General features: G+C 59.0%; 108 protein-coding genes (1 of these 108 running past the window's edge). 77 read left to right on the forward strand and 31 right to left on the reverse strand.

Annotation, left to right across the window (positions count from 1 at the left end; translation table 11 throughout):
- Window positions 1-679 precede the first annotated feature (679 nt).
- Window positions 680-1,993, forward strand: coding sequence for an MFS transporter (locus tag NCS58_RS30095; RefSeq protein ID WP_143756440.1), 1,314 nt, complete (start codon window positions 680-682; stop codon window positions 1,991-1,993).
- A 762-nt stretch (window positions 1,994-2,755) separates the two neighbouring features.
- Here NCS58_RS30095 and NCS58_RS30100 read toward each other — a convergent pair.
- On the reverse strand, window positions 2,756-3,937 hold the full coding sequence (locus NCS58_RS30100; protein ID WP_250478123.1) for an iron-containing alcohol dehydrogenase: 1,182 nt from the start codon (window positions 3,935-3,937) through the stop codon (window positions 2,756-2,758).
- Window positions 3,938-4,707: 770 nt separating this feature from the next.
- On the opposite strand from NCS58_RS30100, the gene NCS58_RS30105 reads away from it, so the two are divergent.
- A complete protein-coding gene (locus NCS58_RS30105) occupies window positions 4,708-5,487 on the forward strand; it encodes a FadR/GntR family transcriptional regulator (protein WP_061121551.1) in 780 nt (259 codons plus the stop codon).
- A gap of 90 nt (window positions 5,488-5,577) precedes the next feature.
- On the opposite strand, the gene NCS58_RS30110 is transcribed toward NCS58_RS30105, so the two are convergent.
- The 3 genes from NCS58_RS30110 to NCS58_RS30120 are packed head-to-tail and all read right to left on the reverse strand — an operon-like array spanning window position 5,578 to window position 8,188.
- On the reverse strand, window positions 5,578-5,976 hold the full coding sequence (locus NCS58_RS30110; RefSeq protein WP_250478124.1) for a cupin domain-containing protein: 399 nt from the start codon (window positions 5,974-5,976) through the stop codon (window positions 5,578-5,580).
- Between the two features lie 45 nt (window positions 5,977-6,021).
- Window positions 6,022-7,155, reverse strand: a complete 1,134-nt coding sequence (locus NCS58_RS30115) for a mandelate racemase/muconate lactonizing enzyme family protein (protein ID WP_250478125.1) — start codon at window positions 7,153-7,155, stop codon at window positions 6,022-6,024.
- Window positions 7,156-7,186: 31 nt separating this feature from the next.
- The gene (locus NCS58_RS30120) at window positions 7,187-8,188 is read right to left on the reverse strand and encodes a hydroxyacid dehydrogenase (protein ID WP_086961594.1); all 1,002 of its coding nucleotides are present in this window, start codon (window positions 8,186-8,188) and stop codon (window positions 7,187-7,189) included.
- 210 nt (window positions 8,189-8,398) lie between these two features.
- Between NCS58_RS30120 and ltnD the strand changes: the two genes are divergently transcribed.
- Complete coding sequence (gene ltnD / locus NCS58_RS30125) at window positions 8,399-9,298, forward strand: L-threonate dehydrogenase (protein ID WP_061121547.1); 900 nt, start codon at window positions 8,399-8,401, stop codon at window positions 9,296-9,298.
- Between the two features lie 534 nt (window positions 9,299-9,832).
- The gene (locus NCS58_RS30130) at window positions 9,833-10,741 is read left to right on the forward strand and encodes a LysR family transcriptional regulator (protein ID WP_250478126.1); all 909 of its coding nucleotides are present in this window, start codon (window positions 9,833-9,835) and stop codon (window positions 10,739-10,741) included.
- A gap of 292 nt (window positions 10,742-11,033) precedes the next feature.
- Here NCS58_RS30130 and NCS58_RS30135 read toward each other — a convergent pair whose 3' ends face one another.
- The 3 genes from NCS58_RS30135 to NCS58_RS30145 all read right to left on the reverse strand — a co-directional run bounded on the left by NCS58_RS30135 (window position 11,034) and on the right by NCS58_RS30145 (window position 14,333).
- Window positions 11,034-12,050 carry an aldo/keto reductase gene (locus NCS58_RS30135; protein WP_250478127.1) on the reverse strand — a complete coding sequence of 339 codons (1,017 nt, stop codon included), beginning with the start codon at window positions 12,048-12,050 and terminating at the stop codon, window positions 11,034-11,036.
- A gap of 40 nt (window positions 12,051-12,090) precedes the next feature.
- A complete protein-coding gene (locus tag NCS58_RS30140) occupies window positions 12,091-12,957 on the reverse strand; it encodes an NmrA family NAD(P)-binding protein (protein ID WP_250478128.1) in 867 nt (288 codons plus the stop codon).
- A 62-nt stretch (window positions 12,958-13,019) separates the two neighbouring features.
- Complete coding sequence (locus NCS58_RS30145; protein WP_061121543.1) at window positions 13,020-14,333, reverse strand: serine hydrolase; 1,314 nt, start codon at window positions 14,331-14,333, stop codon at window positions 13,020-13,022.
- Between the two features lie 366 nt (window positions 14,334-14,699).
- Here NCS58_RS30145 and NCS58_RS30150 point away from each other — a divergent pair, with 366 nt between their 5' ends.
- The 12 genes from NCS58_RS30150 (at window position 14,700) to NCS58_RS34550 (ending at window position 26,908) form a co-directional block, all read left to right on the forward strand.
- The gene (locus NCS58_RS30150) at window positions 14,700-15,560 is read left to right on the forward strand and encodes an amidohydrolase family protein (protein WP_061121542.1); all 861 of its coding nucleotides are present in this window, start codon (window positions 14,700-14,702) and stop codon (window positions 15,558-15,560) included.
- Complete coding sequence (locus tag NCS58_RS30155; RefSeq protein WP_250478129.1) at window positions 15,557-16,336, forward strand: SDR family oxidoreductase; 780 nt, start codon at window positions 15,557-15,559, stop codon at window positions 16,334-16,336. Before NCS58_RS30150 ends, NCS58_RS30155 begins: the two co-directional genes overlap by 4 nt.
- A gap of 32 nt (window positions 16,337-16,368) precedes the next feature.
- Window positions 16,369-17,997 (forward strand): class I adenylate-forming enzyme family protein, encoded by a 1,629-nt coding sequence (locus tag NCS58_RS30160; protein ID WP_250478130.1) that lies wholly within the window; start codon window positions 16,369-16,371, stop codon window positions 17,995-17,997.
- 930 nt (window positions 17,998-18,927) lie between these two features.
- Complete coding sequence (locus tag NCS58_RS30165; RefSeq protein WP_250478131.1) at window positions 18,928-19,683, forward strand: SDR family NAD(P)-dependent oxidoreductase; 756 nt, start codon at window positions 18,928-18,930, stop codon at window positions 19,681-19,683.
- Between the two features lie 41 nt (window positions 19,684-19,724).
- Window positions 19,725-20,912 carry an ABC transporter substrate-binding protein gene (locus tag NCS58_RS30170; protein WP_250478132.1) on the forward strand — a complete coding sequence of 396 codons (1,188 nt, stop codon included), beginning with the start codon at window positions 19,725-19,727 and terminating at the stop codon, window positions 20,910-20,912.
- Between the two features lie 82 nt (window positions 20,913-20,994).
- Window positions 20,995-21,879, forward strand: a complete 885-nt coding sequence (locus tag NCS58_RS30175; protein ID WP_250478133.1) for a branched-chain amino acid ABC transporter permease — start codon at window positions 20,995-20,997, stop codon at window positions 21,877-21,879.
- Window positions 21,866-22,837 (forward strand): branched-chain amino acid ABC transporter permease, encoded by a 972-nt coding sequence (locus NCS58_RS30180; protein WP_250478134.1) that lies wholly within the window; start codon window positions 21,866-21,868, stop codon window positions 22,835-22,837. Before NCS58_RS30175 ends, NCS58_RS30180 begins: the two co-directional genes overlap by 14 nt.
- Complete coding sequence (locus NCS58_RS30185) at window positions 22,834-23,595, forward strand: ABC transporter ATP-binding protein (protein ID WP_250478135.1); 762 nt, start codon at window positions 22,834-22,836, stop codon at window positions 23,593-23,595. The genes NCS58_RS30180 and NCS58_RS30185 overlap by 4 nt, the downstream gene beginning before the upstream one ends.
- Window positions 23,592-24,311: an ABC transporter ATP-binding protein gene (locus NCS58_RS30190; protein ID WP_250478136.1), complete on the forward strand. Its 720-nt coding sequence runs from the start codon at window positions 23,592-23,594 to the stop codon at window positions 24,309-24,311. Before NCS58_RS30185 ends, NCS58_RS30190 begins: the two co-directional genes overlap by 4 nt.
- 29 nt (window positions 24,312-24,340) lie before the next feature.
- Window positions 24,341-26,293, forward strand: a complete 1,953-nt coding sequence (locus tag NCS58_RS30195) for an AMP-binding protein (RefSeq protein ID WP_250478137.1) — start codon at window positions 24,341-24,343, stop codon at window positions 26,291-26,293.
- Window positions 26,294-26,309: 16 nt separating this feature from the next.
- The gene (locus NCS58_RS30200; protein ID WP_250478138.1) at window positions 26,310-26,525 is read left to right on the forward strand and encodes an NAD(P)-binding domain-containing protein; all 216 of its coding nucleotides are present in this window, start codon (window positions 26,310-26,312) and stop codon (window positions 26,523-26,525) included.
- A gap of 41 nt (window positions 26,526-26,566) precedes the next feature.
- Entirely contained in the window at window positions 26,567-26,908 is a 342-nt protein-coding gene (locus NCS58_RS34550) for an NAD(P)-binding domain-containing protein (protein WP_409219322.1), read from the forward strand.
- Window positions 26,909-27,228: 320 nt separating this feature from the next.
- Here NCS58_RS34550 and NCS58_RS30205 read toward each other — a convergent pair whose 3' ends face one another.
- A complete protein-coding gene (locus NCS58_RS30205; protein ID WP_250478139.1) occupies window positions 27,229-27,894 on the reverse strand; it encodes a TetR/AcrR family transcriptional regulator in 666 nt (221 codons plus the stop codon).
- A 311-nt stretch (window positions 27,895-28,205) separates the two neighbouring features.
- Here NCS58_RS30205 and NCS58_RS30210 point away from each other — a divergent pair, with 311 nt between their 5' ends.
- The 5 genes from NCS58_RS30210 to NCS58_RS30230 all read left to right on the forward strand — a co-directional run bounded on the left by NCS58_RS30210 (window position 28,206) and on the right by NCS58_RS30230 (window position 34,629).
- Entirely contained in the window at window positions 28,206-29,210 is a 1,005-nt protein-coding gene (locus tag NCS58_RS30210) for a substrate-binding domain-containing protein (RefSeq protein WP_250478140.1), read from the forward strand.
- Between the two features lie 344 nt (window positions 29,211-29,554).
- Window positions 29,555-31,186 (forward strand): FAD-binding oxidoreductase, encoded by a 1,632-nt coding sequence (locus NCS58_RS30215; protein ID WP_250478141.1) that lies wholly within the window; start codon window positions 29,555-29,557, stop codon window positions 31,184-31,186.
- 38 nt (window positions 31,187-31,224) lie between these two features.
- On the forward strand, window positions 31,225-32,478 hold the full coding sequence (locus NCS58_RS30220) for a CaiB/BaiF CoA-transferase family protein (protein ID WP_250478142.1): 1,254 nt from the start codon (window positions 31,225-31,227) through the stop codon (window positions 32,476-32,478).
- Between the two features lie 205 nt (window positions 32,479-32,683).
- Window positions 32,684-34,096 (forward strand): sodium:solute symporter family protein, encoded by a 1,413-nt coding sequence (locus NCS58_RS30225; RefSeq protein WP_250478143.1) that lies wholly within the window; start codon window positions 32,684-32,686, stop codon window positions 34,094-34,096.
- A gap of 11 nt (window positions 34,097-34,107) precedes the next feature.
- Window positions 34,108-34,629, forward strand: a complete 522-nt coding sequence (locus NCS58_RS30230) for a gamma carbonic anhydrase family protein (protein WP_061121993.1) — start codon at window positions 34,108-34,110, stop codon at window positions 34,627-34,629.
- 772 nt (window positions 34,630-35,401) lie between these two features.
- Here the strand turns inward: NCS58_RS30230 and NCS58_RS30235 are convergent.
- Window positions 35,402-37,600, reverse strand: coding sequence for a hybrid sensor histidine kinase/response regulator (locus tag NCS58_RS30235; RefSeq protein ID WP_250478144.1), 2,199 nt, complete (start codon window positions 37,598-37,600; stop codon window positions 35,402-35,404).
- A gap of 283 nt (window positions 37,601-37,883) precedes the next feature.
- Here NCS58_RS30235 and NCS58_RS30240 point away from each other — a divergent pair, with 283 nt between their 5' ends.
- Window positions 37,884-38,609 carry a LysR family transcriptional regulator gene (locus tag NCS58_RS30240; RefSeq protein WP_250478145.1) on the forward strand — a complete coding sequence of 242 codons (726 nt, stop codon included), beginning with the start codon at window positions 37,884-37,886 and terminating at the stop codon, window positions 38,607-38,609.
- 109 nt (window positions 38,610-38,718) lie between these two features.
- On the opposite strand, the gene NCS58_RS30245 is transcribed toward NCS58_RS30240, so the two are convergent.
- Window positions 38,719-39,561 (reverse strand): IclR family transcriptional regulator C-terminal domain-containing protein, encoded by an 843-nt coding sequence (locus NCS58_RS30245; RefSeq protein ID WP_250538954.1) that lies wholly within the window; start codon window positions 39,559-39,561, stop codon window positions 38,719-38,721.
- Window positions 39,562-39,679: 118 nt separating this feature from the next.
- Here NCS58_RS30245 and NCS58_RS30250 point away from each other — a divergent pair, with 118 nt between their 5' ends.
- The 7 genes from NCS58_RS30250 (at window position 39,680) to NCS58_RS30280 (ending at window position 45,660) form a co-directional block, all read left to right on the forward strand.
- On the forward strand, window positions 39,680-40,939 hold the full coding sequence (locus NCS58_RS30250) for an aromatic ring-hydroxylating dioxygenase subunit alpha (protein WP_250538955.1): 1,260 nt from the start codon (window positions 39,680-39,682) through the stop codon (window positions 40,937-40,939).
- A 14-nt stretch (window positions 40,940-40,953) separates the two neighbouring features.
- Window positions 40,954-41,424 carry an aromatic-ring-hydroxylating dioxygenase subunit beta gene (locus tag NCS58_RS30255; RefSeq protein WP_409219326.1) on the forward strand — a complete coding sequence of 157 codons (471 nt, stop codon included), beginning with the start codon at window positions 40,954-40,956 and terminating at the stop codon, window positions 41,422-41,424.
- Window positions 41,425-41,582: 158 nt separating this feature from the next.
- On the forward strand, window positions 41,583-42,554 hold the full coding sequence (locus NCS58_RS34400) for an FAD-binding oxidoreductase (RefSeq protein ID WP_250478149.1): 972 nt from the start codon (window positions 41,583-41,585) through the stop codon (window positions 42,552-42,554).
- A 305-nt stretch (window positions 42,555-42,859) separates the two neighbouring features.
- The gene (locus tag NCS58_RS30265; RefSeq protein ID WP_250538956.1) at window positions 42,860-43,498 is read left to right on the forward strand and encodes an alcohol dehydrogenase catalytic domain-containing protein; all 639 of its coding nucleotides are present in this window, start codon (window positions 42,860-42,862) and stop codon (window positions 43,496-43,498) included.
- A gap of 38 nt (window positions 43,499-43,536) precedes the next feature.
- Window positions 43,537-43,851: a zinc-binding dehydrogenase gene (locus NCS58_RS30270; protein WP_250538957.1), complete on the forward strand. Its 315-nt coding sequence runs from the start codon at window positions 43,537-43,539 to the stop codon at window positions 43,849-43,851.
- 169 nt (window positions 43,852-44,020) lie between these two features.
- On the forward strand, window positions 44,021-44,857 hold the full coding sequence (locus tag NCS58_RS30275; RefSeq protein WP_250538958.1) for an IclR family transcriptional regulator: 837 nt from the start codon (window positions 44,021-44,023) through the stop codon (window positions 44,855-44,857).
- Window positions 44,854-45,660: an IclR family transcriptional regulator gene (locus tag NCS58_RS30280; protein ID WP_250478150.1), complete on the forward strand. Its 807-nt coding sequence runs from the start codon at window positions 44,854-44,856 to the stop codon at window positions 45,658-45,660. Before NCS58_RS30275 ends, NCS58_RS30280 begins: the two co-directional genes overlap by 4 nt.
- Window positions 45,661-45,789: 129 nt before the next feature.
- Here NCS58_RS30280 and NCS58_RS30285 read toward each other — a convergent pair whose 3' ends face one another.
- Window positions 45,790-47,133, reverse strand: a complete 1,344-nt coding sequence (locus NCS58_RS30285; RefSeq protein ID WP_250478151.1) for an MFS transporter — start codon at window positions 47,131-47,133, stop codon at window positions 45,790-45,792.
- Window positions 47,134-47,469: 336 nt separating this feature from the next.
- Between NCS58_RS30285 and NCS58_RS30290 the strand changes: the two genes are divergently transcribed.
- The 9 genes from NCS58_RS30290 (at window position 47,470) to NCS58_RS30330 (ending at window position 57,973) form a co-directional block, all read left to right on the forward strand.
- The gene (locus NCS58_RS30290) at window positions 47,470-48,282 is read left to right on the forward strand and encodes an alpha/beta fold hydrolase (RefSeq protein WP_250478152.1); all 813 of its coding nucleotides are present in this window, start codon (window positions 47,470-47,472) and stop codon (window positions 48,280-48,282) included.
- 19 nt (window positions 48,283-48,301) lie between these two features.
- Complete coding sequence (locus NCS58_RS30295) at window positions 48,302-49,504, forward strand: LLM class flavin-dependent oxidoreductase (RefSeq protein ID WP_061119741.1); 1,203 nt, start codon at window positions 48,302-48,304, stop codon at window positions 49,502-49,504.
- A gap of 115 nt (window positions 49,505-49,619) precedes the next feature.
- Window positions 49,620-50,447: an alpha/beta fold hydrolase gene (locus NCS58_RS30300; RefSeq protein WP_159680277.1), complete on the forward strand. Its 828-nt coding sequence runs from the start codon at window positions 49,620-49,622 to the stop codon at window positions 50,445-50,447.
- Between the two features lie 80 nt (window positions 50,448-50,527).
- The gene (locus NCS58_RS30305; protein WP_061119844.1) at window positions 50,528-51,661 is read left to right on the forward strand and encodes a porin; all 1,134 of its coding nucleotides are present in this window, start codon (window positions 50,528-50,530) and stop codon (window positions 51,659-51,661) included.
- A 164-nt stretch (window positions 51,662-51,825) separates the two neighbouring features.
- On the forward strand, window positions 51,826-52,419 hold the full coding sequence (locus NCS58_RS30310) for an NADPH-dependent FMN reductase (protein ID WP_250478154.1): 594 nt from the start codon (window positions 51,826-51,828) through the stop codon (window positions 52,417-52,419).
- Between the two features lie 981 nt (window positions 52,420-53,400).
- Window positions 53,401-54,018 carry a glutathione S-transferase family protein gene (locus NCS58_RS30315; RefSeq protein ID WP_053572482.1) on the forward strand — a complete coding sequence of 206 codons (618 nt, stop codon included), beginning with the start codon at window positions 53,401-53,403 and terminating at the stop codon, window positions 54,016-54,018.
- A gap of 66 nt (window positions 54,019-54,084) precedes the next feature.
- Window positions 54,085-56,154 carry a pyridoxamine 5'-phosphate oxidase family protein gene (locus NCS58_RS30320; protein WP_250478155.1) on the forward strand — a complete coding sequence of 690 codons (2,070 nt, stop codon included), beginning with the start codon at window positions 54,085-54,087 and terminating at the stop codon, window positions 56,152-56,154.
- A gap of 60 nt (window positions 56,155-56,214) precedes the next feature.
- Window positions 56,215-56,694 carry a nuclear transport factor 2 family protein gene (locus tag NCS58_RS30325; protein WP_061119745.1) on the forward strand — a complete coding sequence of 160 codons (480 nt, stop codon included), beginning with the start codon at window positions 56,215-56,217 and terminating at the stop codon, window positions 56,692-56,694.
- 40 nt (window positions 56,695-56,734) lie between these two features.
- Complete coding sequence (locus NCS58_RS30330) at window positions 56,735-57,973, forward strand: MFS transporter (protein ID WP_250478156.1); 1,239 nt, start codon at window positions 56,735-56,737, stop codon at window positions 57,971-57,973.
- A 671-nt stretch (window positions 57,974-58,644) separates the two neighbouring features.
- On the opposite strand, the gene NCS58_RS30335 is transcribed toward NCS58_RS30330, so the two are convergent.
- The 5 genes from NCS58_RS30335 to NCS58_RS30355 form a co-directional block, all read right to left on the reverse strand.
- A complete protein-coding gene (locus NCS58_RS30335; protein ID WP_061119747.1) occupies window positions 58,645-59,610 on the reverse strand; it encodes a fumarylacetoacetate hydrolase family protein in 966 nt (321 codons plus the stop codon).
- A 9-nt stretch (window positions 59,611-59,619) separates the two neighbouring features.
- Window positions 59,620-59,985 carry a YciI family protein gene (locus tag NCS58_RS30340; RefSeq protein ID WP_250478157.1) on the reverse strand — a complete coding sequence of 122 codons (366 nt, stop codon included), beginning with the start codon at window positions 59,983-59,985 and terminating at the stop codon, window positions 59,620-59,622.
- A gap of 51 nt (window positions 59,986-60,036) precedes the next feature.
- Window positions 60,037-60,882 carry a VOC family protein gene (locus NCS58_RS30345; RefSeq protein ID WP_250478158.1) on the reverse strand — a complete coding sequence of 282 codons (846 nt, stop codon included), beginning with the start codon at window positions 60,880-60,882 and terminating at the stop codon, window positions 60,037-60,039.
- Between the two features lie 97 nt (window positions 60,883-60,979).
- Window positions 60,980-61,294 carry an NIPSNAP family protein gene (locus NCS58_RS30350; protein WP_061119750.1) on the reverse strand — a complete coding sequence of 105 codons (315 nt, stop codon included), beginning with the start codon at window positions 61,292-61,294 and terminating at the stop codon, window positions 60,980-60,982.
- A 9-nt stretch (window positions 61,295-61,303) separates the two neighbouring features.
- The gene (locus NCS58_RS30355) at window positions 61,304-62,179 is read right to left on the reverse strand and encodes an NAD(P)-dependent oxidoreductase (RefSeq protein WP_061119751.1); all 876 of its coding nucleotides are present in this window, start codon (window positions 62,177-62,179) and stop codon (window positions 61,304-61,306) included.
- 246 nt (window positions 62,180-62,425) lie between these two features.
- Here NCS58_RS30355 and NCS58_RS30360 point away from each other — a divergent pair, with 246 nt between their 5' ends.
- The gene (locus NCS58_RS30360; RefSeq protein WP_061119752.1) at window positions 62,426-63,430 is read left to right on the forward strand and encodes a LysR family transcriptional regulator; all 1,005 of its coding nucleotides are present in this window, start codon (window positions 62,426-62,428) and stop codon (window positions 63,428-63,430) included.
- A gap of 87 nt (window positions 63,431-63,517) precedes the next feature.
- Here the strand turns inward: NCS58_RS30360 and NCS58_RS30365 are convergent, their stop codons facing one another.
- The 4 genes from NCS58_RS30365 to NCS58_RS30380 all read right to left on the reverse strand — a co-directional run bounded on the left by NCS58_RS30365 (window position 63,518) and on the right by NCS58_RS30380 (window position 67,871).
- On the reverse strand, window positions 63,518-64,981 hold the full coding sequence (locus NCS58_RS30365) for an NAD-dependent succinate-semialdehyde dehydrogenase (protein ID WP_250478213.1): 1,464 nt from the start codon (window positions 64,979-64,981) through the stop codon (window positions 63,518-63,520).
- A gap of 11 nt (window positions 64,982-64,992) precedes the next feature.
- Window positions 64,993-65,928 (reverse strand): PDR/VanB family oxidoreductase, encoded by a 936-nt coding sequence (locus NCS58_RS30370; RefSeq protein WP_250478159.1) that lies wholly within the window; start codon window positions 65,926-65,928, stop codon window positions 64,993-64,995.
- Window positions 65,929-66,012: 84 nt separating this feature from the next.
- Window positions 66,013-67,032: an aromatic ring-hydroxylating dioxygenase subunit alpha gene (locus NCS58_RS30375; RefSeq protein ID WP_250538959.1), complete on the reverse strand. Its 1,020-nt coding sequence runs from the start codon at window positions 67,030-67,032 to the stop codon at window positions 66,013-66,015.
- A 47-nt stretch (window positions 67,033-67,079) separates the two neighbouring features.
- Window positions 67,080-67,871 carry a coniferyl-alcohol dehydrogenase gene (locus NCS58_RS30380; RefSeq protein ID WP_061119755.1) on the reverse strand — a complete coding sequence of 264 codons (792 nt, stop codon included), beginning with the start codon at window positions 67,869-67,871 and terminating at the stop codon, window positions 67,080-67,082.
- A gap of 399 nt (window positions 67,872-68,270) precedes the next feature.
- On the opposite strand from NCS58_RS30380, the gene NCS58_RS30385 reads away from it, so the two are divergent.
- The 3 genes from NCS58_RS30385 to NCS58_RS30395 all read left to right on the forward strand — a co-directional run bounded on the left by NCS58_RS30385 (window position 68,271) and on the right by NCS58_RS30395 (window position 69,941).
- Window positions 68,271-68,738 (forward strand): SRPBCC family protein, encoded by a 468-nt coding sequence (locus NCS58_RS30385; RefSeq protein WP_053572497.1) that lies wholly within the window; start codon window positions 68,271-68,273, stop codon window positions 68,736-68,738.
- 66 nt (window positions 68,739-68,804) lie between these two features.
- On the forward strand, window positions 68,805-69,152 hold the full coding sequence (locus NCS58_RS30390) for a nuclear transport factor 2 family protein (RefSeq protein WP_250538960.1): 348 nt from the start codon (window positions 68,805-68,807) through the stop codon (window positions 69,150-69,152).
- 33 nt (window positions 69,153-69,185) lie between these two features.
- The gene (locus NCS58_RS30395) at window positions 69,186-69,941 is read left to right on the forward strand and encodes an SDR family NAD(P)-dependent oxidoreductase (RefSeq protein WP_250478161.1); all 756 of its coding nucleotides are present in this window, start codon (window positions 69,186-69,188) and stop codon (window positions 69,939-69,941) included.
- A gap of 110 nt (window positions 69,942-70,051) precedes the next feature.
- Here the strand turns inward: NCS58_RS30395 and NCS58_RS30400 are convergent, their stop codons facing one another.
- Window positions 70,052-71,278 (reverse strand): ISL3 family transposase, encoded by a 1,227-nt coding sequence (locus NCS58_RS30400; RefSeq protein WP_250538961.1) that lies wholly within the window; start codon window positions 71,276-71,278, stop codon window positions 70,052-70,054.
- 379 nt (window positions 71,279-71,657) lie between these two features.
- Between NCS58_RS30400 and NCS58_RS30405 the strand changes: the two genes are divergently transcribed.
- Together NCS58_RS30405 and NCS58_RS30410 are read left to right on the forward strand one after the other, a co-directional pair.
- Window positions 71,658-72,734, forward strand: a complete 1,077-nt coding sequence (locus tag NCS58_RS30405; protein WP_250478162.1) for a porin — start codon at window positions 71,658-71,660, stop codon at window positions 72,732-72,734.
- 18 nt (window positions 72,735-72,752) lie between these two features.
- Window positions 72,753-73,115 (forward strand): BON domain-containing protein, encoded by a 363-nt coding sequence (locus NCS58_RS30410; protein WP_061119759.1) that lies wholly within the window; start codon window positions 72,753-72,755, stop codon window positions 73,113-73,115.
- Between the two features lie 45 nt (window positions 73,116-73,160).
- Here NCS58_RS30410 and NCS58_RS30415 read toward each other — a convergent pair whose 3' ends face one another.
- Entirely contained in the window at window positions 73,161-74,420 is a 1,260-nt protein-coding gene (locus NCS58_RS30415; protein ID WP_061119845.1) for a flavin-dependent oxidoreductase, read from the reverse strand.
- Between the two features lie 189 nt (window positions 74,421-74,609).
- Here NCS58_RS30415 and NCS58_RS30420 point away from each other — a divergent pair, with 189 nt between their 5' ends.
- The 5 genes from NCS58_RS30420 (at window position 74,610) to maiA (ending at window position 79,246) form a co-directional block, all read left to right on the forward strand.
- Window positions 74,610-75,113 carry a MarR family winged helix-turn-helix transcriptional regulator gene (locus tag NCS58_RS30420; RefSeq protein WP_250478163.1) on the forward strand — a complete coding sequence of 168 codons (504 nt, stop codon included), beginning with the start codon at window positions 74,610-74,612 and terminating at the stop codon, window positions 75,111-75,113.
- Window positions 75,114-75,252: 139 nt separating this feature from the next.
- Complete coding sequence (locus NCS58_RS30425) at window positions 75,253-76,659, forward strand: MFS transporter (protein ID WP_250478164.1); 1,407 nt, start codon at window positions 75,253-75,255, stop codon at window positions 76,657-76,659.
- 107 nt (window positions 76,660-76,766) lie between these two features.
- Complete coding sequence (gene gtdA / locus NCS58_RS30430; RefSeq protein WP_053572505.1) at window positions 76,767-77,813, forward strand: gentisate 1,2-dioxygenase; 1,047 nt, start codon at window positions 76,767-76,769, stop codon at window positions 77,811-77,813.
- Window positions 77,814-77,870: 57 nt separating this feature from the next.
- Window positions 77,871-78,569 carry a fumarylacetoacetate hydrolase family protein gene (locus tag NCS58_RS30435; RefSeq protein WP_250478166.1) on the forward strand — a complete coding sequence of 233 codons (699 nt, stop codon included), beginning with the start codon at window positions 77,871-77,873 and terminating at the stop codon, window positions 78,567-78,569.
- A 35-nt stretch (window positions 78,570-78,604) separates the two neighbouring features.
- Window positions 78,605-79,246, forward strand: coding sequence for a maleylacetoacetate isomerase (maiA, locus tag NCS58_RS30440; RefSeq protein WP_250478167.1), 642 nt, complete (start codon window positions 78,605-78,607; stop codon window positions 79,244-79,246).
- 127 nt (window positions 79,247-79,373) lie between these two features.
- Here the strand turns inward: maiA and NCS58_RS30445 are convergent, their stop codons facing one another.
- Window positions 79,374-80,417, reverse strand: a complete 1,044-nt coding sequence (locus NCS58_RS30445) for a porin (RefSeq protein ID WP_250478168.1) — start codon at window positions 80,415-80,417, stop codon at window positions 79,374-79,376.
- A gap of 343 nt (window positions 80,418-80,760) precedes the next feature.
- On the opposite strand from NCS58_RS30445, the gene NCS58_RS30450 reads away from it, so the two are divergent.
- The 8 genes from NCS58_RS30450 to NCS58_RS30485 all read left to right on the forward strand — a co-directional run bounded on the left by NCS58_RS30450 (window position 80,761) and on the right by NCS58_RS30485 (window position 87,787).
- Entirely contained in the window at window positions 80,761-81,000 is a 240-nt protein-coding gene (locus NCS58_RS30450; protein ID WP_061119765.1) for a tautomerase family protein, read from the forward strand.
- Window positions 81,001-81,036: 36 nt separating this feature from the next.
- Window positions 81,037-81,498, forward strand: coding sequence for an SRPBCC family protein (locus tag NCS58_RS30455; protein WP_250478169.1), 462 nt, complete (start codon window positions 81,037-81,039; stop codon window positions 81,496-81,498).
- 15 nt (window positions 81,499-81,513) lie between these two features.
- Entirely contained in the window at window positions 81,514-82,452 is a 939-nt protein-coding gene (locus NCS58_RS30460; RefSeq protein ID WP_250538962.1) for a fumarylacetoacetate hydrolase family protein, read from the forward strand.
- A 16-nt stretch (window positions 82,453-82,468) separates the two neighbouring features.
- Entirely contained in the window at window positions 82,469-83,512 is a 1,044-nt protein-coding gene (locus tag NCS58_RS30465; protein WP_250478171.1) for a zinc-binding dehydrogenase, read from the forward strand.
- Window positions 83,513-83,532: 20 nt separating this feature from the next.
- Complete coding sequence (locus tag NCS58_RS30470; RefSeq protein WP_082378269.1) at window positions 83,533-84,252, forward strand: GntR family transcriptional regulator; 720 nt, start codon at window positions 83,533-83,535, stop codon at window positions 84,250-84,252.
- A 300-nt stretch (window positions 84,253-84,552) separates the two neighbouring features.
- Window positions 84,553-86,001, forward strand: a complete 1,449-nt coding sequence (locus NCS58_RS30475) for an MFS transporter (protein ID WP_250478172.1) — start codon at window positions 84,553-84,555, stop codon at window positions 85,999-86,001.
- Entirely contained in the window at window positions 86,001-86,813 is an 813-nt protein-coding gene (locus tag NCS58_RS30480) for an SDR family NAD(P)-dependent oxidoreductase (RefSeq protein WP_061119769.1), read from the forward strand. The genes NCS58_RS30475 and NCS58_RS30480 overlap by 1 nt, the downstream gene beginning before the upstream one ends.
- A gap of 74 nt (window positions 86,814-86,887) precedes the next feature.
- Window positions 86,888-87,787, forward strand: a complete 900-nt coding sequence (locus NCS58_RS30485) for a VOC family protein (RefSeq protein ID WP_250538963.1) — start codon at window positions 86,888-86,890, stop codon at window positions 87,785-87,787.
- A gap of 401 nt (window positions 87,788-88,188) precedes the next feature.
- On the opposite strand, the gene NCS58_RS30490 is transcribed toward NCS58_RS30485, so the two are convergent.
- Together NCS58_RS30490 and NCS58_RS30495 are read right to left on the reverse strand one after the other, a co-directional pair.
- Window positions 88,189-89,046: a VOC family protein gene (locus NCS58_RS30490; protein ID WP_250478174.1), complete on the reverse strand. Its 858-nt coding sequence runs from the start codon at window positions 89,044-89,046 to the stop codon at window positions 88,189-88,191.
- A 48-nt stretch (window positions 89,047-89,094) separates the two neighbouring features.
- The gene (locus tag NCS58_RS30495) at window positions 89,095-89,949 is read right to left on the reverse strand and encodes a fumarylacetoacetate hydrolase family protein (protein WP_053572516.1); all 855 of its coding nucleotides are present in this window, start codon (window positions 89,947-89,949) and stop codon (window positions 89,095-89,097) included.
- A 243-nt stretch (window positions 89,950-90,192) separates the two neighbouring features.
- On the opposite strand from NCS58_RS30495, the gene NCS58_RS30500 reads away from it, so the two are divergent.
- On the forward strand, window positions 90,193-90,957 hold the full coding sequence (locus NCS58_RS30500; protein WP_250478175.1) for an SDR family NAD(P)-dependent oxidoreductase: 765 nt from the start codon (window positions 90,193-90,195) through the stop codon (window positions 90,955-90,957).
- A 310-nt stretch (window positions 90,958-91,267) separates the two neighbouring features.
- Here the strand turns inward: NCS58_RS30500 and NCS58_RS34555 are convergent, their stop codons facing one another.
- The 3 genes from NCS58_RS34555 to NCS58_RS30515 all read right to left on the reverse strand — a co-directional run bounded on the left by NCS58_RS34555 (window position 91,268) and on the right by NCS58_RS30515 (window position 93,009).
- Window positions 91,268-91,690: a hypothetical protein gene (locus NCS58_RS34555; protein WP_409241448.1), complete on the reverse strand. Its 423-nt coding sequence runs from the start codon at window positions 91,688-91,690 to the stop codon at window positions 91,268-91,270.
- A gap of 155 nt (window positions 91,691-91,845) precedes the next feature.
- On the reverse strand, window positions 91,846-92,316 hold the full coding sequence (gene cynS / locus NCS58_RS30510; RefSeq protein ID WP_250478176.1) for a cyanase: 471 nt from the start codon (window positions 92,314-92,316) through the stop codon (window positions 91,846-91,848).
- Between the two features lie 33 nt (window positions 92,317-92,349).
- Window positions 92,350-93,009, reverse strand: coding sequence for a carbonic anhydrase (locus NCS58_RS30515; RefSeq protein WP_250478177.1), 660 nt, complete (start codon window positions 93,007-93,009; stop codon window positions 92,350-92,352).
- Window positions 93,010-93,133: 124 nt separating this feature from the next.
- Here NCS58_RS30515 and cynR point away from each other — a divergent pair, with 124 nt between their 5' ends.
- From cynR to NCS58_RS30555, 8 genes are all read left to right on the forward strand, one after another.
- Window positions 93,134-94,066 carry a transcriptional regulator CynR gene (cynR, locus tag NCS58_RS30520; RefSeq protein ID WP_250478178.1) on the forward strand — a complete coding sequence of 311 codons (933 nt, stop codon included), beginning with the start codon at window positions 93,134-93,136 and terminating at the stop codon, window positions 94,064-94,066.
- Between the two features lie 144 nt (window positions 94,067-94,210).
- Window positions 94,211-95,605 carry a PLP-dependent aminotransferase family protein gene (locus tag NCS58_RS30525; protein ID WP_250478179.1) on the forward strand — a complete coding sequence of 465 codons (1,395 nt, stop codon included), beginning with the start codon at window positions 94,211-94,213 and terminating at the stop codon, window positions 95,603-95,605.
- 641 nt (window positions 95,606-96,246) lie between these two features.
- The gene (locus NCS58_RS30530) at window positions 96,247-97,392 is read left to right on the forward strand and encodes a branched-chain amino acid ABC transporter substrate-binding protein (protein ID WP_250478180.1); all 1,146 of its coding nucleotides are present in this window, start codon (window positions 96,247-96,249) and stop codon (window positions 97,390-97,392) included.
- Between the two features lie 61 nt (window positions 97,393-97,453).
- Window positions 97,454-98,758 carry an amidase family protein gene (locus NCS58_RS30535; protein ID WP_250478181.1) on the forward strand — a complete coding sequence of 435 codons (1,305 nt, stop codon included), beginning with the start codon at window positions 97,454-97,456 and terminating at the stop codon, window positions 98,756-98,758.
- Window positions 98,759-98,786: 28 nt separating this feature from the next.
- On the forward strand, window positions 98,787-99,179 hold the full coding sequence (locus NCS58_RS30540) for an ectoine synthase (RefSeq protein ID WP_250538964.1): 393 nt from the start codon (window positions 98,787-98,789) through the stop codon (window positions 99,177-99,179).
- Window positions 99,180-99,225: 46 nt separating this feature from the next.
- Window positions 99,226-100,326 (forward strand): DUF2817 domain-containing protein, encoded by a 1,101-nt coding sequence (locus NCS58_RS30545; protein WP_250478182.1) that lies wholly within the window; start codon window positions 99,226-99,228, stop codon window positions 100,324-100,326.
- A 28-nt stretch (window positions 100,327-100,354) separates the two neighbouring features.
- Entirely contained in the window at window positions 100,355-101,212 is an 858-nt protein-coding gene (locus NCS58_RS30550; protein ID WP_086961325.1) for a VOC family protein, read from the forward strand.
- Window positions 101,213-101,300: 88 nt separating this feature from the next.
- Entirely contained in the window at window positions 101,301-102,059 is a 759-nt protein-coding gene (locus tag NCS58_RS30555; RefSeq protein WP_061119781.1) for an NAD(P)H-dependent oxidoreductase, read from the forward strand.
- A 323-nt stretch (window positions 102,060-102,382) separates the two neighbouring features.
- Here the strand turns inward: NCS58_RS30555 and NCS58_RS30560 are convergent, their stop codons facing one another.
- The 3 genes from NCS58_RS30560 to NCS58_RS30570 all read right to left on the reverse strand — a co-directional run bounded on the left by NCS58_RS30560 (window position 102,383) and on the right by NCS58_RS30570 (window position 105,875).
- Window positions 102,383-102,874, reverse strand: coding sequence for a DUF3331 domain-containing protein (locus tag NCS58_RS30560; RefSeq protein WP_311394684.1), 492 nt, complete (start codon window positions 102,872-102,874; stop codon window positions 102,383-102,385).
- Window positions 102,875-103,070: 196 nt separating this feature from the next.
- Window positions 103,071-104,039 (reverse strand): AraC family transcriptional regulator, encoded by a 969-nt coding sequence (locus NCS58_RS30565; protein ID WP_250478184.1) that lies wholly within the window; start codon window positions 104,037-104,039, stop codon window positions 103,071-103,073.
- 414 nt (window positions 104,040-104,453) lie between these two features.
- Window positions 104,454-105,875: an aldehyde dehydrogenase family protein gene (locus tag NCS58_RS30570; protein WP_250478185.1), complete on the reverse strand. Its 1,422-nt coding sequence runs from the start codon at window positions 105,873-105,875 to the stop codon at window positions 104,454-104,456.
- Between the two features lie 100 nt (window positions 105,876-105,975).
- Here NCS58_RS30570 and NCS58_RS30575 point away from each other — a divergent pair, with 100 nt between their 5' ends.
- The 11 genes from NCS58_RS30575 to NCS58_RS30625 all read left to right on the forward strand — a co-directional run.
- Window positions 105,976-106,923, forward strand: coding sequence for a LysR family transcriptional regulator (locus NCS58_RS30575; RefSeq protein ID WP_061119784.1), 948 nt, complete (start codon window positions 105,976-105,978; stop codon window positions 106,921-106,923).
- Window positions 106,924-107,491: 568 nt separating this feature from the next.
- Complete coding sequence (locus tag NCS58_RS30580; RefSeq protein WP_061119786.1) at window positions 107,492-108,328, forward strand: alpha/beta fold hydrolase; 837 nt, start codon at window positions 107,492-107,494, stop codon at window positions 108,326-108,328.
- A 44-nt stretch (window positions 108,329-108,372) separates the two neighbouring features.
- A complete protein-coding gene (locus NCS58_RS30585) occupies window positions 108,373-109,263 on the forward strand; it encodes a VOC family protein (RefSeq protein ID WP_250478186.1) in 891 nt (296 codons plus the stop codon).
- Entirely contained in the window at window positions 109,260-109,955 is a 696-nt protein-coding gene (locus tag NCS58_RS30590; protein ID WP_061119787.1) for a class II aldolase/adducin family protein, read from the forward strand. Before NCS58_RS30585 ends, NCS58_RS30590 begins: the two co-directional genes overlap by 4 nt.
- 25 nt (window positions 109,956-109,980) lie before the next feature.
- Window positions 109,981-110,766, forward strand: coding sequence for a fumarylacetoacetate hydrolase family protein (locus NCS58_RS30595; protein ID WP_250478187.1), 786 nt, complete (start codon window positions 109,981-109,983; stop codon window positions 110,764-110,766).
- Window positions 110,767-110,814: 48 nt separating this feature from the next.
- Complete coding sequence (locus tag NCS58_RS30600; protein WP_061119789.1) at window positions 110,815-111,807, forward strand: acetaldehyde dehydrogenase (acetylating); 993 nt, start codon at window positions 110,815-110,817, stop codon at window positions 111,805-111,807.
- On the forward strand, window positions 111,804-112,835 hold the full coding sequence (dmpG, locus tag NCS58_RS30605; protein WP_250478188.1) for a 4-hydroxy-2-oxovalerate aldolase: 1,032 nt from the start codon (window positions 111,804-111,806) through the stop codon (window positions 112,833-112,835). The genes NCS58_RS30600 and dmpG overlap by 4 nt, the downstream gene beginning before the upstream one ends.
- A 29-nt stretch (window positions 112,836-112,864) precedes the next feature.
- Window positions 112,865-114,226 (forward strand): aromatic ring-hydroxylating dioxygenase subunit alpha, encoded by a 1,362-nt coding sequence (locus tag NCS58_RS30610; RefSeq protein ID WP_250478189.1) that lies wholly within the window; start codon window positions 112,865-112,867, stop codon window positions 114,224-114,226.
- Complete coding sequence (locus NCS58_RS30615) at window positions 114,219-114,734, forward strand: aromatic-ring-hydroxylating dioxygenase subunit beta (RefSeq protein WP_061119792.1); 516 nt, start codon at window positions 114,219-114,221, stop codon at window positions 114,732-114,734. Before NCS58_RS30610 ends, NCS58_RS30615 begins: the two co-directional genes overlap by 8 nt.
- Window positions 114,735-114,741: 7 nt before the next feature.
- On the forward strand, window positions 114,742-115,098 hold the full coding sequence (locus tag NCS58_RS30620; RefSeq protein ID WP_250478190.1) for a Rieske 2Fe-2S domain-containing protein: 357 nt from the start codon (window positions 114,742-114,744) through the stop codon (window positions 115,096-115,098).
- Between the two features lie 70 nt (window positions 115,099-115,168).
- Window positions 115,169-115,343: the 5' end (the start) of a PdxA family protein gene (locus tag NCS58_RS30625; protein WP_061119793.1), read on the forward strand. 779 nt of this gene lie beyond the right edge of the window; 175 of the gene's 954 nt are visible here — the first part of the coding sequence; the start codon lies at window positions 115,169-115,171; its stop codon lies beyond the right edge, outside the window.

A 115,343-nucleotide genomic window follows, 5' to 3' on the forward strand; every position in this document is an offset into this window, starting at 1 on the left:
AAAAACAGCTCGGCGGTGCAAACGGGGAAGTCGACGCACCCGCGCCCTGCCCGCTCGACCCTGCATCTTCAACACCGTGTGAGAGCAAAAACCTTGGATAGATACGACATCTGTATTTAGCCCGCACCCCGACATCTGTATTTGGCCGTGACACGTTAGGCAACCTAATAGAATTGTGGTCATCATTTTTAGCTTCGCGTGCGCGGGTCGGACGAAAGCACCGCGGGATGCGAGAAGTCGCATGCTGCAGCCAGATCAGAGCCAGCCCGTCTGTTACGTACTGTATGCGGAGCCGCGTACGCGATGTGACTTGTTCACATTTCCTGTCCTTGAGCAAGCCGCCGGAGAGGCAACCCCATAGTTGAGTATCGTCAACCGCTTGGCTTCAGGATCCCGCCTTTCGAGAACCCGAAGCGCGCGTTGTTTCCCACGAGGGGACGACCATGCCGTTATGCTGGTTGTACCAGACAAGTCTGACTGGAAGGGGGTTGGGCTCTTGCACCGTATCTTGTCCTTGCGCAAAAAATCGGACGGCGCGCGAATCAGGCGTATGTCGGGCATTTGCTGGTTGACCTTCGCCAAAACTTGTCTCTACAATCTGGTACAAGCAGATTGGCGGTTGACGGCATGATGGGATGTACGGACGTTATGTGGGCTGACTAAATAAATAGGAGACTTCGTGGAATCAAAATTCAGATGGAAGGTGATGGGCCTGATGTTCCTCATTGCAGCGGTGAGCTACCTAGATCGAGCCAACCTAGCAGTGGCTGCACCGGTCATACGAGCCCAGATGGAATTCACGCCCAGCCAGATGGGTTTCATTCTGAGCGCGTTCACGTTCGCATACGCGGCCGCCCAGGTTCCCGCAGCGTTTTTGGCAAACCTCCTCGGGCCACGAAGATGTTTCTTTTACTTCATGTGGCTCTGGTGCATTCTGCTTGTAGCGACAACCAGTGCGACGACTTTTGCATCCTGGATCGGCTTTCGTATTCCGTTCGGGGCTGCTGAAGCAGTGAGCTGGCCAGCCCTGGCGCTGTTGATGAGTAAATGGTTCCCAAGGATCGAGTATTCGCAAGTCTCGTCCATTCAAAACTTGGGCCTTGTAATCGGATCGGCTGTCGCACCGCCTCTGGTATCAGCTATCATTGTGAAGGCGCATTGGCAGGCTGCCTTCGTCGCGACCGGTGCGATGGCTGCGGCTTTGGGAACGTTCATCTGGTTCTATCTGCGCGACGATCCGAAGGCCGATTCCCGCGTCTCTAGTAGCGAGCGCGAGTGGATCTCTCATGACAAAGTCGTTGAAACTGAATCCGCGACGCCGGCCGGATTTTTGAAGTTGCTTGCGACGAGACCTTCGGTATGGGCCTGCGCCCTTGCTTGTTTTGGACTGAATCTCGTCAACTTCCTATTCCTCTCTTGGTACCCGACTTATCTCACCGACACGTACCGGATGTCGATGTCGAAGATGGGGCTGCTTGCGGCGCAGCCTTACGTTTTCGCAATAGTTTCAGTCGCTGGTGCGGGTTGGGTCGTTCGACGGCTAGTCGAAGCCGGGCAAACGACGGAAGCTGCTACCCGTCGAGTAATTTTCAGCGGCCTCTTCTTCGGGACAGTCTGCTTATTCGTTGCTGTTAGCGTAAATAATCTCTATCTTTCGGTAACGGCGATGTCGCTCGGGTACGCGTTTGTCATGTCGATATTGGGCCCGATGTGGGCGATGGCCCCCGAGATTGGTGGCCGACGTGGGGCAAGCATCGTTTGCTCGATCATGAATTGCGTGGGACTGTTTGGGGGAATCGTTTCGCCGATAACCATGGGCTTTTCGTTCCAATGGTTCCAATCATACACGCCCGCCATTGCATGCTCAGCTGGGGTGACCATGTTGTGCGCACTGGCATTCTTGCGGTTATTTAGGTCTGAATCCGACCGCGGCAAAGTCGACGATTTCTTGACAGCAACGGCAGTTCACCGTGATGTCCTGCACGTCACCTGAGGACCTCCCGGACAAGACCAATCGCACGCAGAATTGCACTTCGTGCGAATGGAGTTTTGATGGCGTACGCCGCAACGTTGCGTGTCTTCTTGGACTGCCCGTCGAGCCATGGGCGATTCCCTAACGGTCATCGGCGAGAGTCATGCGGGTGCGAGCACGCTTCCGGGGGGACGGGTGGAAATGAAAACTGACGCGAACTCCTTCGAGAGGGGCGGTTGGCGCGACCGGCGCCCGACGATCGTGCGGTGCTCACGGGCATTCTCTTCATTTTACAGGCGGGCCCTGCATTGGGACTTACTGCCTCGGGGATACGCAGTCGGCGAAAAGAGAAGCCACGAAATGGCTTCGCTCTTCTGCGTTTTGCCAGTCACCCGAACGACGCCAGCAATTCATGCCACTGACGGAGCGATTGACGCCTCGCTTTCATCCACGAGACTTTCCTCAATATCGTCTGTTGCGTCCGTGACACTTGTAAGCGTCATTCTGCGTTTTGAGCACTGTCGAGCGCCATGGACCAACAATTTCCGGGAGATGAGGGATCCTGGCATAGGCAGCCTTGCAAAGCCGTCATGTGCGCTGGACTTATATCTGCGCCGGTCGGACAATCCTAGAGGAACAAAGCCGACCAACTAACTTGGTCGACCGCGGCACCTTGGCCTGACAATCAACGTGTCTGGTAGCCCAGTCCAAGCGGCGTGTAAGCATGGCGTTTTTGCAAGCGAGATTGGAAATCGGAAGCATCACACACGAGTCGAAATTGAGCTAGCCATAGCTAGCTTGATATAAAGCGACGATGTCGCCACGGGCAGGGATGCGAGGGTTGTTGTATGGGCTACTCGATGCGAGAGCCTGGTCCGCCATCAATGGTAAGAGACGCTGCCACTCTGTTGGCGAGATTCCGTAATTGCGTGGCGATGGAACTGAGAGTTCGCGATTCAAGCGTTGAAGCATCTCGACCAAGGTGCGCGACGCTGTCTCATCGTCCATTTCGCTCCTCGCGAACCCAGCGATCCTTGAGGCTTCTGCGTATTTGTCTAGCGCACTCGGTAACGAGTACTCCGTAACTACGGGCAACATCATTGCGTTCGACATGCCGTGTGAAACGTGGAAATGCGCGCCAATCGGCCTCGCCATGGCATGCACTAATGCCACGGGAGCAATCGAACAAGCTATGCCGGCATGCGTCGCGCCAAGCATCATTGCTTCGCGGGCCAGGCGATCTCCCGGTTCGGCATAAGCTCTGCGCAGATGATGTCCGATAAGCGACAATCCCGACCGAGCAAAGAGATCTGAATGTGCGTTGGCTCGACGGGAGACGAAGGCCTCGAGCGCGTGCACGAAGGCATCCAGTCCGGTGTCAGCGGTCACTCGCGGAGGCACGGTCATGGTTAGTTCGAAGTCCACGATTGCTGCTACTGGCAGCGCGGCCAGGCCGGAAATGAGCATCTTCTCATTATTCACGGTGTCCGTTACGACTGTGAAGCGCGTGACTTCGCTTCCTGTCCCAGCCGTCGTCGGAACTGCGATAAGGGGGACAGCCGTGGCATCAGCGTTCACCGGTAGCTTGAATTCGCGGATATGTATCCCAGGATCAAGTCGGTGTGCGGCTGCCAGGATGTTCATCGCCTTCGCGGTGTCCATTGGCGACCCGCCTCCGAACGCAATCAAACAATCAAAATTTCCTTCAATAAGGACTTTCGCCCCCCGGGCGACGACAGTATCAGTCGGATCCGGAACCGTGTCTGAGAATATGGAATACTCGATGCCGCTTGCGTCGAGCCCGACGGTGAGTCGGTCGATCAGCCGAGACGTTTTCATGAAAGGGTCGGTCACGATCAGCGGACGCGTAACCCCGAGCCGTCTGCATATTGCCGCAGTTCCCGACACTGAGCCACCGCCGATTTCCATGTAACGCGGTGCATAGATATAGGCCTGATTATTCATTACGCGATGCTCTTCTTGGCAGACCATTCAGTCTATTTCATATGTCTCGCTTAGTAAACTGGTACGACCAGATTCAGAGGAAAGGGAGCCCAACTTGGCCACTTTCGGGTTTGCTATTTGTCGCACGTCTTGGCGACTACGTCGAAAATCGGTGACGTCTCGGCGGGTACTTTCCCGTTCGCACAGGTCGTGTGACGGGCGACCGGACCGGATACATACATAGCTTGCGCTTTCTTGCTGGGCACATTTACTTGCGTAGTTCGATTGATCGTGCCAGTCATCTGCACGTCTTGCGCCGGAGTCACGTCGGGGCCGAGCGATAGGGACCGTGATAGGGGACTATTGGCGGAGAAGATGCTGGCAGGACCTGCGGCGAGCCTCATCGCACCGCTCCTCGGATGGCACGGCATGTACACGACAGATGCCGCATTTGTGGGTGCTCGGACTTCTCCTCGCTCGTCGGACGCTGGCTGCTTGATCCATTCAGCAAGGCGGATTATGAAAATTCGGACATCGCAGCGGAGGCGCGCGTCAAATAGTTGGCCTTCGCGCCTCCTTACGTGATAGCGGTTGGCTATAATTTCTTGAATCGCGGCCGCCCTCCGAGGGCTACAAGCACTGCGCTTTTCCACGAAGTTCCCGCGGGTGTTGAAGCGTACGCCTGGTTTGACCAGATTTGATGTCCACGCTATCCTTGTAGCTGTGCGCTTTGGCACGGCGGCCGCCTTTGCTGGCTCAAAAACTTTCGTATTCCAAGAAGCGGTGATCCCATGCTTGACAACGTTCGACAACTCGTGCAACTCATACATGAGCGCGGCTTTGAACCGGGAGACAAGCTGCCCTCTGAGCGAGAGATGTCCGAAATGTTTGGCATGAGTCGCGGGGCACTGCGCGAAGCGTTAATTCGGTTAGATACGCTGCGAATCATCGACGCTCGCCCAAAGTCGGGTATCTACCTGCGGGCCGGATCGGAAGAGCGGAGTATCGAAGCGATGGTCCTATTCGCGGAGGCCGACGCACCCCTCGCGCCTGACGAGGTCATACAAGCCGTCGAATTGCGACGTTTGCTCGAGACTCAGGCCGTGCGTCTTGCGTGTGAGCGGCGCACGGACGAAGATCTCGAGCGCTTGTCCGCAATCGTTAAACGTTGCGCTGCCGCACGAGGGGACGGCGAGAAGCTCGCGAGTCTGGACGCAGAGTTTCATCTGGCGATAGTCGCGGCGACTCAAAACGACGTGTTCGTGCGATTTGTGAACGTTTTTTACCTTATGTCGCGCAAGCGCCGCGAGGTCTACTTTTCTTCGGATGAGCACTGCCGTCAATCAGTGAACGACCACCGCAAGTTGCTAGCCGCGATAGTCGAACGTGATGTCGAGAAGGCGGAGAGCATCTTGCGGCAGCATATTAAAGGGGTTGACGTGTATTTTCGTGCGTTGTTTGGATCGACCGCTGACATCAAGACCAAGGTTGATCCACGGGCGCCCGCGGAAACAAAAAGATCGGCGAGCGGGCGGAAGCGCAAACCAGTCACATCAAACGACGCTGTCTGAGATACCGAGCAGAGATCAAGACGCGGATACTCATGTACAAGTGCGTGCGTCGCCTTGCTCGGACTCGCTAACTGCAAGCGCTAGGTCGATTTAGGGCTTGTCCGCCGCGTGAGTTGCGAAATCGGCAGGAGACACGACCTCGAGTTGCTCGAAGTCGTCGCTGTTTCCGAGAACTTGGTGACGAACGCCCGGGGGGAAGAGGCAGGAGGAGCCCGCCGTAAGACGAGTTACGCCGATGTCTTCAAACTCGAAGTCGATCCATCCGCGCAGTACAAACACCATCTGGAACGCCGCATCGTGCGTATGCCACTCGGGCTCCGCCCGCTTGCCCGGCACTGCGCGAATAATGTGTGCGACGTAGCCTCCGTTCGACGCTTCTTTGAATCCGAGGTCGCGATACTCGAAGTAGGGGCGCAAGCCGAGTTCAAAGTCGCTCTGGTCAGCTGCGGCGTGTGAAACAGAGGTGCGTCGGATTGTATTGGTCGACATTGCTTTCCTTGGGGATGGTTGATTAACGAAAGACGATTCTCGGCATCAGACGAAGCCGGGACCGCTCGAACCAGCATGGCGTTGAATGAAATCCTCGTTGACTTCGATACCGATGCCAGCCTTCTCGCTCGGTCGGATCGTGCCACTTGCGTCAACGTCGAACGAGAAATCGATCAGATCGTCGCGCAGCGGGTTGTAAAGTGAGCAATCTGCTTCGAAGTACCCGGCGTTTTCAACAGCGCTGAGAACGTGCAGGGTCGCGGCCATGTTGATTCCCATACTGGAATGACAATGAATAGGAAGCTTTTGTGCAGAGGCCATCGCCGCAACCTTCAGTAACTCGGTGATACCACCCATCTTTGAGATGTCAGGCTGCAGTACAGTAACGGATTCGGCCTCGATGAGTTGCGCGAATTCGAAGCGGGTGAAATGGTTTTCACCGGCAGCCAGTGCAAAGCTGCACAGCAACTTCGCTTCACGATAGCTGCGGTAATCGTGTGCGGGAAACGGTTCCTCGAGCCAACCTATGCGCGCCGCATCCAGGTACGGCGCAACAGTGCGAAAGTCGCGCAGAGTGTATGCAGTGTTGACATCGGTCAGGATATCGATGTCTGGGTATGCCTCGCGCACGGCGCTGACTCGTGCGATGTCGTCTGTGGTGGAGTCGCCTAGCCTGAGTTTGACCGCCTGGAAGCCGCGTTGAACGATCGACGCGACTTCGTCGATTAATGCGCCGGGCGACTGGAACCCGAGGCAGATACCGCCAGCGTAGGCCGGTACGCTACGCGACGCTCCGCCGAGCAGCCGGTAGAGCGGCCAGCCTGTCGACTTGCCACGGATGTCCCACAGCGCCATGTCGATCCCGCTCATAGCCGCCGCACAAGCCGCACCCATTCCGTGTGACGCAAGCTGATAGCGATAGATTTGCGACCAGACGCCATTCACATCTGTTGCCTCGAAACCGGTAACAAGTTGCTTAAGTGTCGTGTTGACGAGCGTAGCGACCGCGAGGTGAGCACGCCCGTGGTGCGACTCGCCCCAGCCGACGATGCCCTCATCTGTAATAACCTTGACGATTACGGTATCCCGCTTGACCATCCTCCCGATTCCCAGACTGACCTGATATGCAGGAGGAACTGGAACGGTAACCGGATAGGCCACGATATCCAAGATTTTCATTTTCTTCTAAGTACGGACGATGCGTTGTGGGTTAAAGACGTCTCTGCGTCTCAGGGCTTTTGATAGAGTCGAGATAGCGCGACCACACTTCGGGATTGACTAAATTTTCCGGCATGCGTGAATGCAGGATGTCAACGACGGCCCGAGCTGCGCCAGTGCTCATTCGTTCCAAACCTTCAGTTGTGAAAGCGGCGACGTGCGGCGTCAATAAGACGTTGTCGAGCGACCAATAGGGGTGTGCGGTGGGCAATGGCTCCGGTTCGAATACATCAAGTGCTGCGCCAGCGATCTGACGGCTACTCAAGGCTTGAACCAACGCTTCATCGTCAATCAGCCCGCCGCGCGCTGCATTGACGAGTAGTGCGCTCCGCTTTGCCAGAGCTAGTAAGCGTGCATTAACCATGTGTTTTGTTGATGCGACTAGCGGCGCGTGAAGCGTGATGACGTCTGCGCCAGCGAACACTTCCTCGATCGACGTTTGCTCGATGAACAGCGGCAACCCTTCGCGCTTGCTGCTGTCACAACCAATGACGCGCATCCCAAAGCCATGATGCAGCGCTTCCGCGACTCTGATGCCAATTCGGCCAAGGCCAACTACGCCGACGGTCCGCCCGCGCATCTCGAAGCCCTGAAACGCCTGCCTCACGAGCCAGCCGTTTTTCCGCCAAGATGTGGGGAGCCGGTCAAAGCCGCGAGCCATCGCTAAGATCGCACCAACGACATGCTCGGCGACCGCTTGCGTGTTTGAGTCTGGGAGGTTTGCGACCGGAATTCCTGCGCGGGTTGCCCGTTCAACCGGTATGAAATCCAGACCGACTCCGTGGCGCACACAGGCTCTCAGACGCCGAGCGCGATCGAAGATGTCCTCCGGAAGACGCACGCGGACGATGAGCGCGTCAACGTCGGATACGAGCGAGCGCAGCGTATCCTCCCGATCATTTGGCGCGGTAAGTAGTTCGCAAGTTGGCGCGAGGATGGATAAGGCGGATGGATCGATTGGGTTCGTTGCTAGAACGCGAAACGGTTTCGTCATGGAATATCCTGCGTGCGTCTTAACTGGTACAACCAGATATTACGAGCCGTCGTCGCGTTCCGTCAACAAAAAAGTAGATCGGCCTTGAGCAGCACGACTGCGTGCAGAACAGGATCGGATGCGGCACGACGATCTAATACTCGCGAGACTTGCTTTTCGGCGCACGTCGTCGTAGTGTCAAATCTGGTACAACCAGAAACCGGAGTAGATATGCCGAAGACAGTGGGCGTTGTGGGAATAGGTGCGATGGGGCAAGGCGTAGCAAACTCGCTTATACGGGCGGGGTTCGCAGTAACAGGCTATGACGTGAGTGCGGACGTGCGCGCCAAATTTTCGGCAGCTGGAGGCATTGCGTGCGACCGCTTGGCTGATCTCGGTCAGCGGTCGGATGTGGTGATTATCTTGGTGGTAAACGCTGCTCAGACGGAGCAGGTCCTTTTTGGCACCGATGGATTGGCTTCAACGCTCAAGGCAGGCAGTGTCGTGATTGCTAGCTCGACGGTAGCACCAGCATTCGCCGAGGCAATGGCGAAGCGACTCGAAGAGCAGGGGATCGCGATGATCGACGCTCCTGTATCGGGAGGGGTGGTCGGCGCAGCGGCGGGAAAACTGACGATCATGGGCTCAGGACCGCAGTCGGCGTATGATGCCTGTAAGGATGTATTTGATGCCTACGCAGCCAAAGTGTACCGGTTTGGTGAGCAAGTCGGATTGGGCTCCAAAGTGAAGCTGATCAATAATCTGCTTTGTGGCGTACATATCGCAGCTGCAACCGAGGCAATGGCATTGGCGAAGCGCCAAGGAATCGAGCCTCAGCTCCTGTACGACGTTATCACGAACAGTGCAGGAAACTCGTGGGCGTTCCAAGATCGCATGCCCCACGTGATTGCAAATGACTTTGCTCCCGTGACTGCGCTGAACATCTTCGTTAAAGATCTAGGCCTGGTTCTCGACATGGCCGACAGCTCGCAATTCGTCGCGCCGTTGACAAAATGCGCGCATCGCATGTTCTTGTCGGCTGCCGAAGCGGGTCACGGTCTCGCGGACGATACCTCCGTAATCAAGATTTTCGATGACGTCGGCCGAGTACGCTCAGTACTGGCCCCTTGATACTTGGATTGATTGGGCGAGCAGTTGTCTGAGGCCTGTTGACATTCGCTTGGTACGCCGATACGACGCCGGTCGGCGTAAAGCCAAACGGACTCGCTTCGTTGAAAGCGAGCCAATCAGAGTCTCAGAGACGAAGTCAAGTAGTCGAGCCGGCCGCCCGAACACCGACGAGAAGATCTCTCATTGGGGCTATTAACGCATTCTCGAAGTCAGCATAATTCTCATCCTTGCAGGCTGCCGCGACTAGACGGTCAGAATCTAACGATCACGCTAGCGCCCGAGCTACGTCTGCGACCGGCCAAGTACTTGTAGGCAGGCAATGTAAGCACGGAACGCCAGGGACGCCTTGGCTTCATACTTTGCAAGGCCGTGACCCGCGCTACCGCCGCCGGCGTAATGAGCAACTTAAACGGAAGACGGGGGAGACATTCGAGGTAGCGCGTAGTCACCCATGGACTGCGATGCTTGCTATGTAGAAGTGCCGAGAGGTAAAGTCGTTGGCTGACGGAAAACTTAACGCGCATAGGACCCGGCATGAAGCCAAAACTCGAGAGCTTTTCGAGCGCGATTAACATATTCGCTGCAATCGTAGACGCAGGCACGTTTAAAGGGGCGGCGGAGATTGTGGGAATGTCTCCGCCGGGGGTAAGCAGAGCGATTGCAAGGCTTGAAGATCGGCTCAAGCTGAGGCTATTTCACCGCACCACCCGTGCAGTCTCTCTCACGGAGGAGGGGCACCGCATGTACGAACGCATGTTGCCTCATCTTATTGCACTCGAAGAAGCGGCGGCGGAAGTTTCGGGTGTGTCGATGTCGGTCCGCGGCCGGCTTAAAGTGAACCTCGATCCCGTATGCTATCGAACTGTGCTCGGTTCGCGGCTTGACAGTTTCATGGACCTGCATCCCGAGCTGAAAATTGAATTCATCGCGCGGGACAGCTTGGGTGATCTGGTGTCAGAAGGCTTCGACGTCGCGCTCAGATTCGGCAAGCCAAAGGACTCTACGCTTGTAGCGCGTAAAGTACTCGATACGGCTATCATGACACTCGCAGCGCCATCGTATCTCGTGCAGCGAGGGCGTCCCAGCAGACCTGAGGATCTCGAGAACTCCGACCATCGATGTTTGGAGTTCCGCGATCCGGCAGGCGGAAAGCCCTTCCCTTGGGAGTTCCATCAGGGCCGGAAGCGCGTCGTGATAACGACACGCGGTCGGCTGACGGTCAACGATCCGAGCGCATTACTTGACGCCTGTCTGGCAGGATCGGGCATCGCCCAAATGCTATCTATAGGCGCCGAGCATTTGATTGCAACAGGGCTTTTAGTGAACCTATTTCCTGATTGGGCAGACGAGCGTTATCCGCTATACGTTTTTTATCCGTCGCGTGAGCACATTCCAGCAAAGACCAAGGTCTTTCTCGACTTTATTGATGGGCTGAAGGAATAATTGCAACCATTCGCGCGCGTCCGGCCTGTATGCCTGATAGCGCTCCCGATGTACGTTTCCATTATGATTCAGCCAGACGGCGAGGCTGGGGACGCCGTGAGGCCATGCGCCTCACGGCTCAGGTCCCGGTTACCCAAATTGCAATTACGACCCTTATACAAGCACCGCTTCCCTGAGGATGGAAAACGCTATGCCCCGGGTTAGAGGCAGGTGAGAAATGCTGTTATCGAATTCGATGACGGCGCGGATGTTGAATGTCAGCGGCTAACAACCGCGGCGTCGACGCAGCGCGCTAAATCAATCGATCCTTATCGTGGTAACGTTGCATCCAGTGGGGATATGGTATTCGAGTTTCTGAAACCGAGTCCAAACGCGCGAGGTGTTCGACACTGAGTTGAATGTTACGCGCGTCAAGATTCTGCGCTAGCTGCTCCGGCGTGCGGGCACCGACTATGACGGATGCGACGGCTCGCTTCGCGAGAAGCCAAGCTATCGCGACCTGCGCCTGCGATGCCTCGAGGGAGTCAGCTACCTCGATAAGCACCTCTAGAATCCTATGACCTATACCCTGGTCGACCGGCGGAAACTCTAGTTTACTGCGCCGCCCCGCGGATGACTCGGCGCTTGCATATTTTCCGCTCAAGTAGCCACCCGCGAGCGGACTCCACACTAGCAGTCCCATTGACCGCGACTCGGCCACGGTAACGATGTCGTGTTCGACGTCTCGGCTCGTTAGTGCATAGTGGACTTGGTTGCTCACGATCGGTGTGCGATCGGTGCGCTCTGTATAGGCTGAGGCACGCTCCATATCAGCCGCGCTGAAGTTACAAGCGCCGATGTGACGGACCTTTCCCTGCGTCACCAGATCATCAAGCGAACGTAGCGTTTCGTCGAGCGGTACCAGCGCATCCCGATCGTGTAGCTGGAGTAGGTCGATATGGTCTCGTCCGAGACGCCGTAGACTCGTCTCCACCGATCGGATTATGTGGGAGCGACCAAGGCCGACCTGATTATGGCTGGGACCGGTACGAAGCCGTACCTTCGTGGCCACCAGCATTTTCGTCTCGTCGAAGCTAAGCGCCTTGATTACTTGCCCGACGATCTCTTCGGAGAGACCTTGCGAATAAACGTCCGCTGTGTCGATAAGATTGACGCCTTGCTCGGCGGCGACAGCCGTGAGGTGGATGGCTTGATCGCGGTCCAGTCCGGCTATGTTGCCCCAGATGCCGGATCCCGCACCAAAGGTCATTGCACCAAGGCTCAGGCGGGAAATACGCAGCCCAGTTGTACCAAGAGTAATGTAGTCCAAGAAGCTCTCCTTGTTTCGACGAGTGGCGCGTCTCGAGCGCTCAGCTCGCGTCTGCGACTAGCTTTTTAATAACGGTATCGAGATCGACCTGACCGCGGATGACATTCTCAGGCGATCCTTCAAAGCAGATCCAGCCTTCATTGAAGCCGTCGAGCATGCGGATACGGGGCATCGGATTCCTCATGCCTTGGGACTGGAACATAGATTCCCACTGCGACCTTTCAACGACTTCGGCCTGCACGGGATGCCCGAAGGCTCGCGAGAAAGCAGCCGCAATATCGTTGGGACTGACACGGTGTGGACCCTCGATCTCAACGACGCGGACGCCGGTCCACGTCTCCTGCAGCAATTTTGCCGCAAGGGAGCCAACGTCTTCCGTTGCCACCATTGGCACAACGCGATCTAGCGGTTGCAGGAAGCTGGCGATTCTCGCCGCGTCACGAGCCGCTGCGACGTCCCACGCCGAATTTTCTAGGAACCAGCCCGGCCGCAAGAAGGTTACTGGGATGGACAGATGGGTCAACGTTTGTTCCATGAGCGTTCGCTGCGTGAGCAAATTGCTCTCAGTTGCATGTGCGCCAATGGTCGACAGACATACAACCTTTTTCGGTTTCGCAAGACGCAAAGCGCTCGCGACTGCGTCAATTACGGCCTTGGCCTCTGGAAATCCAGGAGCCGGGTCGAACTCGGAGGGTGGCAAAATAAAGACTCCCGTTGCGCCATGGAAAGCAGTCGCTAGCGCTGACTCGTCTTCCATGTCGGCGATAGCGATTTGACAACCTCGCTCTCGCCACGATGCGGCGCGGTCCGCATCTCGAACGACTGCCCGTACTTGCTGGCCGCAGGCGAGGAGCGCCCGCGCCAATGCGCCACCGACTTTGCCCGTGATACCCGTGACTGCATACATGATGCCGGTCCTTTATAGAGTTGAAGTGATCGGTAAGGAGTTCCGCACTAACTAACTTTCAGTTAGGCTCGGCGCAAGCCGGAATAAAGGCCTTGCTCGAACTGACCATACAGGTTGACCACGCGTTCATCATAAAAAGGCAGGACCTGCGAGAACATGGACCCCGCTACGCGTTTGACAGGGTCGATCCAGAAGTAGGTATTTAGCAGGCCCGCCCAACTGCCACTTCCGGCGCTACGACCATGTGGGCCTGCCTCCGTGTTGATGTCAAAGGACAATCCCCATTTGTGTGCCTGATCAGGGAACTGATCGAAGCTATTTGACCATGCGGGTTGCGCTGTCTTCATCTCGCCAACTGCGAGATCACCAATATGATTGCGGAACATCGAGGCAACTGTCTCGGAGCGCAGGAGGCGCTCACCGCGGTATGTTCCATTTCCAAGAAGCATGCGCAGAAAAGTCATGTAGTTGTTCGGCGTACTAAACAAGCCTCCTCCGCCCATGAAGAACTCTGGGCGCTGGTTCATCTCGAACGGTTCGGGCTTGAGACTTCCATCACCTTGACGACGGTGTAACGTCGCGACCCGTCGCTTCTGTGCTGTGCCGATAAGAAACCCGGTATCGTTCATTTCAAGCGGAGCGAAAATGTTCTCTCGGAAGTAGACTTCAAGTGACTGGTCGGCCACGGCCTCGACAAGCTTGCCAACCCAGTCCATGCTAATCCCATACTGCCAACGCTCGCCCGGTTCGAATTCGAGCGGTGCTGCAAACGCACCATTTAGCGAGTAGCCAATATCTGGCATCCCGGTCACTTTCTCGTACTCGGTGAGGCGATCGCTCCAGATGCTGTAGGTGAAGCCGGAAGTATGGGTCAGCAGATGACGGACCGTGATCGCATTCCGCGCTGGCCGCAGTATTGGATGACCCGTTGTGTCGAATCCTTCGAGCACCTGCGGCGTTTTTAGTTGCGGCAGCAGATCCGAGGCGGGTTGTTCGAGCTTGAGCCTTCCCTGCTCGACAAGCTGCATGCACGCCGTTGCAGTGATTGCCTTGGTCATCGAGGCGAGCCAGAAGATCGAGTCTCCCGTTATCGGCCGCAAGCGTTCAGCATCTGCATGACCAGCATGACCCGAGTAGACAACCCCTTGCTCCGTCGCTCCTATCGCAACCACCCCGGCTACTGTGCTGTCTTCGACCGCTGTGCGGAGGGATGCGTCGATTGAGTCGAATCGTGCAGTGGACTTCGAAATGGCGGCAGATTGGTGCCTACTCGTGGCAGCGCTCGCGCTGCGCGCTTGCAGTGGCGCCAATGTTGCCGCAGCCAGCAGACCGGATGCGCTCTTAAGTAGAGCGCGGCGTTGAAGTCGGAAAGACATGTTTTCTCCAGTATAAGGACGATGACAATGTGTTATCAGATCGGTCTGGGCACCATTCTCGATGTCGGCGCCAACAAGCAAAATACTTCGCTAAGCACTTCATTAGTGACGTTTAGTCACTAATCGGTGTGTCGTGTCTGTTTTGCAGACCCCAAACCCGACGCCAAGACGCGGCTTCGCACGACTTCAGGGACGAGGCATGAAGTGCCTTTCGCAGAGCCGTTTTGCGACATATTGACGAAAGCGTCGCGCGGGGTATACTGAGCGCTCAGTCAGATGCAGTCTTGGTGGTGTTTTGGTCGGGGCGGTGGTTGCCCCTCGGAGACCGGGGCTTCCAGCGCGGTCGCATATATAGGTGGACCAAATATGAAAATCGTCGATATGCACTCGCATTGGGGCACGCGCCGCGGCTTTCCGTTGCGAACGCCCGAAGAGCTCGCGCAGCAAAAGAAGACATGGAATTCTGAACCCGTCTACCACTCGGAGGCGGAAATGGTCCAACACTTCCGAGACAACGACGCGCGCGTTATCCTAGATTTGGGCTACACCAAATACCTACCGATCGAAGAAGTCTCGGCGTTGCACGACTATGCGTTCGATGTCCAGCGCAAAGGCATGGACGTAATCGCCGGGCATTGGCTGCATATTGACCCGTTAGATCGCGACGCTGGGGTGCTGGAATTACGACGGTGCATCGAGGCAGCCCCGAGTTTTGTGGGTTACGCGGTGTCGGGTTCGGGGTCCGCTCCTGCAAGCGACCCGATCTGGTTTCCGTTCTACGATCTTTGTGCGCAGACCGGAACGCCAGTGTTGATCTTCGTCGGCACCACCGGACTAGGCGCGGGACTGCCTGGCGGAGGCGGAATACTGCTAGACAATTGCCATCCGCGTCATCTCGATTTCGTCGCGGCGAAGTTTCCGTCGCTTCGCATAGTCGCGGCACGCCCTGGTTGGCCATGGCAGACGGAAACCATCGCAGTTTTGATGCATAAGCGCAACATATGGTACGAGCTGCACGGATGGTCTCCGAAGTACTTTACCACCGACCTTAAGCATGAAATCAGCCGACGTCTGCGTAATCGCGTGATGTTTGGTGCCGATTATCCGCTGTACTCCTACAATCGATTGCGCGCCGATTGGGAGAAGGAAGGCTATGCGCAGGAAGTCCTTGAAAGTGTGTTCTATCTTAATGCCGAGCGCTTTCTCGCCGGCGAGGAGACGCAATGAATCTCCAACTAAAAGGGAAGGTGGCGATCGTCGGCGGTGGCAGCCAGGGAATCGGTCTTGGTATCGCGCGTACACTCGCCGCTGAGGGCGCCAGCGTTGTGATCACCGCGCGTCGTGAGGAAGACCTCAAGCGCGCGGCCCACGAAATTCACGAAATGACCGGCAACCAGGTGACATGGATCCCAGCGGATTGCCGTAAGGCGGAAGACTGCGAAAGAGTAGCGACGACCGTTCGCGCTGTCCACGGGGGCATTGATGTGCTGGTGAACAACGACGGTGCGCCGCCGGTCGGCCCATTGCTTTCTTTCGACGATGCAGCGTGGCATCGCGCAGTCGAGCAAAATCTAATGTACCCGGTGCGCATGGTCCGGCAGGTCGCGGAGTCAATGAGAGAGCGGGGCGGTGGGAGCATTCTTAACATAACTGCCATCTCTGCAATCCAGCCGATCCGCGACCTCGGGCTTTCGGTGGCGACTTGGGGCGGCGTGATCGGCTATGCGAAGACTTTATCGATAGAACTCGCAGAGTTTGGCATCAACGTCAACACAATCTGTCCCGGCTACATCGACACCTCGCGCCTGCGCAAGGTCTTCGCCGCGGGCGATGAACCGGACGAGAGCGTGCGCACCCGTTTGTTACTGGACGTTCCCCTCGGGCGAGTCGGTACGGTCGACGATATTGCAGGTCTCGCGGCATTGCTGGTGTCGCCGCGCGGCGCCTACATTACAGGCGCTGCCATTCAGGTTGACGGCGGTCTGCTTCGCGGCGTCCGCTAGACCGTCCAGTCATTGCAGCAAAGGAGCCGACCATGAGAGTTCAGCCGGAGCGCCAAGTAGCGCAGCATTTGCAGGATCTTTATCGTCGCAATGGTTGGTGGAAAGACGTTACGTTTAGCGAGATACTGGAGAAGCGCGTCTACGAGATGCCCGATCGCATTGCGTTCAAAGATGACCGCCGTTCAGTGACTTACGCGCAGCTGTGGTCCGAAGTGCGGCGGTTTGCGGAACTGCTGCGCCGCCAAGGGATCGGTCATGGCGATGTCGTAACACTGCAAGTGCCGAACCGCGTCGAGTTTCCGGTCGTGTTCTTCGCACTCGAACTGATTGGGGCGATTGCGAATAAGATCAGTCCCGATCTGCGCGCGGAGGAATTGCGCTACATTCTCGATTTTTCTGAGTCTAAGGCATACGTGTGCGCGCTTCAGTTCAAGGGCTTCAATTACATTGACATGTTTCGCGACGTGCGCGGCAGGTTGCCTGCCCCTGTGTTGGCCGTTTGCGTCGATCCCGTTTCAGGCGACGACGTCGTCTCTTTCGCGCAGACACTTTCCGTCTTGCCTGAGATTCGTGACGAGCATCGGCTGTACATGGACCCTGACGAGATCATGCGAATGTGCTTTACATCTGGAACAACCGGTAATCCGAAGGGTGTACTGCATAGTTTTAACACTACACTGTGTGCTGCAGCTTTTTTGAATCGCGACATGCGGGTTACTAAGGACGACGTGTTCCTGGCGTATTTGCCGGTAGCGCTGAACTGGGGCTATCTGACGTTGCTTCAGTCAGTTATGGCGGGAGCATGCACCGTATTGCTAGAGCGCTTTTCGGCGCGTGCCGCACTTGAGCGCATCGCTTCGGAGAATGTGACGTTCGTTCCGACCGCGCCCGCTGCCATCGTCGCAATGCTCAACGCGCCGGAGTTAAGCTCGACGGACTGCTCCTCGCTACGCGTGATGGTAACCGGCGGTGCATCTGCGTCGTTAGAAACGATTAGACTCTTCGGCTCGGCTTTCCCTCAGGGTCGGCTTATCGAACTCTACGGCATGTTGGAGACAGGCTTCCATTCTTATACACGGCTCGAAGACGATCCCCTCGAAGTGATCGGGACGGTAGGGCGGTGCGTGGCGGAGATGGAACTCGGCGTACTCGACGACGTGGGACGGTTTGTCAATGACGGCCAGACAGGCGAGCTATGCGCGAAAGGGCCGTCGGTGCATCTTGGCTATTTGAATAACGCACAGGCGAACAGCGAGAGCTTCACGGACGAGGGGTGGTTCAGAACTGGCGACCTTGGAGAGATCGTCGATAAGAACCGCAATATCCGAATTTCTGGGCGCAAAAAAGAGATCATCAATCGAGGTGGAAAAAAGTATTTTCCGCGCGAGATCGAAGACCTGCTGTACGAGCACGAAGCCTTTCTGCAGCTTGCAGTTGTCGGCGTACCCGACGCACGCCTTGGCGAACGGAACTGCTTATGCGCAGTTCTCAAGCCAGGCGCCCAGATCACCCTCGACGCGATCATCGCCATGATAAAAGGTCGGGTTGCCGATTACAAATTGCCGGAGGAACTGGTGATACTAAATGAATTCCCGATGACTCCAACGGGAAAAATTCGTCGTGCCGAGCTACTCAAGCAACTCAGTGCACGCGTTGGTTGACCGGCATGGAGCAGTCTTGATTGGCAAGGAGGCGGTTCGCAGGCATAGCGCCGACGCGCGGGTCGGCGCTATGCTTGAGTACTGAATCGACATGATGGAAAAGTTTGATCCACCCCCGTTTTTGGTCCGAACCGCAGTCAAGTGTCGGTTTAAGAACTGCTGCTTTGGATTGCGCGCCCGCGCGATCTGAACCTGCGTCATGTGACTACGAGGCCGCACGGTGCCGGCCTCGTACGCCATTCTTCATCAGCCGCTCGGCGTGGCGCATTGAGGCGAACCGGTGCTCGTTCAGCATGCATCCAACACCTTGGCGCCAATGCTGGCCCGTTGTCGACCGTAATGTTGGCCGGTGGTGGGAAATTCACTGCGCCGCTAACCTTGTCGACTACCAACCCGAGTCGTTGGTCAATTAAGGCTCGACAACGCCGCGCTGGAAGACCTGCTGGCTCAATATAGCCAGCCAACAGGCCTAGCGCGATCCGGCCAGGGATTGATGACCGAACGCACCGCGGGATGTTGCCCGGCGGGCCGTAGGGATTCGCGCTCGCTGATTTACTACGATCCACACCTTTCTGACGGGCTGGCCTATGTTCGGCAGTTTCGATCCCTGAACGTGCTCGACGACTACACGTGCGAACGCCTGGTTATCGAAGGTCGGTACGTCATCCGAGTGCGCCTACCGAATGTTCGTGGCGGCGGCCAAGGCGAGTTACGGTCTGGCAGACGATACGTCTGTAATCAAAATTTTTCGACGACGCAGCACAACTCCGAGCGCTGACGAGTCGGTGAGATGTTCTTCCTTGCGCTCCGATCTTGGGGTCTTTCCGGATGTAAATCGCGGCGCTTTCACATTGACAGCAAGTGTTCCACTGCTATACTCAAATGCAAGGTGACTGAGCGCTCAGTTCGATAGATGGTAAGGAGGCGTTGATGGGTCGGCTAGTTCATAAGACTGCATTTATAACGGGTGGTGGGAGCGGCATCGGTGCAGCAGCGGCGTTGCTATTCGCGAGAGAAGGATGCGGAGTCGCAATAGGCGATCGTGATGTAAGCGCCGCGCATCGGATTGCCGATGAGGTCAATCGCGCGGGTGGAGAGGCGATCGTTTTCGAGCTAGATGTCACGCGCGAAGACAGCGTCCGAGGAGCGATTGCGGGAACTGTCTCCGCCTTAGGCGGTTTGGATGTGCTCTACAACAACGTGGGCGGATCTGCAGTAAATGACGGGCCAGTCACTGAAGCTTCAGCAGAAGAGTTCTGGCGTTGCATCAATGTCGATTTGTTTGGCACTTGGCTGGGCTGTCGCCATGGCATTCCCGAGCTGGTGCGGCGCGGGGGAGGATCGGTAATTAACACCTCTTCCGTTCTTGCACTGATAGGTTCGCCGAACAAGGATGCCTACACAGCCGCCAAGGGCGCGGTCGCTGCACTGACGCGATCAATGGCGGTCGAATATGCGCCACACAAGATCCGCGTCAACGCAATTGCGCCGGGCATCACCCGGACACCACGCGTCGAGCGTCTGCTTGCAGAGGACGGAGTGACCGCACGGCTCGCACAGGGCTATCTTCTTGGCATCTGCGAGCCGATTGACATCGCGCATATGGCACTTTACCTAGCGTCGGATGAATCACGGTTGACGACGGGACAAGTCTTGTCAGTTGATAGCGGCGCATCCATCGCTTAGCCAACCAGAGCGAAAAATAGAAAAATCTTAGGAGACGGAAAATGCAACGACGAAACGATTTTGGCGCTTTTTTCCTTGGCGTCACACTCTCAATGGCGGTGGTTCCAGCACATGCGGATGACGTGCTCAAGTTCGGCGTGAGCGCACCGATGTCAGGTGCCGCGGCGAACTGGGGCATCGGTTGCGACTGGGTCGGCCAAAAGGTCGCAAAGCACATTAACGACAACGGCGGCATTCGTGCTGGCGGCAAGTCTTACAAAGTGCAACTGACTACCTACGACAACCTGTACACTGCCGCTGGTGGCGCGCAGAGCGCACAGGCTATGATCAACCGAGATGGCGTACATTACATTGTTCAGAGCCTTGGAACCGCGCCCGTGCAGGCGACGCAGAGTCTATCGGAGCGTTCGGGCGTAGTTCTCTTGACAACTGCATGGGGCAAGACAATCAAAGGCCCAAAGTTCCCGCTGACGTTCACCAATTCAAACACACCGTATGAGATTTTTGGACCGCTCTTTTCGCTCGTGAAGCAACAGCATCCGAACGTCAAGACCGTGGCATTGCTCAATCCGAACGATTCAACCGGCCAGCAGGCCGAAGCGCAATCCAAGCAGGAGTGGGCAAAGCTCGGCGTGAGTGTCGTCAGCTCCAGCTTCTATGAGCGCGGCACGACGGAATTTCAGTCCATTGCGACAAAAGTGGCCGCTGCCAAACCCGATGCTGTTGATCTCGGCGGATCGGCGCCCGGCGACGCTGGCAGCGTACTGAAGGAACTGGCGATTCAAGCCTGGGCGGGCGTAAAGCTGTATCCAGCGGGCACGGGAAGCGACACTCTCGTGAAGGTGGGCGGCAAGAGCGCTGAAGGCGTCTATATGGGCCAAGGCGCCGACTTCTCCGGCCCAACGGCGACCAAACTGCAACGAGATCTCGATACCGAGGCCAAACTGGCGCTAAAAGAACCGCTCAACATCCTGCAGATGGGCGTATGGGACGGCGTGATGGCGATCAAGGCCGGTATTGAAAAAGCTGACAGCGTTGATCCAAAAGCGGTAGCCCGAGCACTGCCGTCAACGAAGCCGGACACATCGTATGGAGCGGTGGGTTATGGCGGCAAGGCGACCTATGGCTCGCCGCAGCAACTGCTCGTGCCCGTGATCATTACCCAAATCAGAAATGGCAACACGGTCGAAGTGCGTCGAGTGGATTCACCGGACGTCAGCGGCAGTTAAGCGGGCGGCCATCTCACGACCCTCACATCGGTGCTGCACCGCTCGCGGACCGACCGCAAATCTGCACAGAAGGGTGATCTCCATGACGTTATTTCTTCAGCTTGCGTTGAACACGCTACAGGCAGGCTCCGTATACGTGCTGTTCGCGCTCGGCCTTACGCTGATTTTTGGCGTGATGGGCGTGGTGAACTTCGCGCACGGTCAGTTCTTCACGCTTGGCGCCTTACTAACGAGCGTACTGGTGCCGTCGCTGCAAGAAGCGCTGCACATCGGCGTCGCCGTGTCGTTCTTACTGTCGAGCGTGCTCTCGATCGCCGTCGTGCTCGCGTTGGCACTCGCGGTCTATCAGTGGGGCTTCCGGCAGTACCTGAGAGATATGGTCGGCTCGTTCATCCTTTCGGTCGGCATGCTGCTGTTTTTCGAAGGCGCTTTCTTATGGATCTTCGGCGGCGTGCCGCGGGTGGTCCCGAACATCGCGCCCGGCGAGCTACGCATCCTTGGTGCCGGGATCGAATTGCAAAGACTGATCGTTTGCGTGGTCGCGGTCGTGGTCGCGATATTGCTGTATGTGATGCTCGGGTATACGCGCTTTGGTCGCGCAATCCGAGCAACCGCTGAAGACGCCGGCGCTGCCGCGCTCCAAGGCGTGCGGTATAAGCGGACACTGCTCTATGGCTTCATGATAGGGTCGTTTCTCGCTGCTGTCTCCGGTTGTCTGATCGCGCCAATCACGGTGATAACCCCGGCAGTCGGGAACGACTATCTAGTCAAAGGTTTTATCACGATTATCATCGGCGGGTTGGGCTCAATTCCCGGGGCTATTCTTGGCGGGCTAACGATCGCGTTTCTCGAAAGCGTCGTCGGTTATTACCTTGACGGCACTATGGCGACGATCGGCATGTTCTGCCTAGTTGCCGTGCTACTTCTGTTCCGACCACGGGGGATGCTCGGCCATGTACAGCATTGACCGCAAGATCATTGTGCTGAATGCCGTGTTGTTGGTCGCGGCCATCGGGGCGCTCAGTTATTTTGAGCCGACGTATCTGACGCAACTTGTCGTCTGGTCTGCGATTAATGCGGTTCTCGCCGCCAGTATGCGCTTCGTTTTGCTCATCGGCGAGACGAACATGGCATGCGGCGCAATCTATGGCTTCGCTGCGTACCTCACCGCGATCGCCGTGACGAACGGTTTGGACGTGGTGCCACTTGTGCTTATTGCATCGAGCGTCGGCGCGGCCGTACTTGGCTTGCTGTTCGGTTGGATGACCTTGCGTGTGAAGGGGCCGTACTTCATGCTGATCGGTTTCGCGTTCACCGAGGTCATCCGTCTAGCATACACGCGTATCGATTTCGTCGGCGGCAATTCTGGCATGGTTGGCATCTATGCTCCGATGTCGCTCGAACCGTGGATGCCCGCGCTCAGCGTGTCGGTATGCTATCTACTGCTATGCGGTCTTTTCGCGGTGGAGAAGTCGTCGTTTGGTTTGCTAATGAACGCCATTCGCAACAACGACAACGTGGTTGAGACGCTGGGTGTTAGCGCTCTGCGCGTGAAGCTCTTGTGCTTTGTAATCGCCGCGTTGGTGGTCGGTGCGGCGGGATCGATACACGCATACAGCTATCACGTCATCAGCCCTGGCGATTTCAGCTTCCTAATTCCGGTTTACGCGCTTGCATACGCGAAGGTCGGCGGTGAGCGTCATATCGTTGGACCGGTGATCGGCGCCATCTTCCTCACGGTCGTCTCGCAACTCGTGCAGGGCTCGGGCGCGCTGCAGTATGTGCTGTTCGGCGGAGTCATTATTTTATCGATGCTCGGCGTGCGCGGCGGACTGATCGACGTCGGAAAATGGATTGGTTGCTGGTGCCTAATTGGCGGAAGGCCCGGTGTTTCGAAAGACCGTGCGAGCGGAGAACTTGGATGAATAACCATGACTTGCAATCGTCGCGCCAGTACTCCGCGCATCCATTGCTGGCGGTGAAGGGCTTGACACGGCGCTACGGCGGACTCGTCGCGGTTTCCGATCTGAATTTCGAGATCCGCGCGGGCGAGATCCTCGGGCTGATCGGTCCGAATGGGGCCGGGAAGACCACGACATTCAATCTGCTCTCGGGTCACGTGAAACCAAGCGGTGGGGAAATGCTCTTCGACGGCGCCAGCATTGCAGGTCTCGCGCCGCACGCGATTAGCCGACGTGGACTGGTTCGCACCTTTCAGCACGATAGTTTTTTCCGCGACATGACGGTGCTCGAAAACCTCGTAATCGCCGCAAACCGGCAGTGGCGAAAACGCATAGACCGGGTAGAAAGCGCGCATGCGATTGCAGCGCGAGTAGGTCTGGAAAAACATCTTGACATGGAAGCCGGGAGTTTGCCGCACGGAATGCAGCGGCTGCTCAGCGTTGGCATTGCGATCTCGACAAAGCCCAAGCTGCTGGGGCTAGATGAGCCGTTGACCGGACTGCATACCGTCGAAGTTGCGAATGTGCTCCACTTACTTCGCACGCTCTGTCGGGAAGACGGCACCACCATCCTAATCGTCGACCACAATATGAAGGCGATGATGGGCATATGCGATCGTTTCATCGTGCTTCAATACGGCAAGTTGTTGGCACAGGGTAGTGCGGAAGAAGTGCGCAATAACCCCGAGGTGATTCTCGCTTATCTGGGGACAACACAATGACAACGACAACTTCTCTTTCAGTGCGTGATCTGCGTGTGCGCTACCGCGGCGTGACAGCCGTTGACGGCGTCAATCTCGACCTGCCCCGTGGCGCAGTAGTAGCGCTGATTGGCTCGAACGGGGCCGGTAAGACTTCTGTGATGAACGCGGTGATGAATCTCGCGGGGGACTGTTCCGGCACCCGCGTCTTTGACGGCAATGATATCTCCAAGATGCGCACAGATCAGATCGTCGGTCTCGGAATGGCGCTCGTGCCCGAAGGGCGGCGGCTCTTTCCGTACATGACCGTTGCGGAGAATCTCACGATGGGTGCGTACCTGCGTCGCGACTCGGCGGCGATCCAACGCGATAGGGACCGCGTATTAGACGTCTTCCCCGCGTTGCGCGAGAAGCTCAATCATCCGGCGATGTCGCTGAGCGGCGGGCAGCAGCAAATGGTTGCGATCGGCCGCGCACTGATGTCGTCGCCGCGCCTTTTGCTACTTGATGAGCCGACCATCGGACTCGCACCAGCCGTGGTCGATCTAATCGGTACAACCATCCGCGCAATCAATCGAGATGGAGTGGACGTACTCTTAGTCGAGCAAAACGCGTCGGTGGCGCTTGATCTGGCGAGCTACGCCTACGTAGTTGATGGTGGCAACGTGGTCATGCAGGGCTCATCTGAAACCCTGAAACACGACAATCGGGTTCAGGCTACTTACCTTGGTCTTTGAAGCGGCGAGACAAGCCTATCGGAGCGCGTATGGATCACCGACCGAAACCGGTTTGGGCGCCTACTGACCATGACGTCACGACTGCGCAGGTTACTTCACTCGCGGAAACGCTTGGACAGAAGGATTTTGACAGCTTGTACGCATGGTCAATCGCCCATCCGGATGAGTATTGGGAAGGGGTGATACGGTGGCTTGGCATACGTTGGCGGGAGCCGTACTCATCATATGTCGACCTATCTAAGGGCAAGGCGTTTCCCCGTTGGTTCCCGGGTGGCAAGATCAACTGGGTCGAGAGCATCTTCGCGCCTTGCATGAACGACGGGCGCAGCGAACGACTAGCAGTCGTCTCGGAGGACGAGGGCGGGCGGGTCGTCGCACGTACTTTCGCGCAATTGCACGAGGATGTCCGTGCGTTCGCGGCGGGGCTGCAGAAAGCTCATCTCGGCGCTGGCGACCGGGTCGGCCTGCTCATGGAAAATAGCTTTGAAGCGGTCGTCTCGTTCTTGGCAATTTCGTGGATCGGTGCAGTCGCTGTGCCGCTCTTCTCCGGGTTCGGGGCGGACGCTATTGTCGCGCGGCTGATGGGCTGTGAAGCGAAAGGGCTAATTTGCACGGCCGGATATACGCGGCGCGGAAAGCCGGTGCGAATGGGCGAGACGATTGAGGCATGCGCGGCGGCACTCGCCTCGCTAAGTGTGGTGATTACCAAGCCGACGCGCGGTATGCCGCTCCAACCCATCGCTGGGGCGCTGAATTGGTACGACGTAACAGCGGCGGGCCGCGCAGATCCACTTGTCAACCCGCTGCTCGTTGAAGCGGATACGCCCTTTATGATCGTCTATACGTCGGGCACCACTGGCAAGCCAAAGGGCACGGTTCACACTCACGGCGGTTTTCCTCTGAAAATTGGCCACGACGCTGCGGTGTACTTCAACCTCGGCCCAGGCGATACTTGGCTGTGGCCAGCCGATATGGGGTGGGTCGCCGGTCCTATCACGATTGCTGGTGCGTTGTTGCGGGGCGCGACCCTGGTGTGCTACGGCGGCGCACCGGACTGGCCTGACTGGTCACGCTTGCCGCATTTAATTCGCCGGCATGGCGTTACCCACTTCGGCGCGTCGCCTACACTGATCCGCTCACTCGCAGCGCATCGATCGTCGATCTCGCGTTACGATCTCGAGTCCATCCGGCTTGTAATCACGGCGGGTGAGGTGATCGACACCGATACTTTCTGCTGGTATGGCCGCGCCTTCGACTGTCCCGTAATCAATTTCACAGGCGGTTCTGAGGCTTCGGGCGGACTGCTTGCGAACGTGGTCGTCAAACCGATCGTTCCCGGCGGCTTTAACGCCGTCGCACCCTCAATCCGGGTTGACGTCCGCGGGGGCGACGGACAACCGGTGCGCGGCAAGATGGGCGAATTGGCTGTGCTCGAGCCGTTCGTTGGGATGACGCGCTCGTTCTGGAACGATGCTGAACGTTATTTGGACACATATTGGCGCAGCATGCCCGATATCTGGATTCACGGCGATCTTGCGATCCAGTACGACGATCACATGTTCTTCCTTTACGGCCGCTCCGACGACACGCTTAAGATCGCGGGCAAGCGCGTAGGGCCAATAGAGATCGAAGACGTCGTCGTGAGCTTACAAGCGGTGGCAGAAGTGGCGGCGGTAGGCATCGCAGATCCGCAAAAGGGGCACCGACTCGTCGTGTTCGTCGTTCCCGACGAAATGTCGACAGAGGCGCAAACCGATGACGACCTTTGCGAGCAAATCAAGAGGATCGTCGCGCGAAAAGTCGGCCGGGAATTCGCGCCATCGGAGGTGCATGTCGTCGGCGAACTTCCAAAGACACGAAGCGGAAAGGTGATGCGGCGTCTCATTAAACGCGCATACGAGCGGCAGCCGCTCGGTGACATTGCGTCACTGGAAAACCCGGGCGCACTCTGCGCAATCCGCGCCCTGAGTCGAACCGATTGAATGGGAAGGGGGCAGTATGAAGATCGGTTTCGTCGGTGCTGGCCGGATGGGTTATCGAATGATCGGGAACCTGCTGCACCACCGACATGAGGTGTGTGTATTTGACAATGACGAGGCCGCGCTAAGACGCGTCGCAGAGCGTGGGGCGGCGGCTGCTTCACTCGCCGAGGTCGCGCGTCAGGAAATCGCAATTACGATGCTGCCGACGCCCGATGTCTCGCTGCAGGTGTAGAAGGCGACGCTGGTCTATTTGCGCTCACGCCGCGCAAAACGTTGCTGCTCGAATGCTCCACTGCCGACGTCGTGACGATCGAACGACTCGGCGTGAGGGGGACGCGGGCGGGCGCGCAGTTCGTCGATGCTCCACTGACAGGCGGCGTAGAAGGTGCGGAAGCCGGAACGCTAACGTTCATGGTGGGAGGTACGGGCGCACAAGTCACGCGCATCCGCCCCGTGTTGGAGGCGATGGGCGAGCGCATTCTCCACAGCGGGCCGTTCGGTAGCGGCAGCAAAATGAAACTCGTTACCCACATGATCTGCGCAACCAACTTGATGGTCGCCGCGGAAGCGCGGACACGGGCTCAAGCTGGGACTCGACGCGCAGTCAATGTATGACGTAATCGCAAACGGCACCGGGTGTTTGGCGCATACTACCCTCTACCAGGAGTCGTGCCCGGCGCCGCCGCGAGCCGGCGTTTCGCCCAACCGACGTTTCCAGTGACCGGCATGGCGAAGGACATGCGTTGCGCGCTCGACGCGGCGCGCGGCGTAGACGCGATTACCCCTCTACATAGCGTCGCGGAGAACCTGCTCAGGACTACTGCCAACATTTCGACAGGACGCTCGACTGGACCGCGGTCTCGACGATGTTCGGTTCGCGTCGCTTTTACCCGGATCTGCCGGGGGCTGGCGATTTTTTGTAACCTTGACTGAGATTACTTGAAGCCAAGGCCTCGGGCCATGAAGGTGCTAAGTGCTTCGATTACTTCTTCCGGCTCGGTGCGATCACGCAACGACCAGCGGCGCAATGCGATCATGGTCGGCAGGAATGTGACAATGTTTGCAGCGATATGAAGATTGCCGAAATCGAGCCGGGTCTCAGAACTGGCCGTCGAAAGAATCCCCTCAAACATCGCGATGAACTCCTCGACACGCGCAAGGATCACTTTACGAGACCGCTTGTCGAGCAGATGGCTATTTTGATAAATCAGCATGATCTCGTCCTGGTGCTCGTACATGATGCGTGCGACCGTACGCAGCGCCCCTGAAACTTGCGTTGCCGGCGCCGCGGATTCGTCAAGTGCCTGTTTCACCTTGAATTGGTACTCGGCAATAATCCGATCGCAGACAAGGTACAAGATGTCATCCTTCGATTTGACATAGTTATAGATCGTCCCCTGTGTCATATCGGCTGCACGTCCTATGTCGCGTACCGTTGCCTCATGAAATCCCTTTTCTATAAAAACTCTGATAGCCGCACGGACTAGTATGTCGCGGCGCTCTTGCACGAGCGTTTCGTCGCGAGTATTTGTTTTGACGATGCGCGCGCGAGGCTTGCGGACTGTGGGAGACTGGTCGTTGGAAGATGCATCGGATTTCATGCGTATATGCGAATGGAGAGTTTGTTCGAGCATCATTTCGCGGACTTGAATACTCGACGGAAGATGTGGCCAAGCGGTCGGCAAAGACGTAACTGACTGACGGCTCAGTCACTACAGTGTATGCCATCGCGCGTCCGAGGACAATTCTTGCTATTTCCTTGCGTTATACCGGCGCCTCCGCTACGTCCTTGGAGCGATCGGCCACCAGGATCGTCATTTTGGCAACTCAGATAAAATTGGAGTCGCCGCCTTCGATCCACGCATCCCGTGGGGGTCAGGCGGGCGCCGCCCTTTGCGGATCTGGATAGCCAATGATTAGCCTCAAACAGGTAGCTGCACTGGCGGGCGTGTCAACATCAACTGTGTCGCGAGCGCTGGCCGCACCAGAGCGCCTTCATCCGAAGACACTGAAAAAAGTGAAGGACGCCATTGAGTCGCTCGATTACCTGCCGTACGCGCCCGCACGGGTCTTACGCTCCGGGCGGTCGCAGTCAATCGGCATTGTGGCGCCAACCTTGATGAACGAGCTCTACGCGCGGGCAGTTGACACGCTGGAAGGAGAATTCCTTCGCATCGGTTACACGGGGCTGCTGACCTGTCATCGCGACGATCCCGATCTGGAACTGACCATCGTACGCACCCTGATTGAACGGCGAGTCGATGGTCTGGCGTTGATCGGGACGAACCACCATCCCGATCTTCTCGCACTTGTGCGGAAACAGAAGCTTCCATACGTGCTGATGTGGGCGACCGACGCCTCCGCTCTCCATCCGAGCGTCGGTTATGACAACCGTTTGGCGATGGCTCGCGTCGCGGAGCACCTAGTGCGGCTCGGACATCAGCGGTTCGCTGTGCTGCCTGGACCGATCGGAGTGCCATTAGCGGCTACACGGCTTAACGGCGTGCGACAAGCCCTAGCCATCCACGGAATACGCCTGGAGGCGCGCGATGTGGTCCCGACGCGATACGATCCGGGGGAAATCCGTGAAGCGACTCGTCGACTTATGCACACAGGGGTGCGGCCCAGCGCGCTGGTGTGCGGCAACGATATGATTGCTGCCACGGTACTGGCCGAATGCCGGGAACTCGGAATCGACGTGCCTTCGGAGGTGTCGATTACGGGATTCGGTGACTGGGACATCGCATCTTTGACGTTTCCCCCGCTCACGACCATTCGCTCCGACGCGGTTAGGATCGGCAAACTCAGCGCGAAGAACCTTTTGCGCCAAATCAACGCAACGGGCACGAGCGAGTGTCAACAGGACCAATTTGAAGCTGAGCTGATCGTGAGGCAGAGCACTGCCCGGGCTGCATGATGCACAAGCAAGCGTCACATTCGCTTTGCTACCAGATTGCGGGCGCTTTTTAGCAGACTTGGTTTAGACCTATTTGACTGTGACACCGCGCAGGCGCGCGCTTCTCTCCGCTTCTCTTCTCTTCGATCGCTCGATCAGAATGCCACCTCGCGCCGATCTGTAGCTCTTAGCCACCCCGTCAAGCAATTCGTCCACGGCGTGCGCGGCCGACTCCCACGTAAACCCTAGCGCGATCAGCGTTGACACGGTTGCGCACGCGCCGATACTCTATGCCAACGATTGCAAAACGCTAAATCGATGTTTTGTCGAGGAAATATAGCTGGTTTAACCAGAAGGTGACAACGTTGGCAAACCTGAAAAAGGAGATGCAGATGCAGAAGCGACGCCGCAAGTTCTATGGGTGGGGCTACGAGGGCGAAGATGTGTCCAACGACGAGCTCGTCGAATTTGAAAAAGCATGGACCCGCTTGCTAGGGGTGTCAGATTTCGAACCGGTGCCGTTTCCGCGGCCCGAAATGATCAAGCTGCGTGCCCCCCGGATAGCCGTGCCCGAATCGCTCAAGTCGATCTGCACGGTCGATCATCATGAGCGGCTCTATCACACATATGGAGCGTCGACGATTGACGTTGCTCGTGCGATCCGCGGCGAGTTCGACAATCCGCCCGACGTTGTAGCGTATCCGAACAGCGAAGACGATATCGTCGCGTTGTTCCGTTGGTGCGAAGACGCGAACCTCGCGGCGGTGCCATACGGCGGTGGCACGAGCGTGGTCGGCGGCGTGAACCCGCCGACGCATGACCGGTACCGCGGCGTCGTGACGATCGACATGCAGAACTTTGACAAGGTGCTCGAGATTGACCACAGATCGCAGGCCGCGCGCATCCAAGCAGGCGTGCTGGGCCCGCACCTCGAGCAGCAGTTGAAGGCCAGTGGACTGACGCTGCGCTTCTTCCTGCAGGCGTGGGAGTTCTCTTCGCTCGGTGGCTGGATCGCGACGCGCGCTGCGGGCCATTTTGCGACGGCCTACACGCAGATCGACGACCATATCGAGAGCCTACGGGTCGTGACGCCGGCGGGCAGCATCGAATCTCGTCGTTTTCCGGTGTCCGGCGCGGGCCCGAATCCCGACCGGATGTTCCTTGGCTCAGAGGGTGCGCTCGGCATCATCACCGAGGCATGGGTCAGACTGCATCGCAGGCCGACGCATCGTCGCATGACGAGCGTGCGTTTCGCGGACTACAATCGCGCCGTCGAAGCCGTGCGTGTTATTTCACAGTCTGGCCTTAATCCGGCGAATGCACGCCTCGTCGAGCGGGAAGAAGCACAGTACACAGGTTCCAGTGATGGCACCTATGACATTCTGGTGCTTGGCTTCGAATCGGCCGACCACGCCGTTGACGTTTGGATGCACCGCGCGCTCGAAATTTGCGGCGATTTTGGCGGTCAATGGGACCGCGGTGGGCCTGCAGACAACGACATCGGGCGCGATGCGTCGGCGAAGAGCTGGCGCGACAAGTTTTTGCGCGGACCCGCGTTGCGCGAACACGCGATCGCGCGTGGCGTGATGCGCGAGACGATGGAAACGGCGATCACGTGGGATCGCTTCGCGCAACTGCGCGAACATGTGAAGTCCGAGACCCACCGCGCGATCAAGGAAGTTACCGGCCGTCCCGGTTCGGTGACCTGCCGTTTCACACACATCTATCCGGATGGACCCGCGCCGTATTTCACATGGTTCGCATACGGCGATAAGCGCCGCATTCCTGAACAATACATGGCCATCAAGCAGATCGCCGAACAGTCGATGGTAGATGCAGGCGGTACCGTTACGCACCATCACGCGCTCGGACGAGATCATCGCCCCTGGTACGACAAGGAGCGTCCAGAGTTATTCTGCTCAGCGCTGCGCGCGGCAAAGCAAACCCTCGATCCTCGTGCAATCTTGAACCCCGGAATTCTCTTCGATCCGTCGTAAAGGGCCACAACAACGATGCGTCAAAACTGGAGATATCAATGAAAGGAGTGCTTTCCGGTATCCGGGTGCTTGATCTCAGCCGAATTCTTGCCGGACCGTGGTGTACCCAGCTCCTCGCTGATCTCGGCGCCGACGTCGTCAAAGTCGAGCGCCCGGGCAGTGGCGACGATACCCGCGCGTGGGGGCCCCCGTTCGCGCCTGGCCCCGACGGGGCGCCGAGCCGTGAGTCTGCTTATTTCCTTGCAGCGAATCGCGGCAAGCGCTCGATAGCGATCGACTTTAGCGTAGCGGCCGGGCAAGATGTAGTGCGAAAACTCGCAGCCAATGTCGACGTCGTAATAGAGAACTTCAAATTCGGTGACATGCGCCGTTATGGACTGGACTATTCGACGTTGCACGCGGTGAATCCGAAGCTTGTCTATTGCTCGATCACGGGGTTCGGACAGAGCGGCCCGTATCGGGAACGTGCCGGCTATGATTTCGTGATCCAGGCGATGGGCGGCTTAATGAGCGTCACTGGCGAGCGCGACGATCTGCCCGGGGGCGGCCCCCAGAAGTGCGGCGTGCCAATTTCCGATTTGATGACCGGCATGTATGCGACTGTGGCGATCCTTGGAGCGCTTAACGAACGCCATGTGAGCGGGCTCGGCCAGCATATCGACATGAGCCTGCTGGACACGCAGATTGGCTGGCTTGCCAATCACGGGCTCAACTATCTCGTCTCGGGCGACAACCCTAGACGTTGGGGTAACGCTCATCCAAATCTCTGTCCTTATCAGTCGTTCGATGCAAGCGATGGTGCGATGATCGTCGCCGTCGGTAATGACCGGCAATTTCAGTCTCTTTGCCGAGTGCTTGGACTGGACCAGATTGCGTCGTTGCCCGAATTCGCATCGAACAGCGGCCGTCTGGCTAATCGTGAACTTTTGGTCCAGCAGATCCAGCGCGCGCTGGCCAGCGGTACGCGTGAACGATGGCTCGCCGAACTAGAAGCAGCGGGAGTGCCGGCGGGTCCGATCAATTCTGTTGCACAGGCGCTCGCGGATCCACATGTTCTCGAGCGGGGCATGACGTTTTCCCTACCGCATGCAATGGGTTCGGAGGTGCCGCAGATTGCCAATCCGATCAAGTTCTCTCGCTCGCCGGTCCGATATGACCGTCCGCCGCCCGCTCTGGGCGAACACACCGACGAGGTGCTGACAGCGGCGGGTCTTTCTGACGCAGCAATCGCGGGCCTCAGAGAATCCGGCGTAATAGGGGCATGTAATCTGCGGACACCTGTTCCCAGCTGACTTGGGGCCTTGCAAAGCGACGACGAAGGATAGGTTTCAAATCGGCGCAGCACTGACAATGCTTCACCGACGACGCGGCTGCGGAGAATCGGCTCCGGGTCGCGTCAGTAGCAAGTTTGGCCTCGCGCCTTATCCACACGACAACAACTATTTGGATATCGGCTCTGAACAAATTTTGTAGTACTGAGAATGGTGGAGACGAGACATGCATCAGATCGACCCGACTGTAACCTACATTATCATCGGAGCACTCATCGCTTACATTGCGGCAACCGCGTTGCTAACCGTCAAATTGCGAAGCAGGGATTCAAGCGACTTCATGGTCGCCGCGCGTTCCATGCCGGCGATTGTCGTTGGCATTTTGATGATGTCAGAATTTGTGGGCGCGAAATCGACCATCGGTACGGCACAGGCCGCGTTCGAGTCCGGCTCCGCTGCGATGTGGGCAGTACTTAGCGCGGCGATCGGCTTCCCCTTATTTGGCATCTTTTTGGCGAAAAAACTCTATACGTCTGGGGAGTTCACGATTTCGGGCGCCGTTGCGAAGCGCTATGGCAGATCGACGCAGATCACAGTGTCACTCATCATGATATATGCGCTGCTCCTGGTCAACGTCGGCTACTACGTGAGCGGCGCTGCCGCTCTATCGACGATTCTTAACATCCCGCTCGGGCCTGCGGCGATCGTCACCGCGGTGGTCAGTACCTTCTATTGCGCGATTGGCGGGATGAAGAGCGTCGCATACGTATCCGTGGTTCACACGGTGGTGAAGTGTGTGGGCGTTGCCGTTGTGCTGGGCGTCGCGCTGACTTTGGCCGGCGGCATTCGACCAATGCTGGAACACATGCCGCAATTCAACTTCAGCGCCACAGGTAAAATTGGCTTTCCGACCATCTTTGCTTGGTCTATCGCGAACATCGGCGCGATCTTTTCGACGCAGTACATCATTCAGGCTGTGTCGTCGTTGAGAAGTGCGAACAGCGCGCGTACTTCGACATATATCGCGGGTGCATTGTGCATACCCGTCAGTATTGCGCTCGGGCTAATTGGTGTGGCCGCGAAGTATCTGTTTCCCGGAATGAAGAGCCTTTACGCCTTTCCGGTCTTCATGACATATATGTCGCCGTTACTCGCCGCAATAGTTGCAATATCACTGGCCGCATCCGTTTTCGTCGGTGTTTGCAGCGTATGTCTTGCCATCTCGTCATTGATCGTAAAAGATTTTTATAGCCCGATGCGTCACCCTTCGCCTGACCAGGAATTTCGGATGTCTCGATTGCTGGCGATTCCAATTGGTTTCGTACCGCTCGCGTTTGTGTTCTTCTTTCCCGAGGTGCTGCACCTGTCTTTCTTCACGCGCGCGATTCGCTTGTCAATAGCGGTAGTGGCAGTGCTCGGTTTCTACCTGCCGTTATTCAGCAGTAGCCGGGGCGCAACATTGGGGCTGCTGTGCGCAGTCCTTGCGACCACAGCGTGGTACGCGATGGGCGATCCATATGGCATCGACAATATCTACATTGCGTTGGCAGCGCCGCCGATCGTGATGGCGCTTGATCGACTTTTTCCAAAAGCGGCAGACAAACGTCAGGTGGCACCCATTACAAACAACGTCGAATAGGACCCTTTCATATGACTCTCTTTTCTCTCGCCGATGAGCGACCCCGAGTTTCGTCCGATGCTTACATTGCGCCCAATACCGTCCTGATCGGTGACGTGCGCATCGGTAGCGGCAGCAGCGTCTGGCCGCAAGCCGTGCTACGCGGTGATAACGATGCAATCTCGATTGGCGACGGCAGTAATATCCAAGACGGAGCGGTCGTGCATGCCGACCCCGGCCATCCCGTCGACATCGGCAACAATGTAAGCGTGGGCCATGCGTGCGTGTTGCACGGGTGTCGAGTGGGGAGCGGCACCCTGATTGGCATCCACGCGACGATTCTGAACGATGCATATATTCCAGAAGGCTGTATCGTTGGCGCCAACGCGTTGATTACTGAGGGCAAGGTGTTTCCGCCTCGTTCGCTAATCATCGGTTCGCCCGCGAAAGCTGTACGCCAACTTACGGGCGCGGAGATTCAGGCGGTTCTTACCAACGCGAAGGACTACGAGTCCAAGGCTGTGCGTTATAAGGAGGCACTCCAGGAAATTTGAAACGGCCACATTCGAAGATGGGTTGTGGTTAGAAGGCTCTTCCCCGACGCTTATGCAGCCGCTTGCCGCCACGGAATGAGCGGGCGGCGAGGTCGATTTTTCTAACGCTAAGCTGGAGGTTCATATCAGGCGACGAAATGTCGCCTGATTAGGAACCTTTTTACACAGATTGGTCGTGTATCACCGGAGGGGCTCTGATACCGCCCGGCGCGGGGGTGGACTCGCGACTGGCAGAATAATAGTGGCACTTCGGACACGCACAGACCGGTGACCGACGGACAACCTGTTTGCACACCGCCATCGGTAACCGTTGCTTCGCATGCGTTTGCCCAATCGTGTCAAGTTCGACATCGTTCGCGTTACCATCGCGAGGGTAACCGCCGGGTCCGGATGCGCAAAAGGATGCCGCATTTGCGCTAGGAGACAATCCAATAGTCTACTCGCGCCGCAATCCTGCCGATTTGAATTACTACCTTAACGGCCTGCCGATGCTTGTCGAGCCGTTGATGCGCCTCATTCGATGCGCACATCGCTTTGAATCCTCGGCAACTGCTGGTGCAGCGATCGAATCGAGGTTATCGACTGCGTTCGGCTGTGGTTTAAGCTACCTGTTGTAACGAGGGAGGCGGCCAATCGATTGCTTGGCAACAAAATGGCATCGCGCAAGGTCGACCTGTTGGCCAGCGTGCTGTATGCGTTCTGCAAAGTCCATATTCGCTTCCTGTAGCCATGTGGTTCCGAGCACAGCATTCCATAACGGACGATCGCAACGCTATGCACCCGCCGGCCGCGACAGTTTCACGCTCTGCAGCAGCGCCTGCAAGTCGTCGATATTGAACGGCTTGGAAAGAATCGTCACGCCGACATGTTTCGCGCGTTCAAGTTCATCGGCATAGCCCGTCATGAGCGCGATGGTCTGTTGTGGCCACTTCCGGCGAACTTTCTCCGCGACGTCGATCCCGCTATTCAAGCCCGGCATCTGCACATCGGAAAGAATCAGGTCGAAGGTCGCGCCATCCTCGAGTAGACTGAGCGCTGCATCGCCGGTCAGTTCGTGCCGCGAGTGCCAGCCGAACACTTCCAGAACCGCCGACAGTCCGGCTGCGACCTCTTCGTTATCCTCGACGAGCAGAATCGAGCCTTTTACCGGCGCTGTCGTGGGCGCGGGTGCAAGAGGCGATGCGACGGGATTTGTGCCGACGCTTTCTGTCGAACGCGGAAGGATGAGCGATACGGTCGTGCCTTCCCCAACGATGCTCTCGATACGCGCCGTCCCGCCCGCCTGCTCGCACATCGCGATGACCTGCGCGAGACCGAGTCCGGTGCCCGCATTCGCGGCTTTCGTCGTGTAGAGCGGTTCGAATGCGCGCTGCACGACCGTGGGCGCCATGCCGACGCCCGTATCGGAACAGGAGACCAGTACATACTCGCCGGGCTTGAGATTGCCGCTGCCCGTTTCGACGATGCTGTTCTCGCAGCGCACGACGAATTTTCCGCCGTGAGGCATCGCATCCTTGGCGTTGACCGCGAGGTTGATCAATGCCGACTGCAGTTCGGACGGATCGACGTAAATCGACCAAGTGCTCTCCGGAGCGTCGATATGCAAGCTGATACGGTCGCTGAGCGACATGCGAATCAGCGATGCGTCCTGTTCGAGCCATGCGCCGACATCGACGACTTCCTGACGCAGGGGCTGCTTGCGCGCCACGCTGAGCAGCCGCCTCGCCAGGCCCTCGGCCGTCACCGAGGCGCGTTCGACCGCTATGACTTCCTTCTCGAGCCCATTGAAGCCCTTGCGCCGCGCCAGTTCCATATTGGCTTTCACGACCATCAACAGATTGTTGAAGTCGTGCGCGACGTTCGCCACGAGATTGCCCAGCGCGCCCATGCGCTTCATCTGACGCGTCGTCTCCTCCGCCGAAAGACGCATGCCAAATTCCGCTTTCCACCTTTCCCATGCCGTTCGCTCGCGTCTGAGGCGTGTCAGGCTGAACGCGACCAGCAGCCAGATGCCGACACAAGGCACCAGCGTTGCGATGGCGATGAGACCGTCGTGCTTCAGCCACCTCGACATCACGACGGAAACGGGAATCCCGCTCGTCACATAGAGCGGATAGTCTCCCACTTGCCGATAGACGAGCAATTTCTGCACGCCATCGAGCGTCGAAAAAATTCTGAGGCGTCCGCTCTTGCCGTTAACGTGCACGGCTTCCATCAGAGGCTGATTGTTCGTGGGCGGTCTTCGTGCGCGCGGAGCGGGAAATCGCACGAGCGTCGTACCGTCGCCCCGAAACAGGCCGATGGTCAGCGCGCTGTCATGGATGGTCAGCCGCTGATAGAAAGACAGGAAATAGTCCCGCCGAAGCGAAATGACCAAAGCGCCGAGATAATGACCTGCGGCGTCGTAACGGGGAAACGTAAGGTTGAAGACGTCGATGACCGGGGCCGGAGTCCGTTCGGGTTGCGAAACGGCCATCTTTGCGCCGCCCACGGGCCTGTCGAAGAAACTGATGAGGCGTTCGTCGATGGATTGCAGTCCGACCGGGTAGGCGCTGCTGCTTGCTAAAAGATTGCGGTTGCGCCCGAATAACGTGATCGCGGCGACCGACGGTAGCCGCTGTGCGGTATCCGCAAGAAAGTCGTGAAGCGACTTTTGTCGCGCGCGTATTTCCGCATCGCCGTCGCCGCCCACCATGGTCAGCACGCGAAGCGACACCTCCTGACTGACATCGAAGACCTTCACAGCCTGTTCTTCGGCCACCCGCGAAAGTCGGTCGATGCCTTCCGACGAGTCGGAAAACCGACTTTGAAAGCCGAAATAGCCATACACAGCCAGAAAAAGCAGGGGCGTGACGATCGAAGCGACCAATGTCGCGATAAGCATGCGGCGCGTCGTGCCGAAGTCGCGTGGCGGCACAGGTATGTCCAGCGCTGAGCCGTCCGGATTGGATGTTTCCGGATGAATGATCATAAATATTGCGTCGGTATCGAGAACGGGAAGTCTATGGACATGTCCCGGCAGCGTCAAATGAGTATCGGCGCTGCATGCGCGGCGGCGAGGACGTGGCCTGAGTTTCCGAGCGATGGCGGGGAGGGCAGCGGCGGCGGACCGTGAGTTTCGTGGATTTGCATCGGCGAGGGGTCTTCGCCGCGCATCACGACTCGCTTTACTTTATAGTACTGACTATTGCCATCGCGCGCGCAACGGAAACCAGGGCTGATAATTGGGCTGTCGTTCGTTTAATGATGCCATCATGGAACAAATCGTTGTCGAAAGACTGACGGGGCTGATTGCTTTCGCGCGTGCCGCATCGCTTGGCAGCTATACGGCTGCCGCGCGTTCGCTGTCCGTTTCGCCATCGGCTATCAGCAAGAGCATCCAGCGGCTGGAGCAGCATTTCGGACTCAGCCTGTTCAGCCGGACCGCTCGCTCACTGACGCTGACGCCGAAGGGACGCGATCTTCTGGAGCGCACGCAACGCTTATTGCACGAGGCGGAAGGTAGAGCAAGGCGTCGCCGCCGCGCGCGCGGAGCGGCCGGAACGTCGCTCAGGCTAACGACGAAATCGCTGATCGAACTGCGGTTCTGCCTCCCCTCGGAGATGCCGCCAACGGCGGTATTTCGTCGGTCTGCGGGCTCAAACTTCGCCTGCTTCAGTTTTACGAACATGCGAGGCGCAGCAATCGAGGAAGTGAACCTCGCTGAGCACGTGGTGCGCGACGCGTCTACCGGGCTCTCCGGTGTGCTGCGTATCAGCGCCGCCGTGACCTTCGCGCGCATGCACGTCATACCCAAGCTGAAGACGTTCCTCGACCGGCACCCGAGCCTGTTGTCGTTCTGGCTTGCCGCGAAACTGACTAGCACATGCACGTTATCTAGGGAGGTGTGCTCAAGCGCCAATGAGGCAACATTGTTGTCTCGGGCTCTTTGTCCGGTGCTGGAACAATCGGCACTCCGAGCGAAAGCGACTGCGGAATAGGGCGTCGTGTTGCGTGTATAAAATTACCCGCCGATGACAATTCGGCGGAGTTGCATTTCCATTACGACCACCTGAAATTCACGGACCGTGAGTGGGGCATTGAATGCGATCATAGCGCTTTCTCAATCCTTTCTGCCACACGAAGCAAGACCGTTAGGAAACGGCCGGTCAATTCATTTGCGCTTACGCGCGCTGACGACACGCTCACACTCAAAGCTGCTTCGATGGTCCCTTCTCGATTCCGAACCGGCACGGCGATCGCTCGCATCCCCAGTTCGAGTTCCTCGTCGCTGATGGCGTAGCCGTCTGAATTAACGCGGCGGATAGAATCGAGCACCTGCTCAGGCTCATTGATCGTCCGGGAAGTGAGCTTTGTCATAGGCAACGCCAAGATGGCGCGCTCAATCTCTTCGTTCGTCTTCTGGGAGAGCAATACTCGACCTGTCGCAGAACAATAAGCAGGGAGGCGGCCGCCAAGCTTCGCCCCGGTCGATACGATGCGGATTGCCTCGGCGCGTCCGACAAACACTGATTGACCGTCATCGAGTACGGCGAGAGATACCGACTCCTGGAGCTCGTCGCGCGCAGCCGCGAGCAGCGGCTGCGCGATCTGCGCAACCGACGACGTACTGAGATATGCGCCGCCCAGCCGCAGCATCCGAGGCAGCGGTGAAAAAAACTTACCGTCGTGGGACAAGTACCCCAGGTCCACAAGTGTCAACAAACAGCGCCGGGCGGCCGGACGCGTGACGTTAGCTAACCGGGCCGCCTCGGCGACGGTCATCCGTGGGGATGCCGCACTGAATGCCTCGATGATGGCCAAACCCTTTGCAAGTCCACCCATTCCCTCCCGTAAGCGGGATCCGCCCTCGCCCTCAACTGCAGATTCCTGCTCAAAACCTGGCGCGCCGACGGACTCGTCAGCGTTGACTGCTTCGTTGGGGAATGTCATGATAGTTCCGTATTCGAACACTGTACGGTATTCGAACACATCCACCCGGCGGTGTCAAATGTCGAGCGGCATGGATTCAAGACGCTCGGCACATCAAATTTCGCGCAAGGAGAAACACTTGAACTTCATTCCCATCAAACCAGCGCCTCGTGCAGATATCAGGTGGCCCGAAAGAGGCTTGACGCGCGTGCCCTATACGGTGTTCCGAAGCGAAGCGGTGTACGCCGACGAGCAGGACAAAATTTTCCGCGGCGCAAACTGGAATTTTCTTTGCCTCGAAGTGGAAGTGCCGAACGCAGGCGACTTTCGCTCCACGTTCGTTGGCGACACCCCGGTCGTCGTCACGCGCGATGAAGACGGAGAGCTTTATGCGTTCGAGAATCGCTGTGCGCACCGCGGCGCAATGGTGTGCCTGGAGGATCAAGGCAATGCCAAGGACTTCAGCTGTGTCTATCACGCCTGGACCTATAACTTGCAGGGGGACCTGAAGGGTGTCGCCTTCAAGGACGGTATCAACGGCAAGGGGGGCATGAAGCCTGATTTCTGTATGGAAGATCACGGGCTACGCAAGCTACGTATCGAAACGCTGCACGGGCTTGTGTTTGGTAGCTTTTCGGACGATGTGGCGCCGCTGGAGGATTACGTCGGCGAAGAGATCGTGTCACGCGTCGCACGCATTTTGGATGGTCGGGTTCCGGTGGTGCTCGGCCGATTTACTCAAACGCTTCCAAACAACTGGAAGCTTTACGTTGAGAACGTCAAAGATTCCTATCACGCGAGTATCCTGCATCTATTTTTTACTACGTTCCAGTTGAACAAACTTTCGCAGCGCGGTGGAATCATTGTTGACCCAAGCGGAGCGCATCACGTCAGTTTCTCCGCGGTGGACCATACGAAGGATGACGCGGGAAGCGACTATTCGAAGCAGAACATTCGCTCGGAGAGCGGACATCGTTTAGAGGACGTGTCCATCCTCAAAGGCACCGACGAGTTCGGTGATGGCATTACGCTGCAGATCCTGTCCGTGTTTCCAGGCTTCGTGCTACAGCAGATTCAAAACGCCATCGCCGTGCGTCAGATCTTGCCGAGAGGCATCGAGGAAACCGAGCTGAACTGGACATATCTCGGATTCGACAATGACACGCCGGAGCTGCGGGAAATGCGCTTGCGGCAAGCTAACCTGGTTGGCCCCGCGGGATATGTCTCGATGGAAGATGGCTGCGTCGGAGGCTTCGTTCAGCGTGGTATCGAAGGCGCGGAAGGATCCTGCTCGGTACTTGAAATGGGTGGCGACACAGCCGATAGCAGCGAGAGCCGTGTAACAGAAGCCTCCATTCGAGGCTTTTGGAAGGCGTATCGCCACGCTATGAACTATTGATCGCAGGGGACCCCATCATGCAAGACGTTTTTCAGTTGATTGCGCGAGCGCAGGCTGAGTATGTGCGCTGCATAGACGATGGAGATCTCGCCGGATGGCCAGACTTCTTCGTCGACGAATGCATCTACAAAGTGACTACGGCTGAGAATCACAAGCGAGGTCTCGAGGCAAGTCTGATCTATGCGGCGTCGCGCGGCATGCTAATGGACCGGGTCGCGTCGCTGCGGGATGCGAACATTTACGAGCGTCATGCGTATCGACATCTACTCGGACAGCCCTACATCGTGTCGGAGGACCTCGACGTCGTCCGCAGCGAGACTTCGTTTATGGTCGTGCGCATCATGCGCGACGGAACGACGAGCCTATTCGTCACAGGGCGCTATCTTGATGCTTACGTGCGTAATGGGAACAGCGTGCGATTGCGTGAACGCGTTGCCGTGTGTGATAGCTCGCGCATTGATACTCTGCTCGCGCTGCCGTTGTAGAAGGTATTGCGTCCATGGTTGCGCGGGGTGTGCGCAGCCTTCATGACATCACGCCGGAATCGATACGAAAGCTAGTACGGACCGGTTAGCGATGAGTGTCCTCGAGCAATGTAAGCGTGCAGGTCACTCGTCGCCGTCAATGTTCATAAGGAGTGAATGTGGCTCATCATATCAACGTCGCCGCGAGCGACATCAGCTTCCAGTGCAACGACGGCGAGACCGTTCTTGATGCCGCCGAGCGGGCCGGCTTTGCACTCCCGTATTCATGTCGCAAGGGTGTGTGCGCCGAGTGTGTCGGAGAGGTAGTCAATGCGGAAGGGACGGAGAAGGCGCTCTTTTGCTGCACGCGTCCGACGACGGACTTGACCATCGTGCCTCGCAAGATCGAGAAGCGGGAGCGCATCGCGCGCAAGAAAGTTGATGCCTCGGTTTTTCGAATTACGCAGCCTGCGCCGGATGTGACAGTCCTACAACTTCGCCTGCCGATTGGAGTGCGCGCAAAGTTCAGAGCCGGCCAGTACCTGCAGGTTCATCTCGACGACAACACGGTTCGGAACTATTCGATGGCCAACCCGCCGCACCAGAATGACAGCGTGCATCTACACGTGCGCCGCGTGCCAGGTGGCCGTTTCTCGGACGGGGTGCTGAAAGAACTCGCAGTGGGAAGCAAGTTGCGGATAGAGTTGCCCTACGGCGAGTTCTTCTTTCGCGACGGGTCTACAAAGCCGGTAATTCTCGTTGCAACGGGAACGGGTTTCGCGCCGGTGAAGTCCATCATTGAAGATGCGCTCAAGCGCAAGTTTGCGCGTCCGTTGAAGTTGTATTGGGGCGCTCGCAACGAGAGTGACCTTTATTTTTTGGATCTTGCGCGTAAGTGGCACGACGAAGGGCACGTCGAACTCGTGCCTGTGTTGTCGCATCCTGACGCGATATGGGCTGGCCGCACAGGTCTTGTGCATCGCGCGGTACTTTCGGATCATCCGTCGCTCACTGCGTATCAGGTCTACGCATGCGGTAACCCGGCGATGACGCGTGCTGCACGTACGGAGTTCATCCGTGCGGGCCTGCTGGAAGATGAGTTTTTCTGTGACGCCTTCGTCCAGACCGACGTGCTCGAAACTGTGCTCTAAGAATGGTCGATTCGCCCCAAAAAATTCTGGTCTACGCCCCAGCAGAACGAAGAACTTGCACTACCTTTGTGTTCCCTGGCATGTGGTCGAGCGCACGGCTCAACAATGCGACCCTGTCGTTCGTATCCGTACCGTTTTGCCTTCCGACTTATACAGCTTAACCACAAATCCATACGCCATCCGGCTTTGAAAGCTCTAAATGAGCAGACGTCTGCGATTGTCCGCGCTGACATCTATAATGCTGAGCAATTCCCACGACCCGACGGAAGCGGGGCGAATCCAACAATTTTTCGAAAAGATCATTCATGAAAGCCGCGTTCTACGAAAGACAAGGCGATGCCGTCGATGTCCTCAGGATCGGCGACTTCCCTGACCCATTACCGGCGCGTGGCGAAGTACGGGTCAAGATCGCGGTCTCCGGTCTGAATCCGTCCGACATCAAGGCCCGTACCGGCTTCACAGGTGCTCCGATGCGTTTCCCACGGGTGATTCCCCACCAGGATGGCAGTGGAACCATTGACGCGGTCGGCTCCGGTGTATCAGAGGAACGGATCGGAGAAAGGGTATGGGTGTTCAAGGCACAAACAGAACGGCCTTTCGGCACTGCGGCAGAATATGTAGTCCTCCCGTCCCGCCTGGCGGTCCCGCTCGGCAACGATGCATCGTTCGAGACGGGGGCATCTATTGGGATTCCAGCGATTACCGCTCACCGCTGCCTGTTCGCCGATGGCGATTTGCGTGGAGGGCGTGTGCTAGTGCATGGTGGCGGCGGCGGAGTAGGTACGGCCGCGATTCTCCTTGCGAAGTGGGCAGGCGCATGGGTCGCCGCGACGGTGAGTAACGAGACCCAGGCCGATGCGGCCAGAAACGCAGGTGCCGATGTCGTAATTTTTCGCCATTCAGAGGATGTTGCGCAGCGTGTCCTGACGCCACAGGGGGTGTAGGCGTCGACCGTATCGTTGACGTCGACATAGTCGCGAATGTGCACATCGATCTTGCCTGTCTTGCAACGGACGGCGTCGTGACTGCTTATTCCAGTAGTCGTTCAGATGCGACGCTTGAAATACCCTTCCGTCCAGCGATGTTTGGCGGTCATGTTTTTCGATTCGTGTACCTTTATTCGATGTCCGAGAGGTCGATTCAAGACGCAGTGCGGGATATATCAGCGTGCATCAGCGCCAGGGCATACTCGCCGACGATAGGGCAGCAGTTCCCGCTCGAAAAAGTCGTGGATGCGCATCTCGCGCAGGAGAGCGGGACGGTGGTAGGGAAGATTCTTGTGAAAATCGGGAGCTAGCCTTCATGGGATGGCTATGATCGGCCCGGGTGTTTAGGTTGCATCGAGGCGTGACGGTTTATCGAGCGATCCAACGTCAGAGTCCGATGGCCCGGTCCTGCCTTCGTCCGACAGGCTGAGCGAGCTTGGTGAAATGGTAAACTGAGCGTACTTACGGGGGGCGGCGGAGATGAATTCAGAGAAGTCGACAGAAGAAGTCGCGTATCGCAATCAAGCGGCGCAACGAGTCCTGTCGGTTCTGAGCTTCCTGATCGACGAAGAGGGCAGCACGAGTGTCTCGCGGTTGGAAGCCGAGCTGTCACTCAGCCGCATTATCATTTCCAGGGCCTTGGATACGCTAGAGTCAGCGGGCTTCGTGATCTCCTCCGGTGACAAGAAAACGGTTTCGTTGGGTTACCGCGTTCTTGGACTGAGCAACGGCACGGTCGACGACTTCGACATACGGGCACTTTGCCATCCGTATCTCATTGCCTTGCACGAACTTACCGGCGAGAGCGTCTTTCTCTCGATTATTGCCGGGGACAACCGAGTGCCGGTCGAGGTGATCGAAGCGAAGGGGCCGCGCGTCGCGCATAGTCAGCGAGGGCTTTCCGTGCCTTTGCATGTCGGCAAGACGTCCAGGACGCTGCTTGCATTTCTCGATGACCAAGACATTGAAGACTTCTTGCGCGCTGCTGCGCCAATCGATCAATATGTCGATTTCTCCACCGCGTCCAAGTACGAAACCGTGGATGACGTCTGGAAAGACATCCAAACCGTTCGAAGAGACGGATCAATCATGTGGCACGGCGCAGAACAGTTTGGCGCGCTTTACCTCGCATTCCCATTACTTGACCGGGCCAACCGTCCTCACGCGGCTATCACCATTGGCGGTCCGCGTGAAAGGTTCAGTCAAGCGCGGGCAGAAGAATTACTTCCGCAAATACGGACGATCCTGCGCCCGCTTCAAGAGCGAGCCCGATTGATACCGGCATCGCCGATCTTTGTGACACGTGAACACTCATGAGCAGTTCCGCGCTTCGAGCTCTGACGCTCCTTGAGATCATATGCACCGCTGAAGCGCCGATCGGCGTCACGGCTCTCGCCAATCAGCTTGGCCTTTCTGTTGCGACAGTATTTCGCAGTCTAGATGCGCTTGAGCGCCTAGGTTATGTCGCTCGGTTCCAGTCTTCCACTGACTTCGTTGCCGGGGATACGACAAAACGATTGCGTCAGACGGGATTCGCGCGTTTTTTTCTTCGCGATGTCGCTCTGCCGTACATGAGACAGATTGCGTTTGCGACTGGAGAGTCGGTGACGCTGACTATGCCTGTCGGTTGGTATGGTGTCACGGTTGCGACCGTTGCAGGGACCAATCCAATCAGGACGGCCTCTGCGGTGGGTTCCATCGGCGAATTATCGCGCGACCTTCCATCGAAAGTACTCTTGGCTTCGTTGGACGGACTAGAATATCAGCGCTTTGTCGCATGGGCTAGGAAGGAAGGAGTAACGCTCAAGAACGATCTGCCTCGCGAGCTGGACGCCATACGCTCCAACGGATATGGATGCGAGGCATTCAAGTTTGCGGAAGGACGAGCATCGATTGCGCTGCCAATCCGCTTGAGTAGCCGCACGCTAGGCGTCCTCGCCATCGAAGGCCCTGTGCTTGATTCTCAGAATCAGCGTGCCGACGATAAGAAGATCCGCGACTGGCGTCAGATCGTGACGTCGATTGAGACCAGAATCGCGGACCAGCCGGCATTGTTCGAGAATCCGTATGCTCACATCGATCCCGACACTATCAGCTTGCCGGTTACGCAAGTCCGGTAGCCAGTGCTGTAGTCGCGTGCCGATCGATCCAGATGACTGACCTGACTGACCGGCATTCGCTTATCACCTTGAGTGGGTTGCGCCTCGAAAGGCGCAGGATTATTCATCGTCTGTGTCGATAGACTGCGATTACGTTACCGCGGCCTCTGTACGCTTGCTCTCGCTGTAAATCCAACGCATCACGAACGTCACCGCAGCGCCGAGGAGCACTGGAGCCGCCGCGATTCGAAAGATCTCGTCGATTGACAGTTGGGCGCTGTATAGCACGCCAGCGAGCAAGGGCCCGAGAATTCCGCCCAGCCGCCCCATGCCAAGGGCCCAGCCTGTTCCGGTCGCTCTTAAGCCCGTGGGATAAAAGTGGATCGCGAGCGCGATTGTTCCCTTTTGTCCGCCGCTTACGCAAAAGCCAACTGCAAACGCTGCGCACATCAGTACCTTTGGTTCTGCCGAGATAGACGATGCCATCCATAACATTGACGCAGCGCCGCCGAGATAAAGCGCGGCGAGTGTCAGGTAGGGCCCGGTCCGATCCATCAACGGCCCGATGACAAACGCGGCACAGAAGCCGCCTATCGTAGTCAAGGTCGTTACCCATACGATGGAATCTGTCGCGTACTTCAAAGAGTGAAGCATAGTCGGCAGCCAACTTTGAATGAAGTAGAACACGCCCAGATTCAGGAAAACGAGTATCCAGAGACAGATGGTGCCTCTGCGCTCGGCCGATCCAAGCAAGCCCAGCACGCCGATACGATCAGATTCGGTCGTCGAGTTGACGAAGCGCGCGCCTCGAATATTGGGCAGGGTGGGGTAGTGGCGGCGCAGAAGTTTCTCGACTGTGTCGGTTCGCCCTTTGCGCAGTGCAAAGTAGATCGATTCCGGCAGAAATTTCCAAAGAAGATACGTCAGGGCGAGCGGTGTTACTCCGCCAACGAGAAACACCGACCCCCAGTGGTAGCGCGACAGCAAGGCGCCAGCAACGAATCCTGACGCGACAAAACCGAGCGAATAGCAGCAGTAAATCAACATCACCGCCGTGGCACGAAACCTTTTCGGACTGTATTCCGAAGTTAATGCGATCGCGCTCGGAATGGCACCACCTAGGCCGATGCCTGCCAGAAACCGGAACGCGATGACCTCCGACACGTTGGTGGCGAAGGCTGTCGCAAGCGTGAACAGCGAGAACACGACCCAAGAGGCGATCATCAGTCGCTTGTGACCGATGCGCGGGGAAAGTGGCGATACGACGAGAAATCCCACCATCAGTCCGATCAGCGCGGCGGAAAATAACGGACCGAGTTCCGCGCGCTTGAGCTGCCATTGGGCGGCCATGTGAGGAACCGCATAACTGATGCACTGCGTGTCGAAACCATCGACGAAGAGGACAAGACCGCAGAGAAGAATGATGAGGTAATGCCGCTTTCCCATCTTCCCTTCATCGATTAAATCTTCGATACATAAGGTGCGTCCCGTCACAATCGTCTCCTTGTTTTCATATAGGAACCCTCATCGATCACCGCGCTTGAAGTGGCATGGGGGGTGTGTCATGCCGCTGGCGGGTTCGCAGTGCGAGGTGAGATCTACGTTGCGAACAAACACTATGTGAAATGCCATTTCACATATATTCATCCTAGGGTGTGGTGGCGTCCGTTGTCAACTAATCTCTTCCGCCTCATTGGACAGGGCCGTGGCGATGCCTGCGATTGGACGCTTGGTGACCAAAATCTAAGGATTTGGAGCATTGACGTCGATCCCAGGCAGCTCATATTCTGAATTAAGTGAAATGTATTTCACATACTGTCAAGGAGAGATATGGCTACTAGCAGGCTTACCGTCAACAAACTTGATATCGATGTCCTTCGCGCCGGTCATGGCCGTGTGCTGCTCTTTCTGCATCCGCATCTCGGGCGCGCCAGTTCAGTGGACGTGCTGACTGCTCTAAGCGAGTCATTCGATGTAATCGCACCGTCCCATCCAGGCTTTGATCAGTCGTCCATCAATGACGATTTCGATTCGGTCGACGACCTCGCGTACTTCTATCTCGATCTGTTGGGGGAGCTCGATCTAAAAGATGTCGTTTTGGTCGGAAGCTCATTCGGAGGCTGGGTCGCGTTGGAGATGGCGGTGAAGTCCGTCGAGCGCATCGGTCAGGTCGTTTTGATCGACTCAGTAGGCGTCAAGTTCGGACACCCGACAGATAACGACATTGCCGACGTGTTTTCGATGTCGGAAGCGGCCTTCGCCGAACATGCCTATTTCGATCTTCGCTTCGCGCCTCCGCCGAGGGATCGGCTCACTGACGAGGAGCTGTTGACCGTTGCCACGAACCGCGAGGCTTCCGCGCGATTCGCATGGCTACCGTGCCTTTACAACCCTAAACTCAGGCAGCGACTGGGTCGCGCGGACAGACCTACGTTGGTTATCCAAGGTGCGAATGATGCAATAACCGCGCCTTCATATGGTCGTGAGCTTGCTGCAGCGCTGCCGTGCGCCGAGTACCGCGAGATCGTCGACGCGGGCCACTTTCCACATATCGAACAGCCTGCCGTGGTTGCGCGGGAGATCGTCAGCTTCGTCCAGCGAGTCGCGTCGCAACATGAAGCAGCCGTGTCGATCGAGCAGTGAAACGTCAAGGAGGTTAATAATGAATGTCTTCTATTTCACCGAGCAGCCTTACCCCGATGCTTGGAATCCCGAGGCAACGTCGCTGCGTGTGACGCTGCCGAATAGCGAGTGCGATCCTTCGGTGATGGCCGACTTATATGCTCGCTACTTCGACGAATGGATGCTCGCGGATGAACTCGGCTTCGACCTTATGGTCAACGAGCATCACGCCACGGCCACCTGCTTGTCATCCGTCGCTGGCGTCACGTTATCGATTCTAGCAAGACAAACGAAACGCGCCCGCCTGCTCACGCTCGGTTATCCGATCGCCAATCGGCTGGATCCGGTACGAATCGCGGAGGAACTCGCGATGATCGACGTGATCTCCCACGGCCGGCTGGAAATGGGCTTCGTCAGAGGTGTCCCTTACGAACTCGGTGTCACGCAGAAATCCGCTGTCGGCATGACCGACCGTTTCTGGGAAGCGCACGACTTGATCTTGAAGGCGCTGAGCACGCGGGACGGCCCCTTCAACTGGCAGGGAAAGCATTTCCAGGCGCGCAATGTCAACGTCTGGCCTCGACCTTACCAGGATCCGCACCCGCCGGTCTGGATCTCCGGACGAAGCCGAAGCAACATCCGCGATATTGCGTCGCGCGGACACGTCTTCGCCACGTTCCTGAGCGGAAAGCAGACGGCAGGCATGTTCGACTACTACCGGGAGGTTGCGGCCGAGCTCGGACATGCCACGCCTTCTGCGGATCGCTTCGCCTACCTCGGGATCGTCGCCGTCGCTGATACGCATGACAAAGCCATGCAGCGCGCACGGATCCTCGTGAATTACCTGCGAACCTCGGCGCTGGTTGCCGAGCCATTCGACAATCCGCCCGGTTATATGTCAGCGGCCGACAGTGCGCGCATGATGCGGGCGAATGGAAAGCGCACCGCGAAGTCAGCATCCGGCAAAGCGGTCGATGTTCATAGCGGCTCGATCGAAGAACTCATCGATGCCGGTGCGATGTTCGTCGGCACGCCGGATGAGGTGTATGAGCAGATCGCCGCTTTCGATGACGACGTAGGCGGCCTCGGCAACCTTCTCATGATGGGCCATGCCGCGTCGCTCTCACATGCCGACACGGTGGACAACCTGACTCTGTTTGGCAAGGAAGTATTGCCTCGCCTCAAGCAGCGCTCGGCGTCGCGCATCACTGTCTCTCGTGAGCTCGAACAGGCAGGCACGTAAGCAGCAACGGTGTTGGTGGTGAACCTGTCGGGTCCGAGTGCCGGCTCAATGGTTCGCCGCCGCTCGTCTAGAACTGTTCATGGTCGCTTCTTACCAATCTACGGATTTGCAATACATGTCTCCAATGCAAAGTGCCCAAAGCCGGTTCGAGACGGTCAATGGGCTCAAGACGCACTACCTCGAAGGGGGCAAGGGACCGGCCTTGGTTCTTCTTCATAGCGGGGAGTTCGGTGCCTGTGGCGCGTTGAGCTGGGAATGGAACTTCGACAGGCTGGCAGAACATTTCCGCGTGATCGCGCCCGATTGGCTCGGCTTTGGTCAAAGCGAAAAGGTATTTTTCTTCGAAGACATGTGGAACGCCAGGGTGAACCACATGAGCGCCTTTCTTCGGCAGATCGGGGTAGAGCGCGCTCATTTCATGGGCAATTCCATGGGCGGCACTGTCCTCGTCAATGTTGCCGCGAGCGATGACAAGCGTTGGCCGATCGATCGCATGATCCTGGTCAGCGGCGGAGGGCACGTCCCGGAGAACGACGATCGCAAAGTGCTGACCGACTATGACGGTTCGGAGGAAGCAATGCACCGCATGGTCGACGTGCTCATCAAGCGTCCTTCGCTGCGCAACGACCTCGGATATATCAAGCGGCGTCACGCCTTGTCAATCGAGAAGGGCGCCTGGGAGTGCGTGGCGGCCGCTCGATTCAAGGCGCCAGTGCGCGCGGCGCGGCCTCTGGTGGACAAGCATCCAGACTATTCTCGCATCGATATTCCGACGCTGATCGTCGCGGGACATCAGGACACGCTTCGTGAGCCCGGCTACGCGCGGCAGTTGCAGAAGCAAATCGGCGGTTCCGAGCTCCTGATGCTCGACGGCGGACATTGCCCGCAAATCGACGTGCCCGACGTGTTCAACGAAAGGGTGCTGACGTTCCTTCTATCGTGAATTCAAACAGCTGGGCATCGAAGGGTACTCAAGACAAGTCCCTTACGAGCGACTCGCTACAGAAAATATGGAGACAGTCGGTGAGGAAAGCCCTAACCCTGATAACGTGTTCCTTGTTGGCAAGCTCGGCACATGCACAAAGCGCCGTAACTTTGTACGGTCTGGTCTTCGAGGGCTTTGTCTATACGAGTAATCAGAAGGGATCGTCGGTATTTCAAACCGCTACGGCGTTGACGAATCCCAGCCGATGGGGCTTGCGCGGTGAGGAGGAGCTCGGTGCAGGAATCAAGGCTGTCTTCACGCTGGAGAATGGATTTGACCCGAACAACGGGAAGCTCTCTCAAGGGGGGCGAATGTTCGGTCGTCAGGCTTATGTTGGCTTGACTGGGCCCTTTGGTGGATTGACGCTCGGCCGTCAGTACGAGCCGGTGTTCGAGTATATCGGGCTATCGAGTGCGACGGCGCAGTGGGGATTCTTTGGATCGCATCCCGGCGACTTCGACAACATGAACGCCACAGCCCGGATAAACAACGCAATAAAGTACGCAAGTCCCCGGTTGGGCGGCGTCGCGGTCGAAGGCGTGTTTGCTCCCGGCGGAACGCCAGGAAACTTTGGCAACAACCGCGTGTACAGCTTCGGAGTCGACTATCAAACAGGCCCGGTTAAAGCGGCGGTTGCCTTCGCCAATTTGAACAATCCGTCGGTCACCGCGTTCGACGGCAGCGTGTCTCCCGGCTCGCCTGGTTACAGCTCACCGGTAACGAGTCCGGTTTACCGAGGCTATGCGTCAGCTGCATCCTTGCAGATCTTCGGCGCTGCATTCACATACAAGATAGGTGACGGAAAGGTCGGACTTGTCTACACGAACACCCGCTTCGTCGATATCCGTCCGATCGCCGGTATCCCGTATCGGGAACCGCAGGTACGGATCAACAGCTACGAAATCAACTCGTTGTATCGACTGACGCCATCGCTGGCGTTGGCCGGATCGTACGATTTTACCGATGCGGACACGGCGCGATATCACCAGGTCGATCTCGGCGCGATCTATTCGCTGTCGAAGAGAACCGATCTCACTTTGGTCGGCGTGTGGCAACGCGCTGAAGGGATCGATTCGACGGGACAGAAAGCAGTGGCGAACATTACTGGTCTGACGGCTTCCAGCAACGCTACGCAGCTAGCCATCAGAGCGATGATCGCCCACAGATTCTGACGTGCTTTCCATACCCCTGATTGTCTCCGCGACGAATCTTTCAGAAGATCGAATCGTGCGCTAAAGAACCGCACAGAAAGGAGAAACGAGCACAGGCATGTGTTGGAGTTTGACGGCTGTAATTAAATTCGAAACCTGTAGACAGTGAAAAAACGGAGTTCAAAATGGCACGTCCTTTTATTTTGGGTATTGGTGGAACTCTGCGTGACGGCTCTACCTCGGAGAGAGCCTTGCGAATCAGCGTCGACGAAGCCCGGTCCAGAGACTGTGAAGTCGAGGTGGTGTCAGGCGACAACCTCGTATTACCAATGTATGCGCCCGGCGTAACGGCCACACATCACGGTGCGCGCCGCCTCGTCGAACTCATCCGTCGATGCGACGGAATCATCGTCTCGACACCGTCTTATCATGGCGGACTTTCTGGACTGGTGAAGAATGCGCTGGACTATCTCGAAGACTTGCGAGACGACAGCCGTCCCTATCTCGACGCGCGGCCAGTTGGATGCATCGTTTGCGCGGGCGGTTGGCAAGGAGTCGGATTGACTCTTACTTCTCTGCGATCGATCGTGCATGCGTTGCGCGGATGGCCGACGCCGCTCGGCGTAGGAATCAATACGATCATTCCGCCGGGCAGCGAAGTACGCGACCCCTTGACGGAGCAGGAAAAACTGCTTCGTGCGGTCGGGGAACAGGTCGCTGGCTTCGCCTGGAATCAGCGAGTGTCTTGCCGAGCCGAGAGCGATGCAGAAACGTGCTGAAGCTCCGGCACGACGATGGCAGGGTCGGCTGACTGCACTGGCGTTGCGCCGTCACTTGCATTCCGGTGCCTAACACCGACGTCTGCGAACGGAGGAACGACACCTGGCACGTACTTTTGATGTTGTCGATGTACCTGACGATCAAGGAACGAATGAAGCGTCCGCACCTTGACACTCGGATGCGAGCGGTGCTGAGATCGTCCCCCTCAAGGTGGCGACGCGCAAGGGGCTTGCGCATCGCGAGATCGAGCTCACGTCACTCCGCGACTTGAGATTCCGCACGGGGAGGGGTCTACCTCAACGCGCTCCGCTCACAAGCTCGGCGTAGTCCAGAGGGATTCTGAAATCCGACCCCTCGTTTAGCGTGCGTTCTTGAAAGACTATCGCTGAGGTTGGGCACAAAATTCAGCAGACTTACGAGCCTAAATAATCCGCGTTTTTTCATCCGAAGAGCGGGGGGATGTGTTATCTCAATATCGGTTTCGCGGTCACCGAGCGCGGGCGGGGTGCTCCTGCACAAAATGGATCGGCCGCCGGCGCCTTCGTTGATGTGCATGAATTCAAATGTTGTCGACTCTGATGCTCTGAGATCAAGCGATCGTGTTTATGTCATGGCGCGACGCGCGCCTACCGAAGAAGCAAAAGACTGGCTTCTTGCACCCCAACGATTGAGGACCTGGACGCGAACAGACGGCCGAAAAGCGCAGGTGATTGAGCATAGCCTCCTTTCACCCAAGCGGTTTCCGATGCAAAAAGGGAAGAGAGAGTCGAGGCACTAAGTCAGAGCACTCGACGTGTCGCATCTGCGTACAGGTCCGCGTGTAAAGCGGTTCTATGCCTCGGCGGCTACCAAGCAACAGCCATTGGACCCGGGCGCTCCGTGCGACCGGCAAAGATTCACTCTGCCTATCTCACGCGGGGCTTTTACTACGCGCGATATGGTGCTCACCTGCCCACTGCGGCCAACTCAAGGAAACGACCATGAAACTGTACGTTCATCCGCTGTCCGGTCATTCTCACCGTGCCCGACTGCTGATTTCGCTCCTTGCTATTACCCATGAACTCGTCGAAGTCGATCTTGCCGCCGGCGCACACAAGTCCCCGGACTTCTTGAAGTTGAACCGTTTCGGTCAAGTTCCGGTGCTCGTCGACGGAGACGTGGCGATCGCCGATTCGAACGCGATTCTGGTGTATCTCGCGCGCAAGTCCGGCAGGACTGATTTCCTTCCGCAGAATCCGGTCGAAGAAGCCGCCGTACAGCGCTGGCTGTCGGTAGCAGCGGGCGAAATCGCTTTTGGGCCGGCGGCCGCGCGGCTCATCACCGTGTTTGGTGCCAAATTCAATGCCGACGAGGTCATCGCGCGCGCGCATCGTATCCTCAAATTGATCGATGAAGAACTCAGCGGTCGTGACTTCCTCGTCACGTCCAAACCGACTATCGCTGACGTCGCGTTGTATGGGTACATCGCGCGTGCGCCCGAGGGCAACGTGGACCTGTCCAGCTATCCAAACGTCAATGCGTGGCTTCGACGCATCGAAGCACTGCCGGGCTTCGTCGAATTTGCCAAGACGCCGGTCGGACTTGCCGCCGCTGCATGACTGCTCCCGCCGCGGAGACGGGTTCTTGCAACATCGAACGCGCATTTTCGATCGAGGAGATAGATCGTGAGTTCTGTATCGAGCCAAATCGGCTCGCCCTGGCATCCGGGCGAACTACAACTACAAGAGAAGGTCGGTGTAATGCAGAAGATGGACAGCGTGGGCCGGCGTTTCGTCCGGGATCACATGCCCGAACAGCACCGAAGCTTCTTTTCCCAACTTCCATTCATCGTCGTTGGCGCAGTAGCAAACGATGGTGACGTGTGGGCGTCCTACGGGTGCGGGCGACCGGGCTTCATGCGTTCGCCTACCGATCGGATCCTCTCTATCGATGCCGCGTTCGATCCTAATGATCCAGCCGCCGGTGGCATCGGTGACGGCGCGGCGCTCGGGCTGCTCGGTATCGAGCTGCACACTCGCCGACGCAATCGGCTGAATGGCATGATCCGCCAGCGGGCCGCGCGCGCATTCGATCTTGAAGTCGTGCAAAGTTTCGGCAATTGTCCGCAATACATCCAGTTGCGCGACTTTGAGTTCGTGCGGGATCCGGATGTCTTCTCGGAGACGGCGCCGATAGAATACGATCGCATCGACGACCGCGCCCACGAGATGATAACAAGCGCCGACACGTTGTTTGTCGCCTCGTATCAAGGCGATGGCGACGCGCGCCAGGTCGATGTTTCGCATCGAGGCGGGAAGGCGGGGTTTGTGCGCATCGGCGATGACGGTGTGCTGACGATTCCCGACTTCGCTGGCAATCTGTTCTTCGCGACGCTTGGCAATTTTCTGGTCAATCCCCGCGCCGGCTTGCTATTCACCGACTTCGAAACCGGCGATGTCCTGCAAATGGCAGGCGACGCAGAGGTCGATCTCGAGTCGCCAGAGATCGCTGCTTTTCAGGGCGCCGAAAGGCTGTGGCGCTTCAAGCCGCGCAGAGTGATTCACCGCCGCGGCGCGTTGCCGTTGCGCTGGAAGTTTCAGACGAGCGGTTGGTCGCCCAACTCGCTTATGACAGGGAGTTGGGATGATGCAGCGAGCCGACTAAGGGCCTCAGACCTCGCGCGTTCATGGCGCCCTTTCAGGGTTGCGAAGATCGTCGACGAAAGCGCAGTGATCCGGTCCTTTCATTTGGAACCGATCGACGGTGCTGGGCTGATTCCGCACCTTGCGGGTCAGCATCTGCCGATTCGTGTCAGTATCGTGAGCGATGGCACGCCGATTCCGCGCAATTACACATTGTCGAGTGCGCCGTCGGACGGCTTTTACCGAATAAGCGTGAAGCGAGAAGGAAGCGTCTCATCATATCTGCACGACACCTTGCGCAATGGCGACGTGATTGAGGCGCGTGCCCCGGCGGGCCAATTCACGGTCGATGCACTCGAACGCCGGCCCGCAGTGTTGCTTGCCGCCGGTGTTGGTGTAACGCCGATGCTCGCCATGTTACGTCACATCGTCTACGAAGGCCTACGCAAGCGCGGAATTCGCAAGACGTGGTTCATACACTCGGCGCGTTCAATCAAGGACCGTGCGTTCAGCGAGGAGATCAGCCGTCTAGTGGCTTCCGCCGATGGTGCAGTGAAGGTCGTGCGCGCGCTGTCAGACCCGAGCGACGCGCGCGAGGGCGAAGACTTTGACGTTGCGGGACGTGTTGATATGAATTTGCTGCGTGCGACGCTTCCCTTTGACGACTACGACTTTTATCTGTGCGGGCCAGCGGGTTTCATGCGGTCGATTTATGACGGGCTGCGCGACCTCAACGTCGCAGACGCCCGCATCCACGTGGAAGCCTTCGGTCCGTCCGGCGTTAAACGGCGCACCGATGCGACGTTGAGCGTTTCCTTGCGCGCACCGGCAGATAAGCCGACGCCCGTCGCGTTCGTGAGGACAGGAAAGGAAGCGCGCTGGCAGCCGGATTCCGGATCTCTGCTTGAACTGGCCGAAGCACGTGGCTTGGCACCAGACTATGGTTGCCGGAGCGGCAGTTGCGGAAGCTGCCGGACGCGCATTGTTGAAGGCGCAGTGGCCTACACTGCAAGTCCAGAATTCAAGGTGCCGGAGGACGAGGCGTTGATCTGCTGCGCCGTGCCTGCACATCCCAGCTCGGGCGGTGGGGATCGTCTGCTGCTCGACGTTTGACAATACTGCTCGTCCCTTAGCGACTAGCCTCAAGTCCTCACCCTTAGAAAGGAATTGATCATGAAAGATGTCGACGCAGCGCGGCCGCCGTTTCCGCCCTTTTCGCTGGAAACCGCCATTGAGAAGGTGCGTCTTGCAGAGGACGGATGGAATTCGCGCAATCCTGAGAAGGTATCGTTTGCGTACAGCGCGGACAGCGTGTGGCGCAATCGAGCAGAGTTCGCTACGGGTCGCACTGCGATCGTGGCACTGCTTACGCGCAAATGGCAACGCGAGCTCGACTACCGTCTTATCAAGGAATTGTGGGCATATGAGGGCGCACGCATTGCCGTTCGCTTTGCATACGAGTGGCACGACGACGCGCAGAACTGGTATCGCTCTTACGGCAACGAAAACTGGGAATTCGGCGCCGACGGGCTTATGCATCACCGCTATGCCTGCATTAACGACCTGCCCATCAAGGAGAGTGAACGGAAGTTCTTCTGGCCGCTAGGGCGCAGACCCGACGACCACCCCGGACTGAGCGATCTGGGTCTGTAAGAGCCTGCCCCCGCCGCAACCATGCAGGAGTCTCATCGTCATGAACACTGCCTCCTATGTACGATCTCCCGTCGAACGTGAAGCTTTGCTACGAAGGCTGGCCGGTGTCACGTTCGTGATCTTCTTCCAGGCTTACATGGTTGCCCCTATCGTGCCAGCGCTTTCGCACATCTTCGCGGCACCACAAACAGCTGTCGCTCACATCGTGCCGGCCTATCTTATTCCGTACGGTGTCGCGACGTTGATCTACGGCTTGGTTGCGGATTGGGCCGGCATCCATCGCGTGTTGTACGGGTCGCTCGCCGCGTTCGCAGGACTCACGCTCCTGAGCGCGAGCGCAACGAGTGTCGATCAGCTTGCGGCCTGGCGAATCGCGACGGGCCTCGGCGCAGGCGGCGTCGTGCCTCTTGCACTCGTCCTAGTCGGCCGCGCCTTTCCCTACGAACAGCGTGGGCGCCCGCTAGGCTGGCTTTTTGGCGCGATGGCAGGTGGCATGGCGTTCGGTTCCCCCTGCGGTGCCTTGCTCATGCCGCTCATTGGCTGGCGCGGACTGTTCGTCATGGTGGGACTTGTCGGCGCCATGCTTCTGCTTGTGCTGCTTCCTTATCGCAGATTCCTTGCAGCGGCGACGCCACCACAAACCATACAGCTTCCCGACGTTTTTTCTGGATACAGGCAGCTGCTCCGCAATGCTCGCGCTCGACGCACCTACGGCTATGTGCTGGTGAACTCGATGTTTCACTCCGGCGTCTTTACTTGGCTCGCGGTATATCTGGAACAGCGCTATCGACTTGATGCCGTGCATGTCGGCCTCGCCTTGCTCGGATACGGGGTTCCCGGTTTCCTGCTGGGGCCGTTTATCGGACGGCTGGCGGACCGGTATGGCCGCGCGCGCATCGTTCCGCTCGGTCTGGCCCTGAGCGCGCTGGGAGCGGCTGCCCTTTGCATGAGCGTGCCAGTGCAGGCAATTCCGCTCGTCGCGATGATCCTTTCGCTCGGATATGACATGACGCAGCCGCTTTTCGGCGGCATTGTTACTTCTCTTGGCGGTCAACGCCCGGGACAAGCAATGGGGCTCAACGTCTTCACGTTGTTCGTCGGATTCGGCCTCGGTAGTCTGCTCTTCGGCGTGATCCTCGCCCATGGATTTGAGATGGCCTTGGGCCTCTTCGCCGCCTGTGAACTCGTCGCCGCAGCGGTCTCATTGAGCCTGTTCAACTCTGAAAGGCGAACAGACGCAAGCGGTGGAAAGGCTGCTACGGCGGAAAGGCCTCGATGAGTTATCGACTTCCGATTGCGCACCCAAATATCGGCGCCCGGATGGAAGCCCGTAACGACCCGCGACGATACAGTATTGATTCGACCGCGCTCACATCGACGCTCCGGCTCCTTCAGACCAAGAGTCGCAGGCGGTTATAGCGCTCTACACACCAGACCTCAAAGAAAAGCGGGGTACAACATGAAGCGGCCAAATCGACTGTGGTCGGCTTGACCAGGAAATCCATATGGAATCCCTGTAAAACGAGCATGCTGTACCGGGTGAGGCGTCCGCGGGTCCGGCGCTACGCGAATCTGGGATAGGTCAGAGATGGGAATGAGCGGCGCGGTGGGAAGACGCGCCAGGTGCCGTCATCGTGCCGAAAGAAGTACATTTCCGCAGCCCTGCCGCTTTCCGAGGTTATGACCTTCACGAAGCACTCGTTCGTGCGTCCACGATTCTTAAACCGCAGTATGCGCACGAGCGCAGCAGGGGACGGCGAAAGCCAATACTCAACTGTCTTTCGCAGGGAATGTTTCCAGTCGTTCATCGATCTCTCCATATCGCGGCAGCTGCCGCTAGCGTGATGCGAGGTTCGCCGCACGGATCGGATGTTCGATTTACGGCGCAGGCACGAAATGTCGGCCACATAAATGCGGAGGCGCCAGATTGACGCAGTCCGCGTAGTATTATCAGACGATTGTCGTCTCGAGTTCGCCGAGCGCCTCGATCCATACCTTCATGACGTCGCCGCGCTTGAGGAACGTCCCAGTTTCCATGCCAACGCCGGCCGGGGTGCCGGTCAACAGAATATCGCCGGGAAACAACGTCATCCGCTGGCTCAGGTAAGCAATCTGGTCGGCCACGGAGTAGAGATGATTTGACGTATTCGAGTCCTGCTTGATCGCATCGTTGAGCCAGAGCTTGATGCCGAGCTTTTCCGGCGATGCCACGAACTGGGCTGGCGTGAAGTAAGGTCCGAGAGGACATGCGCCGGTAAAGCACTTGTGGCCGATCCAGTCGAAACGGAACGGCGACGATTCGTCCACCTTGTCGCGCTTAAGGTTATCCCGCGCCGATAGATCGTTCGCGATGCTGTAGCCCGCCACGTAGTCTAGGGCGTTTTCGACCGCGACGTTGTCCGCGCGCTTGCCGATGATCACTGCGAGCTCCGCTTCCCAGTCCAGCAACTGCGTGTGGCCCGGATACCTGACTTTCTGGCGGTGACCCGCTAGCGTGCCGCGTCCGGCTTTGATGAAATGCCAGGGCGGAATGCCGTCCCCGCGTGGGTCGAGCGTGATGCGCATGTTGAATGCGCGCGCCATGGCCTCCACGTGGTCCCGATAGTTTGCGCCGCATGCGTAAATGACACCGGGGCGGGTGACCGGTGCGTCGAACGAGAGGGCGTCCGCCTGAAGCCGCGCGGGCGCACTGTCAAAGGCGGCGTTGTCCAACGCCTGGACCAGGGCCTCCAGTTGCGCATGAGCGCCCGCCCAGTTTCCGATCAGTTCATCGATACCGGCGTCCGAGCGATCAAAGAGCGCAGGACCTGCCCATGCAGAGTTGAGGGCCCGGAGGCTGAAGTGTTGTCCGCGATGCAGGAGACCCGGACAGGTGGCGCCTGACGAGTCGATGTAGGTGAAAAGCTGATAAGTCATCACATGCTCTCAGTCGATGCCGGCTCTCTGGTTTGACAGGGTGATCGTGCAGTTGAGGCTTCCTTCCATCAAAAGCCACGGCCTCAACTCCGCTTCGAACACGCCTTCGGCGATGAAGGGATCTTGTGCAATAAGGCGCTGCGCTTCCTCGATCGACGGCGCGCGCAGTATGCTCATGCCCCCTTGCGAACCGGGCGGGCCGTCGCCGGTGAACGGCCCCGAGAGGAAGACTTCGCCGGTACGCTCGGCCTCAAGCATCCACTCGATATGGCGCGGTAGCACATCGGCCACGCGCTTAAGATCGAGTGGCTTGCGCAACGCAACGTAGAACGTCTTGTTGAGCATGTTTCGCAGAACGGTCTGAAGGTCGCTCATGGTCGCTTCGAAGATTCAGGTGACAGTCGTGGGGGACGCAAGACAGCGCGATCAATCGGGTTCTTCAAAGTTCATGATGAATTCCTTGGGCGCCGGCATGCCCGACCAGACTGCTTCGAGTACGGCCCGTACTTCATTCTCCGTCGAACCCATCGGTGTCCAGTCCGCGCCTTCGGGAATCACGTCGATATCCCAAAAGTATTCGATCATGCTGTTCCACGGGTCGCGAATGTAGTGAAAGTAGTTCGATCCGGCGCCGTGCCGTCCGAGGCCATATCCGTCGCGGTATCCGGAGGCGAGCAAGTGCTGAGCGCCCATTTCGATCTCGTCGATGTCGCTCACCTCGAAGCTCATGTGATGTAAGCCGGTATGCGACGATTTGGCGATGCCGAGCATATGATGATCCCCACCGAATGGCGAGCGCATGAACGCGATGATGTCCAAAGCACGGTCGGAAATCAGCAGGCCGAGCACGTCGGTATAGAAACGTACGGCACGGTCGACGTCCGGCGAGAACTTGATGAGGTGCCCGAGACGGCGCGGACGCGTGCGCTTTTGCGACGACGTTGCATCACATGCCCGCACGCCGAGACGACGGTAGCGCTGCGGTGAATTCACTTCTACCGGGGCGGGCAACGTCGAGGGCACATCGTCGGCCTCCTGCACGTTGATCCAGTCGCCGTCCGGATCCTTGAACCAGATGCCGTCGAAGGGCACGGCAAAAGGCGCATCGTGCAGTTGAACGTCAGCCGCTTCGAGCCGCGCGCGGAGTTCGGCAAGGCCACCCTTTGGCGTGCCGAACGATACATAAGCGAGGCGCTTCTTCGGACCTTGAATGAGACGGACTTGGTCCTGGTCGCGACCTTCGCAACGACAAACCAGATGGCCTTCGGACATGCGGGTCTCGAGGCCGGCGCATTCATAGAAAGCTCGACCGATTTCGAGCGAAGGAACGATCAGTCCTATGTGGTTCAGGCTGTGGATCATGTCGGCCTCAGCGGATAGGAGAGAAGGGCGCAGGCATCAGCAGTTCGCTGCGCTGTTCGATTACATATGACCCGGCTTTTGTGAGAAAAGCCCGCCACGCCTCGGACTGCGACAGCGCCCGGCGGCGTTGAAGGCGGTCCTCGAAGGTCTCGAAGCCCCACAGCTGTACGACACGGTTAAGCTCGCCGGTCTCTGTGACGAAATACCCGACCAGGTTGCCGAGCGCTTGGGCTTGCACGTCAAGTCCGTCGGACTGATAGAGCGCGAGGAACGGTTGCACGGTTCCGGGCTTAAGGGTGTAGGTTCGTTGCTCGATGATCATGAAATATCCTCACGCGTTTCTGGACTCTTGCTCGAGTAATGTGATGACCGCTGAGATGTCCTTCTGCCCGATGCCCTGATCGACGGCACGGCGAAAGTACGGTGCAGCGGCTGAAAAGAGCGGCATGGCGCTGCCGGTCTCGCCCGCCATTTCAGAGGCAAGATGTAAATACTTCTCCAACGCCGTGAAGGGGCCTGGCGCGGGCTCAAAGCGCCGGTCCGCCATCATCGGAGCGCGGATGTTGAACATGGTCGAGGCGCCCGCGCTTTTGCCGATCGCCTCCACCAGCACATGCGGATCGATGCCCGCGCGCACGCCGAGATTCATCGCTTCAGCGGCCGCGAGGGTATGCACTGCGAGGAGCGCATTCGCGATCAGCTTCATGCTCAGCGCGGCGCCGATCGGTCCGAGGTGGAACTGGGTCGGCGCGATCAGATCGAGCACGTCCTTGCAGCGGGCGTAGAGTTCCTGTGATCCGCCGACGAAGAGTGCCGCCTTCTTCTGCAGCACCATCGGCGGTGAGCCGCTCACTTCGCATTCGAGCAAATCAAGGCCGGCGTCCCGCAGGCGCTGTTGCATCTCGAGCTTGAATGCAAGGCTGTACGTGCCGAGCTCGACGACAATCTTGCCTCGCACGCCCGCTTCCAGGAGTCCGTGCTCGCCGCCGAGTACCTCAAGCTGCGCCTCCTCGCCAGGCAGACAGAGCAGCACGATGTCTGCGTCGCGCAGAAGCGTCGCAGGATCTGCAACGGCAACGCCGCCTATATTGCGGAATTCCTCCATGCTGCCACGTGCAACGCCCAGCACACGCGCTCCGGCCTGGACCAGATTGGACGCAACGGGGAGGCCGAGTTGCCCTAGGCCGATCATTCCCACTGTCTTCATGCCGCTGTCTCCTTCTTTATCGATCTGATGTGTTTGACGAAATTCTGATCGTGAGGTTGAACGCCGTCGAGGAAGTGGCGCTTATTCAAATGGATAAATGTGATTTATAGCCCGCCGAGGGCCGTTCTGAACGGGAACTTCGGCGCAGACGTGTAAACCCCAGTGCATGCCTGCTACCGGTCGTCTATAAACTGGATTAATAGCTGCAACGAGTCGAGCATTTCAAGTGAGAGACAGCTGGCAGAAATGAAAGACCTCAATTTGCTTTACGTTTTCGAGGCCATGTGGCGTGATCGGTCCGTCACGGCAGCGGCCGAGAATCTCGGGCTGACGCAGGCCGCCGTCAGTGCGTCGCTCAAACGGTTACGGGAAACGTACGGAGACAAGCTTTTTGTGCTTGTCGGAAGGCGGATGGAGCCGACCGCAGTGGCGCTGGAGCTAGCCGGGCCATTGATCGAATCGCTCAACCTTGTGCGCGGCACGACAGGCGTGCCACAGCCCTTTCGGCCCGAGAAATCAGATCGAACGTTCACCATTAGGACACGCGACATCGGCGAGGTCGTCCTATTGCCGATGCTATATCGAGAGCTCCAACGTACAGCGCCCGACATCAAACTGCATACGATGTTCACGCGCATCGAAGACACGATTCCAGCGCTCGGTAACGGGCGGATCGATGTGGCGGTGGGTTATCTGCCGACGCTTGAGCAGGACATTCACCGCAAACCGCTTTTCAAGCAACGTTATGTCTGCGTGATGCGAAAAGGTCATCCGCTCGCACACGGAACGCTGGATGCGCATGCATTCGGTCAGCTCGATCATTTGCTGGTCGAATACGGCGGCAGCGGGCATCTGTTGCTCGAACGGGCATTATTCGAAGCAGGGGCCAAGAACCGCATAAAAGTGCGCATCCCGCAGTACCTTGCCGCGCCACATTGCCTACTGAGTTCGGATCTCATCTGGGTAGCGCCCGAGATCCTCGCCGCCACGTTGAGCCGTCATTTTCCATTGACGTACCGGCCCGAGCCTCTCGGGCTGGAAGCGTTCGAGATCGCGCTGTACTGGCACGACCGTTACCATCACGACCCAGCAAATCGCTGGTTCCGGTCGTTGATTGTCGACCTCTTTCGCAAGGAAATCTCAAAACCGATGTCAGGTGGCCGAGAGATGTCAGGCGACCGCGACCTCGAAGTTCTTGCCAAGCCCTTCCAGCCGTCAGACATGGGTGACGAACCTCGCTACCAGGCCTAAGCCATGGGTGCAGTGCACCCATGGCATGGTTGTTCAACGAGCTAGAAGTGCTTAGCGATGCGTCTTGCTGCGGGCTATCGAATGGCGTCACGCGGAGAATGCTTGGCAGAGGAACTTTGTCTCCATGAACTCGTCGATGCCTTCACGCGCACCTTCCCGGCCAACCCCTGATTCCTTGTAACCGCCGAACGGTGCGACTTCGGTTGCGATCATGCCAGTATTGATGCCGACGATGCCCGCGTGCAATGCACGGGACACGCGGTGGATGCGCGAAGCGTCACGGCTGAACAGGTAGGATGCGAGGCCCATGCGCGTGGCATTGGCGCGTGCGATCAATTCGCGCTCGTCGCTGAAAGTGGCGAGTGCCAGCACTGGCCCGAAGGTCTCCTTGCACGACATCGCCATGGACTCGGTGATGCCGCTCATCAGGGTGGGCTCGAAGAAGTGGCCCTTGCGCTGAGCACGCTTGCCGCCGGCAAGAAGAGATGCACCGAGTTCCAGCGCGTTTTCGACATGCCGCTCGATCTTGCGAAGCGCCTCCTCGCTGATGACCGGGCCGAGCGTAACGCCAGCCTCCGTGCCGTCGCCAAGTTTGAGCGATTCCATCGCCTTGAGCATGCGCGCGACGAACTCGTCGTGCACAGAAGCCTCGACCAGAAAGCGATTCGGCGCGATGCACGTCTGGCCAGCATTGCGGAACTTGGCGAACAGTGCGCTGGACACGGCGACGTCGAGGTCGGCATCGGCAAAAACGATGAACGGCGAATTGCCGCCGAGTTCGAGCGATACCCGTTTCATCGTCGCCGCGCATTGCGCGGAGAGGATCTTGCCAACTGAGGTCGATCCCGTGAAGCTCAATTTGCCAACTGCCTCGCTGGAGGTCAGCGTCCGTCCGATCGCCTCGGCCGCGCTGCGGTCAGCAGTGACGACGTTGAGCACGCCTGGCGGAATCCCCGCGCGTTCAGCGAGTGCGCACAGCGCGAGTGCGGACAGCGGCGTGTGCTCGGCGGGTTTGAGCACCATCGTGCAGCCAGCGGCGAGCGCGGGCGCGGCCTTGCGGGTAACCATCGCAGAGGGCAGGTTCCACGGCGTGATGCCCGCGGTCACGCCGATCGGCTCCTTCACCGTCGTGAAACTCATGTTGCGGCGCGCAGCAGGAATAGTGTCGCCGTAGGTCCGACGCGCTTCTTCCGCGAACCATTCGACGAAGGACGCTGCGAAAATCACCTCGTTCTTCGCATCCGACAACGGCTTGCCCTGTTCGCTCGTCAGGATTGCTGCGAGTTCGTCCGCATGGTCAACAATGAGACGCGCCCACTTTCTAAGCGGCCCGGCACGCTCTGTGGCCGTGCGCTCGCTCCACTCGTCGAATGCCCGTTGCGCGCTCGTGATGGCGTACTCGACATCCTCGGCCGACATGTGTGGCACGGTGCCGACGAGTTCGCCGGTGGCTGGGTTGCGGACCTCGAAGGTCTCGCCGCTCAGGGCGGCGACCCATTCGCCACCAACATAAGCGCGGTCGCGCAACAGAGTTTGATGGTTCGATTTCATTGTTTCCTTGATTACAAGTCCAGTGTCAGGTCGCCGCACCGTGCCCGGGACACGCACACGCACATTTGCTTGCGGCTGGTTTTGTCATCGGGAGAAAGCACGTAATCGCGATGGTCGACCTCGCCTTCGATGACCGTAGTCGCGCATAGGCCGCATTCGCCCCGCTTGCAGTCGTAAATCGGTTCGACCCCCTGGCGGATTAGCGCATCGAGAATCGACTCGTCGCTTGCTACCTCGACCGTCTGCCCGCTTTGCTGAAGCACGACTCGAAAGGCGGCGTCACCGTCGGCGGGGGCCGCTGCGCCGAAGAACTCGAAGTGGATTCGTTCGTCCGGCCAATGCGCACGCCGTGCCGCGCCGATTACGGCTTCGTTCAGTCCGCGGGGACCGCATACATAGACGTCCGCGCCCGCAGGCGCATTGCTCAGCAGGAGATCAAGGTCCACGCCACGGGTGGGGTCACCGCCGTCGCAATGGAGTGTCAGCTTGTCGCCGGCAAGGGCCTTCAATTCGTCGACGAACGCCGCGTCATCTGCGCTGCGCACGCAATAGTGGATGCTGAACGTGCGCGCCTGGGCGGCAAGGACATGCACCATTGAAAGGATCGGCGTAATGCCTATGCCACCTGCTACCAAAAGATAATGGGGCGATTCCGGCACGAGCGGAAAGTGATTCTTCGGAAGGCTGCACGTCAACAGCTGCCCGGCCTGCACGCGTCCGTGCATCGCAGCGGACCCGCCCTTTCCCGCGTCCTCGCGTAAGACGCCAAGCAGATAGTGGCTGCGGTCCGCGGGCGAACTCGCGATGGAATACGATCGCACCGCCAGCTCGCCGGTCGCGAGGGGAATCGATACGTCGAGATGCGCGCCTGCCTCGAAGGCGGGCAACGCATCGCCCTGCGGATGGCGCAGAACAAAGCGGCGGATGCGAGCCGTCGCCTGCAGCACTTCGGAGACGACTAGCTGTTGACTGTCTTTCATACGCTTTACTCCCGGGTATCACCTAACCGCCGCCTGACTGACGCGGCCCGCTCACGACGCCAGCGCGGTCGATTGCTGCTTCACCAGCTTCTCGACGATCCGGCGTGCCGCAACCGAGCCGCCGTCCGCGCGCACGCCAACTTCGGCCTTCATCGAATCGTCGGTGTCGATCATGATCTGCTGAGCTTCCAAAACCTCGACGTCTTCCATGAACGTGGTGTAGATCGAGTCATGAATCGTCTTCGTGACCTCCGCGTCGTCCTGGGCGAAGCAGCGCGTAATGGTCCAGTAGTACTTGCTCGTGCGCGCGTCGACGGGCGTGATCGTGTTGACGGAGAACCAGCGCAAGCCGCGTTCGAGATCGTCGGTGCCTGCCGGATAGGCGCGCGCATCGATGGTCACGCTCGCCGGCGGCTGGAAGCGAATGACCTGCCAGCGGTCGATGTTGCCCCCGAGCTTGCGAACGCGCGAGAACAGGGGCGGCGGCGGGGCGTTCTTGATGATTCGTTGCACATGCACTTCGTTGCCCTCGACACGCTGTGTCATCGGCGTTTCAACAATCTCGTTGGTACCGATGGTCCGCGTATGCACATACGTCTCGTGGGTGAGGTCTAGCAGGTTGTCGGTGAGAAGCTGATAGTTCGCCTTCACGTCGATGCAACCGCCGGTCGAAACCCAGCCCGGCTCGCTGTTGTAGCGGAAATCAGGAATCAGCGATTCATCTGCGGCCTCGGGATCGCCCATCCAGACCCAGATCCATTGCCACTTTTCGACCACCGGATAAGTGCGGACCTTCATGGAAGGAGGAATCTGCTGCTGGCCCGGAATGGCCACGCACGCGCCGCTGCAATCGAGCGTGACGCCGTGATAGCCGCATTGCACGGTATCGCCAATCAGATTGCCCTTGGAGAGCGCCGCGCGCCGGTGCGGGCAGCGGTCCATCAACGCGACAACCTTGCCTGCCTGGGTGCGATACAGCACGAGCGGCTCGCCGATAATCCAGCGTTGCGTCAGAGAGCGCTGGATCTCGTTGCTCCAGCCAGCCACATACCATGAATTCTTGAGGAACATTCTTTTCAACCTTGATTAGAGTGATTAGGCGACAGGAGGGAGCAACCTCAGACGGGGTCGAGAATGCGGGAGGCGACCAAGCCCCCGTCGACCGGCAGATTCACGCCATTGATCCAGGCGCTTTGCGCTTGCAGCAGGAAGACAATTGCGGGCGCCATCGCTTCCGGCGTGCCGACCCCGCCTGCACGGCGAATCGCGTCGTCGACGTTCGCGGCACCGAGTGATGCACGGAAGTCCTTCAGGATCGGCGTGTCGGTCGGCCCCGGGCTGATGCAGTTCATGCGGATGCCAGCGGCACTGCGCAGGGTCGTGGCGCGCGCCATGGTCCAGACGATCAGCGCTTCCTTGAAGTACGCGTAGGCGCCCGCGTCCGGGACCGGATGCTGTTCGAGCCACTGCAGACCTTCCGTGAAGTCGCGGGTGGCCGCGAGCTCGACGTGAAGCGCGCGCCGCGCCTGCCAGTTTTGGCCGGCCGTAGAAGCCACATTGACGATGGAGCCGTCTGCGCGGAGCTTCGGCAATACGGCTTCAGTGAGCCGGCGCAGGCCGAGATAGTTCACACGGGCAACGATGTCGCCTCCCGCATTGCCGGGAACGCCCGCGACGTTACACAACCCGTCGAGCGTGCCGGGCAATTGAGCGGCGGCGGCGTCGATCGACAGCGGGTCGGCAAGATCGATCTGGATGAAACGGGTGACGTCGAAGTCGGGTGCGTGACGATCGAGTGCAATGACCTCGATATCCTGTGCGATAAGCAGACGAGCGGTGTGCGCACCGATACCGGACGCGGCGCCGGTGATCGCAACCGTCTTCAGCTGCCCGGATTGGGACGCTGACATGTGTTCTCCTGTTTCAGAAGCGAAGTGGCTGAGCGTTCTATTCCAGCTTCACTTTGATGATGTGTCTCTTGATCTATTTCGTTCTATGTCTGTATCGGCCGGTCGCACTCGAAGTAGCAGTCTTGCGATGCGGCGATGTAATGATTGTCGAAGCGCTTGATTGACGAGTCCATATAACGAGGTTGATAGCGCACGTTCGATGCCGTTTATACGAGCCGAAGATGCAAGCCGGGATGGTGCCGTGGAGCCGAATAACCACACAAGTCGCGAATAAATGAGATCGATAGCTGAATATTGGCCATGCCAATGGTTGTTCCAGCATGGCCCACCTAGAATCAAATCCAGTGCATGGAACGTGTCCATCGCTGCAGAACCATATTTCGCTCAAAGGAGACAGTAATGATCAGCGTCAGCCGCAAGCTGGAAGTCAATCCTGCAGACGGTTCCGAAAAGGTTCGTCTCAATCGTCAGCAAGTGTGGGAAGGTCTGGTCCGCAAGGCGGAGAACGCCGTGCCATACGTTGAAGCCATCGAGAAGTGCGACATCGTCGAACAGAAGCCGGACCGTTTAATTCGTGAAGTCGTGCTCCATGGGGAAACCCTGCGCGAGCTGATCCTGTTCTTCCCGCAGGAGCGCGTCGAGTTCGTCCGCCTCTCGGGACATGCGAAAGGACAGATCAAGAACATCATTGAGGAAGATGCCGACGGCACGCTATCGCTGCGCTTCACGTTCGATATTGTGCTCGAGGGCGAGGAGCCGGGTAGTAAGAAGGAAGCGGAATTCGCAGCAGGCATGGAGCAAGCCTACCTAGACGCCGTTCGCACCACGCTGCGACGCATTCGCGAGGATGCTACAACGCAGGTTTGAACGATCGCCCGACCGCGGCAAGCAATTACAAGAAAGGAGACAGATATGCGCTGCAATATCGAAGCAATGTTCACCGATATCGACGCGAAGAACGTGCAAGGCTTCCTCTCGAATCTCGCAGATGACGTGGTATTCCAGTTCGCCAATGCCACGCCGTTGAAGGGAAAGCGTGAGGTGGAGGAGGGTGTCAGCGGCTTCTACGCGAGCATTGCCGGACTAAATCACGAAATGACGGGCAAATGGGAAATCGATGAAACGACCGTATTGCGCTTCAGAACGGTCTACACCCGGCACGATGGCGGTGCTATCGAAGTGCCGTGCTCCGTGATCCTGCATCATGCCGAGGACGGCCGCATCGACGATTACCGCATTTATACCGACCTCTCCCCTGTCTTTGCTCCTCAGATGCACTAGCCCGTTAACCCGGAGGATGAAATGCAACATCCATTGGATGGCAAGGCGATCATCGTCACGGGCGCCGCGCGTGGGATCGGGCGTGCGGCGGCGTACGCATTGGGCGAGGCGGGCGCTTCACTCGCGCTGGCCGATCTCGATGAAGAGGGCCTGCAGGAAACCGCGGAGTACCTGAAGCGCTCTGGCGTGCAGGTAATGGCCGTCAAGACGAACGTGGCGCGGGAACCCGACGTTGCGGCGCTGGTCGAGCGTGCCGTGACCAAGTTCGGACGCATTCACGGGGCGTTCAACAACGCGGGCGTCGAACAGCGTAATGCGGCGCTGCATGAGATGACCGAGGAGCAGTGGGACGTCGTGATGGACGTTAACCTGAAGGGCGTCTTCCTCTGCCTCAAGCATGAGATCGCTGCGATGCTGAAGTCGGGCGGCGGCGCAATCGTCAATACGTCGTCGGGTCTCGGCCGTGTGGCGATTCCGAACGCGGCGGAATACTGCGCATCCAAGGCTGCGGTTCTCGGCGTCACGAAAAGCGCGGCGGTCGAATACGGTGCTCGCGGTATTCGTGTGAACGCGGTCTTACCGGGCATTATCCGCACGCCGATGATTGAGTCGCTCATTAGTCAGCCGCAGTTCTCGGACCTTTTGCCTCAGCTCGAGTCGCGACATCCAATCGGCCGTCTCGGGTCGCCCCACGAGGTCGGAGACGCCGTGGTTTGGTTGCTCTCCGATCAGTCTTCATTCGTTACTGGGGCGGAAATCGCCGTCGACGGCGGATATCTCGCGCTGTAGCCAATAAACATTCGCAGTCCGGTCACCCTTCGACGCTTCCTGGCTCACGTTGCAACGTGAGTCCCGGAAGCGTTTTTTGGCTCTTTTGAAAATGAAGTGGGTAATGGCTCTCAGCGGGCATGCGAGTTGAATGCGGAGAAGTCGAGTTTGCCAGCGATAAGAAACAGCACCGTTCGCATGGTTGCGAAGCGCGTGTAGCCACGAGCCTTGCGCTTCGCGGCCTGAAACAAGCCGTTGATGGCTTCGATAAAGCCGTTGGTCTGTCGGGTCTGGGTCCACGCAACGATGCCGTCAAAGTGTCGGCGAATCAATCGTGCGACCTCCTTCATCGGTTCGACTTTCGAACGCATGACGTTGGTGCACCACTGCCGCAACAATTCGGAGACGACATGAATTTGCTTGCGTTCGAGAATCTCGCGCAACTGCTCGCGATACAACCAGGCGCGGGCCGTTCGCTTGGTGGTGTACTGCCCGAGAAGGGCCTCGAGGTCCGTCAATTGCGCAAGGTTCAGCTTGTTGGCGTCCTTAAGCAGTGTCCAGCGCATCCCTTTAAGTTCTGGGTCGGCTTTCTGTTGTTGGCGCCGGACCGTATCAAGCGCCTTGGACGCATGGGCGACGACGTGAAACTTGTCGAACGTCACTCGCGCATTGGGCAGATGTTCGCCGACGCCTTTGATGAACGCGGGCGACATGTCGATGCTCACGGACGTCATTTGCTCAGGCGTGCCGTGATGCTGGCTAAGGTGGGCCGCAAAGCTCTCAATCGTCTTCGCGTCACGGCGAGGCGTGACGAATACGACGCGCCGAGCCTGCATATCGGCGACCAGCGTCAGATATTCGTGGCCTCGCCGGTACGAGGTTTCGTCGATGGCCACCGAGCTGACGTCCGACAGGTTCGCCGACGCCAGCGCGAGTTCCACATAGCGCGAGCAGATGGCATGCACCCGATGCCAGGACAGATTGACGATGCGCGCCACTGCGGCAAACGGCATCTGTTGCGCCAGCATCAGCACCAGGGCCTCGAACAGCAACGTGAAACCGTCGAGTTGGCCGACCCATTCCGGCACGACCAGCCGCACCGAGCCATCGGGCAAGCGCACGCGCGGCACACGCACTTCCAGATAGCACTCGTGCTGGAAGAAATTCAGGTGGCGCAGCCGCTTGATTTGCGTGTCGTGCACTGGATGCTCACCGGCGAGCCCGGAGTAGGCGAAGCGACTTCCTGCGACAAAGTCCACCGCAATCGTCAGCTGTCGTTTGGCCGTATCAAAGTCGACACCTTGCACGTACCACGGTGCCTTGATTCCCAGGGCGGCTTCAAAGAGTTGATTCGTCATTGTTCGCTTGGTCGTGCATGGCTGGTTGCCGCATTCTGCCGCAACCAGCCATTTCCCAGCTTGTCGATGCAAAGCGCCTCAAGGGTTCGCTGCGCCGGGCTCCCGCCCGCCCTTGACCCGCACAACCACCCACTCTGATTTCAAAAGAGGCCGTTTTTTTTGGCCTTCGAAGGCTCGCGATATAGACCGGATTTGTATCGAACCTTAGAGCGTAGCGAATGGTTTATCAAAGCGCACACCCATAAAATCGAATCGCCGTCTGTCTCTCTGGACAGGTGGAGCAAGCCATCCATCCACTTCGGAAATCATTCAAGCCTGCCTTGATCAAGTGAAAAAGATAAGACCAATCTTGTAACGAATATACAGGAGGAGACGGTCGATGTTAAAGATGAAATCGGCGGCGCACGTGGCGACCGCCTTAGGTGTTTGCGTGTGCAGTACGCATGCTGAAGCACAAAGCAATGTCACGCTGTATGGGATTGTGGATAGCGGATTTTTCTACTCTAGTAAATCGATTGATTCATCGGGGAATAGAACAGGAAAGAAATTTGCATTGATTGATAGCGGTCTTTCCCCTTCGCAATTCGGCTTGAAGGGCACCGAGGATCTTGGCGGGGGATTAAAGCTCGATTTCGATCTGGAAAGCGGCATTAACATGACCAACGGGGGGTACAACAGCTCCAATGGCAATTTTTTTGGTCGGCAAGCCTGGATGCAGTTGCGCAGCGATATCGGCAACTTGAAGATGGGTCTGCAATTCTCCCCCTTCTTTCTGACTCTCTATGATCTTGATCCACGTGGCCTCGCACCGTTCGGCACCAGCGTCGTCCATTACATTGACAACGTGGTGGGGACAGGCCTGGCCAACGCCAACGCGATCTCTTACACCACCCCGGTCATGGCTGGTCTGCAGGCGAGCGTCATGTATGCATTTGGTGGCTCGCCAGGCGATTTCCAAGCCGGCCAGCAGTACTCAGCCAGCCTGAAATACGACAACGGAAGCCTGCTGCTCGCCGCTTCGATTTACAACGGTAATGCAGGCGGCACTGCGGCCTCGACTCCGGTGCCTACGACCGTTGAATTCGCCGGCCGGATGATCGGCGGAGGCTATCGCTTCGGGAAACTGACGGTCAAAGCTTCCTACACGAGCTACAAGGTCGCTGGCGCAATGAGCAATAACGTCTGGGGCGGAGGCGCCGATTTCCTGGCCACTCCTGAAATCGATGTGAACGCTGGCGTCTGGTACGCCAGCGACCGCAATAACACGGCCAACCATTCATTGCTCGGATCCGCGGGGATTAACTACTACTTGTCAAAGGCCACCACCTTGTACGGTCAGGTAGCCGTCGTCAACAATCACGGCGCGATGACTACCGGGCTGTCCGTCAATGGCGCGCTGAAAGAGGGAGCCGGTACCTCGGTGGGCGGCGCAATCGGCGTTCGGCACATGTTTTAATTTGGCGGGAGATAACGCATGAACAGAAAGCACATGAGCGCCGGCTTGGCTGTCCTGCTTTCGCTGGCGGGAATCGGGGGCGTGAGCGCTCAGGGTAATGAAGCGGTTGCGTCGGATGTTGCCCCGTCCAGCGCGGTCCCGTCGGCAAGAGAAGCAAGACTTGCCAATCGACGGCTCGCGAAAACGGTGCGAAGCCGACTCGCGAAGGTGAAGGGCATCGACGTGCTCAATATCGTTGTGGTCGCGAAAAACGGTACGATCACGCTTGGAGGTTCGGTACCGGAGGCCGGTCAGATAGAGCTCGTCGTCGCTGCCGCGCGTGATACACCCGGCGTGGAGGCGGTCAATAACGCACTACGAGTAAAGGCAGCTGGGCAGTGAAGGCAGCGTCCCTCGCGTATAGCGAGGGACCTGTCGTGCTTTACCTTAGGCGCCGGACGAAGCCTCCAGTCCTTTCACTGTATAACCGGCAACTTGCTTGTAGCTCGCAGTAATACTCTGAAGCTCGGCCTCGTCGATAATTCCTGCAAGCGACGTGAACGGCTGCCCATTCGTCCTTTCATGCACCACTTGCAGGATCTTGTCGGGCGGCGCCTTGCGATTGGTAAGCACCACCTCGCCCGTCGCCTTCACGCGTTCCCTGTCGTAAGCCATAAGTGCCTCCGGACCGACGCCGATGTCGACGAGATATGCGCTGAGCACATCGGCATCGACGATCGCTTGACCCGCGCCGTTGGAACCACGCGGCACCATCGGATGAGCCGCGTCGCCAAGCAGCGTGAGCCGACCGAACGTCCACCGCGGCAGCGGGTCTTGATCCACCATCGGGAACTGCAAAATGCCTTCCGTTGATTCGATCATGGCCGCCACGTCGAGCCAGTCGAAGTGCCAGTCAGCGAACGCTGGGAAGAAATCCTCAAGGCGTCCGGCACCATTCCAGTCGCGACGCGCAGGCTGTGGCGCATTGATTTCCGCCACCCAGTTCACGAGCTGACGGCCCTGTTCGTCGACATTGTCGCGAATCGGGTAAATGACCATCTTGCCGACGCCTGGCACCAGCGCGCCGGCGCGCACCATCGTAGCGCCGCTGAGAAAGGGCTTCCAGTGAACCGCGCCGCGCCACATGTTCACGCCCGAGTAACGCGGCGCCCCTTCATCCGGATAGAACTGCTTGCGCAGCGCCGAATGCAAGCCGTCACATGCGACGGCAACCGAAGCTCTAACGGCGTACGCGCGATCATTCGAATCCACGAAGTTGACGATGGCTTCGTCATCCGAACTCGATGCACCAACGCACTTACGATCGAGCACGACGGCATCGTCACCGAGGCGTTCGCGTACCGCTTCCAAGAGCGTGGTTTGGAGATCTCCGCGATGAATCGAGAACTGTGGTGTCGCATAGCCGGCAGCAACGCCCGACGGCTCACGATAAATCAGTTGGCCGTGTCTGTTAAAGAAGGCAGCTTCCTTCGTTGCCACTGCGACTTGAGCCAGCCGTTCGTTAAGGCCGAGACGCCCCAACACCTTCGTGGCATGCGGCAACACGTTAATGCCCACGCCAAGCGGACGAAGCTCTGGCACCGCTTCATATACGCGGCAACTGATTCCTGCATCGTGCAGAGCAAGCGCGAGCGTCAATCCGCCGATGCCCGCACCGATCACCGCGACTTCACATTCCTTTGACATATCTCCTCCGTGCACAATCGTGCGATTCACGAACGACACCAGTTCTTGGCATCGGCGATAATTGACAGACGTCTGCCGAATATTAGTGAGAGCCGCGCGCCGTGTCAACAACGTTCGGAAGACTAGACGAGCTTGCTGCAAGCGCTAGGTTAAACTTGCTCGGCACAGACCTTATAACCCTTACGCGGAATGACAAAGAGAACCGCCCAATCGCCCACTTCCGACCCGGCGCTCGATGAACTCTATCGGCGCCCGGGCTTTTTGATTCGCCGGGCGCACCAGATTGCGATGGACATGTTCATCGAGGCGTGCGCGCCGATCGATCTGACGCCAAGTCAGTATGGCGTGCTCTATATTCTCAACGTAGCCGGGCCGATGAGTCAGATCGGCGTCGCACGTCTGATCGGTCTTGACCGGTCGACCACTGCGCTCGTCATCAAGCTGCTCACCGAACGCGGCTTAACGATGAAATCGCCCAGTCCGCTCGACGCGCGCAAGGTCGAAATACTGATCACGGCGGACGGCAAGCACGCGCTGCGCCAGGCCGCAAAGTTCGCCGAACGGGAGCGTAAGTCGCTGCTTGCGCCGTTCAGCGCGGAAGAAGCGTCCACTTTTCTCCGATTGCTCGAGAAGTTTGTGACGCACCATAACGAGAATACGCGCGTGAGTATCGTCGGATCCATCGACGCATAACTCACTCAGTCTAAATCCCCGGTTCAATCGGTCTGCGACGAAGCATGCAGTCATGCATCGTCGCATTCCTATATTGACAGACGTCTGCCGAAATGTGACTATCGCTTCGTGATTGCGAGAGCGTGCTGTCGAAGAGTCGATGCGGGCCGTCGCGACACCTCGTCAAAACAATGCTCGTGGCGGAGCAGGAGACTGTATGCAACATATCGATATCACCCGGCTCGTCGACGAAGGCCCATTCGGCAAGACACGCTTTCTCGTGGCACTGCTGTGCTGTCTAGCTGTGTTCTGCGATGGCTTCGACACCCAAGCCATCGCGTACATCGCGCCGGCGCTCGCGGCGGAATGGCATGTGAGCAAATCGGCCTTCGGCCCTGTGTTCGCCGCGAGCCTCGCCGGTCTGATGGTCGGGGCTCTATTGTTCGGTTCGCTGTCCGACAGGCGTGGCCGCAAGATCGGACTAATCCTGAGCGTGGTCGTGTTCGGCGTGTTTTCACTTCTGACCGCAAGCGTCGATTCGGTCGGCGCGCTTCTCGTCATGCGATTCCTCACCGGCCTAGGTCTTGGCGGCGTGATGCCGAACGCGATCGCGCTGACGTCCGAATACGCCCCAGCACGAATTCGCAGCACGGTCGTGATGGTCATGTTCTGCGGGTTCTCGCTGGGCGCGGCGCTGGGTGGCGTGGTGGCGGCATCGCTGATCGGCCATTTCGGATGGCGCAGCGTGCTGATAGCCGGGGGAATCGCACCGTTGTTGCTTACACCTGTGCTAATGCGCTATCTGCCGGAATCGCTCGACTACATGGTGGCGAAGGGCATGGCGCGGGAGCGGATCGTAGCGGCGTTGGCGCGCATCGCGCCAACCGTCGACATCGATCCCGACGACCGGTTCATCCGCCATGCGCGTGATGCGGCCCGGTCATCGGTGGCCGAGTTGTTCTCGAAGGATCGCGCGCGCACGACAGTGCTGTTTTGGCTGATCTTCTTCATGAGTCTGCTCGAGGTGTATCTGTTTTCGAGTTGGCTGCCTATTTTGCTCAGCGAAAGCGGGCTGTCTGTCGATCGCGCGGTGACGACCAGCAGCCTATTCCAAGTTGGAGGCGTGGCGGGCACCTTGCTGCTCGGGCGCTTTATTGACCGTCGCTGGCCGTTCGCGCTGCTGTCGCTCGTCTATGCGGGGGCGTCGGCCGCCGTGCTGCTGCTCGGCTTAAATGTGCACGGCGCTTTTTCTGTGATGGTCTGCGCCATTCTCGCGGCGGGCTTCTGCATCGTCGGTGGTCAGATTGCTGCGAACGCGCTGGTGGCGCGCAGCTATCCGACTGCGATTCGCGCGACCGGCGTCGGCTGGGCGTTCGGCGTCGGGCGCATCGGCTCCATCATGGGACCGCTCATTGGCGGCGCTTTGCTCGAAATGCGATGGGATCCCGCGCATCTGTTCATGCTCGGCTGCGTTCCCGCGCTCGTGTCCGCTGGCGCCGCATGGGCACTTCACGCGCGCCGGGTTGAGGGCAACGCGGTCACGGCGCTGGAGCAAGGCGGTGCCTGATGCCGGCTAATAACTGAAACTGTCGCTGATTCTTCGCGGAGCACGACGCAGAACAGGGCGTTCCTACGCGTCGCATTCGATCGACCAACGTCAGAAGGAGACATGCAATGTCCACGGAACAGATCCGCGCGTCGCGCGCGGCGTACTACACAAAGATTGCACAGCAACGCATGGCACCGTTGTGGGAATCACTGCACAACTTGGTGCCGAAGACGCCGCAGCCGAAGGCCGAGCCTGCCATCTGGAAGTATTCCGAAGTGCGCGAGCTGGTCATGCAGGCGGGCGACGTCATCAGCGCCGAGGAAGCCGTGCGGCGCGTGCTGGTGCTCGAAAACCCGGGGCTGCCGGGAAAGTCGAGCATGACGCCGAACCTATACGCCGGGCTGCAACTGATTTTACCCGGCGAGATTGCACCGAGTCATCGCCACACGCAGTCGGCGCTGCGATTCATCGTCGAGGGCAAGGGGGCGTGGACGGCGGTTGATGGTGAGCGCACCACGATGCATCCAGGTGACTTCATCATCACGCCGTCATGGACCTGGCACGACCACGGCAATCCTTCGGTCGACGAAGGCGGCGAGCCAGTCGTTTGGCTCGACGGTCTGGACATTCCCTTGCTCGCGCAGATTGACGCAGGCTTCGCCGAGAACTATCCGGAGAAGACGCAGCCTGTGTCACGCGCGGAAGGCGAGAGCTTTGCGCGCTTCGGGCACAACATGGCTCCGGTGCGGCATCGCGTAAGCGATCCGACCTCGCCGATCTTTAGTTACCCCTACGCACGCAGCCGCGAAGCGCTCGACACTCTGTATCGCAACGGAGCAGTCGACGAGTGGGATGGCGTGAAGCTGCGCTACGTTAACCCGACGACCGGCGGTTGGCCGATGCCGACGATCGCCACCTTTATGCAATACCTGCCGGCGGGCTTCAACGGACGCACCTACCGCAGTACCGACGCTACGGTGTATTGCGTCGTCGAAGGTAACGGCGAGGTGGCCATCGGCGAGCGCGTGTTCAGCTTCGCACCGCATGATGTGTTCGTGGCACCGTCGTGGGCACCGGTTCGGCTGAATGCGTCCGCGGAGAGCGTGTTGTTCAGCTACTCGGATCGCCCGGTGCTGTCCGCACTCAATCTCCTTCGCGAAGAGCGTCACTGAACTTCATATCAACGAGCGTACTGCGCTTCCATTCTTTCCATTCGAGTAGATACCATCATGGCATTCGTTTTCCCTCCCGAAGCACCGGTCGCGGTTCCTGTCGCGGGCCGCGATGCCCAATTTGCCGTACGCCGCGTTTATTGCGTAGGCCGCAACTATGCCGCGCATGCGCGCGAAATGGGTTTCGATCCCGATCGCGAGCCGCCGTTCTTCTTCTGCAAGCCCGCCGACGCCATCGTGCCCGTCGGCTATGACGAGACCCTCGAACTTGCGTACCCGTCGGAAACCCAGAACTATCACTACGAAGCCGAACTGGTTGCAGTGATCGGCAAGGGCGGCTCAGACATCACGCTCGAGAACTCGTTGAGTCACGTATGGGGCTACGCGGTCGGTCTCGACATGACCCGCCGCGACCTACAAATGAAGATGCGCGAGATGGGCCGTCCCTGGGAAATTGGCAAGGCGTTTGACCGTTCTGCGCCGCTCGGCCCGATTCATCCGGTAAGCGACGTCGGCCACTTTGAACAAGCCGGGCTCTGGCTCGATGTCGACGGCGTCACAAAGCAGAAGAGCGATGTGTCGCATTTGATCTGGTCGGTCGCGGAGACGGTCGCATATCTGTCGAAATTCTTCCGACTGGAACCGGGCGACGTAATCTTCACCGGTACGCCGGAAGGTGTCGGCGCCGTCAAGCCGGGCAACACGATGAAAGTCGGCGTGGAACGCCTCGGCGAACTGACCGTACGCGTCGTGTAGCGCGACATCCGTCATCATCGACCATGGGATCCGCCGTGCAATTACATAGCTTCTTCAACAGCTCGACGTCATATCGCGTGCGCATCGCGCTGGCGCTCAAGGGTGTCGCTTTTGATACGCTGCCGGTCAACATACGCAAGGGCGAGCACCGCGCCGTCAACTACATCGCGAACGTAAATCCATCCGCCGCGGTGCCGGCTATTGTCGACGACGGCTTCACACTGGGTCAGTCCATCGCGATCATCGACTATCTCGACCAGGTTCATCCTGAGCCACGGTTGATTCCGTTGCAAACGCACAGCCGCGCGCGCGTGCTCGAGTTCGCTTCGCTGATCGCCTGCGACATTCATCCGGTGAACAACCTCCGAGTGCTGCGGTATCTGGAGACTGAACTGGGCGTGACGGCGCAGCAAAAGAGCGACTGGTACCGTCACTGGATCGCGGAGGGCATGGAAAGTGTGGAGCGAATGCTCGCTCGCGAGAATTCCGGACCGTGGTGCTTCGGCAACCAGCCGACGCTCGCGGATGTGTGCCTCTTGCCGCAAATCTCGAACGCCTTGCGGATGGGCTGCGATCTCCGTCCCTACGCGCGCAGCCTGGCGGTGTATGAATTTGCCGCGGATCATCCGGCGTTCGTACGCGCGGCGCCGGCGCGCCAGCCGGATTTCGTGGCCTGACAGAAGCTCGTGGATGAATGGTTCAGGGCAGATCCATGACTGGATCTGCCTTTTTTGATTGGTTGGTCGGCAGACGGAAGCTCCCCGATCCGCGCGGTAGCTCAACCACGATTCGTGAATCGGCAGGTCAGAACTTATGCACCAACCCGAGTTGCATGCCGCGTGCGGGAGCGCCCGGATAGGCGACCGGAATGCCCGCGGTCGTCGCACCGTTCATGGCGAAGGTAGCGCGGTTGTGGTTCTCGATCCAAGATGCGGCAGCGTACACGTTGGTCCGCTTGGAAAGGAAATAGTTAAGCATCACGCCTACCTGATCAGCGTTACTGTCTAGGTTCGACTTGTCGTGCAAGTGTGCTGCTCCGAAGGAGAAGAACGTCGCCGGATTGAACATGTAGCGCACCGATGCCGTGAGCACGTCTCGATTTAGCGGCGTGTCCGATTGCCGGTTGTTGTTGTAGCCGAGATAGAAGGTGAGATTGCCCAAATCGTACGAGGCGCCGGCATAAAGCGCTTTCAAGACTGTGCCGGCACTTGAACCTGGCCAGACAACTCCCACCGGGTCTTCGACGCGCTGATAGCCGATTACCGCGCCTACCGGCCCTTTTGCGTATTGGATGCCGATGTGATAACTAGCGATTCCGTTCTGCGACGAATTGCTCGCATCGCGAAGACTGATCATCAACTGCGCCTTGGTACCTGCTATCTCAGGCGACTGGTAGGAGATGGCATTGCTCACCCGGGGCACGATTGCAAGAAAACTGATTAGGCCGGAACCAATTGTCTGGCCGTTGAACGCGTCGAGCGCGCCGGAGACCGGAATATACACAGGCGAGTTCTGTCGGCCGAAGCGGACCTCGCCATAGGGACTGCCGAACCCAACCCAAGCTTGACGGCCGAAGGCCGAGTTGGGAACACTTGCCGCGCCCGTCGTGGTGAGGATGCCTTGCTCCAAGATGAAATTAATGGAGTACCCGCCGCCAATATCTTCCTTTCCGAGCATGCCGAATCGCGAACCGAGATACATGCCGGGATCCATGCGCGCAGTCGTGCCGCCGCCAGTGTTTGCTACTTCTATGCTGTTATCCAGCAAACCATAAAGCGTGACGCTCTGTGCATGGGCTTGCGAGGCGCAAGCGATCAGGGCGGCGCAAAACAAGTGCTTCGTCTCCATTCCGTATTCCTATTTTTTGATGCGCGCTTGGCAGGGAAACGACGGCGCGATGGTTTCGTGACTTCGAACGGGTTTTTATGTGACGCGCAACACTTCGCGAGGAGGTATGGCAGACGCAGCACCCGCACCGGTCGCCTATCGTCACCCAACAAGTTTGTGCATAAAACGGATTTTGTGCAAGTAAGGCTAATCCCCGACCAGTTGCGGCGCTTCGATACACGCGTGGAGCGACAACGTAGCCCAAGCGTACGCGCAGTTTGATAACCAGCTAGGGACAAACCCTTTGTTTGCAGAATGCTTTAGAACATGCATACTTTGGCCAAGTCATTTCGAGGAGACAACCGTGCCGTTCGTAAATGTCCAGCATCTGGCGGGTGCGTTCACCCGAGAGCAACAACTGGCAATCATGGAAGACATCGTTGCGGCCGTCGTGCGACAGGGCGGCGAGGGCATCCGCCCCGCAACGATCGTCACGATTACCGAAGTTGCGGACGGACTTTGGTCAGTAGGCGGTCAGAGTCTGACTATGAAGGAAGTCGAGCGGCGCCGGGCTGCCCGTGCCGCCTCGTCCGATAAATCTTGAGTCCCGCCATCTTCAATCGTTAAGGAGAATCAGCCGATGTACGCCATTTCTGCAGCTTTCGAAGTAAATACGGCCAACGAGCCCGTTCAACTAACACGCGCCCAGATGTGGAAGGGCCTGGTTCAGAAGGCCGAATACGCGGTTCCGTTCGTGCCCGCGATGAAAGAGTGCGAGGTCATCGAGAGGTTCGAGGACGGGTTCATTCGCCAGATTTCGCTGCGCGGCAAGACGCTCCGCGAGCGCATCACGTTCACGCCCGATGTGCAGGTGCACTTTCAGCGCATCGAATCGGCAGACAACGGCTGGATCACGAATGTGCTGAGCGATTCTGAGCGCGGTCTCACGCTGACGTTCACATTCGCGCTGGTGTTCGACGGCATCGCGGCCGGGTCGGAGGACGAAAAGCGCAAGGGTGAAGAAGTGCGCGAGAGTTATGTTGAAGCGATTTCGGCAACCATCGCGGAGACGCGCCGCCGCGTGCAGGCCGGTGAGATCTGATCACAAGACCCGACGATGAACAGAGATACTTTCGCAAACGTTCCTGCGTATCCGGTGCTCGTCTCGTATGAGTCGAGCCGTGGCGCGCGAACCGGTGTGCTGGTGAACGACCGGGTTCACGACCTTGCGGGCGTGTCCGGCAAAGAAGAATACGCCGAGATGAAGGCGGTGCTCGAGAGCTGGGCCGACGTTGAGCCGTGGCTTGCCAGCTTCGACGCCGCGCGGGCAGGCGAGTCGCTGGCCCAAAGTTCTGTCCGGTTGCTGCCGCCGATTGCAAACCCCGGCGGCATCTACGGCGCCGGTGCGAACTACACCGACCATGCCGAAGAGATGGCCAAAATCACGGGCTCGGGCACGCCGGCGGCCCGCGGCGATCGCTCGTGGCACTTTCTTAAGAGTTCGCATTCGATCGTCGGCCCGGAAGCGACCGTGAGACTGCCGGAGGGCGCAACATCAATCGATTGGGAAGTGGAGCTGGCGGCGGTAATCGGACGTCAAGGCAAGAACATCGCGCTGGAAGATGCGCTGAATCACGTCGCCGCGTACACCGTCGCTATCGACTTTTCGGCGCGAGACTGGAGCCGCCGCACCGATCTGTCGGAGCGTTCCCCCTTCCGTATGGACTGGCTCTCGCACAAGAGTTTTGACGGCGCTTGTCCGATCGGGCCTTGGCTCGTTCCCGCCTTCCGCGTGCTGGATCCTCAGGACCTCGGGCTGCAGTTGTCGGTCAACGAGGTCGTAAAGCAGAACTCGAACACCGGCAAAATGATCTTCTCGCTTGCCGAACAGATCCGCGATTTGTCGACGCGCATCACGCTTTGGCCGGGCGACCTCGTACTGACCGGCACGCCGGCAGGCGTGGGCAGCAGCCGCGGCGAATTCTTGCGTAATGGCGATGTGGTGGATGCAGCGGTCTCCGGACTCGGCGTCCTGCGCGTGAAAATTTCTGCTTGACCCAGGCGATTGCACCATGAAAAGCACCATGAAAGCCATCGTGATGCGCCGTTTCGGCGGTCCGGAAACGTTGGAACTGGCCGAGGTGCCACGCCCCGTGCCGCAAGCGGACGAAGTCCTGATTCGGGTGCACGCGGTCACGGTGAATCGAACGCTCGATCTCGCTGTGAGAGCCGGGCGGTACGGCCGGCCAGTAACGCTCCCGCATGTGCTCGGCGCCGACCCGGTCGGCGAGATCGTCGAAATCGGCGATGACGTGGTCGATCGTAAGATCGGCGATCGTGTGGCGACCTCGCCGTTCGTCAAGGCCGCGACCGGATCCGCGCCTCCGGTGCTGCTCGGCGTTTCAGCATGGGGCGGCTATGCCGAATTCGTCGCGGTTCCGGCGCGCATCACGCATCTCGTTCCTGCGAAACTGGATTTTGCAGATGCAGCCGTCGTCGCGCGTCACGCTCCGCTTGCGCTGCATCTGCTGGAGACAAAAGCGAGAGTATGCCCTGGCGAGACGGTTTTAGTGATGGGTGCGAGCGGAGGACTGGGTTCTGTAGGCGTGCAGGTGGCGAAATCACTGGGGGCAACGGTCATCGCGGGGGCCGGTGCACCCGAACGCGTCGCGCGTGCGGTCGCCGCAGGTGCGGATTATGGCATCGACTACCGGCGCTCCGACCTTGTGCAGGAGGTCATGGTGCTGACGGGCGGACGCGGCGTGGATGTCGTGTTCGAGAACATCGGCGATCCGGATCTCTTTCCGCAAGCGGTTTCGAGTCTTGCGCGGGGCGGGCGTCTGGTCACCGCAGGGTCTCATGGCGGCGGAAAGGTCACGCTCAACGTGACGGAGTTGTATCAGAAGCAGCTCACGCTGTATGGATCGACAGGACAGAGGAGCGGCGACCTCGACCGGGCCCTCGCGCTGGCAGCGGATGGTCTTCTTCAAGCCGAGATCGCCGACACGTTTCCGCTGTCGAGCGCCGCCCGGGCGCATGAGGACTTGGAAGAAGGGCGGATCACTGGAAAAATCGTACTGCTGCCGCAGCATATAGAAGTTCCTCTATCGAGCTAGTGCGCCATAATATCGACATCATGAAACGCGACGAGCCCATCACCATCCAGTCAGCCTTGCCGCATGCGGGCGGCAAGAGCCGGCCGCTTTCAGAGCAGGCATTCAACACGCTGCGGCGCCGCATCCTGCGCGGCGAAATCGCGCCGGGTACCAAGTTGCGCATCGAGGTTTTGCAACAGGAGCATTCGCTGTCGAGCAGCCCGCTTCGCGAAGCCCTGAACCGGCTCGTAGCGGAAGGACTTGTGACGGCGGACGACAACAAAGGATTCCGCGCGGCCGCCGTGTCCGCCGAAGACCTCAAGGACATCACCAATTTCAGGCTGCTGGTTGAGCCCGCCGCGCTGGCGCAATCCATCGCCAACGGAGACGGCGAGTGGGAGGGGCGCATCGTCGCAGAGTTCCATCAGCTCGAGCGCCTGCGCAAGCGTGTGGCTTCAGGAGGCGACTGGCCCGACGAAGAATGGACCGAGCGTCACAAGCTCTTCCATATGGCCATGCTCTCAGCTGCGGAGTCGCCGCGCCTGCTCGCGCTGTGTTCGAGCCTATTCGATCAGTCGGAACGCTATCGGCGTTTTTCGGTTATGAACCGGAAAGAGCCGCGCAATACGGACGAAGAGCATCGCCGTATGATGGAAGCGGTTCTTGACCGGAAGTCGGAGCTCGCCTGCGCGATCCTTCGGGACCATATCGCGCAAACCGCCCGAAATGTCATGCTGATCAAAAGCGTCCAGGACGCGTAAGCGTCTAGGATGCACGCGTTTGCCTCCCTGCGTTTATCAGGAACGCCGCGGCACCACGGCCGCCCTCGCCATCGAGCCACTCGCGCTACATCAATTCTGTTCTTTCGTTTTTAGACCGAGCGCTCCCCTAAGCGGCTCGCTTTTTCCCATTTTTGTGCACAAACTTTTCGGCAGACTTAGTCGACTACGCTGGCTCGGCTCTCTGCCCTGTGGTCTCCGTTTGTTATAGGGAACATCTCTACTTGCACAAAACCATCTTTGTGCACAAAATGATTTCATAACGAACCGGAGGAAGACAGCATGGCAACGAGCGACAGCCCGCGGTGGGGGCAACAAGTCAGGCCGATCAGCGGTCAGGATGCATCCAGGGAAGGTTTAGAAGCGGCGGCTTCGAACGAAGAGAACGGCATGGCACATCGCGCGGCGTCGACGGATTCGAAAGCCGCGGCATCGATGTTGCCGCTGTCCAGGGGTTACACCACGCTCGCGGTTCTCATCGTCGCGTACATCATTTCGCTGGTCGACCGCCAAGTCATGTCGTTGATGGTCGCGCCGATCAAGCAGACCCTTCATATCAACGATGTTGAGATCGGTCTTCTTCAGGGATTTTCGTTTGCGCTTTTTTACTGCATCCTGGGTCTGCCACTCGGGCGGATTGCAGATCGCAGCAGCCGGCGCATTCTGATCGCCGCAGGGATGGCGTTTTGGAGTGCCGCAACGATCGCTTGCGCCTTCGCCCACAGCTTCACGGAATTGTTCGTCGCGCGCATGTGCGTCGGCATCGGCGAAGCTGCGCTCGCGCCGGCCGCCTATTCCCTACTCGCCGATCTGTTCCCGCCGAAGCGGCTGATCCGCGCCAACGCGCTTTTCTCGATGGGCGCGATGCTGGGTGGCGGCCTTGCGCTCGTGGTCGGGGGTACGGCGCTCGACTACGCGGCGAAGTTCGCGGGAGTATTGTTCGGCGGGCAGTTCCAAGCATGGCAACTGGTGTTCATCGCGGTTGGTCTGCCCGGGATCCTGCTCACAGGCGTGTTGCTCGCGCTCGTGAAGGAGCCCAAGCGTCTGGACGACACGCCGGTTCCCTCCATCCGTGAAGCCTGCGGTCAACTGTGGGCCCTGCGCGGTCATCTGGTGCCGCTCTACACATGCGCGACCTTGTTGTCGATCGTCATGTTCGCGAATCTCGGCTGGCTGCCGACGCACTTCATCCGCGTCTTCCACATGACGGCCAGCCAGACCGGAATGGGCCTGGGGATCGCACTCATGGCCGGATGCGTGATCGGCGCATATTTCGGCCCGTCGCTTACTGGCATGCTGCTGCGCCGCGGTCATCAGGACGCACATATGCGCACGGTGCTCATCGCTTCGCTCGTCATCATCGTGCCTGTGATGGGGCCGCTTATGGACAACCGTTATGCAGCCCTGTTCGCAGCCTTCCTGTACTACCTCGTGCAGAACTCGTACTTTGGCGCAATAACCGCGTCGGCCCAGTCCGTCACGCCGAACCGAATTCGCGCGATCAACTCGGGCATTCTGTTCCTCGTCATGAATCTGGTTGGCCTGGGTGGAGCCTCGGTCATCGTCGCCTGGGTTGCCGGTCACGTATTCGGGGGCGGCCCCAATGCGATCGGTCATTCAATTGCGCTCGTCAGTGCCGTTGCCGCGCTTGCTTCGTCCGTCATCGCCCTAAGGACGATGAAGCGCTATCGTCAGCCGGCGGGTATCGTCAACTTCACGGAGAACCGCTGATGTCATTGGAAAAGGAACACGGCCTCGCGAACCTCGAATTTCCTGCGCTCGCCCCGGCGGACGGGTACAGGCTCGTTGTCGTGGGCAGTCACGGCGGCATCGGTTCGGCGCTGTGCCGAGCCGCCGAGGCAAACGGCATGCAGGTCGTGGGACTGGATACGGAACAGGCGATCCGCGACAAGCCGGCCGCGTTGGCTGGACCAGCCATCGCCGTGGACGTGCGCGACGAAGTGTCGATCGCGGCGGCCTTTAAACAGGTCGGCGAGTTGCATGGTCGGATCGATGGGCTTGCCTATGTCACCGGGATCGGCATTCCGCCTACGCCTGCGGTGGATCATCAGATCGGGCAGTGGGACAAGACGATGGAGGTGAACCTCCGCGGTGCATTTCTGACTGCGGTAAGCGCACGGCCATTGCTGAAGCCTGACGCTTCGGTTGTTTTCGTCTCGTCGGGTCTTGCGGTTCAGGCGGATCCCGGTTTCGCCGCCTACAGCGCGTCCAAGGCGGGCCTGCTTGCGCTTGCGAAAACGCTTGCAAAAGAGTGGGCGCCGGTACGTGTAAATTCCGTCGCTCCAGGCCTCGTCAATACCGCCTTCCTGGGCGGTGGGAGTGGGCAAGGCAAGGCTGTCGATGGAACCGTCGAGGACTGGTTCGGACCCGAGCGGGCTCGCGCGATCTTGGAGACCATTCCGCTGAAGCGGATTGCCGTTCCGGACGACGTTGTCGCGCCGATGCTCTTTCTCCTGGGGGCGGGTTCTCGGTTCGTCACTGGACAGACCCTGCACGTGAACGGTGGAAGGCTGTCGCTCTAACGGCATCATTTTTTCATGGATCCAATAGCATGAGTATCATCAAATGTAACGAGCTGCTCTACATCCGGCGCAGCGTGCCGGACGTCACGCAAGTCGAGACATTCCTCAATCGCTTCGGTCTTATCACCTGCGCAAAGCAGGGCGAATCCGTGTACTTGCGCGCCACCGATCCCGTTCACCACTGCTATATCCTAGAACAGGGTCCGGCCCGCCTGTTGGGATTCGCCTTCTTGGCCAAATGTGAGGCGGATCTAAGAACGCTCGCGGCGGGCACCGGCCGTGACGTGGAAGAGATCACCGAGCCGGGCGGCGGTCTGCGAGTGCGCCTGAAAGAGCCGAATGGCTATGACGTGGATATCGTCTACGGCATCGCCGTGCCCGCGCCGATCAACGTCGAGCGTCAGGCCGTCAACACCGGCCGCGAGCCGACGCTTCGTGCCGACGAACCGCTGCGCTTGCCTCGCGGCCAGGCAACGCCGGTCAAGCGGATCGCGCATGTGGTCCTGGGGACGCCGCTCGTCGAAGAAACCGCCGCATGGTTTCGCGAAACGCTCGGCATGCTGCCCTCGGACGAAGTCTTTCGCACGGCCGGCGGTGAACAGATTGCGTCGTTCCTGCGCGTCGATAAAGGCGCCGAGCATGTCGATCATCACGCGTTTCTGCCGATGCGTTCGGATACCGCCGGCTTCCAGCACGTTTCGTTCGAAGCGCAGGATATCGATGCCGTGATGGCCGACCACCATTATCTGAAGTCGATGGGCTATGAGCACCTGTGGGGTATTGGTCGCCACTTGCTTGGAAGCCAACTCTTCGATTACTGGAACGACCCGCTAGGCTATGCACACGAGCATTGGGCCGACTCGGACCGTCTTTCGGCGACTGCAACCACCGGAGTATGGGAGGCCAAGGAAGGCATGGTCACGCAGTGGGGTGAGGGCGCAAGCGAGCAATTCCGCCATAACGTGAAGCCGTGACTCTAGTTCGTTCAGGAGTAACCGACTTACCAGGGTCGTGCGCAAGCCAATTGTACGTAGCGAGCCGGACGAAATAGTCGACCGTCGTAAGCCTCTCTCAGGGGCTCCGCTCGGAGCCTTTTTGCCGACGCTCTGGCGTCGGCTTTTTTTGTGTGGCTTGAATGGAATTTACGATTCGGACAGGAAGTCTATTGAGCCCGGGGCACCAAAGGTCAGCTCGACGCCTGTTCGCAAACTCCCATGCGGGGGCTGAGCAACTTTTCGTTTCGTCGCAGAAGTGCGGGACCCCGCCATACGCTAAATTGGGGCATCCAGTTATTCCCCGACGGAGGGAACGGTGGCCTGCGGCGCCGACGACACTGAGTCGTCGGCCGCGCGCGAGGGAGTTGCCAACGGTAGCCTCAACTTCTCATCCAAGCGCGGCCCCAGCTATTTAACGTGCGTTCGCCGTGAGGCCAAACACCGGGCTTGGCGCCCACCGCGACGCGTGCGAGTTCCGCCGAAAATTCGAGTCGGTTTCCATCGGGGTCGGTGACCATGAAGAAGAGGTTGTTACCCGGTCCATGACGTCCCGGCCCGAAGAAGATCGGCACATCAATTGCCGCGAACCGGTCGCCCCAATCGCGGATGTCGTTCCATTTATCGGTTTCGTAGCAATGGTGATCCCATTCGTTTCGCGAGCCCTGGAAGAACGCAAGGCTGTGATGCTCGTCGTCCGAGCGGAGGAATACCACTGCGACACGGCCGTTATCATCCACTACTTCGTCGGAAATAGAGAAACCGACGATATCGGTGTAGAAGGTCACAACGCGTTCGAGTTCGGTCGTTTGAAAAACGGTGTGCTGCAGGCGGGCCGGAAGACCGTCGCGACTAGCGACCGATGCCGCGTCGGACATCTCAAGTCCGAACGCCATCCGGCGACCTTGCGGATCGCCAATCACGAATGCGCCGGGTTGAAACAGCGAGGCGGTCAGAGCCTGGCAGGCTAGCCCATGATTCTGCAGTCGCTTACGCAGCGCGTTGAGTTCCTCCTGATTTCGCATCGCGTAGCCGAAATGCGGCCCCTGCCCGCTCGAACGCGCGGTGATCTCCATCGCGCGGTCCCGACCGACCAGGACAACCCGATCATGGCCTGTCCCACCCACAGAGGTCATCTGCATCTGCGATGTATAGAACTCGGCGAGCCGCCCGGGGTTGTCCGACACGACGTGGAGGTGATGCAGGCGCGCGGGCGTGCTTTGCTGAAGCGAAAAAGACAAATGACCCTCCTGTTTATGTCCCTGAAGCGTTCCAAGCCGATCTGTCGGTCATAGCAGTTCGTCGACGACGATGTTTCTCAGCGTGCCGACGCGCGAGATCTCGACCTCCACAACATCGCCCGGCTTCATCCACAGCGGCGGATCGCGAAACGCTCCGACGCCGCCGGTCGTGCCTGTGATGATCACGTCGCCCGGCAAGAGCTCGGTGAATACGGAGCAGTACTCGATCAGCCGTGCGACGTCGAAAATTAGGTCATTCGTGAACGCTTCCTGGACGATCGCGCCGTTCAGGCGGGTGATGAGCTTTAGGGACGACGGGTCGCCCACTTCGTCGGGCGTGACAAGGCAAGGCCCGAAGCCGCCCGTGGCGGGGAAGTTCTTGCCCGGCGTGAACTGGATCGTATGTTTCTGCCAGTCGCGCACGGTGCCGTCGTTGTAGCAGGCATATCCTGCAACGTGTTGCAGGGCGTCGGCCTGCTTTACATGCCGCGCCCGCTTCCCGATGACGACGGCCAGCTCGCCTTCGAAGTCGAGCTTCTCCGAGACGTTAGGGCGCACGATGTGCCCCTCGTGACCGGTTTGGGAGTCGGCCCACCGCGTGAAGATCATAGGATGCTTTGGGACTTCGCGCCCTGTCTCCTGCACGTGCGACAGATAGTTGATCCCTACGCATAGGATCTTTTGCGGGTCCGGAATCACCGGCAGGAGGTTGACATTTGCAAGCTGAAGCGCAGCGTCGGCGGTTGCAGCCCAACCACCCAGGTCGGACAACGTGTCCTTCTGCAGCGCTTCTTTCAAAGTCGCGCCGAATCGCGATGCGAGCGGTCCGGCATCGATGACGCGCGCGCCATCGAGCAAGCCCCATGACGCCGTACCCTGGTGTTCAAAGCTAATCAATCTCATGTTTGTCTTCCTAGAATGACAGACGTATGCTAAATTTTTGATGGGGCTGCCGTCAACAGAATTATGGCGGTCCGAGATAGTTTCCGGAGGTTCGAAAACATGTCGGAAGGCGCATGCCCTTGAGCTTTTTTTCCATTTCTTAGGACACCGTTCCTCGAGCTAAAAGAGTGATCGGTGCTGCGTTTTCAGTATCACGCGGCGGCACACGCCGTGTGATAGCAGATACACACGGAGGAGATTGAGATGGCGCGACGACTCGAAGGGAAGGTGGCTGTCCTAACCGGAATTGGCAGCGGCATGGGACGCGCTGCGGCGATTCTATTCGCTGCAGAAGGGGCGAAAGTGGTGGGATGCGACATCGACGAGGAGAGCGGCAGCGCGACGATCGATTCGATTCGCGAAGCTGGCGGGATCGCTGTGGCGCTTGCTCCCTGCGACCCATCCGAAGCGGATCAGGCTCAGGCGCTGATTGACTCCGCCGTGGCAAGTTATGGTGCCATCGACATCGTCTACAACAACGCTGCAAAGGTGCACTTCGCGCCCATCGAAGAGATGACTATCGAGATGTGGCGTGGCACGATGAAGGGCGAACTCGATATAGTGTTCAACGTGTGCAAGGCCGCGTGGGGACACCTCAAGGAGCGGGGCGGGTCGATCATCAATTGTGGATCGGTATCCGGGAAAATGGCCTATGAGGTGCTTCCCGCCCTTGCACACTCCGCGGGCAAGGGCGGGGTCATCGCAATGACGCGTCACCTGGCCATGGAAGGCGGCAAACATGGCATTCGGGTAAACAGTATTTCACCTGGGCTCGTGAGAACCGCGGCTACCGCTGCACTCATGGAAAACCCTGCATGGTTCGAGCCCATGAAACGCAAGCTGATGTTGAATGGACGTGTCGGAACGCCCGAGGACGTCGCGTATTGCGCGCTGTACCTCGCTAGCGACGAAGCCGGCTGGGTCACGGGCGCCGACTTCGCTATCGACGGCGGTACTACTGCATGGTGATGTGCCGCCCGTCGCATCCTTCTTACGGTTGTCGCCCTGCGATCCGGTGTGCGGTCCGAAGCGGCGATGGCGATCGAAGATCGAAAATCGCCGCGGTGCTGACTCGCGGTATCACATCTTCTATCGGGACACGATGCGCGACGCCTTTAACGAACGGGACGTCGCCGCGTCCGCATTCAAGCGGCTGTAACTGAACGATCCGCTGAATGTGCCGGTCGCTTGAGAAGAGTCATGCGGCGGCGGCGCCGCGCTGGTGAGCTGCTCTGGACGGGCAGCGAGCGGGCGTCTTGCTGGACGGCGCAGTCTCGTGTCATCTGTCGGCAATCCGCCCGCATTCGCTGCGGGCGGCCGTCGACTTCATCCAACGGGCCGTTGCGGTGGTCTGATAGAAGCGCTTCTTGTTACCCGCCGTGATTGACACGCCGTCGAGCTTGCTGAGTTCGTCGACCGTGTGGCAGATCAAGCGGCCATCAAAGCCACCCACGGCATGAGTGGCACGGACCGTGTCATGTATGCGATCGACTATCCCTATAAGCGGATCATCTTGGTTCACATGCTGCCGCGCGCCGTCCCGCGCCTTTATGCCTAACACGACAAGACGTCTTGAGCGCTTGCCTCGGCAGCACGATCGTCGACGTGCCCGCCACTCGCCCCCGTCATCGCCCAGATTGCCAACATCAAGACTCATCCCTCCGGGCGGCTCGCGACAGAGCAAGGCGTCCTCGCGATCCATGGCTGGGTCTAGACGGGGGATCCCGTTTCGATGTCATAGTTCGAGAGAGCCAACGCATTCCTAAAAACCTCACGTTCTCGGGCCGCATTATGTCGAACCCGATATCGCAAACGGCGTGCGGCTAGCTCGCGGTTCGTGGCCAAGCATTCGTGAGCTCAGAACGGCTTCGTGGGAAGATATTTCCCGTCCAGTGTGATCACCGCCCGGTGGCCGCCTTCCGGATCGTCGACCTTCTTGATGTCGAGCTTGAAGTTGATCGCACTGATGATGCCGTCGCCGAATTCTTCATGTACCAGAGCCTTTAGCGTCGAGCCATAGACCTGCACCATTTCGTAGAAGCGGTAGATCGTCGGGTCGGTGGGTACGCCGCCCGGAATGCTGCCACGCATCGGAATCGTCTGCAGGCCGCGCGCCGCGTCCGAGTCGAGACCGAGCCTGTCGGCCACGACTTTTGCCACATCCGCCGGCAGGGGATGCTGTCCGAGAAGCGCGGCGGTCACGAAGGCAATGCTGAGTCCGGTGCCTTCCGTGAGTTGCTTGAAGGTTAGGTTCTTCGCGATCTTGGCGTCGATGATTGCGTCGGACAGCGTTGCACGCGCGTTCTCACGGTACTGGGACTGACTCATGATGAATCTCCGGATGGGAAGTTAAGGTGCTGGTCAGGCGGCAAGGCTCGCACGGGCCGGTTCTGCACACGCGTTCGGATGCCTCGAAAGTGAGACGAAACGATGGGTGGCACCATCGAGCGCGTCGACGGATCCCGTTTCAATGTCATAGACCCAGCCATGGATCGCGAGGACGCCTTGCTCGATCGCGAGCCGCACGGAGGGATGAGTCTTGATGTTGGCAAGCTGGGCGATGACGTTTTCGCGAATCATCGAGTCGATGCGGTCGCGTTCGCTCGAATGCTTGCGTGCTTCGTTCACGACCCGCGCTGAATCCGCATACTTGAACCAGCTCCGGACCGACGGCATGTGATCCATGCAGGCGCATGTCGCGATTGCAGTCATGGCGCCGCAGTCCGAATGGCCGCAAATGACGATGTCGGTCACGCCGAGTCCCGCGACGGCATATTCGACGGTCGCGGTCACGCCGCCCGGTTCCGGACCATGAGAAGGAACGATGTTGCCGGCATTACGGATGACGAACAGGTCGCCCGGTTCACGCTGCGTCACGAGTTCGGGCACGAGCCGGCTGTCTGAACACGAGATAAACAGCGCGCGGGGATTTTGGCTCGTTGCAAGCCTCCTAAAGAGTTTCGTGCGCTGTGGGAAGGCTTCCCGCTGAAACCTGAGAAATCCGTCGATGATGTCTCGCATCTTTCACTCCGCGATTGTGAACGGTGGCTCGATGAGGTGAATGCTCGACGGTTTCGGCTATAGTGTCCAAGACCGGTTTCTTATCCGAGCTATAGGGAAGACCAATACCGAAGGAGTCGCAACCATGCTGCTACGACATATCCGGTATCTGCTGGCCGTAGCGGAGCATCGCAATTTCACGCGCGCCGCGCAGGCCCTGCACATATCTCAGCCCACGCTCTCGCAGCAGATCCGACAACTCGAAGAAGCCCTCGGCGCTCTCTTGCTGGATCGGACTGGGCGTTCTATTCGCCTGACCGACGCAGGGGAGGCCTATGTCAGCCACGCGCGGCGTGCGCTGCAGCAACTCGAGTCCGGCAAGCGCGCGATTTCCGATGTTCAGGACCTCAGCCGCGGCGTTCTGCACATCGCGGCAACCCCAACGTTCACCGCTTACTTCGTCGGACCGTTGATTGAGGCATTTAACCGTCTGCATCCGAAAATCATGCTGAGCTTCACGGAGATGCCGCAAGATCGGATGGAGGCCCTGCTTTCCGACGGCGCGCTGGACGTCGGAATCGCATTCGACACGGTCTCGAATGAGGAAATCGAGCCGCAGGTACTTTTCGTTGAGGAACTGGCGCTGATGATCGGCAAGGCGCATCCCCGAGCAAGACGGCAGCTTCGCATGACGCTCAACGAACTCAAGGAGGAGCCGCTGATCTTGTTGAACGGAGAATTCGCGACGCGCCGATACATCGACCGTTATTTCCGCGAGAACGGGGTGGCACCGCGGCTTGCAATGGAAGTCAATTCGATCAGCGCCGCGATTGAAGTCGTCAGCCGCAGTGCGCTTGCGACGCTGCTTCCAGCCGCAATCACGCGTGAGCATCGCGGGCTGTGCAGCGTCCAGCTTGAGCCGGCACTGCCGCAGCGGACGGCCGCGCTGCTGCTTCGCAAGAGTGGGTACAGGAGCGCGGCGACACGGGCTTTCGTGGCTTTATCGGTGCTGCAAAGCGATGCCGAGCGTGCCGCTGGGAAGCGGGTCAAGCGGAGCAAACGTCCTACCACCGAGTGACGGTCTTGCATCTTCTGGCGGTCGGTTCGACGTTTGGCGACAATGCGACGAAGGTGTCAGGCGGATTCGAACGCCGACGATTAACAAATGCTTTAAGCAAACTGCTTTTCGCATACAATCTTCCGAATGTATGTATCGAGAGCGATGATGATCAAGCGGTGGGTTCCGGATATCAAAGCGCGTAAGGGTCCAATCTATCAGCGCATTGCCGATGCGATGGCCGCCGACATCTCGCATGGAACGCTAAATCGGGGCGACCGGCTTCCACCTCAACGAGCTCTGGCCGCGGCGATCGGCGTCGACTTTTCGACCATCAGCCGCGCCTATGCGGAGGCGCAGCGGCGCGGCCTTATCGATGCGCGAGTCGGCAGGGGCACATTTGTCCGTCATATGCGCGACCGAGCGCCCACGCCAGCGTCCAATGCATCGACGGATTTCATGGTGAACTCGCCGCCCAATGTGTTCGAGGGTGAGGCGGGCAATACTCTCTGGAACGAGGTGTCAAGGGCAACGGTCGCACTCGATGCCAAGGCATTCATGCGGTATCAGCCACCGGCGGGAACGATCCACGACCGCGACGTGGGCGCGCAATGGCTGCGCCAGCGCCTGAGCGCGGTCACGGCGGAGCAGGTGCTCGTCTGTCCAGGAACGCAATCCGCATTGCTCGTGGTCATCATGATGCTTGCTGCAAAGGACGACGTCCTGTGCGTCGAAAACCTCACTTATCCTGGCATCATTCTCATCGCGCGCTATCTTGGGATCCGCCTGGTAGGTGTCGAAATGGACGATCAGGGCGCTATTCCGGAATCTCTGGACAAGGTGTGCAAGGAACATCGGGTGAAGGCGTTCTATTGTATGCCGACCTTGCACAATCCCACCACGCGGAGCATGTCGCTGAAACGCAGGATGGCGATTGCCAGCGTGCTGTCACGCCATCGCGTTTCGCTGATCGAGGATGACAACTATTGGCCGCTTCTCGCTGAGCGTGGCAACGAGTTGCCGCCGCTTTCGAGTTTCTTGCCCGACCAGTCTTTCTATCTTTCGGGGCTCTCCAAATGTCTCACGCCGGCGCTGCGAATTGCCTATCTGGCGACGCCGGAAAAGTCTTTCGCCGAGCGTGCTGCTGTCATTTTGCGCGCGACCGCGTCGATGGCGTCACCTCTGAGCGCTGCGTTAGCAACCCGATGGATCGAAGATGGCACCGCGTCAACCTTACTTGCCGCAATATGCCAAGAGGTCGCAGCGCGGCAGTCGTTGGCGCGGGACATTTTGCCCGAACAGACGAAACACACGGACCTGCGAGCGTTCCACACCTGGTTGGTACTGCCGAAAATCTGGACCCGAGCGGCTTTCGCCGAGCGGCTTCGAGCCGACGGCATCAACCTCGCCTTGAGCGATGCTTTTTGCGTCGGCGTAGCAGAGGAGGCCGTGCGCCTCTCATTGGGTGGGCCGCCCACGATCGGCGACCTGAAGTTCGGGCTCGAAAAGATCGCATCGCTGCTCCGCTCTGACCTATCTGAGCCCAGCGTGATCGTGTGAGCTCGCCGTGCTGCGAGTACGCCGGCCTCGCCGGCCTCGCCGGATGCGCCAGTCATTACCGAAGCAGTTCGGCTGCAGTCGTCCTTTTGGGACGAAGATGCCGAGCGGTCGCAGCGAGACCGATACCCCTTTTTTCGACCCGCTGCGATACGGCCGACACTGCCGCCGTATCGCCCCCCGATCCAGTTCCGACCCGTTGCATGCTGGCACGGCAATGGACGTCTTCCCGCGTTAGTTTAAAGCCGATCGCCCTCAGTGTTTGTAACCACTGGCCCGCACCTTTTGAAGGATTGCTATCCCTCAGCGGATTGCACTCATCATGGGCGATGCGACCTAATGAATCTAAGACGCATATCCGGAGGAGCGCCCGGTACACCGATCCCTAGATTCTGCGAACACGTTTCTCATAGCGTTCGTCCCCAGCGTGGCTGCATACAATCGTTTTAATGTCTGCATCTCGCAATCTGGAAGAGACAGGCGTCTTTGTCCATATCGCCGGGTGTGCTTTCTAACTATTATGAAAGTGGTTGCCTAGCCGAAGCTTTGCCAGCATCATCACGTCATGCCATTGTATGTATCTTTGTATGCGTACAATTGCCCAGTTAACCAAACAACCAACGCTGGATGGATGGGAGCGAGCAATGAGGGCTATAACGGGTTTTATTGGCGGTGCGTTGTCGCTGACGCTGGCGCTCGCGCCGATTGCGGGGCGGGCAGACGATGCGATCGTCAAGATCGGCTTTGCGGCGCCGCTTACCGGGCCGTCCGCGGCCGACGGCAAGGAAATGGAAAACGCCGCGCGGCTGGCGGTCGAAGATGCGAATTCACGCCATCCGACGCTCAAGGGAAAGGCCGTTCGATTCGAACTCGAACCGCAAGACGATCAAGGCGATCCTCGCATCGCTTCGCAGATTGCCCAGCGATTCGCCGACATCGGAGTGTCGGGCGTTGTAGGGCACTTCAATTCCACCTGTAGCATCGCCGCTGCGAGAACGTATTCGGCAGCCAACATTGCCCAGGTCAGTCCAAGTTCGACTAGCGCGTCCTATACGCAGCAGGGCTACAAGACGACCTTCAGGGTGGTGGGTCACGATGCCGTAGCCGGCGCGACGCTCGGCAACTATCTGGTCGATCAGCTGAAGGCCAAGCGAATCGCGATCATCGACGATCAGACTGACTTCGGGCGAGGCCTCGCCGACCGGGTCGAGGCGACCCTGCGCGAGCGCCACGCGAACGTTGTGGCGCATGAATATGTGACCGATAAGACCATCGACTTTAGCGCCGTGCTCACTAAGCTGCGCGCCAAGAACCCCGATGTCATTGTCTTCGGCGGCTTCGACGCGCAGGCGGCTCAGGTGGTAAGACGGATGCGCAGTTTGGGTCTGACGGCGACGCTCGTCGGCGAGGGGTTCAACAACGAGATCTTTCTTGACCTTGCCAAAGGTGAGGGAGAGGGTTCGCTGGCCGTTCAGCCCGGAATACCGTTTTCGCAGATGCCCGGAACGGACTTCGTCAATCGTTATCGCACGCGCTTCGGTACGAGTCTGAAAGGCTTCCAGGGGCCGTATGCCTACGACGCCGCGTCCGTGATCATCGAAGCGGTGCTTAAGGCTCAGTCGAAGGATCCGGCCAAAGTGCTGGCTGCTGTCGCCGACAGCAGCATCAAAGGCGCCACCGGACCTATCGCATTCGATGCACGCGGCGATCTGGCCAGCGCTCCATACACGCTCTACAAGCTAGAAGGAAAAGACTGGCGCGACATCGACGTGATCCGGGCGAAGCAATGACATGCAGGCTTAATGCGTTGGCAAGCGAAGTAAGGTCTCGCACGCGGGAGGGCTGAGACAGATGTCGGGCGAATCGAGGGTCGAGCAAAGCCGAGCGGTTTCGTTGGCATTCAGTGGGCTGGACAAAGTGTTCCTGCGCACGCGATTCGATGCCGCTGCAGCCGATGCCATCGCGACTGACCAGGCAGTCGCATCCGGCGCAAGCCTCCCGCTGAACGGAGTGATTCTGGCCGTGAAGGCGTGCTTCGATGTCGCCGGATGGGTCACCGACGCGGCTTCGGCCGTTCTATCGGACCAGCCCGAAGCGACGCGCGATGCTCCGGCCGTTGCTGGGCTGCGCGCCGCCGGTGCAACACTGGTGGCGCACACTAACATGACCGAATTCGCCTTCGGCGCTCTTGGCATCAACAACACCACGGGCACGCCGGTTACTCCGCTCGATGCGCATGGAGAACGGGTTGCCGGCGGATCGACTTCCGGCGGCGCCGTTGCAGTTGCAAGAGGTTTTGCGGACATTGCGCTCGGTACCGACACGAGCGGTTCGATCAGGATTCCGGCGGCGTTTTGCGGGATCGTAGGCTTCAAGCCTTCGACGAATGTTATCTCGACGCAAGGGTGCATTCCGCTGTCGACCACCTTCGATGCGCCAGGCTTCATTGCCCGCGATGTAAACACCATTGTCAGGGTGGTAGAGGCGTTGAAACTTTACAGGACACCCGTCGTGCGGGTTCGGCCGACGAGGCAGCTTGAAGGGATCCGGCTGGCTCTGCCCGTGGATTTCGCACTGACTGGTTGCGATCCGACTGTCGTCGCAGCGTTTGAAGCGTGTGTCAATCGCCTTGCCAGCCTTGGTGCTTCGATCGTTGAGACCGACTTCATGGACCTTAGAGCGCCGTCGCGTATTGCCGCCGAAAGCGGGATCATTGTGGCGGACGCCTTCGCATGGCACGAACCGTGGATTCGTACGCGACTGGCGCGTTACGACCCGCTCGTCGGGCCCAGGATATTGCGCGGTGAATCGATTCCCGCTTATCGATACCTGAAGGGCGCGGCAGCGCTCAAGCACGAAGCCAATGTGTTTGACGCAGAAATGGCGCGCTACGATGCTCTGTTGACCCCGACAGTGCCCATTGTTCCGCCTCGGATCGCAGACGTGACCGCGGACGAGATCGAGTATCTTCGTGTGAACGCGCTATCTTTCAGTCTCACCGAGCTGGCGAATCGCCTTGACGCGCCGAGCATCGCCATGCAGTTCGATCCGGCCAGGCCGCGACCGTTCGGGCTGATGCTCACTGGACGCCGCCATCGCGACATCGATCTGCTCTCCGTGGCGCGCCGAGTCGAGGCGGCGCTGTCGAAACCTTAATGCGAGATCCATCGAAGAGGAAACAGAAATGATCGTCAGAGACGTTGCATCGATCGTTGGAACGGCACGGCACGCCTCCGGAAAAGGGTGGGAAAGCAAGCGGCTCATCGTCGCGAGCGATGACGTGGGATTTTCGGTTCATGACACCACGGTCCTCGAAGGAACTGAGCTGGAACTGGAGTACAAGCATCACATCGAGGCTAACTACTGTTTCGCAGGAGTAGGAGAAGTCGTCAACCTCGCCACCGGCGACACGCACACCATTCAGGCCGGATCCATCTACGTCCTCGATAAGCACGACCGTCATAAAGTGCGCGCAGTCAAAGGCGATCTTCGTTTGGTCTGCGTTTTCAATCCGCCTCTCGTCGGTGATGAAACGCATCGCAATGACGGCAGTTACGCACCTTCGCGAGATCAGTAGCCCACCGCTGATCGACGCGGCTCATTAAGGCGGACGGGGCGCACTCATGTTCTTCGCAAACACCGACTACTTTTCTCCGACATATGCTGTCGCACGCGATAAGTTTCGCGCCGCGGCAAGCGGCGCGGGGGCGGATCTACACGTCTACGATTACGATCGCTCGTCCGGGATCGAGGAGGAGCGTCTGAGCATCGACGTCGCGTGTTTAGGAAGCGCAACGAGCCGGCACAAACTTGTGGTCATCAGCGGAACGCATGGAGCTGAAGGCTACGCCGGCTCCGCGCTCCAGACCGCGTGGCTTCGGCTCTGTGCCTCGCGGCGAGAGCTCGACCACATTGGCGTGATTCTCGTCCACGCACTTAATCCCTATGGCTTCTCGTATGGCGTTCGGACCAACGAAGACGGCATCGACCTCAATCGTAATTTCGTGGACTTCTCGAGGGGCAGGCCGGAAAACCGGATCTACGACGAAGTGCATCGCTTCCTGAACGCGGACATTGCCGACGCGGATCGGTGTTCGCACGCCGAAGCAGGGCTCAGCGCCGCGCGCAACCGTCTCGGAGAGGACGCGCTTTTTGACGCGATCGCACGCGGCCAGTACGCGCACCCGGACGGCGTGTTCTTCGGAGGCACGCGGCGGACATGGGAAAACCATACGCTGCAAAGAATTGTGCAGGCGCATCTTCTACCGGCGGAGAAGGTGGCGGTAATCGACTGGCACACCGGCATCGGCGATTACGGCGAGGCATTTTTCCTGCCGTTCGCTGACGCCGAATCCGATGCATACCGGCGAACCACGCAATGGTGGGAGAAGGATGGCTTGCCTGCTGCGCGTCCGCATGGACGCAGCTGCCCCCGCTACCAGGGTCTGGTTTTTGACGGCATCCGGAAGCTTCTGCCGCATGCGGAAGTGGCAGGCGGCGTCATCGAGTGGGGCACGCGCGGCCGCGAGCCGGGCGAGCTGGCCATCCGGCAGGACCTATGGCTACGCCGGTTCAGCGATCGCTATCCGCGAGAGGCGGTCGTACAAGTGCGCGCAGACCTTCTCGACTCATTTGTTCCCACATCCTATGTCTGGCGTAATTCGGTGCTTTCGTCGGGTACGGGGATCGTCGATAAGACCGTGGACGGACTAATCCAATGGTAAGTTCTTTTGACCAGGGATCGTTAGGTAAATGAAGACGCCATTCCGGTTTGACCACCTCGTCGTGGCAGTGCATTCCTTAGAGGCGGCTGTGTTGGACTATCGGCGACTGGGCTTCAACGTTTCTGCCGGTGGACGGCACACCCATGCGCCGACGCGCAATGCGCTCATTTATTTTCACGACGGCGCTTATATCGAGTTGATCGAATGGGTCAACCCCGCGAACGGCGAGAAATGGTACGAACGTCTGACGAGACGAGGCGAAGGAGTCATCGACTTCGCGCTCTGCCCTGCGGATTTCTCGATCGAAACGCAACGGTCGGACAGGCGCTACGACTTCTACAAGAACGCTTCTGCAGGCTCGCGCGTTCAGGCGGACGGCGCGGAGATGCACTGGCTACTTGGCTGGCCGACAGACGAGGCGCTTCCATTCCTCTGCGCCGATGTGACTGCGAGACACCTTCGCGTCCCTGAGGGAGACTGTCGTGTTCATTCGAATGGCACGCTAGGAATTCGCAGCGTTTCGGTTCAGGTGCTCAATCTCGACAAGGCGGTGCAACGTTACGAACGCTTGCTTCTGTCGACCGCTGAGCGCATTGATCTTCCCTGGCTGGAGGATGTAGGTCTCGAGGCCGCGTCTTTGATGGTCTGCACGACGCGGATTTTCCTTGTATCGCCGAGAACCCACAGCAAGGTGGACATCGCGCAAGCGCTGGCACGCGATCTGTCGACCTATGGCTCGAGAGTGTATCGAGTTGCACTAGCGCATGACCGGCAGAATGCTCCGCCTACAATGCCGCTCGATCTGACGCACGGCGCGCACCTGACGACGCCCGAAGCGGACGATGATATCGAATCGCAACTGCTTCCTCTTCGCGCCGCGCGCTGATTACCGCGGCAGACGTTCCGGCAAATCGCGGCGGCGGCGTCGGGGCGACAGCCTAGCGTCATAAGAGAATTGATATCGAGGGGAACAGATGAAAGCACTAGTCGTTTTCGCCCACCCGGAAGCACAATCGTTCAACGGGCAACTTAAGGAAACTATCGTCGCGGCGCTTCGCGAACAAGGAGCCGACGTTCATGTTTCCGATCTGTACGCGATGGGCTTCGATCCGGTCGAAGGACCCACACATTTCGAGCATCGCGCGCGGCCTGATGTCTTCGATGTACAGACAGAACAGCGCCATGCCTTCGACGAGCAACTGATGAGTGAGGACATACGCGCGGAAATCGCCAAGCTGCTGGAAGCGGACCTCGTCGTCTTCCAGTTTCCGATCTGGTGGTTCTCGATGCCAGCGATGCTTAAGGGATGGCTGGATCGCGTATTCGTGTATGGGCTTTTCACGAGCAGGCGACGCTACGACGAGGGCTTCTTTGTCGGACGCCGCGCGCTGGTATCCGTGACCGCGGGCGGCCCGGAGTCGACCTTCAGCCACAACGGACGCAACGGCGACCTCGATCTTATTCTCTGGCCGCTGCACTTCACATTGCACTACATGGGGTACACAGTGCTGCCATTTTTTGCGACCTTCGGGATCTCAGCGTCTATACGCTACGCGGGTATATCAGCCGATGCGCCGCGTCTCGAGCGCTACAAGGCGGATTTGCGGGCGCATATTGCGAAGATCGACCATATGACGCCGCTTCGGTTCAACGGCTGGCAAGACTGGGATGCGCTGGGTCAACTGAAGCCCGACGCGCCGAGCTTCAGTCCGTTCATGCGCCATGCTTTTTGATCTTGTGTGCGTAGGCTCCTAGTAACGCTGAAGTGGCTCGGACTTTTTGGCCGTATCTTGTCAGAGTCCAAGTTCGCCGAGACTGGCGGTGGTTGCCCGGATGCGTCCGTACGGTCAGAAAAATTCCGATCGCTTCCTTGATACGGAAGTCGTTAATCCGTCCTGTGAGCCGAACGTTCAGAACGACGGACGGCCGACGAAAGGCGGATAGGGCAGGCTTCACTGTTACAGAGTCATTCGACGCTAAAGCAAGTACAGCGATGCCATGCGGCCAAGTGCCAGCTCGGGGCAACAAGTGCGCAATCCATGGTGGTCTGTTGCAGTCACCGACCGGCACGTGGTGCGGCGGCCCAATCGAAGACATTGTATGCGCCTGCTTCAACGTGGTCGGCGAGGGCGCTCGCCAAGATCATCGCGTCGGAGTTGACCGGGCCTCCAACGCCCCTCCGAGATGGGCGGAAGACATCCGCGCCGCGCGTGACGGACTGGCCCGACAGAGAGCATATTCCGGCGCGCCGCGCTTTGCCTCTGCGCCATTTCTGATCCTCGTAATGACAAGCGGTAGAGTCATGCCACGACAGGGTCGCCGTTCGGGCGCTGAGCTCGGCGATGCGGATTCGAACGCAGTCATTCCTCGCCTGACTCTCGGCCGTTGGCGCGACCGCCTCTTTCCACCGCCTTGTCGCTTGAATGGTCCGTGACTTATAGTGCGGTGTCACCACGTTCAATCCCGCGCATTCGGGAAGCCGTCTTAACCGCTCGAGCGTGTCCTGCCAGACAAGAAAGTCGTTTTCTCGATCATTCATTCCTGACATCCCTCTGTGGCGACTGGTCAGCGTTTGATAGGAGCCGCTCCTCGCATGTTTTCACACACAAAAGCTGTCGGTCTTTCAATCCCGCGCGCTGCGTGGGGCATGAATTTCAAAAAAGAAGAGCGGCCGCGGACATCTACAAGCGTCGTTCTCACATCGTGGGCAAACCGAACATCAGTCGAGGGGACCGACCGGCTGGTCACGGTGCTTCGACTTGGGCAGCGGAAGCGGCGCTCAGTCGCCATCGTTGCGGCGTCATGCCGGTCACTTTCCGAAACACGGTCGTGAAGTGTGCTTGCGAATTGAAGCCGACAGATATCGCGATTTGAGCGATGGGCATACGATTTTCCGCCAGCAGGCCCTTGGCGGTTTCCAGTCGCATGACAGTGAGGTATGTGTGAGGGCTTAGTCCTGTCAAGCGCTTGAACTGCGACGCGAAATGCATTCGGCTGAGGCCGGCGAGGTCAGCGATGTCACTGAGCGTCACCCGCTCGCCTAATCGGCTCTCCATATACGCGATCGTCCGTTCGAGCCACCACGGAGGCAGCGCTTGCCTCGGCTTGTCGTCAAGCTGCGACCCATTCTCCATCGCGCGGGTGAGAATGGCCATCACGAGACTGTTAGAAAAAGCGTGTGCGTACGGGTTCCTGAGAGCCTCGGTCTCAAGCAGCATGCACGCGAGCTTGCCCATCATCGTATCGGCCGCAAAACCCGGATCCACAAGCCGATAATCCGGCGCAGCCGCCTTTCCGTGCAACTGGAGATGCACCGAAGCAACCACCGACCGAGGCACAAACACGTGAATAGCTTCGGCACTCCGGGTGAAGCTTGCCTCTAGCTGATCCTCCGGCGCGGTTACTTGCGTGGCGCCAAACGCAACGGGGCCATTACGCAGGTTTCTTCCGTTTTTGGAACACGTAATGGTGGTTGCCCGCAGCAGCACTTCAATGATGTAGTGCGAGCTCTGAGTCGGGGCGGAATACCGACGTTCGACGTGCGTCTCGTCTTTCCAGTAAGCAATGTTTATTCGATCGCCGCGGTGATCCATCGACGCTGCGATGGATCTCCACGAAACCTCCTTGATCAGGACGGGCAATTCGAAGTGTGGCGAAAGAAAATCATAAGCGGCAGCACGGTCAATCAACACAGGATCAGTCGTAGTCACCATCGAGCGCGTAGTAGCTGAAGCAATGTTTCAATCGGCACTTGCGGACTATTCCGGCGAGAGCCGGATTGATTCCCTGCGAACCACAACGTCAGTCGGCGACGATGGCCAGGACTGGAAGTGCCACCCGAAGTCCGAGGAGCCAAGCTTTCAGCGAATCAACGCCGCCTGGCTCGCTCGATGATTGCAGCGAACGCATCGTCCAGACAAGCCGCGGCCGAAGACCGGCGGCGATCAACGTCCGGTTGATACTTACATTACTTGCGTTCGCAGAATAATGCAAACAATTTGATTCTATGCTGCATTGAGTGCATACATTTCGACGCTGATCACATATTCGTCTGCATCGCGCTAACAGGCCGGCCACCGCAGCCCGGCGAAATCGCACGGAGATGTGGGTGGGCTTGAATCGCGGGCTTAACGGACGCCCAGCAGTGCCTTCGGTTCGAGGAACGCTTCGATGCCGAACGTGCCGTATTCGCGGCCGATGCCCGATTGCTTGAATCCGCCGAACGGCGCAGCAGGTTCATGCGCGAGCGTGTTGACGAGCACGCGCCCCGCGTCGATGCGCGACGCCACTGCGTTCGCTCGCGCGGCGTCCGATGAAGCGATGTACGCCTGCAAACCATAAGGCGTATCGTTGGCGATCGCGATGGCATCTTCGATATCGCCGTACGCGATGATCGACAGCACAGGCCCGAAGATTTCCTCTCGCGCAATGGTCATGTCGTTGGTCACGTCGCTGAAGAGCGTCGGACGCACGAACCAGCCCGCGCCGACGTGATCCGGACGCCCCTCGCCACCCGCGATCAGTCGCGCGCCCTCATCGATGCCAATACGGATATAACGCTGCACGCGCTCCCATTGCTTGCGGCTCACCATCGGGCCGATGCTCGTATGCGGATCGCGCGGATCGCCCGAGAGAATCTTCTCGATGGCGCTCACGATTTTCTCTTCGAACTCCGCGAGCCGCGCACGCGGCACCAGAACGCGCGTGCCCGCGATGCATGCCTGACCGCTGTTCATGAAGCCAGCATCGAGCGCGAGCGGCACGGCTTCGTCGAAGTTCGCATCGTCGAGCACGATCGTCGGCGACTTGCCGCCGAGTTCGAGCGTCACGCGCTTGAGCGTATCGGCGGCTGTGCGCAGGATCGTCTTGCCGACGACCGTCGATCCCGTGAACGACAGCTTCGCGACATCGGGATGCGCGCTGATCTCCGCGCCCACAATATCGCCTCGGCCCGTGACGATGTTGAACACGCCTGCCGGAAGTCCCGCCTCATGCAGCGCTTCGGTGACGACGCGCGTTTGCATCGCGCTCATTTCGCTCGGTTTGATGACCGCCGTGCAACCCGCCGCGAGCGCCGCCGCCAGCTTGCCGCAGATAAAGCCGGCGTCGCTATTCCACGGCGTGATCAGCCCGGCAACGCCAAGCGGTTGCATCACCACTTTTGCCGTACCCGCGTCACGCAGGAACGCATAGTCTTCGAGCACCTTCGCCGCTTCCAGCAGCACGTTGCTCGCGTGTCGCGCCATCCAGCGGCCGCGCGAAACCGGTGCGCCGTATTCTTCGACGATGGCCTCGAAAAGCTCATCCTCTTTCGCGATGACGGCGGCGTGCATGCGCTTCAGCATGTCGATACGTTCGCGCTTGTCCGTCCGCGAGAATGCGGGAAATGCGCGCTTCGCCGCCGCAATTGCATTGCGCGCATCGTCCTTGTCTGCGAGGCGCACGCGGCCGATAACTTTTTCTGTCGCGGGATTGAAGAGTTCGAAAAGCTCGTTGCCGTGCGGCGTGACAAACGCGCCGCCGATATAAATCTGGTCGATGTCATGCATGATGAATTCGCTCGGTCGATGTATTGAGCAAAAGATAAGGCGTTTGCATTGATTCGACTAGACGTACAATCCGGCATGACCTATTGAACGATTTAGCATAATGAAAACATCGGGGCTCACCGAACTCGAAGCGGTTCTTTCCGTCGCGCGGCATCGCAGCTTTCGCGCGGCGGCGAATGAACTGAGCGTATCGACGTCCGCGCTGAGTCATGCGATCGCCGCGCTGGAGGCTCGCATCGGCGTGCGGCTCTTCAATCGCACGACCCGAAGCGTGTCGCTTTCCGAGGCCGGCGCGCAATTCGTGCAGAACATCGCGCCCGCGCTTTCGACGATTCGCGACGCGCTCGAACAGGCCGGCAGCTTTCGCGACACGCCATCGGGTACGTTGCGTATAAATACATCGGTGGGCGCGGCGCATCAGGCGATGCCGCTTTTCATCGCGTTCTTGAAGCGCTATCCGGACATGAAGCTCGATATCGTCACCGAAGGCCGGCTCATCGATATCGTCGTCGAAGGTTTCGATGCGGGCATTCGTCTGCTGGAAACCGTACCGCAAGACATGATCGCGGTGCCGTTCGGCGATCGCCAGCGCTTCGCCGTCGTCGGCAGTCCCGCGTACTTCGAACAGCACAAGCCGCCACGCACGCCTGCCGACCTCGCGACGCATCGCTGCATTCGCAGCCGCATGCCGAGCGGGTCGATCTATCAATGGGAATTCGAGCGGCATGGCGAATCCATACGCATCGATGGCGACGGCGCGCTGACGCTCGACGAACCGGGCATGATGCTGACCGCCGCGCGCGCGGGGATCGGTCTCGCTTACCTGACCGAATGGAATGTCGCCGCGGATCTCGAAGCAGGCGCCCTCGTGCGCGTGCTCGAAGACTGGACGCCGCCGCTCGACGGACTATGCCTCTACTATCCCGGCCGTCGTCATGTGCCGGCGGGCTTGCGCGCATTGACGGACATGATCCGCGAATATGCCGACGCAAATCGAAAGCACCCGGCGCCGAAAAAGAAGCGTCGAAAGGTCAATTCAAAGACTTAACGCCGCCATCAGTTTCGGCGTTTTGAGCGTGAGGCGTGCGATCGTCGCTTGAAAGCGTCGTCGTCGACGAGCTCGGTCGTGAAGGCACGTGTCGGGACGCCGTTGACGGCGCGACGGGCGCGCAAGGCTTATCGGAGCATGTAGTCGCGTACTCGTGCCGACGCGTTGTTGTGGGCCGTTATCCCGATGATCCCGGCAGCGCAGCAGGTCCCGATCGAATTACAGAACAGAAAGGACGACCTGTAGATCGCAGGCACGGCGAGCAGTCGCTTGGGAACGTCTGGCGATATGCGTTCGGCACTATGTACCTCGCAAACGATGGAGCCGATGAGTGGACCCCCCGCCGAACTCGCCGTCAATCGCGGCGCGACCGCGTGGAACGCACGCGTCACGAGCATGTGGTGTCCATTCCCACCGTAAATAGTCATCCGTGCGCGTCCTTCACCATCAAGATATCGCACTCCCAGCGCCGCATGTTGATCATACATTCAAGATTGATCAACGCCGAGAAGCGCCATATAGTCGTCTCAACAGCACTATAAAAGACTAAGCCAGTGGAGACGAGAACGTGAGCGACAACCCTGAAATCGGACAGTCCATCCTCGCGCGAGAAATCCGGACGAATTATCATGACATTGGAACCGGCAAACCGGTTCTGCTGATCCATGGCTCCGGACCCGGCGTCACCGCGTGGGCCAACTGGCGAGGCACCATCCCGGCGCTCGCCCAGTATGGCCGGGTGCTTGCGCCTGACATGGCCGGCTTCGGCTACACCGATCGGTTCGACGATGGCATTTACGGACTCGATCGATGGATCGACCATGTATTCGGTTTCCTCGATGCACTCGACATAGTGTCGGTCAGCGTCATCGGCAATTCGTTCGGCGGCGCGCTGGCGCTCGCCATGGCCGCGCGCCGGCCAAATCGGGTCGAACGGCTCGTACTCATGGGAAGCGTTGGTGTCTCGTTTCCGATCACCGAAGGTCTCGACGCCGTCTGGGGCTACACGCCTTCGCTCGAAAATATGCAACGCATCATGCAGTATTTCGCGTTCGATCAGTCCCGCCTCACCCCGGCGCTCGCCAGCATGCGATACGAGGCGAGCATTCGCCCCGGCTGCAGCGAAGCCTTCGCCCAGATGTTCCCGGCCCCTCGCCAGCGCTGGGTCGAAGCGATGGCGACGCCCGTTGCGGACATCCAGGCGCTTCCACATGAAACGCTTATCGTGCATGGCCGCGACGATCAGGTCATCCCGCCCGCCACTTCCCTCGCGTTACACGAGCACATTGAAAACTCGCAACTGCACATGTTCGGCCGCTGCGGTCACTGGACCCAGATCGAGCAGGCGGAGCGCTTCAACCGGCTTGTCGTCGAGTTTCTCTTCAACGAATCGAAAGATTCGTGACCCCTTATAAATTACCGGCTCCGCGCCGCGACCGCGGCCGGGACATGAGCAAGCCGACGACAGGAGACATCGTGATCGAATTGAAGGATGTGTCATACGTGCGTCTTGGCACGCGCGATCTTGAAAGCGCGACCCGTTACGCGACCGAGGTCTTGGGTCTTCAGATTGCACGGCGTGGAGAGAAGAACGTCTATCTGCGCTCGGATGACCGGGACCACACACTGGTGTTCTCGGAAGGGGATCCGGCTCGACAGGTCAGTGGCTTCGAGGTCCCAACACCTGAAGCGCTCGATCATGCGGCTAAAGTGCTCGACGACGCGCGTATCGCGTTCACGCGCGGCAGCGCGGCCGAGGCGGAGCAGCGTTGCGTGCGTGACTTCATCAGCTTTGCGGATCCCAGTGGCAACCATATTGATCTGGTGGTGTCGCCGCATCATCGTGGACAGCGCTACTACGGTACGCGCGACGCGGGTATCACCGGTTTCAGCCATATCGGCCTGTGCACCACGGACGCGAAGCGCGACGAGAAGTTCTGGACCGAGGTACTCGGCGCCCGCGTGAGCGATCGAATCGGCGATGCAGCCCTGCTGCGCATCGATCCTGTGCATCACAAGGTCGCGCTGTTGCCATCGCCGCACGCAGGCGTGCAGCACATTAATCACCAGGTGGAGAGCATCGACGACATCATGCGGGCCTGGTACATCCTGAAGGAGAAGAACATTCGAATTCGCTTCGGGCCGGGGCGACATCCGACCTCCGGCGCGATGTTCCTGTACTTCGAGGGACCCGACGGCATGGTCTACGAGTATTCGAGCGGCGTTCGCGTGTTCAGCGAGGAAGAGCATCTCACGCATCTTCCGCGACAGTTCCCGTTCGAGCCAAGTTCCTTCTGCATGTGGGGTTCGAAGCCCGAAGTGCTGGAGTTCGGCTCATGAGCGCGATCGAAGCGTCTCCTGCGCAGCAGGCGACCGTGCGAATGGCGGCACGCGCATTAGGGCGCGCGGGACTGGTCCATGCCTACGGGCACTGCAGTCTACGTCTGAATCACGACTATCTGCTGGTGTGCGCGCCGATGCCGCCGGGATTAATCCAACGCGAGGCCGGCGTGGTCGTGCCGATCCGCGGCGAATTGCCCGATGGCGTGCTGGGCGAAGTCCGGATCCATCAACAAATCTATGCGAGAAGGGATGACGTGGGCGCCGTCGCGCGCAGCATGCCTCCTTCAGTTATGAGTCTCTCGACCGCCGGCATCACGCCGGTTCCGCGTCATGGGCCGGGCACCTATTTCGCGCCGTCTGCGCCGCTTTGGGACGACGTGCAGCTGGTTCGCTCCACGCCGCAGGCCGAAGGCGTGGCCCAAACCCTTGGCCACGCGCGGGCAGTCGTTATGCGCGGCAATGGTGCAGTCGTCGTGGGCGCCACCCTGGAAGAGGCGGTTGCCTTTACTTGGTTCCTCGAAGATGCTGCGCGGGTCGAATGCGCTGTTCGTGCAATGCGCCTTGAAAACGCGTCCGCGATGAGTGCGGAAGACGCGGCGCGACGTGCGACGACAGCGGGACGCGTCATCGAGCGAATGTGGGACTATCTCAGCGCCGGTGACCTCGAGCTCGACAGTTCGCAGCCCTAACCGACAATCAAGATCAGGAGAAGACATGGAGTCGATGCAGATCGGCACGGTTGCGCACGCGCTGTTCGATGCCCTTGAGGGTTGTGAGCCGATCGCGCCGCTCACGATGACCGAGCCTGGCATGACCATCGCCGATGCCTACGAGATTCAACGCCGCATGATCGCCACGCGACTCGCGAAGCGAGGCGAGCGCATCGTCGGCAAGAAGATCGGAATCACGAGCGAAGCCGTAATGAACATGCTCGATGTTCGGCAGCCGGATTTCGGGCAGCTCACCTCGGGCATGCAGTTCGCCAACGGCGCGACGATTCCGCTGTCGCAATTCATTGCGCCGCGCGCCGAAGGGGAAATTGCGTTTCTGCTGGCAAAGGAGTTGAGTGGGCCGGGGCTCACCGCGCATGACGTGCTGGACGCAACCGAGTGGGTCATGCCTTGCTTCGAGATCGTCGACTCGCGCATCCGCGACTGGAAGATCCGCATTCAGGACACGGTCGCCGACAACGCCTCGTCGGGTGCCTTCGTGATCGGCGAGGGGCGGGCAGATCCGCGCGCTCTCGACCTCGCGGGAATCACGATGAGATTCTCGCGCAACGGCGAAACCGTCGGCACCGGCCAAGGTTCTGCCGCGCTGGGGCATCCGATCAATGCGGTCGTCTGGCTCGCCAATCAGCTCGGCGAGTTCGGGATGCCGTTGCGGGCGGGCGAGATCATCTTGTCCGGTGCGCTTTCGGCGATGGTGCCGGCGCGCGCGGGAGACCACATGCGTGTCGAGTTCGACGGTCTGGGTCACGCCGACGTCGCTTTCGCATGACGCGTGCTCATCACGCGTTCGAATCAAACAGCACCAGAGGAAACGACAATGGATTCGAAAGAGGCAAATAGGCCACTCAAGGCGGCGATCATCGGTTCCGGGAACATCGGTACCGATCTGCTGGTGAAGATATTGCGTCATGGGCGAAATGTGGAAGCCGCGATCATGGTCGGAATCGATGCAGCTTCTGATGGCCTTGCGAGAGCACGGCGGCTTGGCCTGCAAACTTGCGACAGTGGCGTGGACGGCTTGTTGTCGATGCCGGAGTTTGCCCATATCGACATGGTGTTCGATGCCACGTCCGCGGCGGCGCACGTACGCAACGACGCGTTACTGCGCGCTGCAAAACCTGGCATCCGCTTGATCGATCTCACGCCCGCCGCCATTGGACCGTACTGTGTGCCCGTGGTGAACCTGGACATGCATCGCGACGTCCACAACCTCAACATGGTGACGTGCGGCGGTCAGGCGACCATTCCGGTCGTCGCAGCGGTGTCGAGCGTCACGCGTGTTCATTACGCGGAGATTGTCGCGTCGATTTCGAGCCGTTCGGCGGGACCTGGAACGCGCGCTAACATCGACGAGTTCACCGAAACCACGTCGCGTGCGCTGGAAACGGTGGGCGGCGCTGCACGCGGCAAGGCGATCATCGTGCTCAACCCCGCCGAGCCACCCTTGCTCATGCGCGATACGGTCTTCACGCTTTCCGAAGACGCTGACGAAAGCGCCGTCGAAACGGCGATCGTGGACATGGTCGAGTCCGTTCGTGCGTACGTGCCCGGCTACCGGCTCAAGCAACGCGTGCAGTTCGAGCGGATTCCTTCTAGCCGTCCGGTCGAAGTGCCGGGGCTCGGTCTGCGCAGCGGGCTCAAGACCTCGGTATTTCTGGAGGTGGAAGGCGCGGCCCACTATCTCCCCGCCTACGCGGGCAATCTGGACATTATGACGTCGGCGGCGCTCGCGGCGGCCGAGGCCATCGCGGCGCGGCAGACCGCTTCGGGGCAAGGCGCGTTCGACGACACCTTCGCGGGGATCCAATGAAGCAGAAGCTCTATATCTCGGATGTCACATTGCGCGACGGCGCGCACGCGATTAGACATCGCTACAGCCTGGATCAGGTGCGGCGCATCGCGCGCGCGCTCGACGAAGCACGCGTCGATTCGATTGAGGTGGCTCACGGCGACGGCCTGCAAGGCTCGTCCTTCAACTATGGCTTCGGCGCGCACACCGATGCCGAATGGATCGGCGCTGTCGCCGAAGTCGTCCAACATGCGCGTGTGGCGACCCTGCTGCTTCCAGGGATCGGCACTGTGCATGATTTACGCGAGGCCTACGATGCGGGTGCGCGCGTGGTGCGCGTCGCCACGCATTGCACGGAGGCGGACGTGTCGAAACAGCATATCGAGGCGGCGCGCAACCTCGGCATGGATACGGTCGGTTTTCTGATGATGAGCCACATGGCGTCGCCGCAGGTACTCGCGGAGCAGGCGCGCCTGATGGAAGGCTACGGGGCAACCTGCGTCTACGTCGTGGATTCTGGCGGCGCACTGACGATGAACGACACGCGCGATCGCGTTCGCGCGCTCAAGGACGCGCTGCACGCCAATACCGAAACCGGCATCCACGCGCATCACAACCTGAGCCTCGGTGTCGCGAACTCGATCGTGGCCGTCGAGGAGGGATGCAACCGGGTCGATGCCAGTCTCGCGGGGATGGGTGCTGGCGCGGGCAACGCGCCGCTCGAAGTCTTCATCGCAGCGGCGAACCGGCTGGGCTGGCTGCATGACTGTGACCTGTATCAACTGATGGATGCCGCCGACGACATCGTGCGGCCTTTGCAGGAGCGGCCGGTGCGCGTGGATCGAGAGACCCTAGCGCTCGGTTACGCAGGCGTCTATTCGAGCTTCCTGCGGCACGCGGAACGCGCGGCGCAACACTACGGCCTCAAGACGGTGGACATTCTCGTCGAGTTGGGCCGGCGCCGCATGGTCGGTGGTCAGGAGGACATGATCGTCGATGCAGCGCTCGATCTGCTGTCGAAGTCCGCCGTCGACGCGAGCACACATTAACGCCGATTGAAGAATCAGCCGGAGGCAACATGGAACAAGGATGTACGCATTTCGAGGGCGGCAGTGCCGGAAGCCCCGTGCGTTTCGTGCGTAACGCGCAATCGGTCGATGCCGCGACGCTGCGCCAACTGGTGCAGCCCGGTCGCGTTCACTCGGCCGTCTATACCTCGCCCGATATCTTCGAGGCGGAAATCGAGCGCATCTTTCATGGTTCGTGGCTCTACGTGGGTCACGCCAGCGAAGTGCCGCAGAAAGGCGACTATCGGGTACGCCGTCTCGGACGCCAGCCGGTCATCATGGTGCGCGGTCATGACGACGTCGTACGTGTGCTGATGAACCGCTGTCGGCATCGCGGCGCGGCAGTGTGTGAGCAGGAAGCGGGACGCGAAAAGTTTTTTCGCTGCTGGTTCCACGGCTGGACCTACGACAATACCGGCAAGCTCATCAATGTGACGGACCCGGCCGGCTATGGCGACGACTTCCGCATGGAAGAGTATTCGCTTACCAGCGCGCCGCGCGTCGAGATTTATCGGGACTTCGTGTTCGCGTCGCTGTCGCCTAAGGTCGGCTCGCTTGCGGAGTATCTCGGCCCTGCTGCGCAGATGATCGACCTGTTGGTCGACGCGTCACCGACGCGCCGTATCAAGCTGTCGGCGGGCGTCCACAAGACTGTCTACAACGGCAACTGGAAGATGGTCGGCATGGACGGGTATCACCCGCATTACGTGCACGCGTCGGTCGTGTCGATGTGGCAGCGTCAGGCGGACAGCGGCATCGGCGCCACGCATCGTGCCGACCCGTTCGACGGCAAGGCGAAAACCTACACGCGCGATCTGGGGCACGGCCACGCCATGCTCGACATGCGCGAACACCGCGTCGAGCACTACGCCGACTATGAAACGTACCTCAAGGGCGTACAGGGCGGTGCGGAATATATCGAAGCGCTTGCAGCGCGCGACGGTGCCGAGCAATCGAAGCTGCTTGTTGCGATCGCCGGCGATCCGCATATCGGCGTGTTTCCGAACATGCAGATCATCAATAACCAGGTGCGCATCATGGTGCCGTTGGAACCGGGACGCACCGAGGTGCTGATGTTCCCCGTGCTGTTCGACGGCGTGGACGACGCCATCAACACAATGCGCCTGCGGCAGCACGAGTCCTTCTACGGCCCGGCGGGCGCAGGCTCGCCTGACGACGCTGAAATCTTCGAGCGGGCGCAGCGCGGGATGAACGCGCAGGTCAATCCGTGGATCGACATTTCCCGCGGCATGACTCGCGAGCAGGCCCATCCCGACGGAACCATCACCGGGCACATCTCGGATGAAGTACCGCAACGCGGCCAGATGCGCTACTGGCTGGAACTCATGACCGAGGGAGCCGAACTTGAATAACGCCGTTCATCCTCAATGGCTGTCGTCGGAGGCGGGTGTTTCGCCGATCGAGCAGGCTTCGCAGTTCCTCTATCACGAGGCCGCCTTGATGGACGCGCACCGCTTTGATGAGTGGCTCGCACTGTGGCACGCAGACGGCTTCTATTGGGTCCCGTGCAATACCGAAGATCTCGAACCGGACAAATCGATCTCGCTCATCTACGAAAGCCGACGGCAACTCGACGATCGCGTCTATCGGCTCAAGGGCCGTCATGCTCACGCGCAGAGTCCGCGTTCGAGGTTGCTGCGCGTCGTGTCGAACGTGACCATCGAAAGCGCGAGCAAGGAGGCGTTGATCGTGCATTCAAACTTCGTGCTCGGCGAGGTACGCAGCGATCGTCAGGAGACCCTGTTCGGACGCTGCCGCCATGTGTTGGCACTCGACGAAGGCGCGATGCTGATTCGCGAGAAAAAGGTCTTTCTGCTGAACAACGACACGCCGATGAGCAACCTCACGTTCCTGATTTGAGGCCGACATGGACGCACACGCGATGGAAAGTGGAACATCGACCGATGCAAGCGAATTGACGCCGCTCTGCCAGCTCGACGACGTGACAGATGGCGACGGTCTTCAGATAAAGATCGGCGAGAGGATGCTCGCGGTATGGCGTGTGGACGATCTCGCCTTCGTCACGGACGACACCTGCACGCATGGCGATGCATCACTCGTACTGACCGGCATGCTCGACGGTTTCTCGATCGTTTGCGGCCTGCATCAAGGCGAGTTCGATATTCGCACGGGCGAAGTCCGCGCGGCACCGTGCAGCAAACCGATACGCAGTTACGCGGCCACGGTGCGCGAGGGCGTTGTGCTCGCGCGACTCGCCGAATGACGATGACTGAAAGGGCGCAGAAATGAACGAGACGACAACGCCTGGGACTTCGCTGCCGATAATCGCGGTGATGGTCGGCGACCCGGCAGGTATCGGTCCGGAGGTGGCGGTCAAGGCAGCGGTGGACGCGTCGGTGCGCGCGGTGTGTCGGCCGATGCTGATCGGCGATATCGGGTCGATCAGGGCTGCCGCGCGAGCGGTGCCTCTTGGCGACGAAACGGAAGTAATTCAGTCGTTCGAGGCGC

Source organism: Caballeronia sp. INML3B (assembly GCF_023631305.1).
GTDB lineage: Bacteria > Pseudomonadota > Gammaproteobacteria > Burkholderiales > Burkholderiaceae > Caballeronia > Caballeronia turbans.

Bases quoted from the DNA above. Each gene is read 5' to 3' on its own strand.
- NCS58_RS30180 (WP_250478134.1), top strand. From the start codon at position 21,866: ATGTACAGCATTGACCGCAAGATCATTGTGCTGAATGCCGTGTTGTTG.
- NCS58_RS30390 (WP_250538960.1), top strand. From the start codon at position 68,805: ATGTTCACCGATATCGACGCGAAGAACGTGCAAGGCTTCCTCTCGAAT.
- NCS58_RS30290 (WP_250478152.1), top strand. From the start codon at position 47,470: ATGGCTACTAGCAGGCTTACCGTCAACAAACTTGATATCGATGTCCTT.
- NCS58_RS30545 (WP_250478182.1), top strand. From the start codon at position 99,226: ATGTTCTTCGCAAACACCGACTACTTTTCTCCGACATATGCTGTCGCA.
- NCS58_RS30230 (WP_061121993.1), top strand. From the start codon at position 34,108: ATGACTCTCTTTTCTCTCGCCGATGAGCGACCCCGAGTTTCGTCCGAT.
- NCS58_RS30560 (WP_311394684.1), bottom strand. From the start codon at position 102,874: ATGTCAGGAATGAATGATCGAGAAAACGACTTTCTTGTCTGGCAGGAC.
- NCS58_RS30360 (WP_061119752.1), top strand. From the start codon at position 62,426: ATGAAAGACCTCAATTTGCTTTACGTTTTCGAGGCCATGTGGCGTGAT.
- cynR (WP_250478178.1), top strand. From the start codon at position 93,134: ATGCTGCTACGACATATCCGGTATCTGCTGGCCGTAGCGGAGCATCGC.
- NCS58_RS30335 (WP_061119747.1), bottom strand. From the start codon at position 59,610: ATGACTTATCAGCTTTTCACCTACATCGACTCGTCAGGCGCCACCTGT.
- NCS58_RS30375 (WP_250538959.1), bottom strand. From the start codon at position 67,032: ATGTTCCTCAAGAATTCATGGTATGTGGCTGGCTGGAGCAACGAGATC.
- NCS58_RS30245 (WP_250538954.1), bottom strand. From the start codon at position 39,561: ATGACATTCCCCAACGAAGCAGTCAACGCTGACGAGTCCGTCGGCGCG.
- NCS58_RS30195 (WP_250478137.1), top strand. From the start codon at position 24,341: ATGGATCACCGACCGAAACCGGTTTGGGCGCCTACTGACCATGACGTC.
- NCS58_RS30160 (WP_250478130.1), top strand. From the start codon at position 16,369: ATGAGAGTTCAGCCGGAGCGCCAAGTAGCGCAGCATTTGCAGGATCTT.
- NCS58_RS30500 (WP_250478175.1), top strand. From the start codon at position 90,193: ATGGCGCGACGACTCGAAGGGAAGGTGGCTGTCCTAACCGGAATTGGC.
- NCS58_RS30455 (WP_250478169.1), top strand. From the start codon at position 81,037: ATGTACGCCATTTCTGCAGCTTTCGAAGTAAATACGGCCAACGAGCCC.
- cynS (WP_250478176.1), bottom strand. From the start codon at position 92,316: ATGAGTCAGTCCCAGTACCGTGAGAACGCGCGTGCAACGCTGTCCGAC.
- NCS58_RS34555 (WP_409241448.1), bottom strand. From the start codon at position 91,690: ATGGATCGCGAGGACGCCTTGCTCTGTCGCGAGCCGCCCGGAGGGATG.
- NCS58_RS30325 (WP_061119745.1), top strand. From the start codon at position 56,215: ATGAAAGATGTCGACGCAGCGCGGCCGCCGTTTCCGCCCTTTTCGCTG.
- NCS58_RS30555 (WP_061119781.1), top strand. From the start codon at position 101,301: ATGAAAGCACTAGTCGTTTTCGCCCACCCGGAAGCACAATCGTTCAAC.
- NCS58_RS30420 (WP_250478163.1), top strand. From the start codon at position 74,610: ATGACAAAGAGAACCGCCCAATCGCCCACTTCCGACCCGGCGCTCGAT.
- NCS58_RS30515 (WP_250478177.1), bottom strand. From the start codon at position 93,009: ATGCGAGACATCATCGACGGATTTCTCAGGTTTCAGCGGGAAGCCTTC.
- NCS58_RS30165 (WP_250478131.1), top strand. From the start codon at position 18,928: ATGGGTCGGCTAGTTCATAAGACTGCATTTATAACGGGTGGTGGGAGC.
- NCS58_RS30275 (WP_250538958.1), top strand. From the start codon at position 44,021: ATGAATTCAGAGAAGTCGACAGAAGAAGTCGCGTATCGCAATCAAGCG.
- NCS58_RS30590 (WP_061119787.1), top strand. From the start codon at position 109,260: ATGAGCGCGATCGAAGCGTCTCCTGCGCAGCAGGCGACCGTGCGAATG.
- NCS58_RS30470 (WP_082378269.1), top strand. From the start codon at position 83,533: ATGAAACGCGACGAGCCCATCACCATCCAGTCAGCCTTGCCGCATGCG.
- NCS58_RS30595 (WP_250478187.1), top strand. From the start codon at position 109,981: ATGGAGTCGATGCAGATCGGCACGGTTGCGCACGCGCTGTTCGATGCC.
- NCS58_RS30225 (WP_250478143.1), top strand. From the start codon at position 32,684: ATGCATCAGATCGACCCGACTGTAACCTACATTATCATCGGAGCACTC.
- NCS58_RS30610 (WP_250478189.1), top strand. From the start codon at position 112,865: ATGGAACAAGGATGTACGCATTTCGAGGGCGGCAGTGCCGGAAGCCCC.
- NCS58_RS30410 (WP_061119759.1), top strand. From the start codon at position 72,753: ATGAACAGAAAGCACATGAGCGCCGGCTTGGCTGTCCTGCTTTCGCTG.
- NCS58_RS30315 (WP_053572482.1), top strand. From the start codon at position 53,401: ATGAAACTGTACGTTCATCCGCTGTCCGGTCATTCTCACCGTGCCCGA.
- NCS58_RS30495 (WP_053572516.1), bottom strand. From the start codon at position 89,949: ATGAGATTGATTAGCTTTGAACACCAGGGTACGGCGTCATGGGGCTTG.
- NCS58_RS30600 (WP_061119789.1), top strand. From the start codon at position 110,815: ATGGATTCGAAAGAGGCAAATAGGCCACTCAAGGCGGCGATCATCGGT.
- NCS58_RS30310 (WP_250478154.1), top strand. From the start codon at position 51,826: ATGGCACGTCCTTTTATTTTGGGTATTGGTGGAACTCTGCGTGACGGC.
- NCS58_RS30445 (WP_250478168.1), bottom strand. From the start codon at position 80,417: ATGGAGACGAAGCACTTGTTTTGCGCCGCCCTGATCGCTTGCGCCTCG.
- NCS58_RS30240 (WP_250478145.1), top strand. From the start codon at position 37,884: ATGGAACAAATCGTTGTCGAAAGACTGACGGGGCTGATTGCTTTCGCG.
- NCS58_RS30400 (WP_250538961.1), bottom strand. From the start codon at position 71,278: ATGACGAATCAACTCTTTGAAGCCGCCCTGGGAATCAAGGCACCGTGG.
- ltnD (WP_061121547.1), top strand. From the start codon at position 8,399: ATGCCGAAGACAGTGGGCGTTGTGGGAATAGGTGCGATGGGGCAAGGC.
- NCS58_RS30575 (WP_061119784.1), top strand. From the start codon at position 105,976: ATGAAAACATCGGGGCTCACCGAACTCGAAGCGGTTCTTTCCGTCGCG.
- NCS58_RS30185 (WP_250478135.1), top strand. From the start codon at position 22,834: ATGAATAACCATGACTTGCAATCGTCGCGCCAGTACTCCGCGCATCCA.
- NCS58_RS30115 (WP_250478125.1), bottom strand. From the start codon at position 7,155: ATGAAAATCTTGGATATCGTGGCCTATCCGGTTACCGTTCCAGTTCCT.
- NCS58_RS30540 (WP_250538964.1), top strand. From the start codon at position 98,787: ATGATCGTCAGAGACGTTGCATCGATCGTTGGAACGGCACGGCACGCC.
- NCS58_RS30550 (WP_086961325.1), top strand. From the start codon at position 100,355: ATGAAGACGCCATTCCGGTTTGACCACCTCGTCGTGGCAGTGCATTCC.
- NCS58_RS30150 (WP_061121542.1), top strand. From the start codon at position 14,700: ATGAAAATCGTCGATATGCACTCGCATTGGGGCACGCGCCGCGGCTTT.
- NCS58_RS30140 (WP_250478128.1), bottom strand. From the start codon at position 12,957: ATGTATGCAGTCACGGGTATCACGGGCAAAGTCGGTGGCGCATTGGCG.
- NCS58_RS30465 (WP_250478171.1), top strand. From the start codon at position 82,469: ATGAAAAGCACCATGAAAGCCATCGTGATGCGCCGTTTCGGCGGTCCG.
- NCS58_RS30340 (WP_250478157.1), bottom strand. From the start codon at position 59,985: ATGAGCGACCTTCAGACCGTTCTGCGAAACATGCTCAACAAGACGTTC.
- NCS58_RS30385 (WP_053572497.1), top strand. From the start codon at position 68,271: ATGATCAGCGTCAGCCGCAAGCTGGAAGTCAATCCTGCAGACGGTTCC.
- dmpG (WP_250478188.1), top strand. From the start codon at position 111,804: ATGAAGCAGAAGCTCTATATCTCGGATGTCACATTGCGCGACGGCGCG.
- NCS58_RS30380 (WP_061119755.1), bottom strand. From the start codon at position 67,871: ATGTCAGCGTCCCAATCCGGGCAGCTGAAGACGGTTGCGATCACCGGC.
- NCS58_RS30120 (WP_086961594.1), bottom strand. From the start codon at position 8,188: ATGACGAAACCGTTTCGCGTTCTAGCAACGAACCCAATCGATCCATCC.
- NCS58_RS30235 (WP_250478144.1), bottom strand. From the start codon at position 37,600: ATGATCATTCATCCGGAAACATCCAATCCGGACGGCTCAGCGCTGGAC.
- NCS58_RS30355 (WP_061119751.1), bottom strand. From the start codon at position 62,179: ATGAAGACAGTGGGAATGATCGGCCTAGGGCAACTCGGCCTCCCCGTT.
- NCS58_RS30265 (WP_250538956.1), top strand. From the start codon at position 42,860: ATGAAAGCCGCGTTCTACGAAAGACAAGGCGATGCCGTCGATGTCCTC.
- NCS58_RS30565 (WP_250478184.1), bottom strand. From the start codon at position 104,039: ATGGTGACTACGACTGATCCTGTGTTGATTGACCGTGCTGCCGCTTAT.
- NCS58_RS30620 (WP_250478190.1), top strand. From the start codon at position 114,742: ATGGACGCACACGCGATGGAAAGTGGAACATCGACCGATGCAAGCGAA.
- NCS58_RS30105 (WP_061121551.1), top strand. From the start codon at position 4,708: ATGCTTGACAACGTTCGACAACTCGTGCAACTCATACATGAGCGCGGC.
- NCS58_RS30220 (WP_250478142.1), top strand. From the start codon at position 31,225: ATGAAAGGAGTGCTTTCCGGTATCCGGGTGCTTGATCTCAGCCGAATT.
- NCS58_RS30170 (WP_250478132.1), top strand. From the start codon at position 19,725: ATGCAACGACGAAACGATTTTGGCGCTTTTTTCCTTGGCGTCACACTC.
- NCS58_RS30330 (WP_250478156.1), top strand. From the start codon at position 56,735: ATGAACACTGCCTCCTATGTACGATCTCCCGTCGAACGTGAAGCTTTG.
- NCS58_RS30435 (WP_250478166.1), top strand. From the start codon at position 77,871: ATGGCATTCGTTTTCCCTCCCGAAGCACCGGTCGCGGTTCCTGTCGCG.
- NCS58_RS30570 (WP_250478185.1), bottom strand. From the start codon at position 105,875: ATGCATGACATCGACCAGATTTATATCGGCGGCGCGTTTGTCACGCCG.
- NCS58_RS30145 (WP_061121543.1), bottom strand. From the start codon at position 14,333: ATGTCTTTCCGACTTCAACGCCGCGCTCTACTTAAGAGCGCATCCGGT.
- NCS58_RS30345 (WP_250478158.1), bottom strand. From the start codon at position 60,882: ATGTCCGAAGGCCATCTGGTTTGTCGTTGCGAAGGTCGCGACCAGGAC.
- NCS58_RS30190 (WP_250478136.1), top strand. From the start codon at position 23,592: ATGACAACGACAACTTCTCTTTCAGTGCGTGATCTGCGTGTGCGCTAC.
- NCS58_RS30415 (WP_061119845.1), bottom strand. From the start codon at position 74,420: ATGTCAAAGGAATGTGAAGTCGCGGTGATCGGTGCGGGCATCGGCGGA.
- NCS58_RS30535 (WP_250478181.1), top strand. From the start codon at position 97,454: ATGTCGGGCGAATCGAGGGTCGAGCAAAGCCGAGCGGTTTCGTTGGCA.
- NCS58_RS30210 (WP_250478140.1), top strand. From the start codon at position 28,206: ATGATTAGCCTCAAACAGGTAGCTGCACTGGCGGGCGTGTCAACATCA.
- NCS58_RS30480 (WP_061119769.1), top strand. From the start codon at position 86,001: ATGTCATTGGAAAAGGAACACGGCCTCGCGAACCTCGAATTTCCTGCG.
- gtdA (WP_053572505.1), top strand. From the start codon at position 76,767: ATGTCCACGGAACAGATCCGCGCGTCGCGCGCGGCGTACTACACAAAG.
- NCS58_RS30350 (WP_061119750.1), bottom strand. From the start codon at position 61,294: ATGATCATCGAGCAACGAACCTACACCCTTAAGCCCGGAACCGTGCAA.
- NCS58_RS30530 (WP_250478180.1), top strand. From the start codon at position 96,247: ATGAGGGCTATAACGGGTTTTATTGGCGGTGCGTTGTCGCTGACGCTG.
- NCS58_RS30460 (WP_250538962.1), top strand. From the start codon at position 81,514: ATGAACAGAGATACTTTCGCAAACGTTCCTGCGTATCCGGTGCTCGTC.
- NCS58_RS30405 (WP_250478162.1), top strand. From the start codon at position 71,658: ATGTTAAAGATGAAATCGGCGGCGCACGTGGCGACCGCCTTAGGTGTT.
- NCS58_RS30300 (WP_159680277.1), top strand. From the start codon at position 49,620: ATGTCTCCAATGCAAAGTGCCCAAAGCCGGTTCGAGACGGTCAATGGG.
- NCS58_RS30200 (WP_250478138.1), top strand. From the start codon at position 26,310: ATGAAGATCGGTTTCGTCGGTGCTGGCCGGATGGGTTATCGAATGATC.
- NCS58_RS30475 (WP_250478172.1), top strand. From the start codon at position 84,553: ATGGCAACGAGCGACAGCCCGCGGTGGGGGCAACAAGTCAGGCCGATC.
- NCS58_RS30175 (WP_250478133.1), top strand. From the start codon at position 20,995: ATGACGTTATTTCTTCAGCTTGCGTTGAACACGCTACAGGCAGGCTCC.
- NCS58_RS30100 (WP_250478123.1), bottom strand. From the start codon at position 3,937: ATGAATAATCAGGCCTATATCTATGCACCGCGTTACATGGAAATCGGC.
- NCS58_RS30155 (WP_250478129.1), top strand. From the start codon at position 15,557: ATGAATCTCCAACTAAAAGGGAAGGTGGCGATCGTCGGCGGTGGCAGC.
- NCS58_RS30295 (WP_061119741.1), top strand. From the start codon at position 48,302: ATGAATGTCTTCTATTTCACCGAGCAGCCTTACCCCGATGCTTGGAAT.
- NCS58_RS30110 (WP_250478124.1), bottom strand. From the start codon at position 5,976: ATGTCGACCAATACAATCCGACGCACCTCTGTTTCACACGCCGCAGCT.
- NCS58_RS30525 (WP_250478179.1), top strand. From the start codon at position 94,211: ATGATGATCAAGCGGTGGGTTCCGGATATCAAAGCGCGTAAGGGTCCA.
- NCS58_RS30130 (WP_250478126.1), top strand. From the start codon at position 9,833: ATGAAGCCAAAACTCGAGAGCTTTTCGAGCGCGATTAACATATTCGCT.
- NCS58_RS30205 (WP_250478139.1), bottom strand. From the start codon at position 27,894: ATGAAATCCGATGCATCTTCCAACGACCAGTCTCCCACAGTCCGCAAG.
- NCS58_RS30280 (WP_250478150.1), top strand. From the start codon at position 44,854: ATGAGCAGTTCCGCGCTTCGAGCTCTGACGCTCCTTGAGATCATATGC.
- NCS58_RS30425 (WP_250478164.1), top strand. From the start codon at position 75,253: ATGCGGGCCGTCGCGACACCTCGTCAAAACAATGCTCGTGGCGGAGCA.
- NCS58_RS30585 (WP_250478186.1), top strand. From the start codon at position 108,373: ATGAGCAAGCCGACGACAGGAGACATCGTGATCGAATTGAAGGATGTG.
- NCS58_RS30365 (WP_250478213.1), bottom strand. From the start codon at position 64,981: ATGAAATCGAACCATCAAACTCTGTTGCGCGACCGCGCTTATGTTGGT.